We start from the raw sequence: 115,343 nt of genomic DNA, 5'->3' as shown, positions 1-115,343 counted from the left end.
CAGGCCAGGCTGCACTCTCCGGTCGGTAGCCTGGAGTTAGCCCAGGTCAGTGGCACCTTAAGCTGTACGGCGACCGGCGCCGTGGCGCTGGCCATCCGCCAGGATTCTCATCAGCTGAGCCTCAGCGGCCAGGGCACCCTGTCGCCCGATGGCCGCTATCTGTTTCACGGTACGCTACAGCCCAGACAGGGGATACCGCCCCTGCTGGCGCTGCTGGTCACCCGCCCGATGGCCAAAAACGACCCGGGCCCGACGCCGTGGCAGCTGCAGGGAAAATGGTGATTAAAGGAGCAAAAATGACGACATTAGCCGCATTATCCCTGCATTTCCCTCTTATCTGGTATGGCTTTCTGCTGCTGTTCGGCCTGGCGCTGGGCAGCTTTTACAACGTGGTGATCTACCGTCTGCCGCGCATGCTGGCCCAGACCGCGGACGACGAGCCGCTAACCCTCAGCACGCCGGGCTCATCCTGTCCGCAGTGTCGCCAGCCGATAGCCTGGCGGGACAATATCCCGTTGCTCAGCTTCCTTTGGCTAGGCCGTCGCGCCCGCTGCTGTCAGGCGCGCATCTCGTGGAGCTATCCGCTGACCGAGCTGACCACCGGCCTGCTGTTTATCCTCGCCGGGGCGCTGCTCGCGCCGGGACTGGCGCTGGCGGGCGGCCTGGTGCTGCTCTCCTTTCTGCTGATACTGGCGCGGATTGATGCCCGGACCCAGCTGCTGCCCGATCGCCTGACCCTGCCCCTGCTGTGGGCCGGACTGCTGTTTAATCTTAACGAGGTGTACATTGCCCTGCCGGACGCGGTCGCCGGGGCGATGGCTGGTTATCTGGCACTGTGGTCGGTCTATTGGCTGTTCCGCCTGCTGACCGGCAAAGAGGCTCTGGGCTATGGCGATTTTAAGCTGCTGGCGGCGCTGGGCGCCTGGTGCGGCTGGCAGGCTCTGCCGCAGGTGCTGTTGTTCGCCTCGGCCAGCGGGCTGATGTGGACCCTGCTGCAGCGCCTGTGGACCCGGCAGTCGCTGCAGCAGCCGCTGGCCTTCGGCCCCTGGCTGGCGCTGGCGGGAGGGGGCGTTTTTCTCTGGCAGCAGATGGTCTAGCGTGAGTGGTTCGACTGGCCGGGCAGAATGCCGCCCGGCGCCTGGGGCTACGAATATTTTTTGCTGCGCCGGGTCGGGGCGGCGTTGGCCGGATCGTCCGGCCAGACGTGTTTCGGATAGCGTCCCTTCATCTCTTTCTGTACCTCACGGTAGCTCCCCTGCCAGAAGGCGCTGAGATCGCGCGTGATCTGCAGCGGACGCTGAGCGGGCGACAGCAGCTCCAGCACCAGTGGCACTCGCCCCTCGGCGATAACCGGCGTCGTGGCCTCGCCGAACATCTCCTGCATACGCACCGCCAGCGCCGGCGGGTTCTCCGCATGGTAACGGATCGCCAGACGGCTGCCGGTCGGCACGGTATAGTGCGTCGGCAGCTCGCGATCCAGCTTCTGGCGCAGCGGCCATGACAGCCAGTCCTGGAGCGCCTGCCGCAGATCCAGCGCCTTCAGCGCCCGCAGCGAGTGAACGCCGTTCATCTGCGGCAGCAGCCATGCCTCCAGCGAGGCCAGCAGCGAAGCGTCATCCACCGCGGGCCACGCCTCTTCCGGCAGCCATTGCGCCGCACACTGCAGCCGCAGCCGCAGCTGCTCGGCCTCTGGCGTCCAGTTGAGCACACCGAGGCCTTTCTCACGAATCCCGTTGAGCATCGCCTGATGCAGCTCCGCCTCAGAGGGCTTCGCCAGCGGCTGGGTCTTAATCACCAGCTGGCCCGTCACCGTCCGCCGCCAGGCTTTCAGCGTCCCCTGCGCTTCATCCCACTCCACCGTGTCGGAACGCTGCGCCAGCTCGGGACGGGCGGCGATCAGCTCGCCGATATCCACCGGCAGAGCCAGCAGCATGCGGGCATCCGGTGAGGCGCTGCCCTGCAGCAGCAGCGGAGCGATCAGCCACTCATGGCGGCCCAGCGCGTCGTCGGCGTCCAACATCGCGCCCATACCGTTCGCCAGCTGATAGCGTCCCTCCTGACCGCGGCGGCGGGCGATGCGGTCGGCGAAGGCCGACGCCAGGAGCGCAGCCATTCGTCCCGCATCGGGCTGGCCGCTGCGGCAGGCCAGACGCTTCATCAGCTGCTGCGCGCGCTGCTGCCAGTTGGCCTGCTGACGGGAAAAGACGGCGCCCAAATCCACCAGCCCTCCGCGCGGCGGCTCCTCAAGGATCGCCGCCAGCCTGGCCGCCGTCGCCACTTCGTCATCGGTCTGCGCAGCGGCCAGCATCGCCGCCAGCCGGGGCTCGTTGCCGAGGGTGGCCATTTTGCGGCCAAACGCCGACAGCCGCTCGCCGTCCAGCGCCGAGAGCGCCTCCAGCAGGCGGCGCGCGGCAGCCAGGTTCACCGCCGGCGGCTGATCCAGCCAGGCCAGCGAGGCCGGATCGTGGCAACCCCACTGCAGCAGCTCCAGCAACAGCGCCGACAGATCGCTGTGCAGGATCTCCGGTTCGCTCTGCGCCGCCGCTCGTTCGGCCTGTTCTTTGCCGAGCAAATGCAGGCAGATCCCCGGGGAGAGACGACCGGCGCGTCCGGCGCGCTGGGTCATCGATGCCTGGCTGATGCGCTGCGTCACCAGCCGGGTCAGGCCGGTGCGCGGGTCAAAGCGGGCAACACGCTCCTGGGCGGTGTCGACCACCAGGCGGATGCCCTCGATGGTTAAACTGGTCTCAGCAATGTTGGTGGCCAGCACCACTTTGCGCTTCCCGGCCGGCGCCGGGAGGATCGCTTTGCGCTGCTCGCTTAGGGGCAAAGCGCCATACAGCGGGCAGAGGATGACATCCTCCGCCACGCGCTCCGTCAGCTGTTCCTGAACGCGCTGGATCTCGCCGACGCCGGGCAGAAACAGCAGCATCGATCCCTGTTCATGCCGCAGGAGCTCCGCCGCCGCTATCGCCACCGCCTCATCAAAACGCTGGTGCGCGGAGAGCGGGCTGAAGCGACGCTCCACCGGATAAGCGCGCCCCTCCGAGACCACCACCGGCACCTCAGGCAGCAGACGCTGCAGGCGATCGTTATCAAGGGTCGCCGACATGATGAGCAGTTTGAGATCGTCACGTAACCCCTGCTGGACATCAAGCAGCAGGGCCAGCGCCAGATCCGCCTGCAGGCTGCGCTCGTGAAACTCATCGAGGATCACCAGCCCCACGCCCGTCAGCTCGGGATCGCGCTGGATCATGCGCGTCAGGATCCCCTCCGTGACCACCTCCAGGCGGGTCTGTGGCCCGACGCAGGTTTCGGCACGCATGCGGTAACCCACGGTCTCCCCTGGCTTTTCGCCGAGCAGTTCAGCCAGCCGCTGCGCGACATTGCGCGCCGCCAGACGCCTAGGCTCCAGCAGGATAATGCGTCCCGCGATGTTACCCTCAGCGAGGATCTGCAGCGGCAGCCAGGTCGACTTCCCGGCGCCGGTCGGCGCGTTGAGCAAAACCTGCGGCGCATGCTGCAGGGCGGATAACAGTTCTGGGAGGACGGCGGCAACCGGCAATGAGGACACAAAAGGCTCCGGGGGTTAACATTCAGGGGCTCGCATTGTAGCATCCCCCTAATTCATTACCGAGTCTCTATCATGTCTGAGCCGAAAAGGCTGTTTTTTGCGATTGAACTGCCGCCTGCCGTCCGCAAACAGATTGTCCAGTGGAGGGCAACGCACTTCCCTGAGGATGCCGGCAGGCCCGTCGCGGCGGATAACCTTCATCTGACGCTGGCGTTTCTCGGCGAGGTGAGCGCGGAAAAACAGCGGGCGCTGTCTGCCCTCGCCGGCCGCCTCCAGCAGCCGGGCTTTACCCTGACGCTGGACGATGCCGGACAGTGGCTGCGTTCGCGGGTGGTCTGGCTCGGGACCCGTCAGCCACCGCGCGGCCTGCTGCAGCTTGCCAGTATGCTGCGCGCTCAGGCGGCGCGCAGCGGCTGCTATCAGAGTCCGCAGCCGTTTCATCCGCACATTACCCTGTGGCGCGATGCCCGTCAGGCGGTGCCGATCCCGCCGCCCGGCTTTCGCTGGACGTTTCCGGTGAACGAGTTCGTGCTCTATGAATCCAGCTTTAGCCGCGGGCGCACGCGCTACACGGCGCTGGAACATTATCCGTTTGATAAGGAAAATTGATGCAGTTTGATCCGCCGTTGCAACCCGCCATTTTGCTTAAACGTTACAAACGTTTTCTTGCCGACGTGGTGACCCCCGATGGCCGCGAATTGACGCTCCACTGCCCAAATACCGGTGCCATGACCGGCTGCGCCGTCCCGGGCGACACCGTCTGGTATTCCACTTCTGACAATGCGAAGCGCAAATATGCCCATACCTGGGAATTAACTGAAACGCAGCAGGGCGCCGTTATTTGCGTCAACACGCTGCGCGCGAATACGCTGGCGAAAGAAGCAATTTCCGCCGGAATAATCCCTGAACTTTCCGGCTATAACCAGCTGAAAAGCGAAGTGAAATATGGCGCTGAGAATAGCCGTATCGATATTATGTTACAGGCAGATGATCGCCAAAACTGCTATATTGAAGTGAAATCGGTTACGTTGGCGGAGAAAGAATACGGTTATTTTCCTGATGCGGTGACTATGCGCGGACAGAAGCACCTGCGGGAGCTGATGGCCGTCGCGGCAAATGGCGACCGCGCGGTGATTTTATTTGCCGTCCTGCATTCGGCAATTGACCGTTTCTCTCCCGCGCATCATATTGATGCCAGATACGCACAGCTGTTAACAGAAGCCCGCGACAAGGGGGTGGAAATTCTCGCCTGGAAAGCGGAACTTTCTACGACGAGGATGACTCTGAATAAGCCGATCGCCGTGGTGTTAAACCCCGGTAAATAAGTGGCTAAATAGTGTTCGGGTCGCAAGCGCGAATACGCTTTTCTTCACAGGGTTGTCAAGTGTAACGTTTAGATAATTGCTATCCGGAAAAGCATCTGCTATTTATAGCGGCCTGATTTTCCCCCACATGGGGATCGATAGTGCGTGTTAAGGAGAAGCAACATGCAAGAAGGGCAAAACCGTAAAACATCGTCCCTGAGTATTCTCGCCATCGCTGGGGTGGAGCCGTACCAAGAGAAACCGGGCGAAGAGTATATGAACGAAGCCCAGCTGGCGCACTTCAAGCGTATTCTTGAAGCATGGCGTAATCAACTCAGGGATGAAGTGGATCGCACCGTATCGCACATGCAGGATGAAGCTGCTAACTTCCCGGACCCGGTAGACCGTGCCGCCCAGGAAGAAGAGTTCAGCCTGGAGCTGCGTAACCGCGACCGCGAACGTAAACTGATCAAAAAGATCGAGAAAACGCTGAAAAAAGTTGAAGACGAAGACTTCGGCTACTGCGAATCCTGCGGCGTGGAGATCGGCATTCGCCGTCTGGAAGCGCGTCCGACAGCGGATCTTTGCATTGACTGCAAAACCCTGGCGGAAATTCGCGAAAAACAGATGGCGGGCTAATCCCCTGCTGCCTCACTCTCTGGCGGGAGTCTCTCCCGCCTGGTTCTGTTGTCCGTACCATGACTGACTCACGCTATATAGGGCGCTTTGCTCCCTCCCCCTCCGGCGAACTCCACTTCGGCTCTCTGATCGCCGCGCTCGGCAGCTACCTGCAGGCCCGCGCGAACCAGGGTATCTGGCGCGTTCGTATTGAAGATATCGACCCGCCGCGCGAAGTCCCCGGGGCCGCCGACACCATCCTGCGCCAGCTCGACCACTACGGTCTGCACTGGGACGGCGAGGTGCTCTGGCAGTCGCAACGGCACGAAGCCTACCGCGAGGCGCTGGCCTGGCTGAGCGAGCAAGGGCTGAGCTACTACTGCACCTGCACCCGCGCGCGGATCCACGCCGTAGGCGGGATCTATGATGGTCACTGCCGCGACCTTGGGCTGGGGGCGGAAAACGCCGCGCTGCGTCTGCGCCAGACCCGTCCGGTTCTGCAGTTCACCGACCGCCTGCGCGGCACGCTGGTCGCCAACGAGCCGCTGGCGCGAGAAGATTTTATTATCCACCGTCGCGACGGACTGTTTGCCTACAACCTGGCGGTGGTGGTCGATGACCACTTTCAGGGGATCACCGAGATCGTCCGCGGCGCCGATCTGATTGAGCCGACGGTGCGGCAGATTTCGCTGTATCAGCATTTTGGCTGGCAGACACCGGACTACCTCCATCTGCCGCTGGCCCTCAATGCCGACGGCAATAAGCTCTCTAAACAAAACCACGCGCCGGCGCTGCCGGAAGGCGATCCGCGCCCCGAAATCGTCCGGGCGCTCCGCTTTCTGAATCAGGAGATCGCCGGGGAGTGGCAGGCCCTGAGCATCGATGATTTACTCGCCCAGGCCGTCGCCAACTGGCAGCCGGCGAAAATCGAGCATTCTCAAATGGCTCCCGCTGAGCTATGATTAGCCGCTATTTTTACACTGTACAGTTGATCTGAAGTCCGTCTGACACTACGAGGTGCACCATTTTTACCCGAGTCGCTAATTTTTGCCGTAAGGTGCTAAGCCGTGAGGAGCGCGAGGCAGAAGCCGCCGTCGAACCAACGCCTATGACGGTGATCCCGCGTGAGCAGCATGCTATTTCCCGCAAAGATATCAGTGAAAACGCCCTCAAGGTCATGTACCGCCTCAACAAGGCGGGCTACGAGTCCTGGCTGGTCGGCGGCGGCGTCCGCGACCTGCTGCTTGGCAAAAAGCCAAAAGATTTTGACGTCACGACCAACGCCACGCCGGATCAGGTACGCAAGCTGTTCCGCAACTGCCGTCTGGTTGGGCGCCGTTTCCGCCTCGCGCACGTCATGTTCGGGCCGGAAATTATTGAGGTCGCTACCTTCCGTGGCCATCACGAAGGACACACTACCGATCGCGTCACCTCCCAGCGGGGCCAGAACGGCATGCTGCTGCGTGATAATATCTTCGGCTCGATCGAAGAGGACGCCCAGCGTCGCGACTTCACCATCAACAGCCTCTATTACAGCGTGGCGGACTTTACCGTTCGCGACTACGTCGGCGGCATGAAGGATCTGCAGGACGGCGTGATCCGCCTGATCGGCAATCCGGAAACCCGCTATCGCGAGGATCCGGTACGCATGCTGCGCGCGGTGCGCTTCGCCGCCAAGCTGGATATGACCATCAGTCCGGAAACGGCCGAACCGCTGCCGCGGCTGGCCGCCCTGCTCCACGACGTGCCGCCGGCGCGCCTGTTCGAAGAAGTGCTCAAGCTGCTGCAGGCCGGGCATGGCTATCAGACCTACCTGCTGCTGCGGGAATACAACCTGTTCCAGCCGCTGTTCCCGACCATCACCCGCTACTTTACCGAGCGCGGCGATAGCCCGATGGAGCGGATCATCAACCAGGTGCTGAAGAACACCGATACCCGCATTCGTAACGACATGCGCGTCAATCCGGCCTTCCTGTTCGCAGTGATGTTCTGGTATCCGCTGCTGGAGACGGCGCAGAAAATCGCCCAGGAGAGCGGTCTGGCGTACTATGACGCCTTCGCCCTGGCGATGAACGACGTACTGGACGAAGCCTGCCGTACGCTGGCGATCCCTAAGCGCATCACCACCCTGATCCGCGATATCTGGCAGCTGCAGCTGCGCATGTCCCGTCGCCAGGGCAAACGCGCCTGGAAGCTGATGGAGCATCCGAAATTCCGCGCCGCCTACGATCTGCTGGAGCTACGCGCTGGCGCTGAAAACAACGGCGAACTGCAGCGTCTGACCAAATGGTGGGGCGAATTCCAGGTCGCCGCGCCGCCGGCGCAAAAAGATATGCTCAACGACCTCGGGGACGATCCGGCGCCGCGCCGTCGCCACCGCCGTCCGCGCAAGCGCGCGCCACGCCAGGGTAACGCATGACCCTGGCCTATATCGCCCTCGGCAGTAACCTCGCTTCGCCACTGGCGCAGGTGCAGGCGGCTATCCACGCCCTGGGCGAAATTCCGCACAGCCGCGTGGTGAACGTCTCTTCGTTCTACCGCACGCCGCCGCTGGGCCCGCAGGATCAGCCAGACTATCTCAACGCCGCCGTCGCGCTGGAAACCACGCTGTCCCCTGAGGCGCTGCTCGATCACACCCAGCGCATTGAGCTGCAGCAGGGTCGGGTGCGCAAAGCCGAACGCTGGGGGCCGCGCACCCTCGATCTCGACATTATGCTGTTTGGCGATGCGGTCATTAACAGCGAGCGCCTGACCGTTCCGCACTACGATATGAGAAACCGCGGCTTTATGCTCTGGCCGCTGTTCGAGATCGCCCCGGACCTCCACTTTCCTGACGGCATGGCGCTGCGCGCCGTGCTGGATGATCTCGGCGCGGCAAAGCCCGCTATCTGGTAATTCCCTCTCCTTTTTTAGCATTTGCGGCGATCGTCGTAATCGGTTGCCCAAAATCATTGCCCCTCTGAATGCTGCTGTTAGAATGCCGGTTAATATGACTTTCATCATCAGGAAATGTTATGAAACCGACCACCATTGCCCTGCTGCAGAAATGCAAACAGGAAAAGAAGCGCTTTGCCACCATTACCGCCTACGACCATAGCTTCGCGAAGCTGTTCGCCGATGAAGGCATTAATGTGCTGCTGGTGGGCGACTCGCTGGGAATGACGGTGCAGGGTCACGACTCCACCCTGCCGGTCACCGTAGAAGATATCGCCTATCACACCCGCGCCGTCCGCCGCGGCGCGCCGAACAGCCTGCTGCTCGCCGACCTGCCGTTTATGGCCTACGCCACGCCGGAGCAGGCCTTCGAAAATGCCGCCGTCGTGATGCGCGCTGGCGCCAATATGGTCAAACTCGAAGGCGGCGCCTGGCTGGCCGAGACCGTGAAGATGCTGGCGGAACGCGCGGTGCCGGTTTGCGGCCATCTCGGCCTGACGCCGCAGTCGGTGAACGTCTTCGGTGGCTATAAAGTGCAGGGACGCGGCGATGCGGCGCAGACCCTGTTTGAAGACGCGTTAGCGCTGGAAGCGGCAGGCGCGCAACTGCTGGTGCTGGAGTGTGTCCCGGTCGCCCTGGCGAAACGCATCACCGAAGCCCTGACCATTCCGGTGATCGGCATCGGCGCGGGCAACGTCACCGATGGGCAGATCCTGGTGATGCATGACGCTTTCGGCATTACCGGCGGCCACATTCCGAAATTTGCCAAGAATTTCCTTGCCGAGGCGGGCGACATCCGCGCCGCGGTGCGGCAGTATATTGCCGAAGTTGAATCCGGGGTCTATCCGGGCGAAGAACACAGTTTCCATTAAGGAGTCTTGTTGTGCTGATTATAGAATCCGTGCTGCTGCTGCGTCAGCATATCCGCCGTCTGCGTCAGGAAGGCAAGCGTATCGCGCTGGTCCCGACGATGGGCAACCTGCATGATGGTCATATGAAGCTGGTTGATGAAGCCAAAGCCAGCGCGGACGTGGTGGTGGTCAGTATTTTCGTCAATCCGATGCAGTTTGACCGCGCCGATGACCTGGCGCGCTACCCGCGCACCCTACAGGATGATTGTGAAAAGCTGAACAAGCGTCATGTCGATTTTGTCTTCGCGCCGACGCCGGCGGAAGTCTACCCGCAGGGCACCGAAGGCCAGACCTACGTCGACGTCCCCGGCCTGTCCACCATGCTGGAAGGCGCCAGCCGCCCGGGCCATTTCCGCGGCGTATCGACCATCGTCAGTAAGCTGTTTAACCTGGTTCAGCCTGACGTCGCCTGCTTTGGCGAGAAAGACTTCCAGCAGCTGGCGCTGATCCGCAAGATGGTTGCCGACATGGGCTACGATATCGATATTATCGGCGTGCCGATCGTCCGCGCCAAGGATGGCCTGGCGCTAAGCTCGCGTAACGGCTACCTGACCACCGACCAGCGCAAAATCGCTCCCGGCCTGTATAAAGTGCTGAGCGCGGTGGCGGAAAAACTGGCCGCCGGCGACCGTCAGCTCGACGAGATCATCGCTATCGCCGAACAGGAGCTGAACGAGAAAGGTTTCCGCGCCGACGACATTCAGATCCGCGATGCCGACACCCTGCTTGAACTGACCGACGCCAGCCAGCGCGCGGTGATCCTGATGGCCGCCTGGCTCGGTCAGGCCCGCCTGATCGACAACCAGATCGTCACGCTCGGTCAGTAGACAGCGGGTAAAAATCGGGCAATACTTGCCCGGGCTTTTCTCAGGGCGGACGTCGTGTCCGCTCTGCTACATTAAGGTTGAAGGGTAGAAGTTATGATGCGTAATATGCTGCAGGGCAAGCTCCACCGCGTAAAAGTGACGCAGGCTGACCTGCACTATGAAGGTTCCTGCGCCATTGACCAGGACTTCCTGGATGCGGCCGGTATTCTGGAGAATGAAACCATTCACCTCTGGAACGTCACCAACGGCAACCGTTTCTCCACCTACGCCATTGCCGCCGAGCGGGGCTCCAGAATCATCTCCGTTAACGGCGCCGCCGCGCACTGCGCCAGCGTCGGCGATATCCTGATCATCGCCAGCTTCGTCACCATGTCTGACGAAGAGGCGCGCCGCTGGCAGCCCAACATCGCCTACTTCGAAGGCGACAACGAAATGAAGCGCCAGGCAAAAGCGATTCCGGTGCAGGTCGCCTGATGACCACGGCGCCGCGCTCAGGCGCAGCGCCGAAGTTTACCCCTGCGGCTGGTTACTGATCAGCCGCGACATCGTCTCCAGCGAATCCGTGCGTAAGATATATAACCGCTTTAGCAGAAACGGATTGTCCCCCGGCTTCACCTTCCCACGCACCGTCGTCACCGCCATATGAAACCCGGCGTCATTCGCCGCCTGCACCGCCGTGGCGTTATAGCCGCCGAAGGGATAGGAAAGGTAGAGCACATGTGGATTAAACTGGCTCAGCGCCCGGCGCGAGCGGGCAAAATCAAACAGAATATTATGGTAGTTGCGGCTGAATAAGATCGGCCGCCGGCTGGCGTCCACCCGGTGGAGAAAGTGGGTATGCGACTGAATGTCAAAGACGTCCTGGATCTGCCGGAGCTCAGAAATGCTCATGAACTGCAGCGATTTCGGATCCCATTGCTGCGGATGACGCTTAATACGCGATGAAATAATAAAGGCGGTGGCGTGGAAGCCATACTGTTTCAGCACCGGATAGGCGTAGCGATTTACCGATTTCAAGCCGTCATCGAAGGTGATGGCGACTGCCCGCGCCGGAAGGTTGATTTTATTGCGCACGTAGCCTTCCAGCTGATAGAGGGTCAGCGTGGTATAACCCTGATCCCGCAGCCAGGTCATCTGGTTATTAAAGGCGCGTACCGAGGTGGTGGTCGAGGTACGGCGGAAACGGGTGTTCTCTTCGTCACGCAGAATATGGTGATAGGTCAGCACGGGGATCCCGTTATCCTCCTGCGCATCCAGACTGCTGACCCACGCCAGCCGGTCGCCAATGCGGATCTGAAACCAGGTCTGATTGAGCCGGTCCTTCAGCTTGCTGAGGATCGGATAGCGCAGATTATTGGCCAGCGTGCCGAACGGCGCGCTACTCACAGAGGGAGCGTCATAGAGCGGCGTATCTTTCCAGGTGAGTAAATTCTGGTTACTCAGCGGCTTATTGAGATCCCCAAGACGGTCCTCCACCCGCTGCTTACCCTGCACTGGCTCCAGATGGCCCTTGTCAATAAACCCGGTGCCGAAGCCGAAGCGAAACTCATAGTAATCAGCCGCCGTCGGGACAACCGCGAGGATTTGCCCGGCACGCACATTGCCGACGCTGACCACATGGTTCCCCACCTGCGCCCAGATAACCGCGTCTTCGGTGGTTTGCATATAGCGCACAGGCTTGCCCTGCTGGCTAAGCAGACTGGCGGAGGCGCTGAGTGAGGTCAGTAAAAGAAGCAGAGTAAAAAATCGGGCAAGCATGCGCATCGAACCGGTAAACCATCAACGGCGGTTATTGTAACAAAAGCGGCATCTGTCCCGCTGCTTAATTTCCAAAGGTATCATGACGCAACCGGAACGGGGGGTTCTTCTGCTGCTGATGCCACAGGCTGCTCACCATCGGACCGCCCGCGCTGACGATAGCCTGGCGAAACGCCTCGCTGCTTAACGTATTCCGCAGCAGATACATTCGCTCAAGTAATGAATAGCTGACGCCGGAGATCACTTCGCAGTGGGTATGTTTGTGGCTCATCAGCGCCGCGGCCCGATAAGGCGCCGCGCCGGTTCTGTCGGTAAGGAAAATGACCCCGTCCCCGGAGTCGGTGGCATGCAGCGCATCGCACATCATCCGGCTCAACATATTGCTGCTGAGATTGCGCCAGTAATTGACCGCCCGGCACTGGGCCAGTGGACCAAATTTTTGTTCAAGACGATCCAGCATCTCCTGCGCCAGCTCATCGTGGCAGGTAATGACCCAACCAAGCATGCTTCCCTCCTTAGCCAGCCAACAATGTAGCAAGGGGAAGATGGCGTATCGGTGATGGCGGTCAAAGATAAGCGGTTAGCGCTTCGTGTATTGGCGTCCGGAAGCGCTAACCGTGATGAGTATCAGCTACGCAGGCCGCGGCCGCGCTGGATTAACGACCAGCAGAGGAGATAGAAGGCGACGATGAAGACCACCAGCACCGCAAAGGTGGTCACCAGCGGCACATCGTTGATACCGAGGAAGCCGAAGCGGAAACCGCTGATCATGTAGACGATGGGGTTCAGATGCGACAGCCCCTGCCAGAACGGCGGCAGCAGGGTCAGCGAGTAGAACACCCCGCCGAGATAGGTCAGCGGCGTCAGCACAAAGGTCGGGATCAGGCTGATGTCATCGAAGGTCTTGGCAAACACCGCGTTCAGCAGCCCGGCCAGCGAGAACAGCACCGCGGTAAGGAGCAGCGTCAGGGCGACAAACAGCCAGGAGTGAACCTGGAACGGCACAAAGAACAGCGACACCGCGGTCACCAGGATGCCCACGCACAGCCCGCGCGCCACCCCGCCGCCCACATAGCCGGCGATAATCACGTGCGTCGGCACCGGTGCCACCAGCAGCTCCTCAATGTTGCGCTGAAACTTGGCGCTGAAGAACGACGAGGCGACGTTGGCGTAAGCGTTGGTGATCACCGCCATCATGATCAGGCCCGGCACGATAAACTGCATATAGGTAAAGCCATGCATCTCGCCGATGCGCGAGCCGATCAGGTTGCCGAAAATCACGAAGTACAGGGTCATGGTGATCACCGGCGGCACCAGCGTCTGCACCCAGATGCGCATAAAACGGTGGATCTCTTTGGTCCAGATGCTTTTCAGCGCGACCCAATAAAGCTGCATCATGCTGACTCTCCTTTTCGCTCATGCACCAGGGTGACAAACAGCTCTTCCAGACGGTTGGCTTTGTTACGCATACTCAGTACCTGCACCCCCTGGGCGCTCAGCTGCGCGAAGACGCTGTTAATCCCCTGCTCGCGCAGGACCTCCACTTCCAGCGTCGAGGTATCGACCAGCTGATACTGGTAGCCCTCGAGCTTCGGCACCGGGCTTTTTGGCGCGAGGTCGAGAATAAAGGTCTCTGACTTCAGCTTCGACAGCAGCGCTTTCATCGAGGTGTTTTCCACCAGGGTACCGTGCTGGATGATGCCGATGTTGCGGCACAACATTTCGGCCTCTTCGAGATAGTGGGTGGTCAGAATAATGGTAGTTCCGCGATCGTTGAGATCCTTGAGGAAGCCCCACATCGAGCGGCGGAGTTCGATATCGACGCCGGCGGTCGGCTCGTCGAGGATCAGCAGCTTCGGCTCATGCATCAACGCGCGAGCGATCATCAGGCGGCGCTTCATCCCGCCGGAGAGCATCCGCGCGCGTTCGCTGCGTTTTTCCCACAGATCGAGCTGTTTTAAGTACTTTTCGCTGCGGGCGATGGCTTCTTTACGCTCAACGCCGTAGTAGCCCGCCTGGTTAACGACGATCTGCTGCACGGTCTCGAACGGGTTAAAGTTAAACTCCTGCGGCACCAGGCCAAGCTGGCGCTTGGCGTTGACGACATCTTTCTCCAGATCGTAGCCAAAGACATTGACCTGACCGGAGGTTTTGTTCACCAGCGAGCTGATGATGCCGATCGTCGTGGATTTTCCCGCCCCGTTCGGGCCCAGCAGGGCATAGAAATCCCCCGCTTCAACCTGCAGGTCGATTCCCCGCAGTGCCTGAACCCCGCCGGGGTAGGTTTTTTTGAGCTGTTTTAATTCCAGAGCAATGGTCATTAAATATCTCTTCTCGTGTCATGACACGTCATTAACCCGCCTGACTGACGTTTGCGCTGTACTCGCGCGGCCAGCGCATCTGCAGCCTGAAGTATCACGGGTTAAGATGGTTTTAAAAAAGGTGAGCTTACCCTATATTAGCGCAACGCACTTACTTGGTTACAGGCCGATAACGTCCATGAATGATATAGATACACTCATCAGCAACAATGCACTATGGTCAAAAATGCTGGTGGAAGAGGACCCCGGCTTTTTTGAGAAACTGTCGCAAACGCAGAAACCGCGCTTCCTGTGGATTGGCTGTTCTGACAGCCGCGTTCCCGCTGAGCGACTCACCGGCCTGGAGCCAGGCGAACTGTTTGTGCATCGTAACGTGGCGAATCTGGTGATCCACACCGACCTCAACTGCCTGTCGGTGGTGCAGTATGCCGTCGATGTCCTTGAAGTTGAGCACATCATTATCTGCGGCCACTACGGCTGCGGCGGCGTGCAGGCGGCGGTGGAGAACCCGGAGCTGGGGCTCATCGACAACTGGCTGCTGCATATCCGCGATATCTGGTTTAAACACAGCTCGCTGCTGGGGGAAATGCCGGAGGAGCGCCGTCTGGATACCCTTTGTGAACTGAACGTGATGGAGCAGGTATACAACCTGGGACATTCGACAATTATGCAATCGGCGTGGAAGCGCGGACAGAAAGTCACCATCCACGGCTGGGCATACGGCATTCACGACGGACTGCTGCGCGATCTGGATGTCACCGCCGTGAGCCGGGAAACCCTCGAACAGCGCTATCGCCACGGGATCTCCAACCTCAAGATCAAGCACATCAACCACAAATAGCCTTCAGACTTAGCCACTCAGGCGCGCGCGGCGCGCGCCTGAGTGGAATATCCCCTTACTCGTCCAGCAGGGTGACTTTGCCGATATACGGCAGATGGCGGTAGCGCTGAGCGTAGTCAATACCGTAGCCCACCACGAACTCGTCCGGAATGGCGAAACCGACGAACTCAACCGGGACATTCACTTCGCGGCGGCTTGGTTTATCCAGCAGCGTACAAATGGCCAGCGACTTCGGCTCGCGCAGGCTGAGGATCTCACGCACTTTAGACAGGGTATTGCCGGAGTCGATGATGTCTTCCACGATCAGTACGTCTTTACCACGGATGTCTTCGTCCAGATCTTTGAGGATTTTCACATCACGGGTGGTGGACATGCCGCTGCCGTAGCTCGAGGCGGTCATAAAATCGACTTCATGCGGCACCTGCACTTCACGGCACAGGTCGGCCATGAACATAAACGAGCCGCGCAGCAGCCCCACCAGCACCATTTCGCTGCCGCTGTCCTGATAGTGTTCGTTGATTTGACGACCCAGTTCCGCGATGCGCGCTTTGATCTCGGATTCCGGGATCATCACTTCTACAGTATGTTTCATAAGACTAACCATTTGATTCTAAATATAAATCATCAAAGCCGCTGCTTTCGCCCCGACGATGACCGGCAAGCCATCCAGTATACCAGCAAAAAGAAATCTGCGGTGCAGGGATTAATAAAGCCGTATTTGTGATTCCGATCACACTTGTTAAATCCTATAATTAATTGCAGTTAAAAAATTAACAAACACATGAGTAACTTTCTATGGCTGAAACAAAGTCTCAACAATCAAGGCTCCTGGTGACGCTGACTGCGCTATTTGCAGCGTTCTGCGGCCTCTATCTTTTAATCGGCGGAGCATGGCTGGTCGTGCTTGGCGGCTCCTGGTACTACCCCATCGCCGGTCTGGTGATGCTTGGCGTGACCGTGATGCTGCTGCGCGGCAAGCGCGCTGCGCTGTGGCTGTACGCCGCACTGCTGCTGGCGACCATGATCTGGGGCGTCTGGGAAGTCGGCTTCGACTTCTGGGCGCTGACGCCGCGTAGCGACATCCTCGTCTTCTTTGGTATCTGGCTGATCCTGCCTTTTGTCTGGCGTCGTCTGCCGGTGCCTTCCGCTGGCGCCGTAGGCGCGCTGGTCGTCGCCCTGCTGATCAGCGGCGGCATGCTGACCTGGGCTGGTTTTAACGACCCGCAGGAGATCAACGGCACCCTGAGCGCCGACGCCACCCCGGCCGCGCCGATCTCCAACGTTGCCGACGGCGACTGGCCGGCCTATGGCCGCAACCAGGAAGGTCAGCGCTTCTCCCCGCTGAAGCAGATTAATGCCGACAACGTGAAGAACCTGAAGGAAGCCTGGGTGTTCCGCACCGGCGACCTGAAACAGCCGAACGATCCGGGTGAAATCACTAACGAAGTGACACCGATTAAAGTCGGCGACACGCTCTTCCTGTGTACCGCCCATCAGCGCCTGTTCGCGCTTGACGCCGCCACCGGTAAAGAGAAGTGGCATTTTGACCCGCAACTGAACGCCGACCCGTCATTCCAGCACGTCACCTGCCGCGGTGTCTCGTATCACGAAGCGAAAGCGGATAACGCCCCTGCTGACGTCGTGGCCGACTGTCCGCGCCGCATTATCCTGCCGGTGAACGATGGTCGCCTGTTCGCAGTAAACGCCGACAACGGTAAGCTGTGCGAAACCTTTGCCAACAAAGGTATTCTCAACCTGCAGACCAACATGCCAGTGACCACGCCGGGCATGTATGAACCCACTTCCCCGCCGATTATCACCGATAAGACCATCGTGATTGCCGGCGCAGTCACCGATAACTTCTCTACCCGTGAGCCGTCAGGCGTGATCCGCGGTTTTGATGTGAATACCGGGAAACTGCTGTGGGCCTTCGATCCAGGCGCGAAAGATCCGAACGCCATCCCAAGCGATGAGCATCACTTCACGCTCAACTCACCGAACTCCTGGGCGCCTGCCGCCTACGACGCCAAACTGGATCTGGTCTATCTGCCGATGGGCGTGACCACTCCGGATATCTGGGGCGGCAACCGCACGCCGGAGCAAGAGCGCTATGCCAGCTCGATTGTCGCGCTGAACGCCACCACCGGTAAACTGGCCTGGAGCTACCAGACCGTCCACCACGACCTGTGGGATATGGACATGCCTTCTCAGCCGACGCTGGCTGACATTGAAGTCAATGGCAAAACCGTGCCGGTCATCTATGCTCCGGCGAAAACCGGCAACATCTTCGTGCTGGATCGTCGTAACGGCGAGCTGGTGGTCCCGGCCCCGGAAAAACCGGTCCCGCAGGGCGCCGCCAAAGGCGATTATGTGGCCAAAACTCAGCCCTTCTCCGATCTGAGCTTCCGTCCGAAGAAAGATCTGACCGGCGCGGACATGTGGGGCGCCACCATGTTCGACCAGCTGGTGTGCCGCGTGATTTTCCACCAGATGCGCTATGAAGGTATCTTTACCCCGCCGTCTGAGCAGGGCACCCTCGTCTTCCCGGGTAACCTGGGGATGTTTGAATGGGGCGGCATCTCCGTCGATCCGAACCGTCAGGTGGCTATCGCCAACCCAATGGCGCTGCCGTTCGTCTCTAAACTGATCCCACGCGGCCCGGGCAACCCAATGGAACCGCCGAAAGATGCGAAAGGCTCAGGCACCGAGTCCGGCGTGCAGCCGCAGTACGGAGTCCCTTACGGCGTCACCCTGAACCCGTTCCTGTCGCCGTTCGGCCTGCCGTGCAAACAGCCGGCATGGGGCTATATCTCCGCGCTGGATCTGAAAACCAACGAAGTGGTATGGAAAAAACGTATCGGTACTCCGCAGGATAGCCTGCCGTTCCCGATGCCGGTTAAACTGCCGTTCACCATGGGTATGCCGATGCTGGGTGGGCCGATCTCCACGGCGGGTAACGTCCTGTTCATCGGCGCGACCGCGGATAACTACCTGCGCGCGTACAATATGAGCAATGGTGAGAAACTGTGGGAAGCCCGTCTGCCAGCCGGCGGCCAGGCGACTCCGATGACTTACGAAGTGAATGGCAAACAGTATGTTGTCATCTCTGCCGGCGGTCACGGCTCGTTTGGTACAAAAATGGGCGATTATATCGTCGCCTATGCGCTCCCGGATGAGGCGAAATAAAACGCAAAACGGCAACGAAAGTTGCCGTTTTTTTTGTCTTTATCCCCTATTTCCACGCGCCAGGGCTATACCGCCCTAAACCGTGAATCCCAACATCATCCCGGTGTCTTCATGTTCCAGCAGGTGGCAGTGGGCCATATAGGCAAACTCCTTCGGCGCCGGATGATCAAACTTCACTAATACTTCACTCACGTCCCCTTCCACACGAACGGTGTCTTTCCAGCCGCTACGATGCGCCGCTGGCGGCTTGCCGTTTTCGCTAAGGATGCGGAACTGGGTGCCGTGAATGTGGAACGGATGTAGCATCATGTCGCCCTTGCCGGAGATGACCCAGCGTTCATACTCTCCTCTGGCGGCGGCAAACATCGGCACATTCATGTCGAAGGCTTTGCCGTTGATGCGGTTGGCGTTATGGAAATCAAACCCCTTAGCCGACGACATACCATGATTCATGCCGGACCCGTGGTTCATGTTGCTCATGTCGCCGTGGTGCATACTCCCCATGTCGCCCATCCCGCCGTGCCCCATCATGCCGTGATCCATTCCGGCCATCGCCTGATCGCCATATTTCTCCATCAGCGCCTGCATGCCCATCCTGTCAAGCATCGGATCCATCGACAGCTGGAGCTGACGCTGCGTCAGCCCCGTCAGGGACGGTAGCGCCGGCAGAGCGGCCAGGGTATCCAGCAGCTTACCGGAGGCAGGAATAACCAGCGGCTGGACGCGCAGTACCGGCTGTGGTTTATCGAAAGGCGCAATGGCCATGCCCATCTGGCTCACCGGCAGGGTCACCAGATCAAAAGGTTTACCGTCGCTGGTGTCCACCAGCACCTCAAAACGCTCCCCCATCAAGACCGGCAGTTCATTGACCTTCACCGGCTCCGCCAGCAGACCGCCGTCGCTGGCCACCACGTACAGCGGGCGCTTATCACTGGTCGCAAAATTGAGGGAACGGGCATTACAGCCGTTCAGCAAGCGCAGACGTAGCCAGCCGCGCGGGGCGGCATGTTCAGGATAGAGAGCGCCATTGGTCAACAGCGTATCGCCAAACCAGCCGACGGCGGCGCTCATGACATCCAGCTGATAATCAATTTCGCCAGCGGCGGTAAACTTCTTGTCCTGTACGATAACCGGTACATCATCGATTCCCCACTGCTTCGGCAACAGCAGGCGTCCGCTCTCTTCATCCTCGATCAGCACCAGCCCCGCCAGCCCCATCGCCACCTGCCGACCGGTGGTCCCGTGCTGATGCGGGTGAAACCAGCAGGTGGCCGCCCGTTGCGTTGGCGTGAAGCTCACCGTCCGAGTGGCGCCCGGGGCGATAACCCCCTGCGGTCCCCCGTCGACCTCGCCCGGGACCTCCAGACCATGCCAGTGCAGCGTGGTCTCTTCTGCCAGCTGGTTAGTAATGTCCACCGTGATGGTCTTCCCCTGCGTCAGCTGCAGCGCGGGCCCCAGCAGCGAGCCGTTATACCCCCATGTGGTGGCGTTCATCCCGCCAAATTGCGTTTTGCCCGCCTGGATGGTCAGCGCGATACGGTTGCGCGCATCGGCCGTCAACAGCGACGGTACCGGCAGGGCCGGGCGACTGGCTGCAAAGACCGCACGGCTCCAAAGCGGTAACGCGCTGGCCATGCTGACCGCGGCGGTCAGTTTGAGGAAGTCTCGACGTTGCATATTCACATCCTTTTATTCTGCGGGCGAATATTTGAGCTTAAACCCTACCGTAACGGGAAGGTCAAGCAGAAGAGTGAGAATAAAGATCGGCGCTGTGTAAAGAAGTATGCTAATTTGAAGCGTCGGTGATCTAACGGTAGAAAAAATGAAGACGCTTTTCAGAACAATGGTACTCGGCAGCCTGCTTACTCTCTCCGCCAACAGCTACGCGCTCAGCGAATCCGAAGCGGAAGACATGGCTGATTTAACCGCGGTTTTTGTGTTTCTGAAAAATGACTGTGGCTACCAGAACCTGCCCAACACACAGATCCGGCGCGCTCTGGTGTTCTTTGCCCAACAGAACCAGTGGGACCTGAGCAACTACGACAGCTACAACATGAAAGCGCTTGGCGAAGACAGCTATCGCGATCTCAGCGGCATTAACCTTCCGACGGCGAAAAAATGTAAAGCGCTGGCCCGCGATTCACTTAGCCTGCTGGCTTACGTCAAATAATTTCCCGCGCGGGCGGCAACGCGCCGCGCTTTTCCCCTCCTCACCCGCCTCTAATATTTACCATTATTATTTTATATAAAATAAACCTTATATATATCGCAATACATCAATCCAATAAATAAATTAAACCCGTACTAACAGCCTTTCCAGAAAAAAACAATAAAATATCCCTGGCGATATATTGCAAAATAAAAATAACCCTTTTAGAATCCGTTGAAAATATATCTACTTCATGGACTGAAATTGTGAATATCTCGCTGACTCTTCGTATTATTCCACTCGCCGCTATGTTATTAGACGGCTGTAGCAATACCGCCTCTCGCCAGCAGGTAAAACCGCTCACCACTCCGCTAACGTCACAGCAGCAGGCAGAGCAGGAGCGCGCGGCTAGCGAACAAGCGCGCATTGAATCCTGCCGACAGGCGCTGGACTCGCTAAAAGAGGTTAACCCACAGCAGGCAACCAAACTCAGCAATGACTTCAACGCCTTAGTGCGTGCGGCATCACAATACAACAGCGTGCGCGAGAAAGTGGCGGATCCCACCCGGCTTGGCATTGACTCCATGTATCAGTTTAAATCCATCAAACTATGCGCCGATATCCAGAAAACGCTGATCGATAGCCTGGTACAGCGGGGTGAAAGCAAACAGCCATGAACAGAGCCGCCACGCTGACCCTCAACGCGCCCCTGCTGATGCTCGTCGCGGCGCTGGCGCTTTCAACACCGTTCTTCGCCGGCGCCGCGCCGGCGTTTCTTGACTACGCCCAGCAGCAAACCCAGGCGCATGAAAAAAGCGATGCTGCAACCGCAAAGCAAACGTCAGGCGATCGTCAAAATGCGGATAATAAAAAAAAGACGCCTAATACCGCGCAATTGCAAAAAAGAATCGTCAGCCAGCAGGCGACGATTGAGCAAAAAAATAAAACTATTCAGCAATTAAAAAAACAGCTTGCTAACACTCCGGCCACAGAAACCTCCATCGCGAATGAGCAAGCGGCCTTAAATAACAAAATAAAAGAATTACAGGTCGCCTTAACCGCCGCCACCGCGAAAAATGAGGCGTTAATAAAAAAAGAAAGCACAGCCCAGAATTCTATTCTGCAGCAAAGTCAGGCCGCCGCGCTGCAGCAGATCCAACAATTAACGTCACAGCTTCAGCAAGCCGAAGCTGAAAATAAACGGCTCAGCGCCATCCTCACCGCTCTGAATACGGATAAACAGACGCTCGCTACCCGGTTGGCCACGATGGAAAAAGCGCAGCAGGCCGCTCCTGACCACGCAAAAGCCCTCGCCGCCGACAAGCAGTCGTTAACCACCCGGCTGGCCGTGATGGAAAAAGAGAAGCAGACCGCTCTCGACCAGGTCAAAGCCCTTAACGCCGATAAACAGTCGCTGACAAACCGGCTCGCCGCGGCAGAGAAGACGCAGCAGACCGCCCTCGAGCAAGTCAAAGCCCTTAACGCCGATAAGCAGTCGCTGACAAACCGACTCGCCGCAGCAGAGAAGACGCAGCAGACCGCCCTCGACCAGGTCAAAGCCCTTAACGCCGATAAGCAGTCGCTGGCTAACCGGCTCGCCGCGGCAGAGAAGACGCAGCAGACCGCCCTCGACCAGGTTAAAGCCCTTAACGCCGATAAGCAGTCGCTGACAAACCGGCTCGCCGCGGCAGAGAAGACGCAGCAGACCACCCTCGACCAGGTTAAAACCCTTAACGCCGATAAGCAGTCGCTGGCTAACCGGCTCGCCACGGCAGAGAAGACGCAGCAGACCGCTCTTGATCAGGTCAAAGCCCTTAATGCCGATAAGCAGTCGCTGGTTAACCGGCTCGCCGCGGCGGAAAAAGCGCCATCGAGCCGCGCCGATGCCGCCGTGGCGGCAAAAGATGAGCCCCCCGAGATGGCGGCCATAGTGGCGGCCTATCGCCTGCAGGCGGACAAAGATAACGCCCAGCTGCGGATGAAAGAGGATGAAATCCAGCTGCTGCGGACGCAGCTGACGGTCCCGCCGAGAAATACCACCGGCAAAACCGCCGCCAAACTCAGCGCGCCAGGTGAACAGCAGGCTTACGCCATCGGCGCCTCGATGGGTACAGAGGCGCTTAATGTCCTCACGACTCGTCGCACTCAGGGGGTTAACGTCGACGCCGACCTGGTGCTGCAGGGCATCGAGGATGCCTTCAGCGGCCAGCTTCGCCTCGGCGAACAGGAGCGTAACAAAGCGCTGTTTGACATTTCACAGCAGGTTTTCCAGAACCTGAATAAAATCGAGCAGAAAAACATCAGCGCCGGTCAGAAATACCAGCAGGCATTTGCGCGCAAAAAAGGTGTGGTCTTCAAAGAGGGCGTCTACAGCCGTATCGATTACCCGGGTAAAGGAAAAATTAGCGGCAACGATCTGGTGACCGTGGTGATCAAAGAGATGCTGACGGACGGAACGGTGATCAATGATATGGAGACGAAAGATCAGGCGCTTACCCAGAAACTGGATGCCTATCCCCCGGTATTTCGCGGGCCGCTGAAGCGCCTGCAGAACCACGGCTCCGTGACGCTGGTCGTCCCGCCCGACAAAGCCTATGGCAGTAAAGGGTTGCCACCGAAGATCCCCCCAGGCGCCACCATGGTCTATTCCGTGCGGATAGTGGATAGCCAACCCGCGCCGGCAAAATAGCCCTGTCTCCCCACCGCCCTCTCCGGGCGGTGCTGTTATTCCTGCCGCATTGCTGCAATAACCGCCGTGCATCCTCATCTATAGTTGTCTATGATGTTGCACTCGTTTTACGGGTGTAACAGATGTTAACGAAGGAGGAGCCTCACCGTGGCCGATAATCCACTGTGGCATGAAACGCTGCATGACCATTTTGGTCAGTACTTTAGCGTTGATAACGTGCTGTACCACGAAAAAACCGATCATCAGGATCTGATCATCTTTGACAACCGCGCCTTTGGCCGGGTAATGGCGCTGGATGGCGTCGTGCAGACCACCGAACGCGATGAGTTTATCTATCACGAAATGATGACCCACGTGCCGCTGTTGGCTCACGGCAACGCGAAGCATGTCCTGATCATCGGCGGCGGCGATGGCGCGATGCTGCGCGAAGTCTCTCGTCACCGCAGCATCGAAAGTATCACCATGGTGGAAATCGACGCCGGAGTGGTCTCATTCTGCCGCCAGTACCTGCCCAACCATAGCGCCGGCGCCTATGACGATCCGCGCTTTACGCTGGTGATTGATGATGGCGTCAATTTTGTTAACCAGACGACGCAAACGTTTGACGTGATCATTTCGGACTGTACCGATCCTATCGGCCCGGGGGAAAGCCTCTTCACCTCGGCTTTTTATGAAGGCTGCAAACGCTGCCTGAAGCCGGGAGGAATTTTCGTTGCGCAGAACGGCGTCTGCTTCTTGCAGCAGGACGAAGCGGTGGGCAGTCATCGTAAGCTGAGCCACTATTTTCGCGACGTCAGCTTCTACCAGGCGGCGATTCCGACCTATTACGGCGGGATCATGACCTTTGCCTGGGCGAGCGACAACGAGGCGCTGCGCCATCTTTCCAGCGAAATCATTCAGGCGCGCTTTCACAAAGCCAACCTGACCTGCCGTTACTACAATCCGGCAATCCATACGGCGGCCTTCGCCTTACCACAATATCTGCATGATGCTCTGTCCGCACCGTGAAGCGAAATAAGGGGGTGAACTAAATTGAAAAAATTGAAGCTGCACGGCTTTAACAACCTGACCAAAAGCCTGAGTTTTTGTATCTACGATATCTGTTACGCCAAAACGGCAGAAGAGCGCGACGGCTACATCGCCTATATCGACGAACTCTATAACGCCAATCGCCTGACAGAGATCCTGACCGAAACCTGCTCTATTATTGGCGCTAATATCCTGAATATCGCCCGCCAGGATTATGAACCCCAGGGCGCCAGCGTGACCATTCTGGTTAGCGAAGAGCCCGTCGACCCGCGGCTTATCGACCAGACCGAACACCCCGGCCCACTACCTGAAACCGTGGTCGCCCATCTCGATAAAAGCCATATCTGCGTGCATACCTATCCGGAGAGCCACCCGGAAGGCGGTCTGTGCACCTTCCGCGCCGATATCGAAGTCTCTACCTGCGGGGTTATTTCACCGCTCAAAGCGCTGAACTATCTGATCCACCAGCTGGAATCGGACATTGTAACCATTGACTACCGCGTGCGCGGCTTTACCCGCGACATCAATGGGATGAAGCATTTTATCGATCATGAAATCAACTCAATTCAGAACTTTATGTCTGACGATATGAAGTCGCTGTATGACATGGTCGACGTCAACGTTTACCAGGAAAATATCTTCCATACCAAAATGTTGCTCAAGGAGTTTGACCTTAAGCACTACATGTTCCATACCCGACCGGAAGAGTTGACCGCTGAAGAGCGCAAGGTCATTACCGACCTGCTGTGGAAAGAGATGCGCGAGATTTACTACGGCCGCAATATTCCTGCCGTGTAATGCCTCAAATGCCCGGCGGCGCTTGTGCTTGCCGGGCCTGGGTTCTGCGCCGGCTGGTAGCCGGGGCAAGGTACTCGTCGCGACCCGGGGATGTGCCCTGCGCACGCGACGCTTAGCAAGGCTACGCTTTTCCGCAGCCCGGCGCAAAATAAGTCATCAACGCTGCTGCATAAACTCACGATAGGCGGCAACTACCTGCAGGAAATCCTCAATGCCGCACAGAGAGAGGCTTTCTTCATCGTAGTAGCTCATCCCCTCCTCGATTTCGTCGCCGGAAAATTCCAGCTGATTGGCGCGGATCATCACCTCTTCGCCATCCAGCCACAGCGTATATTCATGTCCGGCACGCTGCCAGGAACGTTCACTGCCTTTCACGGTGCGCGCAGCCTGCTCCACTTCGTCAAGCAGAGCAAGATTGTCTTTCACCTCCTCGTTGAACCAGTGGCCAATCGCCTCGTGATCCATCGACATTCGCACCTTTACCACTCCGGTAATATCGCGCAGAAATTCGTAGTCCATCGTCTTTTCCTCTGCAAGGGCAATGCGTCACCGCTGCACTGTACCCATGGAGTAATTATCGCAGCAGACCGAAAGAAAAAAAGCGTAACAGGCAGGAGGTTTGGAAATAAAAATGCCCGGTGATGCAATGTTCACCGGGCATTGAGGAGTTTGTAGCCAAACGGTCAGCTGGGCTGACCGAATGGTTTTACACCGCGGTCTGGAAGATCACGCCGTCAGCTTTTTCAGTGTACTGATCCAGCTGGTTGAAGTTCAGATAGCGATAGGTATCTTCCGCTGTCTTATCCACCTGAGCCACGAAGGTCTGGTACTCTTCCGGCGTCGGCAGTTTACCGAGCAGAGAAGCTACCGCCGCCAGTTCGGCAGAGGCCAGATAGACGTTAGCGCCGGTACCTAAACGGTTCGGGAAGTTACGGGTAGAGGTGGAAACCACCGTCGCGCCGTCGGCCACGCGCGCCTGGTTACCCATACACAGGGAACAGCCAGGGATTTCGATACGCGCCCCGCTCTTACCAAATACGCTGTAGTAACCTTCTTCGGTCAGCTGCGCGGCGTCCATACGGGTTGGCGGCGCCACCCACAGGCGAGTCGGCAGCTGGCCTTTGTGGCTGTCCAGCAGCTTACCGGCGGCACGAAAGTGGCCGATGTTGGTCATGCAGGAGCCGATGAACACTTCGTCGATCTTCTCGCCCTGCACATCAGACAGCAGGCGGGCATCGTCCGGATCGTTCGGCGCGCACAGGATCGGCTCTTTGATATCCGCCAAATCGATGTCGATTACTGCCGCGTATTCCGCGTCAGCATCGGCTTCCAGCAGCTGCGGATCCGCCAGCCATTTTTCCATACCCTGAATACGACGCTCCAGAGTGCGGCGATCGCCGTAGCCTTCGGCAATCATCCACTTCAGCAGGACGATGTTGGAGTTCAGATACTCAACGATCGGCTCTTTGTTCAGCTTGATGGTGCAACCTGCAGCAGAACGTTCAGCAGAGGCATCGGTCAGCTCGAACGCCTGCTCCACTTTCAGATCCGGCAGGCCTTCAATCTCAAGGATGCGGCCAGAGAAGATGTTTTTCTTACCTTTCTTCTCAACGGTCAGCAGGCCCTGCTTGATGGCGTACAGCGGGATAGCGTGAACCAGGTCGCGCAGCGTAATCCCCGGCTGCATTTTACCTTTGAAACGCACCAGCACCGATTCCGGCATATCCAGCGGCATCACGCCGGTCGCGGCGGCGAAGGCCACCAGACCAGAGCCCGCCGGGAAGGAGATCCCGATGGGGAAACGGGTGTGGGAGTCGCCGCCGGTGCCCACGGTATCCGGCAGCAGCATGCGGTTCAGCCAGGAGTGGATCACGCCATCGCCCGGACGCAGCGAGACGCCGCCGCGGTTCATAATGAAGTCCGGCAGAGTATGATGCGTGGTGACGTCAACCGGCTTCGGATAGGCCGCAGTGTGGCAGAAGGACTGCATCACCAGGTCAGCGGAGAAGCCCAGGCACGCCAGGTCTTTCAGTTCATCACGGGTCATTGGACCGGTGGTGTCCTGAGAACCGACGGAGGTCATTTTCGGCTCGCAGTAGGCGCCCGGGCGGATACCGGCAACGCCGCAGGCGCGGCCAACCATTTTCTGCGCCAGAGAGAAGCCGCGGGTGCTTTCCGCCACGTCTTTCGCCTGACGGAAGACATCGCTGTGCGGCAGACCCAGCGCTTCACGTGCTTTGGTGGTCAGGCCGCGACCGATGATCAGCGGGATACGGCCGCCGGCACGGACTTCGTCGATCAGCACATCGGTTTTCAGTTCGAAGCTGGCCAGCAGTTCGTTGGTTTCGTGATTACGCACTTCGCCTTTGAACGGGTAAACGTCGATGACGTCGCCCATGTTCAGGTTTGACACATCCACTTCGATAGGCAGCGCGCCCGCATCTTCCATGGTGTTGAAGAAGATTGGCGCGATTTTGCCGCCCAGGCACAGGCCGCCGCCGCGCTTGTTCGGCACGTTCGGGATATCGTCGCCCATAAACCACAGCACCGAGTTGGTGGCCGATTTACGTGAAGAGCCGGTCCCGACCACGTCGCCAACGTAGGCCAGCGGGTAGCCTTTCTGCTGCAGGGCTTCGATCTGTTTGATCGGGCCAACCACGCCCGGCTGATCCGGTTCAATGCCTTCGCGGGCGTTTTTCAGCATCGCCAGGGCGTGCAGCGGGATATCCGGACGCGACCAGGCATCCGGCGCCGGAGACAGGTCGTCGGTGTTCGTTTCGCCAGTCACCTTGAAAACGGTAACGGTGATTTTTTCTGCCAGCTGCGGGCGGTTCAGGAACCACTCAGCGTCGGCCCAGGATTGCATAACCTGTTTAGCGTGCTCGTTACCCGCTTTCGCTTTCTCTTCCACGTCGTAGAAGTTATCGAACATTAGCAGAGTATGGGACAGCGCTTTCGCGGCAATCGGCGCCAGTTTCGCGTCGTCCAGGGCATCGATCAGCGGGTGGATATTGTAACCACCCTGCATGGTGCCCAGCAGTTCAACGGCTTTTTCAGGGGTAACCAGGGGGGAGGTCGTTTCGCCTTTGGCGATCGCGGCAAGGAATCCAGCTTTAACATAGGCGGCTTCGTCGACGCCCGGCGGTACACGGTTAATCAGCAGGTCTAACAGGAATTCTTCTTCGCCCGCAGGCGGGTTTTTCAGCAGTTCTACCAGCGCGGCCATTTGGGTTGCATCTAAGGGTTTGGCAACAATCCCCATGGCGGCACGCTCAGCTACGTGCTTACGGTATTCTTCTAGCACGACGGTTCTCCTCGCTTCTCATTGTCATAATGCGGCCTACACCTCTTCAATCAATCTGCTTCGGTATTGGCAGTTTGCCGCCTTGACGCATCTTGAAGGATTTAGTGGCTGGGCGATTTTCTTCACGCTCCTGTGAGACAGCAGTTTGTAGGGTAAATGCCCGATACCGCGTCGGCAGCATAGCAGGATTTTTGAAAGGTGTTAATCTGTTTACAAAAAAGCAACATTAAAATTTAGCTGAATCGTTAAGGGCAGGATATTGCAGGCTTTCTGTTCAAATCCCGCGACAAAAATTCCTTTCCGCGTACAACGCCATGGGCCGATCCCAACAATCATCAATAAAAAGCCATACCGCTTACTTATACTCAGCAAACGCGCCGTTTTCGCCGATACTTTAGCGAGATGGGTTACTTTTTGGGTCAGGAGCTTCTATGTCACTGCCGTTCAAACCCCATATTATCACCCTGCTCTGTAGCGCTGGCTTACTCGCGGCGGCGGGAACACTCTATGTGCAAAGCCGTACTCCAGAGACGGTCACTCAGCCGACGGCGCAGCCTGCGCCAGCGCCAACGCCAGCCGCACCCGCCGCCGCGGAGCCGGTGGCCGCCACCTACACCCAGGCGCAGATTGACCAGTGGGTTGCCCCCATCGCGCTCTACCCGGACAGTCTGCTGTCGCAGGTGCTGATGGCTTCCACCTACCCGGACAACGTCATGCAGGCGGTGCAGTGGTCCCAGGATAACCCCACCATGAAAGGGGATCCCGCCGTTCAGGCAGTTGCCAGCCAGCCATGGGATCCCAGCGTCAAATCGCTTGTCGCTTTCCCTGCCCTGCTGGCGATGATGGGCGAGAATCCGCCCTGGGTGGAAAATCTGGGTAATGCGTTTTTGGCCCAGCCGCATGATGTGATGGACTCGGTGCAGCGTCTGCGTGCCATCGCCCAGCAGACAGGGACGCTGAAATCTACGCCGCAGCAAAAAGTGATTGTCGCCGCAGCGGCGCCTGTGCCGGCCACCACTTCGAAAAGCAGCACCGTATCAACGTCAAGCACTACCGCGGCGGCGCCTGCGCCAACCCAGGTCATAAAAATAGAACCGACCGATCCGCAGGTGGTCTATGTTCCCAACTACAACCCCTCCACCGTCTATGGTACCTGGCCGAACAGCGCATATCCTCCGGTCTATCTGCCGCCCCCTCCCGGGGAGCAGTTTACCGATAGCTTCGTCAAAGGCTTCGGTTACAGCCTGGGCGTGGCGACCACCTGGGCGCTGTTCAGCAGCATCGACTGGGATGATGATGATGACTACCACCATCACGATGACGACTACCACCGCGGGGATTACTCGCATAATGGCGATAACATCAATATCAATGTGAATAACTTTAACCGCATTACCGGACAAAACCTGCCGGGCGACCGCGTAAACTGGCAGCACAATCCCGCCTATCGCGGTCACGTGCCATACCCCGATAATACCGTCGCCCAGCGCTTTCATCAGACCAACGTATCCGGCGGACTGAGCGCGACCCAGCATGCGCCGGTCGATCGTGAGGCGCAGCGCCAGGCGGCGATGACCCAGCTTCAGCAGCGCAGCGCGCCGACCGCCACGGCGGGCAACCTGGCGGCAAACACCGCCTCGCGCGATGCCCAGCGTCAGGCGGCCTCGGCGCAGTTGAAACAAGCCACCCAGCGCAGCAACTACCGCGGTTACGACAGCGAGCCGACATCGACCCAGCAGCGTCGAGACGCGGCGAAAGCGCAGTTGAAAAACCCGACGCCGCAGCAACAGCAGCGTAGGGAAACCATTAAGAGCCGCGAGCAGAATACTACACCGCAGCAGCAACAGCGCCGGCAGCAGCTCCAGTCTGCCACGCCAGCCCAGCGTCAGCAGACGGTCAGTCATCTGCGCGCCAGCGCCCTTAGCGGCAACGAAAGCCGCGCCCCCTCCTGGCAAGCGCAGCAGGAACGGGGACGGCAGAGTCGTCAGTTTTCCAGCGTAAACCGCGAGCAGCGCGACGGCGCCAGAGAGCGTCTTTCTGAACACCATGAACTACGCCGCCGCTGAGGATGAGCAGAATGAGAAACCCATTACCAATTGCCCTGTTCACGTTAATGCTGTCGCCGCTTGCCGCCTTCGCCCAGCAGCAGTATGCCACCCCCGAGCAGGCCGCAAGCGCGCTGGCCGAGGCGATCGGCCAGCAAAATGATGCGGCGCTGAGTGAAGTGCTTGGCGATAACTGGCAGCATTTTTTACCCCCCGACGGGATCGACCCCACTGCCGTCGACCGCTTCCAGCGCGACTGGCAGGTGAAACATGTGATTGTGCAGCAGGGTGAAAAAGCCTGGCTCGACGTCGGTAGCGAAGCATGGCGGCTGCCAGTCCCCATCGTCAAAGCATCCCAGGGCTGGCGCTTTGATATGGCCGCTGGTGAAGAAGAGATCCTCACCCGCGCTATCGGCCGTAATGAACTGTCGGCGATAGCCGCCATGCATGCCTACGTTGACGCCCAGCAGGATTACTATCAACTGAACCACCGCTGGGCGCAGAAAATCATCAGTAGCGAAGGCAAAAAAGATGGTCTGTACTGGCCCACCTCGCCGGGCGAAGCGCCAAGTCCGCTTGGGCCAGCCTTTAGCCCGACGGTTCCCGGCAGCGGCTACCATGGCTACCGCTTCCGCATTATCACCGGTAGAGATGAGCAGAGCGTCGCCTTGCTGGCGTGGCCGGTGGCGTGGGGGGAAACCGGCGTGATGAGCTTTATGATCGATCAGCACGATACCGTTTATCAGGCCAATCTCGGTGAAGAGAGCGCGGCAAAGGCCCAGGCGATAACGCGCTTTGCCCCCGACGCTGACGCCGGCTGGCAGGTGGTCAATCCATAAAAAAACGCCCGGTTACGTACACGCAACCGGGCGTTTTCATTCACTTAGCCCTGGTGGGGCATCAGCGACGGATCGCCGGCAAAGGCTGGTTTTGTACTGGACAATGCCGATTCGTCAGCGCTGATGCTGCCGGAATTCGCCGCCCATACTCCTTCACTGGTCTTGGTCACTTGCTGATGCTGAGCATTCAGATCCTGGCCCATCGCCGCAATATGGGTCGTTTCCGTACCACCGCTGTTATCCGCCCACGGAATCGTGGCGTCAGCCGCGCAGGCGACACCGGATAAGCACGCTGCTGCGACCAGCGCTGTGGTTAAAAAGCGTTTCATCACACACCTTATTGATATCGTTAACTGCCTATAAGTTTACAGAGTGACTATTTACAAAGTATGCATGAGGTGTAGCGGTTTATGAATAGCGACATAGTTCTAAACATCAGGCATAAAAAAAGCGGCTCCGGGAGCCGCTTATGCTTTTTGCCTGAAAGAAAAAGTTACTTTTTCTTCGCTTTGGCATTCGGCAGGTCGGTGATGCTGCCTTCGAATACTTCTGCCGCCAGGCCAACAGACTCGTGCAGAGTCGGGTGAGCGTGGATAGTCAGCGCGATGTCTTCAGCGTCACAGCCCATCTCGATAGCCAGGCCGATCTCACCCAGCAGCTCGCCGCCGTTGGTGCCGACAATCGCGCCACCGATAACACGGTGGGTCTCTTTGTCGAAGATCAGTTTGGTCATGCCGTCTGCGCAGTCGGAAGCGATAGCACGGCCGGAAGCAGCCCACGGGAAGGTGGCGGTTTCGTAGCTGATGCCTTTCTCTTTCGCTTCTTTCTCGGTCAGACCCACCCATGCCACTTCTGGCTCGGTGTAGGCGATCGATGGGATCACTTTCGGATCGAAGTAGTGCTTCAGGCCGGAGATAACTTCTGCGGCAACGTGACCTTCGTGGACGCCTTTGTGCGCCAGCATCGGCTGACCGACGATATCGCCGATAGCAAAGATGTGCGGCACGTTGGTGCGCATTTGTTTGTCAACGCGGATGAAGCCACGATCGTCAACTTCCACGCCCGCTTTGCCTGCGTCGAGGTTTTTACCGTTCGGTACGCGGCCGATAGCCACCAGCACGGCGTCGTAACGCTGTGCTTCCGCCGGCGCTTTTTTGCCTTCCATGGAAACATAAATACCGTCTTCTTTTGCTTCAACGGCAGTCACTTTGGTTTCCAGCATCAGGTTGAATTTCTTGCTGATGCGTTTGGTGAAGACTTTCACCACATCTTTATCGGCAGCCGGGATGACCTGGTCGAACATTTCAACCACGTCGATCTCTGAACCCAGCGCATGGTATACGGTACCCATTTCCAGACCGATGATACCGCCGCCCATGACCAGCATGCGTTTCGGCACAGATTTCAGCTCCAGGGCGTCGGTGGAGTCCCATACGCGCGGATCTTCATGCGGAATAAATGGCAGTTGAATCGGACGGGAGCCCGCCGCGATGATAGCGTTGTCGAAGTTGATCACGGTTTTGCCGTTTTCGCCTTCCACTTCCAGGGTGTTAGCGCCGGTGAATTTACCCAGACCGTTAACCACCTTCACTTTACGCCCTTTGGCCATGCCAGCCAGACCACCGGTCAGCTGAGTGATGACTTTTTCTTTCCAGGTGCGGATCTTGTCAATGTCAGTTTTCGGTTCGCCGAAAACGATGCCGTGTTCGGCCAGCGCTTTCGCTTCTTCGATAACTTTTGCCACGTGCAGCAGCGCTTTAGAAGGGATACAACCCACGTTCAGGCACACCCCACCGAGGGTGCTGTAACGTTCTACGATGACGGTTTCCAGACCTAAATCAGCGCAACGGAAGGCTGCAGAGTAGCCTGCAGGACCTGCCCCAAGTACCACGACCTGAGTTTTGATTTCAGTACTCATCATGACCTCTGTAATTTATATCCGGCGGGTCTGACGCTATTATTTTTACGCCCAAGTCCACCGGGACGTTCTATCCGCGTGTATTTTACAAAATTGTTAACAATTTTTAAACAACAAACGGCAAACGATTTTGTCGTTTGTTGCTGATAATCCCAAACAGCCTGAGGTTATCAGAAAAAAGCCGGCCGTCAGGCCGGCTTTTTCAATTACATCACCAGGCGGCGAATGTCGCTCAGGGTGTTGTTGATGATGGTAATGAAGCGGGCACCATCAGCACCGTCGATGACGCGGTGGTCGAAGGACAGAGAAATCGGCAGCATCAGACGCGGCACGAACTCTTTACCATTCCATACCGGCTCCATCGCGGACTTAGACACGCCGAGGATGGCCACTTCCGGCGCATTAACAATCGGCGCGAAGTGGGTGGTACCCAGGCCGCCGATGCTGGAGATGGTGAAGCAACCGCCCTGCATTTCGCCCGCCGTCAGTTTGCCATCGCGCGCTTTCTTCGAGATGGTGGTCAGTTCACGAGACAGCTCGGTGATGCTCTTCTTGTTCACGTCTTTAAAGACCGGAACCACCAGACCGTTCGGGGTATCCACCGCCACACCGATGTTGATGTATTTCTTCAGCGTCAGACGCTGACCATCTTCGGAGAGCGAGCTGTTGAAGCGCGGCATCTGCTCAAGCGCAGCGGCCACGGCTTTCATGATGAAGACAACCGGGGTGAATTTCACATCCAGTTTACGCTTCTCAGCTTCGGCGTTCTGCTGCTTACGGAACGCTTCCAGATCGGTGATATCGGTTTTATCGAAGTGCGTAACGTGCGGGATCATGACCCAGTTACGGCTCAGGTTGGCACCAGAAATTTTCTGGATACGGCCCAGCTCCACTTCTTCGATTTCGCCGAACTTGCTGAAGTCAACCTTCGGCCATGGCAGCATGCCCGGGATACCGCCGCCAGCGGCAGCCGCCGGTGCGGATTCAGCACGCTTAACAGCGTCTTTCACGTAAGCCTGAACGTCTTCGCGCAGGATACGACCTTTACGGCCGGTGCCTTTCACTTTCGCCAGGTTAACGCCGAACTCGCGCGCCAGACGGCGAATCAGCGGAGTGGCGTGGACGTAAGCGTCGTTTTCAGCGAATTCGGTTTTACCTTCCGCTTTCGCAGCCGGTGCCGCGGCAGGCTTAGCGGCCTGAGCCGGAGCTGCAGCCGGTGCCGGCGCAGCCGCCTGAGCCGGTGCGGCGGCAGGCGCAGCGCCTTCCACTTCGAAGACCATGATCAGGGAGCCGGTTTTGACTTTATCGCCGGTGCTGATTTTGATCTCTTTGACGGTGCCCGCGAACGGCGCCGGCACTTCCATAGACGCTTTGTCGCCTTCGACGGTGATCAGGGACTGCTCAGCAGCCACTTTATCGCCGACTTTTACCATCACTTCGGTCACTTCAACTTCGTCGCCGCCGATGTCCGGTACGTTAACGTCTTTCGCACCGCCAGCCGCAGCTGGAGCAGCCGCCGCCGGAGCAGCAGCCTGAGCAGGTGCGGCAGCAGGCGCAGCGCCCGCCACTTCGAAGATCATGATCAGGGAGCCGGTGGACACTTTATCGCCGGTGTTGATCTTGATCTCTTTCACGGTACCCGCGAACGGCGCCGGCACTTCCATCGAGGCTTTATCGCCTTCGACGGTGATCAGAGACTGCTCAGCCGCAACGGTATCGCCCACTTTCACCAGAATTTCAGTGACTTCAACTTCGTCACCGCCGATGTCCGGCACGTTCACGTCTTTCGCTGCCGCGGCAGCTGCTGGAGCAGCGGCGGCCGGAGCGGCTTCTTTCTTCTCTTCCTGCGCAGGTGCAGCGGCTGCTGCACCCTCGGCGGAATCGAAAATCATAATCAGTTTGCCAGTCTCGGTTTTATCGCCGACGGAGACTTTAATCTCTTTCACGACGCCAGCCTGCGGAGACGGGACTTCCATAGAGGCTTTATCGCCTTCTACGGTGATCAGCGACTGTTCAGCTTCAACTTTGTCGCCCACTTTGACCAGAATCTCGGTGATTTCAACTTCATCAGCCCCGATGTCCGGTACTTTGATTTCGATAGCCATTATTCTTTTACCTCTTACGCCAGACGCGGGTTAACTTTTTCTGCATCGATGTTGAATTTGGTAATTGCGTCCGCAACCACTTTCTTATCGATTTCACCACGTTTAGCCAGTTCGCCCAGCGCTGCAACGACCACATAGGAAGCATCGACTTCGAAGTGGTGACGCAGGTTTTCACGGCTGTCGGAACGACCGAAGCCATCGGTACCCAGTACGCGGTAATCGTCAGCCGGTACGTAGGTACGAACCTGCTCGGCGAACAGTTTCATATAGTCAGTGGATGCCACTGCCGGAGCGTCGTTCATCACCTGAGCGATGTACGGCACACGCGGGGTTTCCAGCGGGTGCAGCATGTTCCAGCGTTCGCAATCCTGGCCATCACGCGCCAGTTCGGTGAAGGAGGTGACGCTGTACACGTCAGAGCCCACGCCGTAGTCTTTCGCCAGGATCTGCGCTGCTTCACGGACGTGACGCAGGATAGAACCGGAGCCCAGCAGCTGAACTTTACCTTTGCTACCTTCGATGGTTTCGAGTTTGTAGATACCTTTGCGGATACCTTCCTCGGCGCCTTCCGGCATGGCCGGCATGTGGTAGTTTTCGTTCAGGGTAGTGATGTAGTAGTAAACGTTCTCTTGTTTCTCACCGTACATACGCTCCAGGCCGTCATGCATGATGACCGCCACTTCGTAGGCGTAGGACGGATCGTAAGAGATACAGTTCGGGATAGTCAGAGACTGAATATGGCTGTGGCCATCTTCGTGCTGCAGACCTTCGCCGTTCAGCGTCGTACGACCGGAAGTACCCCCGATCAGGAAGCCGCGAGCCTGCTGGTCGCCTGCCTGCCAGCACAGGTCGCCGATACGCTGGAACCCGAACATCGAGTAGTAGATGTAGAACGGGATCATCGGCAGGTTGTTGGTGCTGTAAGAGGTCGCCGCAGCCAGCCAGGATGCGCCTGCGCCCAGCTCGTTGATCCCTTCCTGCAGGATCTGACCTTTCTCGTCTTCTTTGTAGTATGCAACCTGCTCACGGTCCTGCGGGGTGTACTGCTGGCCGTTCGGGCTGTAGATACCGATCTGACGGAACAGACCTTCCATACCGAAAGTACGCGCTTCGTCGGCGATGATCGGCACGAGGCGGTCTTTGATGGATTTGTTCTTCAGCATCACGTTCAGGGCACGAACGAACGCGATAGTGGTAGAGATCTCTTTATTCTGCTCTTCCAGCAGCGGGCGGAAATCTTCCAGCGTCGGCAGCTCCAGCTTCTCAGTGAAGTTCGGCTGACGGCTCGGCAGATAGCCGTGCAGTTTCTGACGCTGAGCGTGCAGATAGGTGTGCTCTTCGGAACCTTCCGGGAAGGTGACGTACGGCAGTTTTTCCAGATCGGCATCGGCAACCGGCACGTTGAAACGATCGCGGACGTAGCGAACGCCGTCCATGTTCATTTTCTTAACCTGGTGAGCGATGTTCTTACCTTCAGCAGTGTCACCCATGCCGTAACCTTTGATGGTATGGGCGAGGATAACGGTCGCTTTGCCTTTGGTTTCCTGCGCTTTTTTCAGAGCAGCATAAACTTTCTTCGGATCGTGGCCACCGCGGTTCAGGGCCCAAATCTGCTCGTCAGTCCAGTCGGCAACCAGCGCAGCGGTCTCCGGATATTTACCGAAGAAGTGCTCGCGCACATAAGCGCCGTCTTTGGATTTAAAGGTCTGGTAATCGCCGTCAACGGTTTCTTCCATCAGCTGAATCAGCTTACCGCTGGTGTCTTTACGCAGCAGCTCATCCCAACGACCGCCCCAGATAACCTTGATAACGTTCCAGCCAGCGCCCGCGAAGATGCCTTCCAGTTCGTTAATGATTTTGCCGTTACCGGTGACCGGACCGTCAAGACGCTGCAGGTTACAGTTGATAACGAACACCAGGTTGTCGAGCTTCTCACGGGTCGCGATGGTGATCGCGCCTTTAGATTCCGGCTCGTCCATCTCACCGTCGCCCAGGAACGCGTAAACGGTTTGTTTGGAGGTGTCTTTCAGACCACGGTGTTCCAGATATTTCAGGAATTTAGCCTGATAAATCGCCCCGATTGGGCCCAGGCCCATAGAAACGGTCGGGAACTGCCAGAATTCCGGCATCAGTTTCGGGTGCGGATAAGAGGACAGACCTTTACCGTGAACTTCCTGACGGAAGTTGTTCATCTGCTCTTCAGTCAGACGACCTTCCAGGAACGCACGCGCATAAACGCCCGGAGAGATGTGACCCTGGAAGTACACCAGGTCGCCGCCATCCTGCTCATTGCGTGCGCGGAAGAAGTGGTTGAAGCACACTTCGTAGAAGGTTGCGGAAGACTGGAAAGAAGCCATGTGGCCGCCCAGTTCGAGATCTTTTTTCGATGCGCGCAGAACGGTCATGATGGCGTTCCAGCGGATCGCAGAACGGATACGACGTTCCAGATCCAGATTACCCGGATATTCCGGCTCATCTTCAACGGCAATAGTGTTGACGTAACCGCCGGTCGATGCGCCAGCAGCCACTTTCACCCCGCCTTTGCGGGCTTCAGAAAGGAGTTGGTCAATAAGATACTGAGCGCGCTCAACACCTTCTTCACGGATGACCGATTCGATCGCCTGTAGCCAGTCGCGAGTTTCGATCGGATCCACGTCATTTGGTAAACGTTCTGACATGGGGGGTATTCCTTATCTATCTAATCGTTGATTAATCTGGAACCTGTCCCATTGAACTCTTCGTTCTTCACCGTTGAACAACCAAAAATTCAATAAGACAGGTTCTGCGTTTAGTTGCCGCGCTCTAAAAATGGCGCTTAAGAACCGGAGTTCTCGTCCTTTCGTTGCTGTAAACGACGCAGCGAGCGTTCTCTACGACTCTGCTCACGGCTACGGTCCAGCAAAATTTCCTCAATGAACGCCAGGTGACGGTGCGACGCCTCACGCGCCTGCTCCGGCTCCCCGGCCATTATCGCCTCGAAAATGCGAGTGCGATGGTTGCTGACCAACGGGAGCATTTCCCGGCGGGCATACAGCAATTCAAAGTTCTGACGCACGTTTTGCGCCAGCATCGGCTCCATACACCTTAGCAGATGGAGCAAAACCACATTGTGTGCCGCCTCGGTGACGGCGATTTGGTACTGGACGACGGCGCCGGACTCAGCGTCCAGATCGCCCGACTGCTGAGCCCGCTCAATAGCCTGATGCAGCTCGCGGATACGGTCGCGATCTTCATCATTGCTGCGCAGCGCCGCGTAATAAGCCGCAATGCCTTCCAGCGCGTGACGGGTCTCAAGCAGATCGAATTGGGATTCAGGGTGATCGGACAGCAGCTCGACCAGCGGATCGCTGAAGCTCTGCCACAGGCGGCTCTGAACAAACGTTCCACCTCCCTGACGACGAAGCAACAGGCCCTTGGCTTCGAGGCGTTGAATCGCCTCACGCAGCGAGGGGCGGGAAACGTCGAACTGTTTAGCCAGTTCGCGTTCAGGCGGGAGTTTTTCACCGGGGCGCAAGGTCCCCTCAAGGATCAGAAACTCCAGCTGCTGCTCTATCACATCGGATAATTTTGGTTGGCGGATTTTGCTGTAGGCCATATTCCCTGTCTCTGCCATTAGCCCGGAGTCAATTGGTCTTACCAATTTAAAGTTCGTAGCGCTAAAGTAACAAAGTATTCACCTTCTGTCCATACAGGTTTTGATTGAAATCAGTAAACGACGGACATTTTAACAACCTTACAGAAATAACATTTCAGAAATGTAACCTTGCACAAATGTTACGTTTACTCATAAAGAGGTAGCATTAACTTAATGGAAACGAAAAATTACGCTATCTGAACCGATTCAACGACCCAATAAATGAATATAAAGACAATACAATTGAATAAATAATCACAAAGAAGCAATGCATCGGAATAATACAGAATGTGTCTATTGATGTCTTTTTAGACACATGGTCATCATCCCTTCATAAAGCAGGTGCATTCAAACGCGCTTACCACTATTCTCCCTGAGACGAAAGGCCTTTTTCTGAATTACCGCACCGCCTTCCGTAAACAAAACAATACAGAAACGGAAGTCGCTACATACACAAACACAACAATATGTGCGCGCCATCACTCAGGTAAAAAGTGGGCCACTTCGCCCAAATTTTCGCTGGCTATGCTTTCTGGCAGGGACAGCAGTGAAGCAGCAACCTGACGGATGACGTACACAAAAAATAATCACACACGAGGTTTCATATGGAAGGTCAACAGCACGGCGATCGGCTGAAGCGCGGCCTGAAAAACCGCCACATCCAGCTCATCGCGCTGGGCGGGGCTATCGGCACCGGCCTGTTTCTGGGGAGCGCGTCCGTCATTCAGTCCGCCGGCCCGGGTATCATTCTTGGTTACGCGATTGCCGGTTTTATCGCCTTTCTGATCATGCGTCAGCTGGGCGAAATGGTGGTGGAAGAGCCGGTAGCCGGTTCGTTTAGCCACTTTGCTTATAAATACTGGGGCGGCTTTGCCGGCTTCGCCTCCGGCTGGAACTACTGGGTGCTGTATGTCCTGGTGGCCATGGCGGAACTCACTGCCGTCGGCAAATATATCCAGTTCTGGTGGCCGGAAATCCCGACCTGGGCCTCAGCGGCGGTCTTCTTCATCGCCATCAACGCCATTAACCTGACCAACGTGAAAGTGTTCGGGGAAATGGAGTTCTGGTTTGCCATTATCAAAGTGGTCGCCGTTGTGGCGATGATTTTGTTCGGCGGCTGGCTGCTGTTCAGCGGCAACGGCGGCCCGCAGGCGACGGTACGTAACCTCTGGGATCAAGGCGGGTTCCTGCCGCACGGCTTTACCGGGCTGGTAATGATGATGGCGATCATCATGTTCTCCTTCGGCGGTCTGGAGCTGGTGGGTATCACCGCGGCGGAAGCGGATAACCCGGAGCAAAGCATCCCGAAAGCCACTAACCAGGTTATCTACCGTATCCTGATCTTCTATGTTGGCTCGCTGGCGGTCCTGCTCTCGCTTCTGCCGTGGACGCGTGTGACTGCGGACACCAGTCCGTTCGTCCTGATTTTCCATGAGCTTGGCGATACGCTGGTGGCAAACGCCCTCAACGTAGTGGTGCTGACGGCGGCCCTGTCGGTGTATAACAGCTGCGTCTACTGCAACAGCCGTATGCTGTTCGGTCTTGCCCAGCAGGGGAACGCACCGAAAGCGCTGCTCAGCGTCGACAAACGCGGCGTGCCAGTGAATACCATTCTCGTCTCCGCCGTGGTCACCGCCCTGTGTGTGCTGATCAACTACCTGGCGCCGGAATCCGCATTTGGCCTGCTGATGGCGCTGGTAGTCTCCGCCCTGGTGATCAACTGGGCGATGATCAGCCTCGCGCATATCAAATTCCGTCGCGCCAAACAGCAGCAGAGGGTCACCACTCGCTTCCCCGCCCTCTTCTACCCGCTGGGTAACTGGGTGTGCCTGCTGTTTATGGCCGCGGTGCTGGTAATTATGCTGATGACCCCGGGGATGGCGATTTCCGTTTGGCTGATCCCGGTATGGATCGCCGTGCTGGGCGTGGGCTATCTCTTTAAACAGAAAGCCGCCGCCACCATAAAAGCACAATAATACATCTCATCAATAATTCTCTTTGCTCTGCGCCCCCTCCCTGAATGACGGGCGCAGAGCATTGTTATCTACTTCACACTTTCCCCTCCATAGCTTTTTTATCCATATCGTCAACGCGTTCCTGCAACGTAATTCTCTCGATAGCAGCCAATAATTCTCTCCATACTGCAACGGAGAGACCGCACATGGCAGACAATAGACTTTCAATAAAAGAAAAGATTGGTTATGGGATGGGGGATGCCGGATGCAATATCATCTTTGGCGCCATCATGCTGTTTGTTAACTATTTTTATACCGATATTTTCGGTCTGGCGCCGGCGCTGGTGGGCGTACTGCTGCTGTCGGTGCGCGTCATCGATGCGGTGACCGACCCGATCATGGGCGCCCTCGCCGACCGCACCCGCAGTAAATATGGCCGCTTTCGTCCATGGCTGCTGTGGATTGCTTTCCCCTACGCCCTGTTCAGCGTCCTGATGTTCACCACTCCTGAGTGGACCTATAACAGCAAAGTCATCTATGCGTTTGTCACCTACTTTCTGCTGTCGATTACCTATACCGCGATTAACATCCCCTACTGCTCGCTGGGAACGGTGATGACCGCCGATCCGAAAGAGCGCGTTGCCTGCCAGTCTTATCGTTTCGTGATGGTGGGTATCGCCACGCTGTTGCTGTCATTAACGCTGCTGCCAATGGCCGACTGGTTCGGCGGCGCCGATAAAGCGAAGGGCTATCAGATGGCGATGACCGTGCTGGCCTTCATCGGCATGTGTATGTTCCTGTTCTGCTTCGCTACCGTACGCGAACGCATCCACCCGGCGGTACAGACCAATGATGAACTGAAAAAAGATCTCAAAGATGTGTGGAAAAATGACCAGTGGGTACGCATCCTGTTGCTCACGCTGTGCAACGTCTGTCCGGGCTTTATCCGCATGGCCGCCACCATGTACTACGTCACCTGGGTAATGGGGCAAAGCACCCATTTTGCCACTCTGTTTATCAGCCTCGGCGTGGTCGGGATGATGATTGGCAGCATGCTGGCAAAAGTCCTCACCGACCGCTGGTGCAAACTGCAGGTCTTCTTCTGGACCAATATCGTGCTGGCGATCTTCTCCTGCGCCTTCTATTTCTTTAATCCGCACGCCACCACGCTGATTATGGTGCTCTACTTCCTGCTCAACATCCTGCATCAGATTCCCTCCCCGCTGCACTGGTCGCTGATGTCCGATGTTGACGACTACGGCGAGTGGAAAACCGGCAAGCGCATCACCGGCATTAGCTTCTCCGGCAATCTGTTCTTCCTCAAAGTCGGCCTGGCGGTCGCCGGGGCGATGGTCGGATTCCTGTTGTCATGGTACGGCTACGACGCTGGCGCCAAAGCGCAAAGCGCCTCCGCCCTCAACGGCATCGTGCTGCTGTTCTCGGTTATCCCCGGCGTCGGCTACCTGATCACCGCCGGCGTGGTGCGCCTGCTGAAAGTTGACCGCACCCTGATGCGCCAGATCCAGAGCGATTTAGAGAAGCGCCGCAGCAACTACAGCGAGCTGAATGAATACCAGGAACTGAAAACCAGTGAACACGTAAGGAAAGCCTGATGAATAACTGGCCCAACCCCTTTATTGAACAGCGCGCAGATCCCTTTATTCTGCGCCACCTTAATCACTACTACTTTATTGCCTCGGTGCCGGAATACGACCGGCTGGAGATCCGGCGCGCGGCGACCCTTGAAGGATTACGCGATGCGGAGCCGGTAGTGGTCTGGCGCGCACCGCAAAGCGGGCCGATGAGCCAGCTGATTTGGGCGCCGGAGCTACATGAGATAGACGGGAAGTGGTATATCTATTTTGCCGCCACCCATACCCACGATCTGGATGCGCAGGGCATGTTCCAGCATCGTATGTTCGTGATCGAGTGCGCCGACAACGATCCGCTGACCGGCCGCTGGCAGGTAAAAGGCCAGGTGATCACGCCTTTCGATACCTTCGCCCTCGATGCCACCACCTTTATCCATCAGGGCAAACGCTGGTACCTGTGGGCGCAAAAATCGCCGCATATCGAGGGCAACTCAAACCTGTATCTCGCTGAAATGGCCAACCCGTGGACGCTAAAAGGCGAGCCGGTCATGCTGAGCAAGCCGGAGTTCGACTGGGAGTGCCGGGGATTTAAGGTCAATGAAGGACCCGCGGTTCTGGTGCATGGCGATAAGCTGTTCATCAGCTATTCCGCCAGCGCCACCGACGAAAACTACTGCATGGGGTTGCTCTGGATTGACCGGCAGGCCGATCCGCTGCAGCCGGCAAACTGGCATAAAGCCCCGCAGCCGGTGTTCCGGACCAGCTATGAAAACCGCCAGTATGGCCCGGGCCATAATAGTTTTACCCAAACGCCGGCGGGGGAAGATGTGCTGGTCTACCACGCGCGGAATTACACCGAGATTGAAGGCGACCCGCTGTATGACCCCAATCGTCATACCCGGCTAAAACTCGTCAGCTGGAGAGAGGACGGCATGCCCGACTTCGGCATCCCACCGGCGGATACGCTGTAGCGGTTCGGTATGCGGCCCGCTGGCACGGATTCTCCAGGCCGGGTCAGGCGAAACCGCCGCCCGGCAACATGCCAGGTACGGCGTCTGATATAGAACCCGGCGCCGCTGTTGCTTGCCGGGCCTGCGCAGTGTGGGTCTCCAGGCCGGATAAGCGCAACGCCATCCGGCAATTAACGCCCCAGATGTGAGGGTATCGTGGCAGGTAGAGTACGAGCGCAGGCCGTTACACCAGGGTGCCGTAAATCGTCAGCAGCGCCATGATCACCACCACCACCAGCGAGGTTTTCTTGGCCATCGACACCGCGGCCTTCGGGGTCGCCACTTTATCCACGTGCGGTTCACGAGCCAGGGAATACTGCGCCAGGCGGGTCAATACCTGATACTGCGACGAATGGCGGTCGCCTAACGATGCAAACCACGCCGGGAGCGCTTTCTCTCCATGCCCCACCAGAGCATAGACAACCCCCACCAGACGCACCGGCAGCCAGTCCACAATATGCAGGATACCATCGATTCCGGACTGCAAACGATGATGCGGCGTCTGGTAACGCGCCAGCCACGTCTGCCAGGCACGCAGGACGCTATAGGCGATAAGCGTCAGCGGCCCCCACGCCCCACCGACCACAAACCAGAAGAGTGGCGCCAGGTAGTAACGATAGTTAATCCATAGCAGCGCATTTTGCAGTTCGCTAAGGTACTCGCGCTCATCACAGCCCGGGGGGACGCCGTGTATCAACGTCAGCTCGCTAGCCATCGCATCGCAGGCGCGGCTGTCATTGCGCGACGCCGCTTTCAGATAGGCATGATAGTGCAGCCGAACCTTACCGGCGCCGATGCACAGCAGGCCTAGCAAAATCCAGAACACCAGCAGCGGTACGTTGAACAGCTGCCCCTGCAGCAAGCGCTGAATAATGTAGACCACCGCGACGGCGACCAGGGTCATCAGCAGCGTTCCCGGCAACGAGAAATGTTTTATCCGGCGGAACGCCACCTCCAGCCGATGATCAAGCTGCCAGTGTTCGCCCAGTTTAAACAGGCGTTCAGCGATAAGCACCAGCAGCGTAGTAAACAGCGTCATGAGGTCTCCTTTTCGGACGGCGCGCTGAGCAGCGCACGAAATTTTTTCCAGTCAAAGGCCGGTCCCGGGTCCGTCTTGCGAACGGGCGCGATATCGCTATGGCCCGTGATGTTTGCGGCGATGGCAGGATAAATCGTGATAAGCAGATCCGTCACCGCCGCCAGCTGCTGGTACTGCGCATCGGTATACGCCAGGGTATCCGTGCCTTCCAGCTCAATACCGATGGAAAAGTCATTGCAGCGTTCACGCCCCTGATAGCTGGAGACACCCGCATGCCATGCACGCTTATCGAAAGGCACATACTGCACGATTTCACCATCACGGCGAATCAGACAATGCGCCGAAACGCGCAGATGAGCGATCTCGGCAAAGAAAGGATGCGCGTGAGGATCCAGGGTGCCGGTGAACAGCGCGTCAATCCATGGACCACCAAATTCACCTGGCGGCAGGCTGATATTATGCACCACCAATAAGGAAGGGGCCTCTTCATCCGGACGGCAGTCATGGTGCGGCGAGGGAACCCGCCGCGCGCCGACCAGCCATCCCTCGTTCAACTGCATGCGGGATCTCCTTTCGCGAACTCATGCTTCCGGGCCACACGCCGGCCCAAAGGATGAAGTGTGTATGGTACTGAAACGTCGTTCAGGTTAGCATGTTTCCCACTTCTGAATCTTATCTATCTGGAGCTTTATCATGTCGCCTCGTCGTTACAACCCCGACCGCCGCCGTGACGTGCTGCTGGAACGTATTAATCTCGATATTACCGATGCTGTCGCACACTCCCTGCGGGAAGATTTGGGCGGCGAAGTCGACGCCAGCAACGATATTAGCGCACAATTATTGCCGCAGGATGCACGCTCCCATGCGGTGGTCATTACCCGCGAAGATGGCGTCTTCTGTGGTAAACGCTGGGTGGAAGAGGTCTTCATTCAGCTCGCCGGTGACGACGTGAATATCACCTGGCACGTCGCCGATGGCGATGCGGTCAAAGCCGATCAACCCCTGTTCGAGCTGGAAGGCCCATCGCGCATTCTGCTCACTGGCGAACGTACGGCGCTGAACTTTGTGCAAACCCTCTCCGGCGTCGCCAGCGTTGTCCGCCGCTATGTCGACCTGCTGGCGGGCACCAAAACCCAACTCCTGGATACGCGCAAAACGCTGCCAGGGCTGCGAACCGCTTTGAAATACGCGGTTCTCTGCGGCGGCGGCGCCAACCACCGCCTGGGGCTGTTCGACGCTTTCCTGATTAAAGAAAACCACATCATCGCCTCCGGCTCGATCCGTCAGGCGGTGGAAAAGGCGTTCTGGCTGCATCCTGATGTGCCGGTGGAAGTGGAAGTGGAAACGCTGGATGAGCTGGAGCAGGCGTTAAAAGCCGGGGCCGATATCATTATGCTCGATAACTTCACCACCGACCTGATGCGCGAGGCGGTGAAAATCACCGCTGGCCAGGCGGCGCTCGAGGTCTCCGGCAACGTCACCTTTGACACCATCCGCGAATTTGCCGACACCGGGGTCGACTATATCTCCGTCGGGGCCCTGACCAAACATGTGCAGGCGCTCGACCTGTCGATGCGTTTTCGCTGAAGATTGGGCCTTCACGTTTCCGGCGTGAAGGCCTGAATTTGCGACCCGACTCGCAGCCGCTCTTGCTCACCATGCAATCCCGCTAAAAACCCTGGAACCCGGTTTCCCGGATCGTTTTCGTCTCCTCGCCTGTCCCCCTGAATCCCGTCACAGTGCTTCTGTCACAACAAGGAGCGACTTATGGATAAACAACGAGGTTTTACCCTGATTGAACTGATGGTGGTCATCGGCATCATCGCCATTCTCAGCGCCATCGGCATCCCGGCCTACCAGAACTACCTGCGTAAAGCCGCCCTCACCGATCTGCTGCAGACCTTTGTCCCCTACCGGACGGCAATTGAACTTTGCGCGCTCGATCATGGCGGCCTGACGACATGCGACGGCGGCAGCAATGGCATCCCCTCGCCAACCACCACGCGCTACCTCTCCGCCATGAGCGTGGCAAAAGGGGTCGTTACCCTCACCGGCCAGGAAAGTCTCAACGGACTGGGCGTCACCCTAACCCCGACCTGGGATAACGCCGAGGGCGTCACCGGCTGGCAGCGGGTCTGCACTATCACCGACAACAGCGCGCTTCAGCAGGCCTGCGAAGACGTCTTCCGCGTGAAGTGAGGGCGACAACATGAAAACAGAACAGCTGATCCCTCTCTGTCGTCGCCATCACGCCCTGCTGCTGCACAGCGATGAGCAGACGATATCCATTGCGGTGGTCGATACCCCGCCGACGGAGCTAATGGAGGCGCTACGTTTCGCGACGCAAAAACGGATCGATATTGAATGCTGGAGCCAGGAGCAGATGGATAAGCGCCTGCAAGTCCAGGAAAAGCAGGCGCTGCTGGCGCAAAATGCAGGCCCGGAAAACATCGCCGAACGGGTCAATCAGATCCTCGAGCAGGCCCTGCGTCAGCGGGCCTCCGATATTCATATCGAACCCACGGAAACGCACTTACGGATCCGCCTGCGTGTCGATGGCGTGCTACACGCCCTGCCGCTGCTGGCGCCCGAGCTGGCCGCGCCGGTTATCGCACGACTCAAAGTGATGGCCAGTCTCGATATCGCCGAGCATCGTTTGCCGCAGGATGGTCAGTTCGCGCTGAACCTCGCCGGACGGCAGCTCTCCTTTCGCATCGCCACTCTGCCCTGCCGCTATGGCGAGAAAATTGTCCTGCGCCTTCTGCATCAGGTTGACCAGGCGCTGGATCTGGAGGCGCTCGGCCTCTCATCCTCTCAGCTGGCGGCCTTCCGCCAGGCGCTGAATCAGCCGCAGGGGCTGCTGCTGGTCACTGGCCCAACCGGAAGCGGGAAAACGGTAACCCTCTACAGCGCCCTGCAGGCGCGAAACCGGGAGCAAGTGAACATCTGTAGCGTCGAGGATCCTCTGGAGATCCCCATCGCCGGGATGAACCAGACGCAAATCAACCCGCGCGCCGGGCTGACCTTTCACAGCGTACTGCGCGCCCTGTTACGTCAGGACCCGGATATTGTGATGGTGGGTGAAATCCGCGATGCCGAAACCGCTGAAATCGCGCTGAAAGCCGCCCAAACGGGTCATCTGGTGCTCTCTACTCTGCACACCAATTCCACCAGCGAAACCCTTACCCGCCTGCAGCAAATGGGCATCGCCCGCTGGATGATCTCCTCTGCGCTCTCGCTGGTTATCGCCCAGCGTCTGGTTCGCAAGCTGTGCCCCCACTGCCGGCGCAATGCCGGCAGTGCCGCCGACCTGCCGCACAGTCTGTGGCCCCGCTCGCTGCCGCGCTGGCAGGCCGCGGGCTGCGAACACTGTTATCACGGGTATCACGGCAGGCTGGCGCTGTTCGAGGTCTTGCCTGTCACTCCGGGGCTACGTCAGGGGATAGTCCAGGGGCTCAACGCCATTGAGATCGAATCTCTGGCGCGAGCCGCGGGCATGATGACGCTCTTCGAAAGCGGATGTCAGGCTATCGAACAGGGCTTGACCAGCCTCGAAGAGGTGGTGCGGGTGCTGGGGATCCCCCATGGCGACTAAGCGTCTCTGGCGCTGGCGAGGCGTCGATGCGCAAGGCGCTCCTTGTCAGGGGATGCTATGGCAAGCCAGTCGTCCGGAGGTGCTGCATCACCTCCAGCAGCAGCGCATCCTGCCGCTGGCTATACGCCGCTGTACGGTGAAGCAAAGCCTGTGGCACCCGCGCTACAGCAGCGAAACAATCCGCCAGTTGGCAACCCTGCTGCAGGCCGGGCTACCGTTGGCGGAAGGGTTATCGCTTCTGGCGCAGCAGCAACCGCATGGGCAGTGGCAGGCGCTGCTTGAGGCGCTGGGCCGCGAACTGGCCCAGGGCGTGACTTTCTCTGCCGCACTGGCGCAGTGGCCGCAGGCTTTTCCGCCACTGTATCTGGCGATGATTAGCACTGGCGAACTGACGGGCAAGCTCGATATTTGCTGCCAGCAGCTGGCCAACCAGCAGCAGGAGCAGCAGCGGCTCGCCGGCAAGGTCAAGAAGGCGCTGCGCTACCCGCTGATCGTGCTCACACTGGCGCTGCTGGTGGTGCTGGGGATGCTCTATTTTGTCCTTCCTGAATTCACTGCCATCTACCAGACGTTCAATACGCCGCTGCCGTTATTAACGCGAATGGTTATTGCGGCAGGGGACATGCTGAACCGCGGCTGGCCGTTACTGCTGGCCTTTCTGCTGAGCCCGCTGCTGCTCAACCAGCTGGTCCGGCAGCGCGCCGACTGGCTGCTGCGTCGCCAGCAACTGCTTAACGCGCTCCCTCTCATCGGCCCCCTGATCGGCGGCCAACAGCTGAGCCTGATATTCACCGTTCTGGCGTTAACCCAAAGTGCCGGTATCAGCTTTCTACAGGGGCTGCAAAGCGTTGAAGAGACCCTGTCGTGCCCGCTGTGGCGCCAGCGCCTGGCGCAGGCCCGCGCGCTGATCGTTCAGGGGGATCCGATCTGGCAGGCGTTAAGCCGCTGCGGCGGTTTTACACCGCTGTGTCTGCAGCTCATCCGCACGGGGGAAAGCGCGGGGGCACTGGATCAGATGCTGGAAAACCTGGCGCATCATCATCGTGAGCAGACCCATCAGCGAGCCGACAGTCTGGCTGCGCATCTGGAACCCCTGATGCTGGTGATAACCGGCTCGCTGGTCGGGCTCCTGGTGGTGGCGATGTATTTGCCCGTTTTTCATCTGGGCGATGCCATTGGCGGGGCGGGAGGATAAGCAACGCTGGCACCGCGCAGGCGCCAGCGCAGCCAGTTACAGGCTATTGAATACCCGGTTCTCTTGTTCCTGAACGCGGATAAAGGTGGTGCGTTTGGTCAGCTCTTTCAGTCGCGAGGCGCCAACGTAAGTGCAGGCAGAGCGCAGGCCGCCGAGAATGTCGCGCGCGGTATTGTCCACCGGGCCACGCAGCGGCAGCTTAACGGTTTTCCCTTCCGCCGCGCGGTATTTCGCGACACCGCCCACATGGCGGGTCATCGCCGATTCGGAGCTCATACCGTAAAACAGCATGAATTTTTCACCGTTCTCTTCAACCACAGTCCCGCCGCTCTCTTCGTGGCCCGCCAGCATACCGCCGAGCATCACGAAATCAGCGCCGCCGCCGAAGGCTTTCGCCACATCGCCCGGCATGGTGCAACCGCCGTCGCTGATGATCTGGCCGCCAAGGCCATGTGCGGCATCAGCACACTCGATCACGGCGGAGAGCTGCGGGTAGCCGACACCGGTTTTGACGCGGGTGGTGCAGACGGAGCCCGGGCCAATGCCAACTTTGACAATATCGGCGCCGGAGAGGATTAGCTCTTCACACATTTCACCGGTGACCACGTTCCCGGCAATAATGGTTTTTTGCGGCCAGGCTTCGCGCGCCTTCGCCACAAACTGGACGAAGTGTTCAGAGTAGCCATTGGCGACGTCAATGCACACAAAGTTCAATTGTGGGTTCTGAGAGAGGATCTGTTGCGTTTTATCAAAATCCGCATCGGAAGTACCGGTGGAAACCATCACATGCTTGAGAACGTCTGCGGATACGCTCTGGACAAACGCCTGCCATTCTTCCGCGGTGTAGTGCTTGTGTACTGCCGTCAGAATGCCAAAAGTGGCCAGCGCTTTCGCCATGCTGAAGGTGCCCACGGTGTCCATGTTAGCCGCAATAATCGGCACACCGGACCAGGTCAGGCCTGAATGTTTAAAGGTGAATTCACGTTCCAGCTCAACATCAGAACGGCTTTTGAGGGTAGAGCGTTTCGGGCGGATAAGAACGTCTTTGAAACCAAGCTTCAGATCTTCTTCAATACGCATGTGCGAATTCCTGGGGTTAATGGCATTAATGTGAGAGCACAACTCCAGTGACGTTATCATACGCACGAATCAGGCCCGCGCAAGACTGCGATTTTCACTTTTTTTACGCTACAATCGTATAAATTTACCTGGTGAATGGAGAAAAAAGCGCTTATATCTCCACCCGCCAGCGCATTATTTTTAACCATTTGATTTGCTTGATTAAAAGAAACAGAATAGCGGACGGCGCTCCCGGCTGGCACGGTGCCATCACGACAAGATCGCTGTCGCCTCTCCGGCATACTGCCCGTCCTCGCTGTCTGAATACCAAAAATACGAGCAATCCGTTTCAGGGTCAGAAGATATGGGGTACACAGTCGCGTTAACAGGCGGGATTGGCAGCGGTAAAAGTACGGTCGCCGACGCCTTCGCGCAGCTCGGGATTAAGGTTATCGATGCCGATGTTATCGCCCGCCAGGTGGTCGAACCTGGCACCCCGGCGCTCCAGGCCATTGCTGACCACTTCGGGCCACAGATGATTGCCCCCGACGGCACGCTAAACCGCCGTCTGCTGCGGGAAAAAATTTTTGCTCAGGTGGAGGAAAAAGCCTGGCTCAACGCGCTGTTGCATCCGCTGATCCAGCAGGAAACGCGCCGCCAGATGCAGGCCGCCACCTCCCCTTATCTCCTCTGGGTCGTACCTTTGCTGGTCGAAAACCGCCTGTCCAGCCAGGCCGATCGCGTACTGGTCGTCGATGTGCCAAAAGAGACGCAAATCGAACGCACCATGCTGCGCGATAAGGTCAGCCGCGAACATGCTGAACATATTCTTGCCGCCCAGGCCACGCGCGAGCAGCGCCTGGCCATCGCGGACGATGTTATTGAAAACACTGGCACGCCGGATGCAGTGGCATCGGATGTTGCCCGCCTGCACGAAAAGTACTTAACGCTGGCATTGCAGGCCGCCTCACAGGAAAACTCGTAATGCATACCCCCGTTCTGTTTGAACATCCTCTTAATGAGAAAATGCGCACCTGGTTGCGCATCGAATTTCTGATCCAGCAAATGGCTTTCCATCCGATGATTGCCAGCCATGCCGATGCGCTCCATTTTTTCCGTAACGCCGGCGATCTGCTGGATGTCCTGGAGCGCGGCGAGGTGCGTACCGATCTGGTCAAAGAGCTGGAGCGCCAGCAGCGTAAGCTCCAGTCCTGGGCAGAAGTGCCGGGAGTCGATCAGGAGCGCATTAACGCGCTGCGCCAGCAGCTCAAGCAGTCTTCCAGCACCCTGATGGCCGCGCCGCGCATTGGTCAGTTTCTGCGTGAAGATCGCCTGATTGCGCTAGTGCGCCAGCGCCTGAGTATCCCTGGCGGCTGCTGCAGCTTCGATTTACCGACCCTGCATATCTGGCTCCATATGCCGCAGGCGCATCGTGACGAGCAGGTGGCCAGCTGGCTTGCCAGCCTCGATCCATTGGTCCAGTCCCTGAGCCTGATCCTCGATCTGATTCGTAACTCCGGACAGTTTCGCAAACAGACCAGCCTCAATGGCTTTTATCAGGATAATGGCGAAGATGCCGATCTGCTGCGCCTGCGTCTCGATCTGGCCCACCAGCTTTATCCGCAGATCTCTGGCCATAAGAGCCGTTTCGCCATCCGCTTCCTGCCGCTGGACAGTGAGTATGGGATCGTGCCGGAGCGCTTTGATTTTGAACTGGCCTGCTGTTAAGGAGATAACATGTCAGAAGAGACTATCGTCAATTGTCCGACCTGCGGCAAAAACGTGGTATGGGGCGAACAAAGCCCCTATCGTCCGTTTTGTAGCAAACGCTGCCAGCTGATCGATTTGGGAGAATGGGCAGCAGAGGAGAAGCGCATCCCCAGCGCGGGCGATCTCTCCGACAGCGATGACTGGAGCGAACAGCAGCCCTGATTTGACGGCACGCTAACCCAACGCCAGTTGGGTTAGCCTCCCAACCTGGGGTTCAGCCCTGGGCGATAAGTTTGCGGATAACCGGTTCATTCGCCGGGGGAAACGCTTCCGGATCCAGCGCCTGCCGCGTCATCCACTGTCCCGGCTGCCCCTCTTTACCCCAGGGCTCGCCTTCCCAACTTTCCACGAGGAAAAACCACAGCGTAATGTGGCGATCGGGGAACTGATACTCCAGCTTATCAAATAGTGAAAAGGTAGTGGCCGTAATTCCCACCTCTTCCTGCAGCTCGCGGATCAACGCCTGCTCCGGCGTTTCATCAGATTCAATCTTCCCGCCCGGGAACTCCAGCTTATTCGCCATATGGGCATCCGCGGCGCGCTGGGTAATAAAGATGTCGCCTTCTGGATTGCGAATTATCCCTACGGCGATTTGCAGTTTTTTCATTGAATCAGCCTCATAAAAAAGGCGCAGAACTCTGCGCCTTTGTTTTTTTATCAGCCCTTAGCTCAGACGGCCATGGCACTGTTTGTATTTTTTACCGGAACCGCACGGGCAAGGATCGTTACGCCCCACTTTACGTTCGCCGGTTTGTGCCGCCAGATCCTGTGCAGCGGCTTCATCATCGCTCTGATGGCTGAGCTGCTGCATCTGCGCCAGGCGCTCGGCCTCTTCACGACGTTGCTGCTCCATCGCCTCGACTTCTTCCGGCATCCGCACCTGCACTTTGCTCAGGGTGCTGATCACTTCATACTTCAGTGACTCCAGCATCGCGGCAAACATAGAGAACGATTCGCGCTTGTACTCCTGCTTCGGATCTTTCTGCGCATAGCCGCGCAGGTGGATACCCTGGCGCAGGTAGTCCATCGCCGCCAGATGTTCTTTCCACAGTGAATCCAGAGTCTGGAGCATCACGCCTTTCTCGAAGTGGCGCATCATTTCAGCGCCGACCACTTCCTCTTTACGCTGGTAGGTCTCTACCGCGCTCTGCAGAATACGTTCGCGCAGGGTCTCTTCATGCAGCTCCGGCTCTTTATCCAGCCACTCTTTGATTGGCAGGTCGAGGTCGAAGTCGTTTTTCAGACGCTCCTGCAGGCCTTCGATATCCCACATCTCCTCCAGCGACTGCGGCGGAATATGGGCATCGATAGTCGCCTTAAACACGTCTTCGCGGATGCTGTTGATGGTTTCGCTGACGTCAGACACGTCCAGCAGTTCGTTACGCTGGGTGTAAATCGCCCGGCGCTGGTCGTTGGCCACATCATCATATTCCAGCAACTGTTTACGAATATCGAAGTTACGGCTCTCAACTTTACGCTGCGCGTTGGCGATAGCCTTGGTGACCCACGGGTGCTCAATGGCTTCGCCGGGTTTCATCCCCAGTTTACGCATCATGCCGGAAACGCGATCGGAGGCGAAGATACGCATCAGGGCGTCTTCCATCGACAGGTAGAAGCGGGAAGAACCGGCATCCCCCTGACGACCGGCACGGCCGCGCAGCTGGTTATCGATACGGCGTGATTCATGACGCTCGGTACCGATAATGTGCAGGCCGCCTGCGGCCAGTACCGCATCGTGGCGCACCTGCCAGTCGGCTTTGATTTTTTCAATCTGCTCAGGCGTTGGATTTTCCAGCGCCGCGACTTCCGCCTGCCAGCTACCGCCGAGCATAATATCGGTACCACGGCCCGCCATGTTGGTAGCGATGGTCACCGCGGAAGGATAGCCTGCCTGAGCGACGATATCCGCTTCGCTGGCATGGAACTTGGCGTTCAGAACGTTGTGCTTAATGCCGGCTTTGGTCAGCTCACGGGAAACCACTTCCGATTTTTCGATCGAGATTGTCCCCACCAACACCGGCTGACCGGCTGCGGTACGGGTTTTGATATCTTCGATAATCGCCTGAATTTTTTCCGCTTCGGTCATATAGACCAGATCCGCCATGTCTTTACGGATCATCGGACGGTTGGTCGGCACGACCACGGTATCCAGCTTATAGATAGAGCTGAATTCAAAGGCTTCAGTATCGGCGGTACCGGTCATCCCCGCCAGTTTCTCATACAGACGGAAATAGTTCTGGAAGGTGATAGAGGCCAGAGTCTGGTTCTCGTTCTGGATCTCCACGCCCTCTTTGGCCTCAACGGCCTGGTGCAGACCATCGGACCAGCGCCGGCCCTGCATTGTACGACCAGTGTGCTCATCGACGATGATAACTTCGCCATCTTTAACAATGTAGTCAACGTCGCGGGTGAACAGCGCATGGGCGCGCAGCGCGGCGGTGACGTGGTGCATCAGCATAATATTGGTCGGGGAGTACAGGGACTCACCTTCATCCATAATGCCTTCCTGTACCAGCAGCTCTTCAATCAGCACCAGACCACGTTCGGTCAGGTTAACCTGACGCGCTTTTTCATCCACTGAGAAGTGGCCTTCGCCGGTGAAGGTGTCCGAATCTTCTTTTTCCTGACGGATCAGGTGCGGAATGATCTTGTTGACCTTACGGTACATTTCAGAGCTGTCTTCCGCTGGGCCGGAAATGATCAGCGGCGTACGCGCCTCATCGATCAGGATGGAGTCCACCTCATCCACCAGCGCATAGTGCAGTTTACGCTGAACGCGCTCTTCCGGGCTGAAGGCCATGTTGTCGCGCAGGTAGTCGAAGCCGTATTCGTTGTTGGTGCCATAGGTGATATCGGCAGCGTAGGCTTCACGCTTCGCCGGCGCCGGCAGGCCGGACATGTTGATGCCAACCGTCATGCCCAGGAATTCAAACAGCGGGCGGTTATTTTCGGCGTCACGCTGCGCCAGATAGTCGTTGACGGTCACCACGTGAACGCCTTTGCCGGTCAGCGCATTGAGGTAGGCCGGCAGGGTCGCGGTCAGGGTTTTACCTTCACCGGTACGCATCTCGGCGATGCAGCGATCGTTAAGCACCATACCGCCCAGCAGCTGGACGTCGAAGTGGCGCATGCCGAACACACGCTTACTGGCTTCGCGAACGACGGCGAACGCTTCAGGGATCAGGTTTTCCAGCACTTCGCCTTTTTCCAGGCGCGCGCGGAATTCAGCGGTTTTCGCTTTCAGCTCGTCATCAGAGAGTTTTTCCATCGCCGGTTCCATACCGTTGATGATATTGACGACTTTGCGCATACGACGCAGCGTACGGTCGTTACGGCTGCCGAAAACCTTAGTTAACATTTTAATAAGCATAATAAAATCTCAAACGCCCCGCGGTGCGGAGTCACAAAAAATAGGATGGTCCGTGGTTATTTTCAGCTGAGACGTTGAGGGCCTGCGCGGATCCCCGCTACCTGGCTTATCCAGGCGCTGACGCGGAAGGCAGAATATGAGGAAGGGATATACGCCGCCTGGCGGATCACTACCGGCGGCGTACTGTCCTGCGTCAGCAGCGCGCTGAGCGTGTCGAGCAGCGCCAGATGCTGCGCCTGCAGCGGAGACGCTTCTTCCGCCACCGGCAACGCCTGCGGCGCCATGGCGAAAGAGAGATGACGAATAACGGTGCGAATGGCATGCTGATGCCAGTAGTCGACGGTAAAGTTGGGCCGGCGATTCGTCTCCAGCAGCGCCAGCTGGGAGAAATTAACTTTACTCGGGTTGTGGTTGCTGGCGGTCGCCTTTGCTGGCGTCGCGGTCGCATGGCCGTTGCTTAGCGCAGGCAGGCCGAGGCTTGCCGCGACCATCCCCAACAGGAGATGCGGCCAAAAATACCGTCTGCCAAACTGTCGCCAGCGCGTCAGCAATCCACTCACGTTCATTACCTTTCTTTGGTATACCCGTCGTCGTTCAGGCTGTCTCTTTATTGACGTTTTTCGCAGGACAACCTGATGTCCACGGGGTAAAGCAACCCGGAGAAATAATTTTGCGCTCAAATACTAACATTAATAGCGCGCTGAGGCAGCATGAATGAAGGCCGTTGCCCGGGGAAAACGCTTAATAAAGCAGCGAACGCGCGCTAATTATTACCCAGCGATCGCAGCGAAAAATAACGGGAAGAGGCTATAAAAGAAAAACGACTGGTTCCCTGGTCGGAGAGAGTACCAGGTTACCAGTCGAATTTACTGAATGGTCAGGCTTACGCCAGAACCATCGACGGTGCGCGGAACGCCATTGGCAATTTTGCGTCGTCTTCGAAGGTCACATACTCCCAGGCTTCCTGTTTTGCCAGAACAGCCTGCAGCAGTTTGTTGTTCAACGCGTGACCCGATTTGTACGCCGTGAATGCGCCGATAATGTTGTGACCACACATAAACAGGTCACCGATCGCATCCAGCATTTTGTGGCGAACAAATTCGTCTTCAAAGCGCAGACCGTCTTCGTTCAGTACGCGATAATCGTCAACAACGATGGCACAATCGAAGCTGCCGCCCAGGCACAGGCCACGGGACTGCAGATATTCGATATCGCGCATGAAACCGAAGGTACGCGCACGGCTAATCTGACGCATGAACGCATCGGCCGAGAAGTTCAGCGTATAGCGCTGGGTGCTGGCATCAATCGCCGGATGGTTAAAATCGATGGTGAAGTCCAGCGAAAAACCATTGTACGGTTTGAATTCAGCCCATTTGTCGCCATCTTCGACGCGAACCGTCTCTTTGATACGTACAAATTTCTTGGCGCAGTTCAGTTCATCGATGCCGGCGTCCAGCAACAGATAAACGAACGGAGCCGCACTGCCGTCCATAATCGGGATTTCCGGTGCATCGACTTCAACAATAATGTTGTCGATACCCAGGCCAGCCAATGCGGCGTTCAGGTGTTCAACCGTAGAAATCCGCACGTCATGCTCATTAACCAGGCAAGTACAGAGCATGGTATCACGCACAGATTTGGCATCAGCCGGAAAATCTACCGGTGGATTCAAGTCGGTGCGACGATAGATGACCCCGGTATTTGCCGGCGCAGGGCGTAACGTCAGTGTGACTTTCTTGCCGGTATGCAAACCGACACCAGTCGCCTGAACGATACGTTTAAGAGTCCTTTGTTTGATCATCGTATAATCTCGCCAATTTACCTATCCAACCGAAGTGTACACCACTATCGGGAGGCCAGTTTAGCACAAAGAGCGCAGATGCCCAACTTCCAGTCGATTCTTAATCGGCTTGCTTACGCAGGAAGGCTGGGATATCCAGATAATCCGGCTCTTTCGCGGTTTGCGGCGTATTGTCGTTCACCACTTTTGCCGCCGGCTTCTGCTCTTGCGTCAGCGGGGACATACCGTGCTGCTGGTAGCGATCCATCACCGGCTGCTGAACCTGTTTGTTGGTCACCAGGGTAATTTCCGGACGCTTGTCCATGCCGATACCGGTCGCCACTACGGTGACGCGCAGTTCGTCGTTCATATCCGGGTCCAGAGAGGTACCGATAACCACGGTGGCGTTATCCGAGGCAAATGCGCGGATAGTGTTACCCACGGTTTCGAACTCATCCAGACGCAGGTCGAAGCCCGCGGTGATGTTAACCAGCACGCCGCGCGCACCGGACAGGTCGATATCTTCCAGCAGCGGAGAAGAGATGGCCATTTCAGCCGCTTCTTCCGCACGGTCTTCACCGCTCGCCACGCCGGAGCCCATCATCGCGTAGCCCATTTCAGACATCACGGTACGGACGTCCGCGAAGTCAACGTTCATCAGACCCGGACGGGTGATCAGTTCAGCGATACCCTGCACCGCGCCTTTGAGGACGTCGTTTGCCGCGCCGAACGCGTCAAGCAGAGAAATACCGCGGCCAAGTACTTTCAGCAGCTTGTCGTTTGGGATGGTGATCAGTGAGTCAACGTGCTTGGACAGCTCGGTGATCCCCTGCTCAGCAAACGCCATGCGCTTCTTACCTTCAAAATTAAACGGCTTAGTGACCACCGCAACGGTGAGGATCCCCAGATCCTTAGCCACTTCGGCAACAACAGGCGCCGCGCCGGTACCGGTACCGCCGCCCATGCCTGCCGCGATGAACACCATGTCTGCGCCATCAAGGGCCGCACGCAGCGCTTCACGGTCTTCGTCCGCCGCATTACGGCCGACTTCCGGGTTCGCGCCAGCGCCCAGACCTTTGGTAATACCGCTACCGATCTGGATAGTCTGGCCAACAGCCGTTTTACGCAGCGCCTGCGCATCGGTGTTCACCGCGAAGAATTCAACACCCTCAATGCGCTCGCGCACCATGTGTTCAACGGCATTACCGCCGCCGCCACCGACGCCGATGACTTTAATCACCGCGTCGTTGGTCAGTTCCATAGGTTCAAACATAGTTTCTCTCCGTCTTGTGCCTGTCGCCTGAGAACGCTAATTGTCTGCGTTCTCTTAAAAAATTAAAACTCTTTTCGCAGCCAGCTGTTGAGTCGCTTAATCCACGAGCCCACCGACGCCGTCACGCGTTTTTCGACTTCCGCTTCACCACTCAGATGTGACTCTTTTCCGTAGTGCAGCAGCCCCACCGCCGTCGAATAATACGGCTCCTGGGCATAGTCCGTTAAACCGGTGATGTTCAGCGGCGCGCCAATGCGCACCTGGGTATGGAACACGCGCTGCGCACAGGCCGCCAGACCTTCAATTTGCGCCGCGCCGCCGGTTAACACAATCCCCGCCGCCAGATGGTGTTTCACCCCCTGCTGGCGGAGCTGTTCCTGCAGCTGCAGGATCTCTTCATTGACCAGATTAAGCAGTTCGGTATAGCGCGGTTCAATCACCTCAGCCAGCGTCTGACGTTGCAGGCTACGCGGCGGCCGTCCGCCTACGCTCGGTACTTCGACGTTTTCGTCTTTACCGACGATGGAACCCAATGCGCAACCGTGACGAACCTTGATGGCTTCGGCGTCGCTCGGCGGCGTCCCGAAGGCATAGGCGATATCGCTGGTCACCACGTTGCCCGCGTACGGGATCACTTTGGTGTGACGCAGCGCGCCGCCGGTATAGACGGCGATATCCATTGTACCACCACCAATATCCACCACGCAGACGCCCAGCTCACGTTCGTCTTCTGTTAATACGGAATAACTGGCCGCTAAACCGGCGAAAATAAGTTGGTCAACTTTCAGACCACAACGTTCCACCGCTTTAACAATGTTTTTCGCCATATCGTTATGGCAGGTAATCAGATGCACCTTCGCCTGCATGCGCACGCCGGACAGCCCAACCGGGTTTTTAATCCCTTCCTGGTAGTCAATGGCGTATTCCTGCGGAATCACGTGCAGGACGCGATGCTCATCGCGGACGCGAACCGACTTCGCGGTATGGACCACGTTTTCGACGTCGTCCAGCGTCACTTCTTCTTCCGAAATCGGTACCATCCCGATTTCATTCTGACAGCTTATATGTTTACCCGAAAGAGCCAAATAAACTGATGAAATCTGGCAATCCGCCATCAGTTCGGCCTGGTCGATGGCGCGCTGTACGCATTTCACCACCGACTCGAGGTCGTTCACACCGCCTTTATCCATACCACGCGATGGGCAACTGCCCACGCCGATGATATTAATCATGCCGTCGGGCAGAACTTCCCCTACTAAAGCGGCCACCTTGGCGGTGCCAATCTCCAGTCCAACTACCAGTTTTCTGTCCGTCGCCTTGATCATTGTTGTTCTGCCTGTGCCTGATTCTGTTGTTGATTAGTTTCCTCTGCGGGAGCAGGTACCCAGCCCACTGCCGCACCCGAGTCATAACGCAAATCAACGTAGCTAATCCGTTTGCCGTCGGTCTGCGCCTGCTGCTGAAGAACCGGGTAGAGTTCCATAAAGCGCTGAAGCCGTTTCATGGTGTCGCCACGACCAAGGTTGAGCTTAATGTCATTATTAAGCGTCAACTGCCAGGAGCGACGGGCGGTCATCGCCGCCACTTTCAACGTGAATTTATCCTTTGCCAGCACCTGCCCCATGTCACGATACCCTTGCAGCACTTCGTTCTCGCTGCCTTCCGGGCCGTATAACATCGGTAAATTCTGTTTGCTGGTGCGATCCGCCGGCACGCTGAAGGCATTTCCCTCTGCATCCACCATATGTTGATCATTCCAGCGCGCAATCGGCACATATTCAACCAGATGAATCTTCAATTCATCGGGCCACTGCTTTCGGACGCTCGCCTGCTTAATCCACGGCAGACGTTCAATCTGACTCTGAATGATGTTCACGTCCTGAGTCATAAAGGTGCCCGGCGAACCCAGCGCCAGGATCGCCTGGCGGATGTCATCATTGCGCGTATAGTGACGCTCGCCGGTCACCACCATCTTCGACAGCGGTAAACGCTGCGCGTCCTCCATCCAGCCAAGAACCATCCACCCGCTGACCAGCACGGTAAACAGCACCGCCAGCAGGAAAACGATCCCTGCCAGCCGCGTTCCATTACTCCGACGCGAAGAAGAAACGTCCTCTTCATGGTTCCGCGTATTCAGCGCAGCCTGCGACATATCACCCCGCCAGGTCCAGAATTCGTACAACAAGCTGGGAGAAGCTCATTCCTGCCTGACGCGCCGCCATCGGTACAAGGCTATGGCTGGTCATGCCCGGAGAAGTATTCGCTTCCAGCAGATAAAACTGGCCATCGCTGTCCAGCATGACGTCAATACGGCCCCAGCCTTTGCAACCCAGAACATTCCAGGCTTTAAGCACCAGGCTTTGAATGGCTGACTCACGCGCTGGATCCTCCAATCCTGGGCAGAAATATTGCGTCTCATCAGAGAGATACTTCGCCTCATAATCATAGAAGGTTCCAGCCGTCTGGATACGTATTGACGGTAAAATTTCTTCACCGACGATGGCGACGGTAAATTCCGGCCCACTGAGCCATTTTTCGACTAAAACTTCATCATCATGCTGAAAAGCCAACGCCAGTGCACTTGCTAAATCACAGCTTTCGCTGACTTTCGACATCCCAACGCTGGAGCCTTCGCGGCTGGGCTTGATGATGAGCGGCAGACCCAGCGCCGCAATCTGCTGTTCGACATCAGCAGACAATCCGGCGCTAAACTGGGCGCGGGTCAGCGCCACCCACGGCGCGACCGGTAATCCGGCCCCCTGCCACAGCCATTTGCTGCGCAGTTTATCCATTGAAATCGCCGAAGCCATCACGCCGCTGCCGGTATAAGGCAGCTGGATCAGATCCAGCACCCCCTGCAGCGTGCCATCTTCCCCGCCGCGACCGTGGAGGGCAATAAACGCTTTCTTAAAGCCCAGCTTTTTCAACTGGGTAATATCGACATCGCGCGGGTCAACCGGATGGGCATCCACCCCGGCTTTACGCAGCCCGGCCAGCACCGCGGCGCCTGAATTCAGCGACACTTCACGTTCAGCGGAGGTTCCACCGAAAAGCACCGCGATTTTATCAGCCATGGCGCTCCTCCTCCGTTTTTTGCGGGATCAGTTTGATTTCAGCCAGGTGACGGGCGATTTTTCCAATGTTTCCGGCCCCCTGCACCAGCACTAAATCGTTGCCGGTCAGCACCGACGCCAGCATCGCCGCGGCCTGCGTCGGGTCGGACACCAGAATCGGGTCAACTTTACCGCGACCACGGATTGTACGGCACAGCGAGCGGCTGTCGGCACCCGGGATCGGCGCTTCGCCTGCCGGGTAGACATCGAGCATCAGCAGCGCATCGACCTGGGTCAGCACGTTGGCGAAATCATCGTACAGATCGCGAGTACGGGTATAACGGTGCGGCTGGAATACCATCACCAGATTTTTATCCGGCCAGCCGGCACGCGCCGCTTTGATAGTGGCGTCGACTTCCGTCGGGTGGTGGCCATAGTCATCGATCAGCATCGCGCTGCCCGCTTTGCCGTTGACTTCCGTCAGCGGATATTCGCCAAGGAAGTCGAAACGACGGCCGGTACCCTGGAAGCTTTCCAGCGCGCGCAGGATCGCCTGATCGTCAATCCCCTCTTCCGTCGCCACGGCGACCGCCGCCGCCGCGTTCAGCGCGTTATGGCGTCCCGGGGCATTGAGCGTCACCTGCAGCAGTTCTTTATCCTGACGCACCAGGCGGAAATGCCCCTGCGCTCCAACCTGACGGTAGTCTTCTACGCGGACGTCGGCGTCGTCGCTAAAACCGTAGGTGGTGATCTGCCGGCCGACGCGCGGCAGCAGTTCCCGGATCACCGGGTCATCCACACACATCACCGCGCGTCCATAGAACGGCAGGTTGTGCAGGAAGTTAATAAAGGTCTGCTTCAGATTCTCGAAATCGCCATGGTAGGTGTCCATGTGGTCGGCTTCGATGTTGGTAACAATGGCCACCATCGGCTGCAGGTGCAGGAACGATGCATCGCTCTCATCCGCTTCCGCAATCAGGTAACGGCTATGGCCGAGGCGCGCATGGACGCCCGCCGCTTTCACCAACCCGCCGTTGACGAAAGTCGGGTCCAGCCCGGCTTCGGCGTAAATACTGGATACCATCGCGGTGGTGGTGGTTTTGCCATGGGTCCCGGCAATGGCGATCCCGTGACGGAAGCGCATCAGCTCCGCCAGCATTTCCGCACGACGGATCACCGGGATACGCGCCTCGTGCGCGGCGACGATTTCCGGGTTATCGGCGGAAATCGCGCTGGAAACTACGACCACGCTGGCATCGCGCACGTTTTCCGGGCGATGGTTGAAATAAATAGTGGCGCCAAGCTGCGACAGCTGCTGGGTCACCGGATTCGGCGCCAGGTCGGAGCCGCTGATCTGATAACCTTCGTTAGCCAACACTTCGGCAATACCGCCCATACCGGCACCGCCGATGCCGACAAAGTGAATGTGCCGGACGCGACGCATCTCGGGCACTATGGAACGCAGTTTTGCCAAATCTTGTGTATTCATTCTTTACGCCATCAACTTCTGTATTCGGGCGGTGAAAATCACCGCAATTAGCGCGCCAAAGCTACGGCGCTGACCTCTTCTGCTACCCGCTCGGTAGCGTCCGGAATCGAAGCGCCACGCGCTCGTTCCGCCATATCCAGCAAGGTTTCCCGATCCCAGCTCGCCAGAGTAGAGGCTACCGCCTCAACCGTGAACGCCGGCTGTTCGAGAATTTTCGCCGCGCCGGCTTTTTCCAGCGGCAGCGCATTCCAGTACTGCTGACGATCTTTGTGCTGGAACGGTACAAACAGCGCCGGTAAGCCCGCAGCCGCGATTTCGCTAACCGTCAGGGCGCCGGAACGGCATACCACAACATCTGCCCAGGCATACGCCGCGGCCATATCATCAATAAATTCCGTCACTTTATGCTGCGACTGCCCCGCGGCGGCATAGGCCTGCTGTACGGTTTGCTGGCCGCCTTTACCGCTCTGATGCCAGATGGTCACCGTATCGCCGAGCTTCGCCGCCACCTGCGGCATGGTCTGGTTCAGGACGCGCGCGCCCTGAGAGCCACCGACCACCAGCACGCGAATCGGCCCCTGACGGCCTACCAGACGTTGCCCCGGCAGCGGCAGCGCCAGCACATCGGTGCGCACCGGATTCCCGACGACGTCCGCATGCGGAAAGGCGCCGGGAAACGCCTGCATCACTTTCTTCGCAATCTTCGCCAGCCATTTGTTGGTCAGGCCGGCAATGCCGTTTTGTTCGTGGAGGACCACCGGGATCCCCAGCGACCACGCCGCCAGGCCGCCAGGCCCGGACACATAGCCGCCCATACCCAGCACCACGTCCGGCTGGAAACGCTTCATGATCGCCCGCGCCTGACGCCAGGCGTTGAAGATCCGCACCGGCGCCAGCAGCTGTGCTTTAATCCCTTTGCCACGCAGGCCGGAGATACGGATAAAATCAATCTCGATGCCGTTTTTCGGCACTAAATCCGCTTCCATACGATCGGCGGTACCCAGCCAGCGAACCTGCCAGCCCTGGTCCATTAGATAGTGTGCGACCGCCAGTCCCGGGAACACATGCCCGCCGGTACCGCCCGCCATCACCATCAACCGCTTTTCCTGACCGCTCATCGAACACCCCGTGTAAACGCCTGGGCTTTTTCCAGACGCGTTTCATAATCAATTCGCAACAACAACATGATGGCCGTCGACATAATCAGCAGACTGGAACCACCATAACTGATCAGCGGCAGCGTCAAACCTTTCGTCGGCAGCATCCCCGCCGCCGCCCCGACGTTAACTAACGCCTGGAAGCTAAACCAGATACCAATCGCACAGGCGAGGAAGCCGGAGAAGCGATGATCGATCTCCAGCGCTTTTCGGCCAATCGACATGGCGCGGAAAGCGACGAAGAATACCATTAAAAGCGCCAGTACCACACCGATATAACCGAGTTCTTCGCCGATGATGGCGAAGATAAAGTCAGTGTGCGCTTCCGGCAAATACTCCAGTTTTTGCACCGAGTTGCCGAGTCCCTGCCCCCACATCTCGCCGCGGCCAAAGGCCATCAGCGACTGGGTCAGCTGATAGCCGCTGCCGAACGGGTCTTCCCACGGGTTCCAGAAGGAGGTCACGCGGCGAATACGGTACGGTTCGGCGAGGATCAACAGGACCACCGCCGATATGCCCATGCCGATAATAGCGATGAACTGCCACAGCTTGGCGCCGGCGAGGAAAAGCATCGCCAGCGTGGTGACGAACAGCACCACCACCGTACCGAGGTCAGGCTGCGCCAGCAGCAGGATGGCCAGTACGAAAATCACGCCCATCGGTTTTAAGAAGCCGCGCAGGTTGTTGCGCACTTCGTCGGCTTTGCGCACCAGATAGTTGGCGATGTAGCAGAACAGCGACAGCTTGGTGAACTCCGCCGGCTGGATGCGCAGCGGACCGAGGGCGATCCAGCGCGATGCGCCGTTTACCGAGCTACCCACCACCAGCACGATCAGCAGCATGACGATCGAGGCGATCAGCATCGCGGTACTGTGGCGCTGCCAGAAATCCATCGGCAGGCGCAGCGTCACCAGCGCGAGGACAAAGGCCAGCACAATGTACAGGCCGTCACGCTTGGCGAAGAGGAAAGGATCGTTCGCCAGGCGCTGTCCCACCGGCATTGATGCCGAGGTCACCATAATAAAGCCGATCGCCGCCAGGCCGAAGGTCAGCCACAGCAGCATCCGGTCATACATCACCAGACTGTCGTTATCTTTTGGGCGCGAGCCCATCACCCAGCCTTTCAGCGCGGCGAACAGCCAGGCGAAGATAAACATCCCCGGCAGTCGCGGCAGTCTCAACCGAGGCAAGCTCAGCTGCGGCATTCTCAGGCGTGGGAGAGAGAAACGCATCAACCTAACTCCTTCGCCAGGCGGGCAAACATCTCGCCCCGTTGTTCAAAGTTCTTAAACTGATCCAGGCTGGCGCAGGCTGGCGACAGGAGAACCATATCGCCCGCCTTCACCAGGGGCGCTATCTGACGCATCGCCTGCTCCATGGTTTCAGTTTGTACCGCCACCTCAGGACGCAGCTCGGCGAGCTCGGCGCCGTCGCGACCAAAGCAGTACAGACGGATACGATCGCCGCCAAGGTAGCGCTTCAGCGGAGTGAAATCAGCGGACTTGCCGTCGCCGCCCAGCAGCAGATACAGCGTGCCATCAAGCTGCAGGCCGTTCAGCGCCGCCTCGGTACTGCCGACGTTGGTTGCCTTCGAGTCGTTAATCCAGCGCACGCCGTTGTGATCCAGCACCAGCTGGAAGCGATGCGCCAGGCCGGTAAAGGTGGTCAGCGCCTTCAGGCTGCTGGCACGCGGCAGACCCGCGGCATCGGCCAGCGCCAGCGCCGCCAGGGCGTTGCTGTAGTTATGCTGGCCCGTGATAGACATCTCTTTCACATTGAGGACTTTCTCACCTTTTACGCGCAGCCAGGTCTCGCCCTGCTGACGGTTAAGGTGATAGTCACCGACGTCGATACCAAAGCTGATGCAGCGATCGTCCGCGCCGCGTACCGGCATGGTGAGCGCATCGTCCGCGTTGACCACGCAGGTCTTCGCATTCTCGTAAATCCGCAGCTTCGCCGCGCGATACTGCTGCAGCCCCAGCGGGTAGCGGTCCATATGGTCCTCAGTCACGTTGAGGATGGTTGCCGCCACCGCCTGCAGGCTGGAGGTGGTTTCCAGCTGGAAGCTGGAGAGCTCCAGAACATACAGCTCACGATCGGTATCCAGCAGCATCAGCGCCGGCAGGCCGATATTGCCGCCCACGCCGACGTTAATCCCGGCCGCTTTCGCCATCTCGCCCACCAGGGTGGTGACGGTGCTTTTGCCGTTCGAGCCGGTAATGGCGATGATCGGCGCCTGCGCTTCGCGGCAGAACAGTTCGATATCGCCAACGATCTCTACGCCAGCGTCTGCCGCCGCGCTTAACGAAGGATGGGCCAGCGCGATGCCAGGACTGGCGACAATCAGATCCGCCGCCAGCAGCCAGGTATCATTGAGGCCACCGACATGGCATTCGACCGATTCAGGCAATTTATCCAGCCCGGGAGGCGCGACGCGGGTGTCCATCACGCGCGGGGTTACGCCGCGCGCCATGAAAAAGTCCACGCATGACAGGCCGGTCATGCCCAGCCCAATAATGACGACTTTTTTACCCTGATAATCTGCCATGATTAACGTACCTTCAGCGTCGCCAGGCCAATCAGCACCAGCATCAGCGAAATAATCCAGAAGCGCACGATAACGCGCGGCTCCGGCCAGCCTTTCAGTTCATAGTGGTGGTGGATCGGCGCCATGCGGAAGATACGCTGACCGCGCAGCTTAAAGGAGCCAACCTGCAGAATCACCGACAGGGTCTCCACCACGAAAACGCCGCCCATAATCACCAGCAGGAATTCCTGACGCAGCAGCACGGCGATAATACCCAGCGCGCCACCGAGCGCCAGCGAACCGACGTCGCCCATAAAGACCTGCGCCGGGTAGGTGTTAAACCACAGAAAGCCCAGCCCCGCGCCGACGATCGCCGTACAGACGATCACCAGTTCGCCGGCGTGGCGCAGATAAGGAATGTGCAGGTAGTTGGCGAAATTCATGTTACCGGTCGCCCACGCCACCAGCGCAAAACCCGCCGCGACGAAGACGGTGGGCATGATCGCCAGGCCGTCGAGACCGTCGGTCAGGTTAACCGCGTTGCCAGTGCCGACGATCACGAAGTAGGCCAGCAGGATATAGAACAGCCCCAGCTGCGGCATGACGTCTTTAAAGAACGGCACCACCAGCTCGGTCGCCGGGGTGTCTTTCCCCGCCAGATACAGGGCAAAGGCTACCCCAAGGGCAATCACCGACATCCAGAAGTACTTCCAGCGGGCGATCAGGCCTTTGGTGTCTTTGCGCACCACTTTACGGTAGTCATCAACGAAGCCGATGATGCCGTAGCCGATCAGCACCGTCAGCACACACCAGACGTACGGGTTGGACGGGTAAGCCCACAGCAGCACCGACACGGTGATCGCGGTGAGGATCATGATCCCCCCCATGGTCGGGGTACCGCGCTTACTGAAATGAGACTCCGGACCGTCGTTACGAACCACCTGGCCGAAGGAGAGTTTTTGCAGACGGGCGATCATGCGCGGGCCCATCCACAGAGAGATGAACAGCGCGGTCAGCAGGCTGACGATGGCGCGAAACGTCAGATACGAAAAGACGTTAAAGCCGGAATAATATTTGACCAAATGTTCGGCCAGCCATACTAACATGTCCCAGTCTCCTGTAATGCGCGTACTACCTCTTCCATGGCGGCACTACGTGAACCCTTCACTAAAATGGTCATTATCTTATGCTCCGCCAGCAGCTCGCGCAGGCGAGCCACCACGGCGGCTTTATCGTTAAAATGTTCGCCCACGCCGCTGGCGCGGCTGATATCCGCGCTCAAGACGCCGACGCTGAGAACGCAATCCAGCCCTGCCGCTTTCGCCGCTTCGCCGACTTCACGGTGGCAAGCCGCGCTTTCCGCGCCAAGCTCCGCCATATCGCCGACCACCATCGTCCGGAAGCCCGGCATCTCTGACAGGACCTGCACCGCTGCGGTCATCGAACCGACGTTAGCGTTATAGGAGTCATCCAGCAGCAGCTGGCTCTCGGTCAGGCGGATCGGGAACAGACGTCCCGGAACGGCCTGCAGCTGCGCCAGACCGGCTTTCACCGCCGCCAGATCGGCGCCTACCGCCATCGCCAGCGAGGTCGCCGCCAGCGCGTTAGCGATGTTGTGGCGTCCCGGCAGCGGCAGCAGTACATCAACGTTACCGGTTGGAGTCTGCAGCGTAAATTCGGTGCCGTGGCTGGTGATCTGCACGTTAGTCGCAGTGAAATCGCTGTTGGCCGCATTCGGTGAGAAGCGCCACACTTTGCGATCGCCAATCACTGCCTGCCAGTTCAGCCAGTCGTTGTTGTCGGCATTGAGAATGGCGATGCCGTTTTCCGGCAGACCGGTATAGATTTCGCCCTTCGCCTTCGCCACGCCCGCCAGCGAGCCGAAACCTTCAAGGTGCGCGGCGGCAAGGTTGTTGACCAGCGCCGCTTCAGGACGCGTCAGGCTGACGGTCCAGGCGATTTCGCCCTGGTGGTTAGCGCCGAGCTCAATCACCGCGTACTGATGTTCTTTGGTCAGACGCAGCAGAGTCATCGGTACGCCGATATCGTTGTTCAGGTTGCCGGCGGTATACAGCGTATTGCCACACTGGCTGAGGATCGCCGCGGTCATCTCTTTGACCGAGGTTTTACCGGACGAGCCGGTCAGGGCGACGACGCGGGTCGGCACCTGCTGACGGACCCAGGCGGCTAACTCGCCGAAAGCCTGCCGGGTATCTTTCACGATCACCTGCGGGAGATCGCAGGCCAGCGGACGGCTCACCAGCAGCGCGCCGGCGCCTGCCGCTTTTGCCTGTTCGGCAAAATCATGGGCGTCGAAACGCTCGCCTTTTAGCGCCACAAACAGGCAGCCCGCTGTGACTTTACGGGTGTCGGTGGTCACCTCGTCGATAGCGATATCGCTACCCTGCCGTTCGCCATGGGCGATCGCGGCGAGCTGGCTTAACGTAAAGCGAATCATGCTACCGCTCCCAGCAGACGCGCGACGGTGACGCGGTCGGAATAATCCAGACGACGGTTACCGACGATCTGGTAATCTTCATGGCCTTTACCCGCCACCAGCACCACGTCGTTCTCCTGCGCCTGCATCACGGCGTTGGTCACCGCTTCCGCACGGCCTTCCATCACTTTTGCATGACCTGCATCGAGCATGCCGGCCAGAATATCGTTGATAATCGCCCGCGGTTCTTCGGTACGCGGGTTGTCGTCAGTGACGACCACAATATCGGCGAACTCTTCTGCAATCGCCCCCATCAGCGGACGCTTGCCTTTGTCACGGTCGCCGCCGCAGCCGAAGACGCACCACAGCTTGCCGCTGCAGTGCAGGCGCGCGGCCTGCAGTGCTTTTTCCAGCGCGTCAGGGGTATGGGCATAATCCACCACCACCGCCGGTTTACCGGGCGCGCTGAACACTTCCATACGGCCGCATACCGGCTGTAAACGCGCCGCAGTTTTCAGCAGATCGGCCAGCGGATAGCCCAGCGCCAGCAGCGTGGCCAGCGCCAACAGGAGGTTGCTAACGTTAAAGGCGCCCATCAGGCGGCTTTCGATTTCACCGTTGCCCCAGCTGGAGTCAAACTGGATGGTGGCGCCGCTGTCGTGATAGTTGACCGCGGTGGCCTTCAGCCAGCGGCCGTGGCAGTTCGGATTGATATGATCTTCCATCGACACCGCCACCGCGTCCGGCAGCTTCGCCAGCCAGCGACGACCGACTTCATCGTCAGCGTTGACGATGGCCTGGCCGCAATGGTGGGTGGAGTACAGCAGCCATTTCGCCGCTTCGTAGTGCGCCATGTCGCCATGGTAGTCGAGGTGGTCGCGGCTCAGGTTGGTAAATACCGAGGCAGCAAACTGCAGGGCCGCCACGCGGTGCTGCACCAGCCCGTGGGAAGAGACTTCCATCGCGCCGAAGGTTGCCCCCTGCTCGACCAGACCGGAAAGCACGTGCTGAACATCGACCGCAGAACCGGTGGTGTTTTCGCTCGGCACCACTTTATCCAGCAGGCCGTTGCCGACGGTCCCCATCACCGCGCTGGTTTCGCCGAGCAGTTTCGCCCATTGCGCCAGAAGCTGGGTGGTGGTGGTTTTGCCGTTGGTACCGGTCACGCCCACCAGACGCAGCTGCTGCGACGGCTGATGATAAAAACGCCCGGCCAGCGCCGATAAGCGTTCGTTAAGCTGGCTCAGGTAGATAACCGGCACGCCGTGCATTTCACGGATCTCACCGTCTTTAGCTTCGCCCTGGGCTTCAGCAATAATGGCAGCCACACCTTGCGCTATCGCCTGCGGGATATAACGACGCCCGTCCGCCTGATGACCCTGTACCGCGATAAAGAGATCGCCGGAAGCAGCCACCCGGCTGTCCAGCGTCATCTCTCGCAGAATGCGCTCCGGTGCGTTTGGCACCCATGGAGCGAGAAGGTCGCGCAAATTACGATCTGCCACCTGTTCCCTCGCCTTGATTAATTACAAATTCACTTTTTTCGCCCGTTGCCAGCGCATCCGGCTCGATGTTCATGGTGCGCAATACGCCGCCCATGATGGCACCGAACACCGGCGCGGAAACGGCGCCACCGTAGTATTTACCTGCCTGCGGGTCGTTGATCACCACCACCAGCGCAAAGCGCGGATGGCTGGCGGGCGCAACGCCTGCGGTGTAAGCAATATATTTGTTGATGTAGCGGCCATCCGGCCCCACTTTTTTCGCCGTACCGGTTTTAATCGCGATGCGATAGCCTTTGATCGCCGCCTTCACGCCGCCGCCGCCAGGCAGCGCCACGCTTTCCATCATATGAACGACGGTACGAACGAGTGATTCCGGGAAGACACGTTCGCCCGGAACCGGTGGATCAACTTTGGTAATCGACAGCGGGCGATAGATGCCGTAGCTGCCAATCGTTGCGTAGACTCGCGCTAACTGTAACGGGGTTACCATTAGCCCGTAGCCGAAAGAAAAGGTGGCCCTCTCTATGTCAGACCACCGTTGTTTTTGAGGATATAAGCCACTGCGTTCTCCGACCAACCCCAAATTGGTCGCCTTTCCAAGCCCAAAACGTGAGTAAGTATCTACTAACGCTGAGGACGGCATCGCTAACGCCAGCTTAGAAACACCGACGTTACTCGACTTCTGTAGTACCCCGGTCAGGGTCAATTCGCTGTAGCGCGCCACGTCTTTAATTTCGTGGCCGTTAATTCGATAAGGCACGGTATTGAGCACGGTATTTTCGTTGACGATACCGCGCTGCAGCGCCGTCATCACCACCATCGGCTTCACCGTCGAACCCGGTTCGAACACGTCGGTGATGGCGCGGTTACGCATGGTGTCTTTCGCCGTGCCGGCAAAGTTGTTTGGGTTGTAGGACGGGCTGTTGGCCATCGCCAGCACTTCGCCGGTGTTCACGTCCACTAACACCGCGCTGCCGGACTCGGCTTTGTTAAAGGCCACGGCGTTGTTCAGCTCACGATAGACGAGCGCCTGCAGACGCTCGTCGATGCTCAGCGCCAGGTTGTGCGCCGCCTGGCTGTCGGTGGAAGAGATGTCTTCAATTACCCGGCCATAGCGGTCTTTACGCACGATACGCTCGCCCGGCTGGCCGGTAAGCCATTTATCAAAGCTCTTTTCGACCCCTTCAATCCCCTGGCTGTCGACGTTGGTAAAGCCGATGAGGTGAGCGGTCACTTCCCCGGAAGGGTAGTAACGACGGGATTCTTCACGTAGATGAATGCCCGGCAGCTTCAGTTTTTTGATGTAGTCGGCCATGTCAGGGTTAACCTGACGCGCCAGATAGATGAAACGCATCCGCGGATTGGTATTGATGCGCGTCGCCAGCTGATCCAGCGGCATATTGAGGGCATCCGCCAGCGCCTTCCAGCGCGTATCCAGGGTTACCCCGCCGGCATCATGAAGTTCTTTTGGATCGGCCCAGATAGCCTTCACCGGCACGCTGACCGCAAGCGGACGACCGGAGCGGTCGGTAATCATCCCGCGCGCGGTGGATACTTCCTGTACGCGCAGAGAACGCATATCGCCCTGGCGCACCAGCATGTCCGGGCTGACTACCTGTAGCCAGGCAACCCGCCCCAGCAGAAAAGCCAGCGCCAGTAGAATACAGCCGCACAGCAACGCAAAACGCCAACTGATAAAGTTGGCCTGTTCTTCCTGACGTTTTGCTTTAGGCGTTTTTGGCGCTGCTTTCATCCGTCGCAATAATCCTTATTTCTGTACAACGATATTTTCTTGGGATGGATCGACGTGCTGCATCTGCAACTTCTCGGTCGCGATCCGCTCAACCCGACTGTGATCGCCGAGCGCGTTCTCTTCGAGGATCAGGTTGCGCCATTCAATGTCTAGGGCGTCGCGTTCCAGAACCAGTTGTTCACGCTGCGCGGTCAGCAGGCGCGTGTGGTGCGCGGTGGTGACCACGGTAATCGCCGTAATAATGATGCAAATGAACAGGCAGAGTGGCAGTTTCCCAAACCGCAGAAGGTCGTCCCCGATCACGCCAGGCAAAGCATGGCGCTCGTTGCTTCCAATCGACCCTTTAACCTTGCTTAAGGCCTCTGTCACTCTGCCGATCATGCGTTCGTCCTCTCTGCAATACGCAGCACTGAACTACGGGCGCGTGGATTCTCTGCCACCTCTTCTTCGCCCGGCATCAACTTGCCTAGTGCTCGTAACTCACGGCCGCCCAGTTTTTTGAGCTGCGATTCGGTCATCGGTATTCCCGCCGGAACCTGCGGACCGCGGCTTTGCTCGCGCATAAAGCGCTTTACAATGCGATCTTCCAGCGAATGAAAACTAATGATCGACAGCCGCCCGCCTGGGGCCAGCACGCTAAGCGAGCTTTTTAGCGCCTGCTCTATCTCCTCCAGTTCACTGTTTACCCAAATGCGCACCGCCTGGAAGGTACGGGTCGCGGGATGTTTGTGCTTATCTTTTACCGGCATAGCCGCGGCGATGACCTCCGCCAGCTCTTTGGTGCGAGTCATCGGTGCAATGCGATTACGTTCGACGATCGCGCGGGCGATCCGTTTGCCGAAACGCTCTTCGCCGAAGGTTTTAATCACCCAGGCGATATCCGCTTCTTCAGCGGTCTGCAACCATTCGGCCGCAGACTGACCGCGCGTCGGATCCATGCGCATATCCAGCGGTCCGTCGCGCATAAAGGAAAAACCGCGTTCCGCATCGTCAAGCTGTGGGGAAGAGACGCCGAGATCGAGCAGAATGCCGTCGATCTTACCGGTAAGATTGCGCTCGCCGACATAATCAGCAAGCTGTGAAAATGGACCATGTACGATGGAAAAGCGGGGATCATCGATGGTTTGCGCGACGGCAATCGCCTGTGGATCGCGATCGATTGCCAGCAAGCGTCCTTCCGCTCCCAGCCGGGAGAGGATCAGGCGCGAGTGACCGCCGCGACCAAAGGTACCATCAATATAGATACCGTCTGGACGAATATTGAGGCCGTTGACGGCTTCATCCAGAAGTACCGTAGTGTGTTTAAAATTTTCCATCATTTTTATAAAGACAAATCCTGCAGGCGCTCCGACAGTTCACCGGTCGCGGACTGCTCAGCGTCGATATCTTCCTTGACCCGTTGATACCAGGTCGTTTCGTCCCACAGTTCAAATTTATTAAACTGCCCGACCAGCATCACTTCTTTTGTCAGCCCGGCATGCTGCCGTAACACCGGCGCAATCAGCAAGCGACCGGCATTATCCATCTGACATTCGCTGGCATGACCCAGAAGCAAACGCTGTACGCGCCGCTCAACGGGATTCATGCTCGATAAACGCGACAATTTCTGCTCGATGACTTCCCATTCAGGCAATGGATAAAGCAGCAGGCACGGGTGATGAATGTCAATGGTGCATACCAATTGACCGGCAGCGTCCTCGATCAGCCCATCGCGATAACGCGTTGGCACGGCCAGGCGGCCTTTGCTGTCGAGATTGACTAACGTTGCTCCACGGAACATGCCAGCCTCACCCCTTTTCGCCACTTTATCCCACAAATTCCCACCAGAAGGAGTTTACGGAGCGGAGGAAAAGCTTGTCAAGCCAGCACGAATGCCAACGGAGCTCAAAAACCCATTATTTACAGCCGACATTAGCCCTGATGAAAAAATCATCAACAGGCGAGGCAAATTAACGTTATGAATACGTGTAAGAAAATAACCAACAAACTCGTAACAGTTATAAACAACAAAATATCTTCGGCGGGAAAATATAAAGTGTCAGTTTGCGACGCGAGCGGCATTTTAGGCCATTATGCCGGCCGTTAACAGTACCTGTTGCTGCCTTAGGGGTGGACCAGGCGCGGGATAAGGCAGGGGAGAACAGTGGTGGCGAACAAAATGGGTGTTAATTCAGCAATTAACCTGGTGAATGTAACAAAATAATACAATTAAAGCCTGCACCATCATTTTTTGTGTCCTGTTTTGAGTCACAAAACGATTGCCAGGGAATAAAACAAAATAACGCGTAAAGAAGTTTAGGGATTTGTCTGAAATATATTCAGTTTTGCATTCTGGACGTCAGTTGCCTGATTTATCGCCAGCGGCCTGCTCTCTGGCAGGCCTGCCAGGAATAATCCTGGATGCTGACGATATTGCGCCCTTAACGGCGATTCAGGCTGCCGCGGCGATAAAGATTACGACGAATACGGCTGAGGCCCGGCTTCGGCTTGCGCGGTTCATCGAGGCTAGCGAGGACGATCTCGAGCACCCGCTCAGCGACATCGCGATGGCGCTGGGCCACGGCCAGTACCGGACACTGCAGGAAATCGAGCAGCTCATTATCGCCGAAGGTGGCGATCGCCAGCTCGGAAGGCAGTTTACCCTCACGGCGCAGCGTCACATCCATGACGCCCTGCAGCAGCGGGAAAGAGGTGGTGAACAGCGCCTGCGGCATCGGATGGGTTTCAAGCCATTTCTCAAACAGCTGGGCCGCCGCTTCTCGCTCGTAGCTGTTGGCATAGAGATAATGCACCTCACGCGGATCGTCCTGCCAGGCTTTACGGAAGCCTTGCTCGCGCAGGAAGCTCACCGACAGTTCCGGCAGCGCGCCCAGATAAAGCACCGTTTCGCCGGGAAAAGTCCGCAACTCGGCGGCGAGCATCTCGGCATCATCCTGGTCAGCGCCGACGACGCTGGTGAAGTGCTCGCGGTCAAGGGCGCGGTCGAGGGCGACAATCGGAAACGGATCGTTAGCCCAGCGCTGATAAAAAGGGTGCTCCGGCGGCAGCGAGGTGGAAACAATGATGGCGTCCACCTGGCGCTGTAGCAGATGCTCGATACAGCGCATTTCGTTATCGGGCTGATCCTCCGAGCAGGCAATCAGCAGCTGATAGCCGCGCTGGCGCGCCTGCCGCTCCAGATAATTTGCAATGCGGGTATAGCTGGTGTTTTCCAGATCCGGGATCACCAGACCGATAGAGCGTGTGCGTCCTGCACGCAGGCCAGCAGCGACCGCATTCGGATGATAGTTGTGCTCTCGCACGACAGCCATCACCTTTTCGACCGTCTTGTCGCTTACGCGGTACTGCTTCGCTTTGCCATTAATCACATAGCTCGCGGTGGTTCTTGAAACACCGGCCAGCCGGGCGATTTCATCCAGTTTCACAATTGCCCCTTGGGTAAGAAGTGCCAAACATAACCATTATTCAGGTATGGAACCCTTTTTATAACATCTAAACGCAGAATAGTTAGCGCAGCAACCGCTTTCGCTTACAGTTCCTACTGATTTCGCAAAAAAAAAAGCCCGACAGTCGCTGCCGGGCTATTTTTGCATCAATTCCCGATCCTCAGCGCATGATTTTATCACCGCGAGACAGGCCGACCACGCCGGAGCGAGCCACTTCCACGATCCGAGCGACATCGCGCAGCGAGGCCAGGAAGGCGTCGAGTTTATCGCTGGTGCCGGCAAGCTGGACGGTATAGATAGAAGGCGTCACGTCGATAATCTGTCCACGAAAGATTTCGGTGTTGCGCTTCACTTCTTCACGGCCGTAACCGCTGGCCTGGACCTTCACCAGCATGATTTCACGTTCGACATGAGCCCCCTGCCCCAGTTCGCTGACTCGCAGGACATCCACCAGCTTGTGCAGTTGCTTTTCAATCTGCTCGATCGCTTTTTCATCGCCCACGGTCTGGATGGTCATCCTGGAGAGGGTCGGATCGTCTGTCGGCGCGACAGTCAGGCTTTCTATATTATAGCCGCGCTGGGAAAAGAGGCCGATAACGCGGGACAATGCGCCCGATTCGTTTTCCAGTAATACCGATAATATCCGGCGCATAATCAGGTCCTCTCCGTTTTGCTCAACCACATTTCATCCATGCCGCCGCCGCGGATCTGCATGGGGTACACATGCTCACTGCCGTCGACGGTGACATCGACAAACACCAGCCGGCGCTGTCGCACCTGCTCCAGGGCTTCAGCAAGCTTCGTCTCCAGTTCCTGTGGCTCACTGATGCGGATGCCAACGTGGCCATAGGCTTCCGCCAGACGCACAAAGTCCGGCAGCGACTCCATATAGGACTGCGAGTGGCGCCCGGAATAGAGCATATCCTGCCACTGCTTCACCATCCCCAGATAGCGGTTGTTGAGGTTAAGCACCAGGACCGGCAGTTCATATTGCAGCGCGGTGGAAAGTTCCTGAATATTCATCTGGATACTGCCGTCACCGGTCACGCAGACGACCATTTCGTCCGGCAGAGCCATTTTGACCCCCAGCGCTGCCGGTAGGCCAAAGCCCATGGTGCCGAGACCACCGGAGTTAATCCAGCGCCGCGGTTTGTCGAAGGGGTAATAAAGGGCGGCGAACATCTGGTGCTGACCCACATCGGAAGTGACATAGGCATCGCCCTGGGTCAGTCGCCAGATCGTTTCAATCACCGCCTGCGGTTTGATCTTATCGCTCTGGTCGTCGTAGCGCAGACAATGGCGGGCGCGCCACTGCTCAATCTGTAGCCACCAGTCGCGAATATCGTCCAGCGGCTGCTGCGCCTCTTCCTGTTCCAGCAGCTCCAGCATCTGTTCCAGCACCAGCCGGGCATCGCCGACGATCGGCACATCTGCCGGCACGGTTTTCGAGATTGAGGTCGGATCGATATCAATATGCAGCACAGTCGCGTTCGGACAGTATTTGGCCAGGTTATTGGTGGTCCGATCGTCAAAGCGAACGCCAACGGCAAAAATCACGTCTGAATGGTGCATGGTCATGTTGGCTTCATAGGTGCCGTGCATGCCCAGCATCCCCAACGCCTGCGAGTGCGTCGCCGGGAAAGCGCCCAGCCCCATCAGGGAGGAGGCCACCGGCAGCTTCAGCTTTTCCACCAGTTCGCGCAGCTGTGGTTCGCATTGCGCATTGATCGCCCCGCCGCCGACGTAGACGACCGGCTTGCTCGCCGCCACCAGGGTCTGCAGGGCGCGTTTAATCTGGCCTTTATGGCCGCTGGTCGTCGGGTTATACGAGCGCATGCTGACCGCGTCTGGCCAGACGTACGGCAGTTTCTTCGCCGGATTGAGTATATCCTTCGGCAGATCGACCACCACCGGCCCGGGGCGACCGCTGGCCGCTAACCAGAAGGCTTTCTTCAGCACGCCGGGAATATCTTCGGTCTGCTTCACCAGGAAACTGTGCTTCACCACCGGGCGGGAAATCCCCACCATGTCGCACTCCTGGAAGGCATCGTAGCCGATAAGCGATGTCGCCACTTGCCCTGAGAGGATCACCAGCGGGATAGAGTCCATATAGGCCGTCGCGATACCGGTGATGGCGTTCGTCGCCCCAGGCCCTGAGGTCACCAGCACCACACCGACCTCCCCGGTCGCTCGCGCCAGACCATCCGCCATATGCACCGCCGCCTGCTCGTGGCGAACCAGCACATGATCGATACCGCCAAGGGTATGTAACGCATCATAGATATCGAGGACTGCGCCTCCGGGATAGCCGAATACTTGCTTGACGCCCTGATCGACAAGCGATTGGACGACCATCTCGGCTCCTGACAACATCTCCATGGTTTGCCTCCAGGCTTATTGTTTTACGACAGCGGAACTCAATTTCCGCGCGCTCGCACGATGCGAAGGGGTACCCCTCCGCACTGAGGTGAATGGACTGCATGCCACTACCATAACTGCTCGCCAGCAGGCAGGCAATTCGCCACGACAGGGGCTTTCTAAGTGGAATAAGAAGAAAAACAAGCGGAGAGAGGAAAATATGGTGGAATGCTTCAGAGATAAGAAAAGAGAATAGTAAATACTCGGAGAAAAGGCGCGATAGCAGGAATTGATCCATTTTTTGTTAACGGGAGGAGAGCAACTGAAAGAGTAAACAGCATAAAATTCTGCATTCTTGTAATTCAATCATATAAAAAAAGGAGCCGAAGCCCCTTTCATAATCATTGCCATCGGCTCAGCGCTGACAAATATCCACCAGCAGCTCTTCCATCCACTGATGGCCTTTATCGCGACCCGCCGCTTCGTGCCAGGAGAGATAGCAGGTCCGGCTATTCACCTTCAGCGGTAGAGGTAATATTTGCAGCGCTAACTTATCGGCAAACTCATTTGCCAACCAGCGCGGCGCAATGGCCACCATCTGTGTTTGTGACACCACGTTTAATACGCTGACCATCGCATTACCTTGATATGCGATGCGCGCTTGTTTATCGGCCGTGTCATACCACGGCAGACTGAATGAGGCATACCGATCGAGAGCCACCGCGGCATGCTCCTCGCGATAAATATCAGCCTCCATCACCGGTCCGGAGATACGCGGATGGTTGCGACTGGCCACCAGAACCATTTCATCTTTGAATAGCGGCACACAGGCAAACTCAGGGCGACGGAACTCTTCATAACCGATCACAAATTCCGTTTCCTGATAACGTAGCTGATGTTCCGTATTTTGATTAAGCGCTGATTTAAAGACTAAATGAATATTGGGCGCGATTTCAGCGACTTTATTAAATATCACCGACGTCAGGATGTTATCCAGCGGGCTACAGACGCACAGATTGAAAACACGCTCACTGCTCAGTGGTTCAAAACCGGAGCCTGGCAATTCGTTTTGCACCAGCTGCAGCGCCTGGCGCACTGAGCCAAAGAGCTGATAGGCCCGCGCCGTCGGCTGAATACCGCGGCCATAGCGCACAAACAGTTCATCATTAAACATCACTTTCAGACGTGAAACCGCGTTGCTCACCGCTGGTTGAGACATGCCGAGCGTATGGGCGGCACGGGTAATATTCTGTTCCTGCATAACCGCATCAAAAACGGTAAGCAGATTGAGATCAACCATCCGTAGTTGAGGTTTTACGACTTCCTGTCCGGGGGCTGATTTATATTCTGGACTTTCAATTAACATATCTAGTTCCGCCGTCACGATGAATTCCCTTTGCTAAACCGCTATGATTAGCGGCGAAAATATCATTTATCATGCTAATGACATTTGCAAAATAGCAAAGGTGTATTTTAGGAATATATCAAGGCTATGAGTGGCAGTGTAAATCCGGTACCGCCAGAATAGGTGAACTGCTCAAACCATACTAGTTACTTAATGATGATGAGTTTAACCATAATTCAGAAAAATAAAAACAACACCAATGATTAACTGTAACTTAAGCAATAATAAAGCATTTTATTTTCTACCCCATAAAATTAACAACCATTTATCATTGAAAAAAGAGCCGTTAAGGGGTGGAGATATTCACACGAAAAATAAATATAATCTTTTCATTTAGATAGCGATTTTTTGCCGCCTCGCTCGCGGCGCATCGTGAGCGAAGCCTTTAATGCAAAGTACATTGTCAAATGAAACATATCCCAGTGCGCTCCCGCAGGGCCAAAAAAGGATCTTCGGCAAAAAAGGGCAAACATCAGCACAATTAGCTAATTCACGCCGTGGACCAAAAACGCTTTTTCCATGCCAGGGGTTGACTTTGAAACGGCTATCCAGTAACTCTAAAAGCATAACGATTTCATCTGGAGTTTGACGCAATGATTCGCACCACTCGCATCACCAGCCTACTACTACTAAACGCATGCCATTTGCGCGGTAGGCTGTTGGGCGACGTTCAGCGTTAAGTCATCTTCCAGCAAGACTATAAAACCCGCGCCTTGGCGCGGGTTTTTTTATGCTCGTCAACAAGGCGCCAGGACACAGACTAAGGATCCAAACCATGAGCCAGCAAGTCATTATTTTCGATACGACCTTACGTGATGGCGAACAAGCGTTACAGGCAAGCCTGAGTGTCAAAGAGAAGCTGCAGATCGCTCTGGCCCTCGAGCGCATGGGTGTTGACGTGATGGAAGTCGGTTTCCCGGTTTCTTCTCCGGGCGATTTTGAATCCGTGCAGACCATCGCGCGCACCATCAAAAACAGCCGCGTATGCGCTCTGGCGCGTTGCGTTGAGAAAGATATCGACGTGGCGGCGGAATCCTTAAAGGTGGCCGAAGCGTTCCGTATCCACACCTTCATCGCCACCTCGCCGATGCATATCGCCACCAAACTGCGCAGCACCCTGGATGAAGTCATTGAGCGAGCGGTTTATATGGTGAAGCGGGCGCGCAATTACACTAACGATGTCGAATTCTCCTGTGAAGACGCCGGCCGTACGCCAATAGCTGACCTGGCTCGCGTCGTGGAAGCAGCGATTAACGCTGGCGCCACCACCATAAATATTCCGGATACCGTCGGCTACACCATGCCGTTCGAGTACGCCAACATTATCAGCGGCCTGTATGAGCGCGTACCGAATATCGACAAAGCCATTATCTCCGTTCACACCCATGATGACCTGGGCATTGCCGTCGGCAACGCCCTCGCCGCGGTCCACGCCGGAGCTCGCCAGGTAGAAGGCGCGATGAACGGTATCGGCGAGCGCGCCGGCAACTGCGCGCTGGAAGAGGTCATCATGGCGATTAAAGTGCGCAAAGACATCATGAACGTGCACACCAATATCAACCACCATGAAATCTGGCGCACCAGCCAGACCGTCAGCCAGATCTGCAACATGCCGATCCCGGCGAACAAAGCCATCGTCGGCACCGGCGCCTTCGCCCACTCCTCCGGTATCCACCAGGACGGCGTGCTGAAGAACCGCGAAAACTACGAGATCATGACCCCGGAATCCATCGGTCTGAACCAGGTGCAGTTGAACCTGACCTCCCGTTCCGGCCGCGCGGCGGTGAAACACCGGATGGAAGAGATGGGCTACCAGGAGAGCGATTACAACCTGGATCATCTGTATGACGCGTTCCTGAAGCTGGCGGACAAAAAAGGACAGGTCTTCGATTACGATCTGGAAGCGCTGGCCTTTATCAACAAGCAGCAGGAAGAGCCAGAGCATTTCCGCCTGGATTACTTCAACGTTCAGTCCGGCTCCAGCGATATCGCCACCGCCTCGATCAAACTGGTCTGCGGGGATGAGATCAAAACTGAAGCCGCCAACGGCAACGGTCCGGTCGATGCTATCTACCAGGCGATTAACCGCGTCACCAATTACAACATTGAATTAGTGAAATATGGCTTAAGCGCGAAAGGCCACGGCAAAGACGCCCTGGGCCAGGTGGATATCGTCGTTGACTACAACGGCCGCCGTTTCCACGGCGTTGGTCTGGCAACGGATATCGTAGAGTCGTCAGCCAAAGCGATGGTTCATGTGCTGAACAACATCTGGCGCGCCGCCGAAGTCGAAAAAGAATTGCAACGCAAAGCTCAGAATAAAGAGAACAATAAGGAAACCGTGTAATGTCGAAGAATTACCATATTGCCGTTTTGCCGGGTGATGGCATTGGCCCGGAAGTGATGAACCAGGCGATGAAAGTACTGGAAGCCGTGCGCCAACGTTTTGCCATGCACATTACCACCAGCCAGTACGACGTCGGCGGCGCGGCCATCGACCGCCAGGGAACTCCCCTGCCGCAGGCGACGGTCGCCGGATGCGAGCAGGCGGACGCGATCCTGTTCGGCTCCGTCGGCGGCCCGAAGTGGGAACACCTGCCGCCCGCAGAACAGCCAGAGCGCGGCGCCCTGCTGCCGCTGCGTAAACACTTCAAACTGTTCAGCAACCTGCGCCCGGCCAAACTGTATCAGGGGCTGGAAGAGTTCTGCCCGCTGCGCGCCGACATCGCCGCCAACGGCTTCGACATTCTCTGCGTTCGCGAACTGACCGGCGGCATCTACTTCGGCCAGCCGAAAGGCCGCGAAGGCAGCGGCCAGCATGAGAAAGCTTTTGATACCGAGGTGTATCACCGCTTTGAAATCGAACGTATCGCGCGCATCGCTTTTGAATCTGCCCGTAAACGTCGTCACAAAGTGACCTCCATCGATAAAGCCAACGTTCTGCAGTCCTCTATTCTGTGGCGCGAAATCGTCAGTGAGATCGGCAAAGAGTATCCGGACGTTGAGCTGGCGCATATGTATATCGATAACGCCACCATGCAGCTGATTAAAGATCCGTCTCAGTTCGACGTGCTGCTGTGCTCCAACCTGTTCGGCGACATCCTCTCCGACGAGTGCGCAATGATCACCGGCTCGATGGGTATGCTGCCGTCCGCCAGCCTTAACGAACAAGGTTTCGGCCTGTACGAGCCTGCAGGCGGCTCGGCGCCGGATATCGCTGGCAAAAATATCGCTAACCCGATTGCGCAGATCCTCTCCCTGGCGCTGCTGCTGCGCTATAGCCTTGACGCTAACGAGGCGGCGAGCGCAATTGAAAGCGCGATTAACCGCGCTCTGGAGGAAGGGGTTCGTACCGGCGACTTAGCGCGCGGCACGGCGGCGGTCAGCACTGATGAAATGGGCGATATCATTGCCCGCTATGTCGCAGAAGGGGTGTAATCATGGCGAAGACGTTATACGAAAAATTGTTTGATGCGCACGTGGTGTATGAGGCGCAAAACGAAACCCCGCTGTTGTATATCGACCGCCATCTGGTGCATGAAGTTACCTCCCCGCAGGCCTTTGACGGCCTGCGCGCCCACGGCCGCCAGGTGCGCCAGCCGGGTAAAACCTTCGCCACCATGGATCACAACGTCTCGACGCAGACCAAAGACATTAACGCGTCCGGCGAGATGGCCCGCATTCAGATGCAGGAGCTGATTAAGAACTGTAAAGAGTTCGGCGTTGAGCTGTACGACCTGAATCACCCGTACCAGGGCATCGTTCACGTAATGGGCCCGGAACAAGGGGTGACCTTGCCGGGGATGACCATTGTATGCGGCGACTCCCATACCGCCACCCACGGCGCGTTCGGCGCGCTGGCCTTCGGCATCGGCACTTCCGAAGTGGAACATGTGCTGGCGACCCAGACCCTGAAACAGGGTCGTGCGAAAACCATGAAAATCGAAGTGCAAGGCAAAGCGGCGCCGGGCATCACCGCCAAAGATATCGTGTTGGCGATCATTGGTAAAACCGGCAGCGCCGGCGGCACCGGCCACGTGGTGGAATTCTGCGGCGAAGCGATCCGCGATCTGAGCATGGAAGGTCGCATGACCCTGTGCAACATGGCGATCGAGATGGGCGCCAAAGCGGGCCTGGTCGCGCCGGATGAAACCACCTTCAATTACGTACGCGGCCGTCTGCACGCGCCGAAAGGCAAAGATTTTGACGATGCGGTGGCGTACTGGAAAACCCTGAAAACCGACGACGGCGCCACATTTGACACCGTGGTGACGCTGCAGGCGGCTGAGATTGCTCCGCAGGTGACCTGGGGCACCAACCCAGGCCAGGTGATTTCGGTCACCGATAATATCCCCGATCCTGCGTCATTCAGCGACCCGGTGGAACGCGCCAGCGCTGAGAAAGCGCTGGCCTATATGGGACTGAAATCCGGCATCCCGCTGACGGAAGTGGCTATCGATAAAGTGTTCATCGGCTCCTGTACCAACTCGCGTATCGAAGATTTGCGCGCCGCGGCGGAAATCGCCAAAGGGCGTAAAGTGGCGCCGGGCGTCCAGGCGTTGGTGGTACCAGGTTCCGGTCCGGTGAAAGCGCAAGCGGAAGCGGAAGGCCTGGATAAGATCTTTATCGAAGCCGGCTTTGAGTGGCGCTTACCGGGCTGCTCGATGTGTCTGGCGATGAACAACGACCGCCTGAACCCGGGCGAGCGCTGCGCCTCCACCAGCAACCGTAATTTTGAAGGCCGTCAGGGCCGCGGCGGACGCACGCACCTGGTGAGCCCGGCAATGGCCGCGGCGGCGGCTGTGACCGGCCATTTCGCCGATATCCGTAATCTGAAGTAAGGAGACCATCATGGCAGAGAAATTTACCCAACATACCGGCCTGGTGGTTCCGCTGGATGCTGCAAACGTCGATACCGACGCGATCATTCCCAAGCAGTTTCTGCAGAAAGTGACCCGCACCGGCTTTGGCGCGCACCTGTTCAACGACTGGCGCTTCCTCGATGATAAAGGTCAACAGCCGAACCCGGAGTTCGTGCTGAACTTTCCTGAGTACAAAGGCGCCTCTATCCTGCTGGCGCGGGAAAACTTCGGCTGCGGCTCCTCCCGCGAGCATGCGCCGTGGGCGCTGACCGATTACGGTTTTAAAGTCGTTATCGCCCCAAGCTTTGCCGATATTTTCTACGGCAACAGCTTCAACAACCAGCTGCTGCCGGTGACGCTGAGCGATGAGCAGGTCGACGAGCTGTTCAGACTGGTGCAGGCCAACCCGGGCATTACGTTTGAAGTGGACCTGGAAGCGCAGGTGGTGAAAGCGGGGGATAAAACCTACAGCTTTAAGATCGACGATTTCCGTCGCCACTGCATGCTTAATGGCCTGGATAGCATCGGCCTGACGCTGCAACATGAAGCGGCGATTTCCGACTATGAGCACAAGCTGCCGGCGTTTATGAATTAAGCTTCGCACCCGGTCATTTGACCGGGCTTTTTAATTTATTGCGGCAGAAAATTGAGATCTCACGCACAAAAAACAATATTAATTCTTCGAACGTCAGCCCATGACGTTGGCCTGCCCCACGCGATAAAGACGAATGATTTCGCTTTCTTCCCCCTGACCTGCGCGGTTTATGTATTAACCCTTCACTGCAAGTAAAAATAAGGTATGAGTGTTTAATATAAAAATATAACAATGTGAAAGAAGCGTTAATCTCATAGAGAACCCCTATAGCTCACAGCAAAAAAAAACATTATTTTTCAATTTTTCCCCTCGCTATCTTTTTCCACAGAGAAATATTAACTAAGGACACGCCCGGGCCCCCGCATAGCGGCCTCCCGGCCTCCTGTGGAGAGAAGAGATGAGCCACTATCCGCACCTTTTCAGTCCGTTGACCATCAACGGCATGACGCTAAAAAACCGCATTATTATGCCCCCGATGGGCACCAATATGGCTACGCTCAATGGCGAGGTCTCGCAGGAACAGCTGGAATACTACGAACTGCGGGCCAAAGGCGGCACCGGTCTTATCACCATCGAAAACATCTGTATTGATTTCCCTTTCGCTTCCAACGGCACCACCCAACTGCGGATCGATAACGATCAATATATCCCGCGGCTGTTTAAATTAACCGAGACCCTGCATAAACACGGCGCCTGCGTATCCATTCAGTTAAATCACGCTGGCGCTTCCGCTTATGCCTACCGCCTCGAGGGTCAGACACCGCTCTCCTCCTCGACGACGCCCTCGAAAAAGCACGGTAATATTCCGCGGCCAATGACCCATGAGGAAATTTATCACGCGGTGGAAAAATTCGGGGACGCCGCAGAGCGCGTTCATCGCGCGGGTTTTGACTGCGTCGAAATTCATGCCGGCCACTCCTATTTAATTAGCCAGTTTTTATCGCCGTTATTTAACAAACGCACCGATGAATTTGGCGGCAGCGTCGAAAACCGCACTCGAATATTAGGTCTGATTGTCGATAAAGTTCGCGCCTGCGTCGGGCCACGTTTTCCGGTCAGCCTGCGCATCAGCGCCGACGACTTCCTCAAAGGCGGCAATACCCTCGAAGATTCCTTGCGCATCCTTGAGCTCTGTCAGGAGAAGGTCGATATCATCAACGTCTCGGCGGCGCAGAACGACAACCTGAATCTGCAAATCGACCAGATGTCGCTGGAGGATGGCTGGAAGCGTTACCTCTCCCGCGCGGTGCGCGATAAATTCCATAAGCCCACGGTCATCGCCGGCAATATCCGTACCCCGCAGGTGGCCGAGGATATCCTCGCCAGCGGCGATGCCGATCTCATTGCCATTGGTCGCGGTCTGATTGCCGAGCCGGAGTGGGTCCAGAAGGTGCAAAGCGGTAAAGAGCGCGTGATGCGCAAATGCATCTCCTGCAACATCGGCTGCGCCGACCATCGCATCGCCCGCTCGCGTCCGCTGCGCTGTTCAATTAACCCGGACATCATTCACGGCGATGCCTACAAAACGCGGCGCGTTAATCGCGAAACGAACGTGGTCGTCATCGGCGCCGGCACTGCCGGGATGGAGGCCGCCTGCACCGCGGCGGAAGTCGGCTGCCACACCTGGCTGCTGGAGGCGAAAAATCACGTCGGCGGTCTCGCCAGCGATATCGCCCGTCTGCCGGAGAAAAAACGCATCGCGGATTTCCCGCAGTTTATGAAAAACCGCATCGCCGCGCTGGACAACCTGATGCTGCAGGTCGGCAAACGGGCAGACGTGGCCTCGGTTTCCGCCCTGCGTCCACATCTGATCGTCAATGCCACCGGCTCAACCCCCCTGCTGCCGCCCATTGCTGGACTGCGGGAGAATATTGACGCCGCGGAAGGCAAAGTCTTCTCCATTACCGGCATGATCGACAATCTGGCGAAATTTACCCATGTCGAGGGCAAACGCATCGCCGTTGTCGGCGCGGGCGCCGTTGGCCTCGACGTCATCGAATACTTTACCGCTCGCGGCGCGCAGGCGGTCTTAATCGAAATGCAGGACGCCGCCGGTCGCGATCTCGACATCATTACCAAGAATGCCATGTTGACCATGCTCGACGAGCACCAGGTCGAACAGCACATGAATACGCAACTGATGGCGGTGGCTGCCGACCATTTCCAGGTGAAAAATACACAGCACACCTTCGATATCCCCTTCGACTACGGCTTTGTCTGTCTGGGGATGCGCGCCAACCGGACGGGTCTCGACGAGATCGAACGCTGGGCCAATGCCAATAACGTCAAAATCATGAATATCGGCGACAGCGTGATGGCGCGACGCATTATCGACGGCATCCGCGAAGGCCGCAACGTGCTGGACACCCTCGAAGACATGGGTGCGCTGGGCAGCTGCGAAGCACAACGAATTCCCTTTCTAACTTATTGAGGATTTTTGTCATGGCAGAACGTATTACTGGACACACTGAGCTGATTGGTCTGATAGCCACCCCGATTCGCCACAGCATGTCGCCCACCATGCACAACGAGGCTTTCGCCCATCTCGGGCTGGACTACGTCTACCTGGCTTTTGAAGTCGGTAATCAGGAGCTGAAAGACGTTGTCCAGGGCTTCCGGGCTTTGAAGCTGCGCGGCTTTAACGTCTCTATGCCGAACAAAACCGAGATTTGCCAGTATCTCGATAAGCTGTCGCCGGCGGCGCAGCTGGTCGGGGCGGTGAATACCGTGGTCAATGACGACGGCGTCCTGACCGGGCATATCACCGACGGCACCGGCTATATGCGCGCCCTTAGCGAAGCGGGTATCGATATCATTGGCAAGAAGATGACCGTGCTCGGTGCCGGCGGTGCGGCGACCGCACTCTGCGTCCAGGCGGCACTGGATGGCGTGAAGGCGATCTCCATCTTCAACCGTCGCGATAAATTCTTCGCCAACGCCGAAGAAACGGTCGCCAAGATCCGCAACAACACGCGCTGTGAGATCCATCTGTTCGATCTTGACGATCATGACAAACTGCGTGCCGAAATCGATAGCAGCGTGATCCTGACCAATGCCACCGGGGTCGGCATGAAGCCGTTCGAAGGCCAGATGCTGCTGCCGGACGACAGCTTCCTGCGTCCGGATCTGATCGTCTCCGACGTCGTATACAACCCGCGCAAAACCCACCTGCTGGAGGTGGCTGAGAAAAAAGGCTGCCGCACGCTAAACGGCCTCGGGATGATGCTGTGGCAAGGCGCGCGCGCGTTCGAAATCTGGACGGGTAAACAGATGCCGGTTGATTACATCAAAAGCATCCTGTTCTAAGGGGCAAGCGATGAAAAATAAATACGTCCCTACCGCGGCAGGGCTGTACCTCAACTACCTGATCCACGGCATGGGGGTGCTGTTAATCACCCTCAACATGGCCCATCTTCAGGAGCAGTGGGGAACAGATAAAGCCGGCGTATCGATCGTTATCTCCTCGTTAGGTATTGGTAAGTTAGCGACCATCGTGACCGGATTTCTCTCGGATCGCTTCGGTCGCAAGCCCTTTATCTATCTTGGGATCCTGAGCTACCTGATCTTTTTCGTCGGCATTCTGCTGACCAAAAATATCTATCTGGCCTATGTCTTCGGCATTATGGCGGGCCTGGCGAACAGCTTCCTCGACTCCGGCACCTATCCGGCGCTGATGGAATCTTTCCCGCACTCCGCCAGCCGGGCCAACGTGCTGATCAAAGCCTTCGTTTCCGCCGGGCAGTTCCTGCTGCCGTTCATTATCAGCTTCCTGATCTGGGCGAATCTATGGTTCGGCTGGTCGTTCGTGATTGCGGCGGCGCTCTTTGTACTGAGCGGGATTTACCTGCTTAAAATGCCATTCCCTGACAGCCAGGCAGCGAAAAAAGAGGAATCTCCTGAGCCACAGGCGGAAACGTTCGCCCGTCCGCAGGCCAACAAACTGGATATGATGATCTTCACGCTGTACGGCTATATCGGCATGGCGACGTTCTATCTGGTCAGCCAGTGGCTGGCGCAGTACGGCCAGTTCGTGGTCGGGCTGCCCTATGCCTCGGCGATTAAGCTGCTCAGCATCTATACCGTTGGGTCGTTGGTCTGCGTCTTCGTGACTGCTGCCTTCGTCAAAGAGGTGTTCAGCTCTGCCGTCGCCATGATCATCTATACTGGCCTGTCGATGGTCTCGCTGCTGCTGGTGTGCCTGTTCCCGACGCCGATGATGGTTACCGGCTTCGCCTTTGTCATCGGCTTTGCCGCCGCGGGCGGAGTGCTACAGCTGGGAGCGACGATCATGGCGATGAGCTTCCCGAACGGGAAAGGCAAGGCAACCGGGATCTTCTACACCGCCGGCAGTATCGCCAGCTTCACGATCCCGCTGATCACCGCCAAACTTTCGCAGATCAGTATTGCCAGCATTATGTGGTTTGATTTTGCGATCGCCGTGATCGGCTTTGTGATCGCCCTGTACATCGGCTATCGTCAACTGCAGGCTCGGGCGGCGCAAAAAGTATCACCCACCGCAGTCACCGCCTGAGGTTCAACGCGAATAATAATGGATGCCTACATGACAAATGCAGTTACCGTAAAGAACATCACCTTCCAGGAAGGGGAAACCTTAATTTGTGTACCGCTGATCGGCAAAACGCTGGATGAAATACTGGGTAACGCCCACGGCCTGGTCGACGCCGGCGCCGATATCATCGAATGGCGCGTTGATCACTTTACGCAGGTCAGAGAGATGGCCCAGGTGATGGCCGCGCTGGCGGAAATCCGTGGTGCGCTGAAAGCCCTGCCGTTGCTGTTCACCTTCCGCAGCAAGAAAGAAGGCGGCGAGACCGAGCTCAGCGACGATGCCTACTTCGCGCTCAACCGCGAAGCGGCGCGCAGTGGACTGGTTGATGTCATCGATGTCGAGCTGTTCAATGATGAAGCGCAGATCCGCGCGCTGGTTGACGATGCGCATGCCGCGGGCGTCAAAGTGATCATGAGTAACCATGATTTTCATAAAACCCCCGCCCAGGAAGATATCATCTATCGCCTGCGCCGCATGCAGGATCTGGGTGCCGATCTGCCGAAGATCGCGGTGATGCCGCAATCGCCGCAGGACGTTCTGACCCTGCTCGCCGCCACGCTGACCATGAAAGAGAAGTATGCCACCCGCCCGCTGATCACCATGTCGATGGGAAAATCAGGCGGCGTCAGCCGGGTGACCGGGCGTCTTTTTGGCTCAGCCATGACCTTCGGTACCGTGGGTCAAGCTTCCGCGCCGGGACAGATCGCCATCAATAAGCTGCGTGAAGTGATGGATATTCTCTCCTGATAACCCCTTAGCCCGGAGGACCACTCCGGGCTATTCGCTAACAGATCTTCTGGCTGTCGTGGATGACCACATTTTTAAACGACTGCAGCGCCGGGGAAAGTCCCCGGTCTTTCATGGTCGCCAGATAGATATAGCGCGGAGGGAGGGTGTTTTTAATCTTCAGGATATGGACGTTGTAATGGGAGAGCGCCGAGATCCGCGGCATGATCGCGATCCCGTAGTCAATGCTGACCAGCCCGGCCATCGCGGTATCCTCTTCCACGTAGCAGGCAATCTCCGGCACCAGCTTTTGCTGCATAAATACATTATCGATAAACGGACGTAAGCCGCTATTTTCTGAAAAATAGATATAGGGATAATGAATCGTCTCCACGAGGTCGACTTCATGTTCATACAGACGGGCCAGCGGATGATCCCTGGCGGTCACCACCACCAGCTCCTGCTGAATAACCGGAATAAAATCGATATCGGGCTCATCGGCAATATAAGAGCAGATCGCCAGATCGACTTTTCCCGCTTTCAGCTCCTGCAACAGCGTCAGCGAGGTCCCTTGAGTAAAAGAAAAAGTCACATTGTGAAACTCAGGTGAAAGAGAATATTTATTAATTAACTGCGGAACAACATATTCGCCCATCGTGTAAATAAAGGCGACACGAATGTTTTCTTTATTTTCAGCGCCGTTTTTTTGCAAAACTGTGCGGCCATTTTCCAGTGAGGCCAGGGCATCTTCGACATACGGCAGAAAACGCTTGCCGTTTTGCGTAATTTTAACGTTCCGTCCCTGTCTGGCGAAGAGCGCGACCCCTAACTCCTTCTCCAGCTCTGATATCGCATGGCTTAGCGAAGGCTGAGTGATGCACAGACTGGAGGCCGCTTCGGTATAATGTTCAGTTTCAGACAGACGTTTAAAATAATAAAGTTGCTTTAGGTTCATTATTTTTGCCCGTATAATATAAGAATAAATCCACTGATGCTAATATACCATGCAAGCCACCAATAATGCGCATGAGCGGGTAAATATCGGCGGTATATCAAATATTATTTTCTGAAGCGTATGAATGTGCCACAAAGCGTTGCCATTCATAGATACTACCTATAGTTCCCGGAGATATTTTTGCATATACAAATATATGCAAAAATATTTTAAACTTTAAAGGATCTCGCTATGAGTATGTCAAACTCTCAGGAAGTCCTCACTTCCTCATCAGGGACGAAAAAAAGAAGCCGCGTTCGGATAGTTATTTTACTGCTGTTGTCCGTCGGAACGATGATCAATTATCTCGACCGCACCATCCTCGGTATCGTTGCCCCACAGTTAACCCAGGAAATTCATATCGATCCGGCGATGATGGGCATCATTTTCTCCGCCTTTGCCTGGACCTATGCCCTGGCGCAGATCCCCGGCGGCATGTTTTTAGACCGCTTCGGCAACAAACTGACCTATGCCCTGTCAATTTTCTTCTGGTCGCTGTTTACCCTGCTGCAAAGTTTCACCCTCGGGCTTAAATCTCTGCTGCTTCTACGCCTGGGACTTGGCGTCAGTGAAGCGCCCTGCTTCCCGGCCAACAGCCGCATCGTCAGCACCTGGTTCCCGCAGCATGAGCGCGCACGGGCGACGGCAACATATACGGTTGGTGAATATATAGGACTGGCGGCCTTCTCACCGCTGTTATTTTTAATCCTCGAACATCACGGCTGGAGAACGCTTTTTTTCCTCACCGGAGGATTAGGTATTTTATTTACTTTGGTGTGGTGGCGTTTTTATCACGAACCCCATGAATCGCGCACGGCTAATCAAGCGGAGCTGGATTATATCGGCGCAAACGGTATTAACAATAAAATCCAGAACGTTCCATTTAACTGGCGTGACGCCAGGCGCCTGCTGGGCTGTCGCCAGATCCTCGGCGCCAGTCTGGGTCAGTTTGCGGGCAACACCACGCTGGTGTTTTTCCTGACGTGGTTTCCCAGCTATCTGGCCAACGAGCGCCATCTTCCCTGGCTGCACGTTGGCTTCTTCGCCACCTGGCCGTTTCTCGCCGCCGCCATCGGCATCCTCTTCGGCGGCTGGATCTCGGACCGACTGCTGAAGCGAACCGGCTCCGTCAATATCAGTCGGAAGTTACCAATAATTTCCGGATTATTACTCTCCAGCTGTATTATTGCGGCGAACTGGGTGAGCGCCAACAGCACCGTTATTATTATTATGTCAGTGGCATTTTTTGGCCAGGGAATGGTTGGTCTGGGCTGGACGTTAATTTCTGATATTGCCCCGGAAAATATGGCAGGCCTGACCGGCGGGATATTTAATTTCTGCGCTAATATGGCGTCGATTATAGCCCCACTGATAATTGGCGTGATTATCTCCGCAACGGGTAACTTCTTTTACGCACTGATCTACGTCGGCCTGACGGCGCTGATCGGCGTGATTGCCTACATTTTTATCATCGGCGACATCAAGCGAATCGAACTGAAGTAAAGACGGCGGCCCCGGCGAATTGCACGCCGGGGCGAAGAGGACGGTCAGATATCTTTCACCTTGCTGGTTAAAAACAGCGTCACCAGCGAAATCGCGGCGATCGTCCAGTAGACGCTGGCGTGGCCATAGCTCTGCGACAGCGCCCCCTGCATCACGCCGGCGAGGATCACGCCAGTGGAAATACTGTTGGTAAACAGGGTGGTCGCCGCCCCCGCGCGTCCCGGCATTAAATCCTGGAACCATAGCATGCCGATCCCGGCGATTATGCCGATAAAAATGGCGTTGAACAGCTGCAGGGCCAGCAGCGCCGTTCGGGCATGAAACAGGATCAGCCCCAGATAAAACAGCACACCGGCCGCCACCGCCGCTACCATCATTTTACGTTTACCAAAGCGCTTCACGTAGTAGCCGGCGAGGATCATCGCCGGAATCTCCAGGCCGGCGGCGGTGCCCATCAGGATCCCGGCCAGACTGTCGGGAAGCCCGAGATCGCTGCTGATCCACAGCGGCATATCAATGATATACATGGTGTTGCAGGTCCACATCAGGGTGGAGGCGATAAACAGCATCCGCACATTCTTGTCCTGCCAGCCGCCGGCCTGCGCCAGCGCCTCCGCCTCTTCCGAGGGCTGTTCCACGCGCGGAACCGAGGGCAGTTTGACCGCAATCAGCGCCAGGCTGATCGCAAAGATGCCCGCCGCAATAGAGAACATGGTGGTAAAGCCATAGTTGAGCGCCAGCATAAAGGCCAGCGGCGGGCCAATCACCCACGCCAGAGACAGCTGGGCACGCATGACCGAGCTGAACATCACCACTTCCCGCGCCGAGCTGTCGGCATATTCCCGCGCCAGGGCAAAGAGCTGCGGCATGGCGGCGTTAGCGATGGATGCCAGCATCACCCCACAGGTGATCAGCGTCAGATAGTGGCGGTTGAAGGCAAACAGCAGCGCATTGCCTACCGCCATCAGACAGCAGAACATAATTAACCGCCGCCGGTCGCCGCGGCTATCGGAGCGCTTGGCCAGCGCCAGACTCACCAGGATCCCGGCTATCGCATTCACGGTGTAGAACAGGCCCACCCAGAACGGCTGCGCCCCCACTTCGCGGCTGAGAAACAAGCTCAACGTCGGCGCCTGCAATGCGCCCGCCACGCCCATCATAAAAGCAACCAGCATAAAGGCGGCATAGACGCCGTTTAGCCGTCGTCCCATCGTCATCAACCACAGCATGAAATGTCCTTAACACACGCGAAGTAAACGAAAAAAGCCAGCAGAGGCTTTCTGCTGGCGGGTGATTCTATACTCTGTGGATTTCACGTTGCAGGACAAACGGTTAACCGTTTTGCGCAGCGCTTACGCTGGCTCCGAAAGGGTGAGTCCCGTAGGGGCGATTCACGCGGCCAGAACATAGGCTCTGGGAGCATCGACAGCGATAGACCCGGGCAAGCGCGCGCACCTGCAGCTTGAAAAACGACGAGTATAACACCAATACTCAGTCACACATGATGTCTGCAAGTCAATGATCAGAGGTCTTTGACGTCACTCCCCACTGCATCAGTTCGCCCAGGATTTCCTGCTGTCGTCCTGCCATCAGGCGGGCCAGCCAGGACGCTTCCTGCGTCGCAGAAAAGTAGCGCTGGTAGAACGATTTTGCGGTAGACCTCATCATATTCACCTCCTCGCTTCATCGGGATTCATTATTGGCTTAATATGGGGAGTAATAAATTGCTGAGTTTTGCGCAGGAGTTCCCCTTTTATGTCTTCCGGCCGTCTGCAACAACAGTTCATCCGTCTATGGCAGTGCTGCGACGGCAAGTCGCAGGAGACCACCCTCAACGAACTGGCGGAAATGCTGAGCTGCTCGCGCCGCCACATGCGCACCTTACTCAATATGATGGAGTCCCGCGGCTGGCTGACCTGGGAGGCGGAGGCTGGCCGCGGAAAACGCTCGCGGCTGACCTTTCTCTATACCGGCCTCGCCCTGCAGCAGCAGCGTGCCGAAGATCTGCTTGAACAGGATCGCATCGATCAGCTGGTGCAGCTGGTCGGCGATAAAGCCGCCGTCCGTCAGATGCTGGTCTCGCATCTCGGGCGCAGCTTCCGCCAGGGGCGGCACATCCTGCGCGTGCTCTACTACCGGCCGATGAAGAATTTACTGCCCGGCAGCGCGCTGCGACGTTCGGAAACCCATATCGCCCGGCAAATATTCAGCGCGCTGACGCGGGTAAATGAGGAAAATGGGGAACTGGAAGCTGATATTGCCCACCACTGGCAGCAGTTGACGCCCACCCACTGGCGCTTTTTCCTCCGGCCAGGCATCCATTTTCACCATGGCCGTGAGCTGGAGATGAGCGATGTGATCGCTTCTCTGCAGCGCAGCAATGCCCTGCCGCTCTATTCGCATATCGAACGCATCGAGTCGCCCACCGCCTGGACCCTGGATATTCATCTGCGCCAGCCCGACCGCTGGCTGCCCTGGCTGCTGGGCCAGGTGCCAGCGATGGTGCTGCCGCAGGAGTGGCAGACCATGAACCACTTTTCTTCGATGCCGGTCGGCACCGGCCCGTATGCCGTGGTGCGTAACAATCAGAACCAGCTCAAGATCCACGCCTTTGAGGACTATTTTGGCTACCGGGCGCTGATCGATGAGGTGAACGTCTGGGTGCTACCGGAAATTAGCGAAGAGCCCAACGGCGGCCTGACGCTGCAGGGCAATACCGAAAGCGAAAAGGCGGTGGAGAGTCGTCTGGAAGAGGGGTGCTACTACCTGCTGTTTGACTCGCGAAGCCCGCTGGGCGCCAACGAGGCGGTGCGCCGCTGGTTAAGCTATCTGTTCCAGCCCGCGAACCTGCTCTACCACGCGGGCGAACTTTACCAGGGCAACTGGTTTCCCGCCTACGGCCTGCTGCCGCGCTGGCATCACGCCAGCAACCACGCCAGCGACAAGCCGGCGGGGCTGGAGACGGTCACCCTCACCTATTACCGCGATCACGTCGAACACCGGGTGATCGGCGGGATCATGCGCGACCTGCTGGCCGCGCATCAGGTGAAGCTGGAGATCCAGGAGCTGGAGTACGATGCCTGGCATCGCGGCGAGGTGGTCAGCGATATCTGGCTCAACAGCGTTAACTTCACCTTACCGATCGAATTCTCGCTTTTCGCCTATCTGTACGAAGTCCCGCTGATTCAGCGCTGCATCCCCATCGACTGGCAGGAAGACGCCAGCCGCTGGCGCGCGGGAGAGTTTAATCCGGCCACCTGGAGTCAGCGTCTGCTGGCCAGCCAGCATATCGTGCCGCTGATCCATCACTGGCTGATGATTCAGGGCCAGCGCAGTATGCGCGGCGTGCGGATGAACACCCTCGGCTGGTTCGATTTTAAATCCGCATGGTTTGCGCCGCCGGAGCCGTAAGCCTTTCCGTCATCTGACAAAATCATTACACTAAGGCCGTTCTCAACGGGGTGCTAATAAACATACGCAATATCATTCAAGTTGCATCAAGGCAGCAAGCGGGTGAATCCCCTGGAGCATAGATAACTATGTGACTGGGGTGAACGCGCGAAGCTAACGCAGATGCGGCTTGAAGGATGAAGCGTATGGGCTGAGAAAATACCCGTCGAACCTGATCCGGATAACGCCGGCGAAGGGATTTGAGGCTCACTCAAAATCCTTTGCCCCCCCTTTTTTCTGAGGTGCAAAGTGTTGAAAAAATTACTCCCGCTGCTGGCGCTGGTCGCCATGCCCGCTCTGGCGAAGCCTGTCCTCACTGTCTATACCTATGACTCCTTCTCTGCCGACTGGGGCCCCGGCCCGGCGGTCAAAAAAGCGTTTGAAGCGGACTGCGGCTGCGAGCTGAAGTACGTCGCGCTGGAAGATGGCGTTTCGCTGCTCAATCGTCTGCGTATGGAAGGCAAGAACAGCAAGGCTGACGTCGTGCTGGGCCTGGATAACAACCTGCTGGAAGCCGCGGCGCAGAGTAAACTGTTTGCCAAAAGCAACGTACCCGCCAGCGCGGTCAGCGTGCCGGGCGGCTGGGATAACGATACCTTTGTCCCCTACGACTACGGCTATTTCGCCTTCGTCTATGACAAAAACAAACTGGCCAACCCGCCGAAGAGCCTGAAAGAGCTGGTCGAGAGCCCGCAGAAATGGCGGGTCATCTATGAAGATCCGCGCACCAGTACCCCGGGGCTGGGGCTGCTGCTGTGGATGCAAAAGGTCTATGGCGATAAAGCGCCCGAGGCCTGGCAGAAGCTGGCGGCGAAAACCGTTACCGTCACCAAGGGCTGGAGCGAAGCCTACGGTCTGTTCCTGAAAGGGGAAAGCGACCTGGTCTTGAGCTACACCACCTCGCCGGCCTACCACATGATTGAAGAGAAGAAAGACCACTATGCGGCGGCGAACTTCGCCGAAGGCCACTATCTGCAGGTCGAAGTTGCCGCCCGCACCGCCGCCAGCAAGCAGCCGGAACTGGCGGAAAAATTCCTCAAATTCATGGTCTCGCCTGGCTTCCAGAACGCCATCCCCACCGGCAACTGGATGTATCCGGTGACCCAGGTCGCGCTGCCGGCCGGTTTTGCAAGCCTGGTAAAACCGCAGACCACGCTGACGTTTACCCCGCAGCAGGTCGCCAGCGAGCGTCAGACCTGGATTAGCGCATGGCAACGCGCCGTCAGCCGCTAAACCTGAGCGGGCTGCTGCCGGGCCTGTTCGCCGCTACGCTGCTCTGCGCCGTCGCGCTGGCGGCGTTTCTGGCGCTGTGGTTCAGCGCCCCCGGCGCGGGCTGGCGGACGGTCTTCAGCGATAGCTACCTCTGGCATGTGGTGCGCTTCTCCTTCTGGCAGGCGTCGCTGTCAGCGCTGCTCTCGGTGGGGCCGGCTATCTTTCTCGCCCGCGCGCTTTATCGGCGTCGCTTCCCCGGCCGCACGTTGCTGCTGCGTCTGTGCGCGATGACCCTGATCCTGCCGGTGCTGGTGGCGGTGTTCGGCATCCTCAGCGTCTATGGCCGCCAGGGCTGGCTGGCCTCGCTGTTTCACACTTTCGGCTGGCAGTGGGATTTCTCACCTTACGGCCTGCAGGGCATCCTGTTGGCGCACGTCTTTTTCAATATGCCGATGGCCACCCGCCTGCTGCTGCAGGCGCTGGAGAACATTCCCGGCGAGCAGCGGCAAATTGCCGCCCAGCTTGGCATGCGCGGCTATGCCTTCTTCCGCCTCGTCGAATGGCCATGGATGCGCCGGCACATTCCCGCCGTCGCCGCGCTGATTTTTATGCTCTGCTTTGCCAGCTTCGCCACCGTGCTGTCGCTGGGCGGCGGCCCGAAGGCCACCACGATTGAGCTGGCTATCTACCAGGCGCTGAGCTTTGACTACGATCCGGCGCGAGCGGCAATGCTGGCGTTGATTCAGATGCTCTGCTGCCTCGGGCTGGTGCTGCTCAGCCAGCGCCTCAGTAAAGCGGTGGCTATCGGCGTCAGCCATGTCCGCGGCTGGCGTGACCCTGACGATCGCCTGCATAGCCGGCTGAGCGATGGGTTGCTGATCGGCGCCGCCCTGCTGCTGCTGCTGCCGCCGCTGCTGGCGGTCATCGTCGACGGGGTCAACCGCAATATGCTGGACGTGCTGGCGCAGCCCGCCCTCTGGCAGGCATTAACGACTTCCCTGCGCATCGCCATCGCCGCCGGGCTGTTGAGCGTGACCCTGACAATGATGCTGCTATGGAGCAGTCGCGAGCTGCGCGCCCGTCAGCGGCCGCTGGCTGGGCAGGCGATGGAGCTGAGCGGCATGCTGATCCTTGCCATGCCGGGCATCGTGCTGGCTACCGGCTTCTTTCTGCTGCTCAATAACAGCATCGGCCTGCCGGAGTCCGCCGACGGCATCGTCATCTTTACCAACGCTCTGATGGCGATCCCCTACGCGCTTAAAGTGCTGGAAAACCCGATGCGCGACATTGCCGTCCGCTACAATATGCTGTGCCAGTCGCTGGGGATCGAAGGCCTGACGCGACTGCGGGTCATCGAACTTCGCGCGCTCCGGCGCCCCCTAGCCCAGGCGTTAGCCTTCGCCTGCGTGCTGTCGATTGGCGACTTCGGCGTGGTGGCGCTGTTCGGCAACGAGGCGTTCCGCACCCTGCCTTTCTATCTCTACCAGCAGATAGGCGCCTACCGCAGCCAGGACGGCGCCGTCACCGCTCTGCTTCTGCTGCTGCTCTGTTTCTTATTATTTACGCTGATTGAAAAACTTCCGGGGCGTGATGCTAAAACTCAATGATGTGACCTGGCTGTACCAGCATCTGCCGATGCGCTTTACTCTCGACGTCGCGCGCGGCGAGCGCATCGCGGTGCTCGGCCCCAGCGGCGCCGGAAAGAGCACCCTGCTGAATCTGATCGCCGGTTTTCTGCCGCCCGCCAGCGGCAGCCTGCAGATTAACGGCGAGACGCATCACGCGACGCCGCCGGCGCAGCGTCCGGTCTCGATGCTGTTCCAGGAGAATAACCTGTTTAACCATCTGACCATTCGGCAGAATATCAGCCTCGGGATCCACCCTGGCCTGAAACTGAGCCGCGAACAGCAGCATAAAGTCACGGCGATTGCCGCCCAGATGGGAATTGATGCCCTGCTTGACCGCCTGCCGGGAGCGCTCTCCGGCGGTCAACGGCAGCGCGCTGCGCTGGCCCGCTGTCTGGTGCGCCAGCAGCCGGTGCTGCTGCTGGATGAACCCTTCTCGGCGCTCGACCCGGCGCTGCGTCAGGAGATGCTGGCGCTGGTGGCGGATGTCTGTGAACAGCAGCAGCTCACCCTGCTGATGGTTTCGCACAGCGTGGAAGATGCCGCGCGCATCGCGCCGCGCTCGATTGTGGTCGCCGAAGGGCGCATTGTCTGGGATGGCGCTACCGCCGAGCTGTTAAGCGGCCGCAGCAGCGCCTCGCATCTGATGGGGATCAGCGCGCGATAACCTTGTGCAGGATCGCCAGATAGACCGGCATCAGCGGATGGCGGAAGACAAATGTTAACGCCGTTGCCGCCAGCGCGACCATACACGGCGCCAGCCACAGCAGACGCCCGCGCGGCAGCCAGCGGGACAGCCGATCGCCAGACGTTTTCGCGCTCCGCCACAGCCGCCAGCACAGCCACCCCGCCAGCCAGGCCAGCAGCGCCGCCCCCAGCAGCAGCCATTGAAAGCTGGCGCTGTTTTCATCGGCCGGAATATCAATCGCCGCGCCGGCGAGAATCCCCGGCAGGAAATAGAGCGGCGGCCAGAGCAGGCAGCCGATAATATTCGGGAGCACGAATTTGGCCACCGGCAGGTCGAGCATCCCGGCAACCATCGGCACCAGCGGACGCGTCGGCCCGACAAAGCGGCCAATCAGGATGGTGATCATGCTGTGCTGGTGCAGCGCATGCTCGGTTTTTTCCAGCAGGGCGCGGTTTTTCTTCATGAACGACCAGCGGTGCAGCGGCTTTTTAAAGCGCCAGCCGAGCCAGAATGAGATCCAGTCTCCCAGCAGACAGCCCACGATCCCCGCCAGCCACGCCTGCCAGAAATTAACCTCACCGCCGCCAATCAGCGCCCCAAGGCCGGCCATCATCACCGTTCCGGGTAAAATAAGCCCCACCAGCGCCAGCGACTCGAGAAAGGCCACCAGCATCACGGCTAACAACGAGTAGACCGTGGATTGGGTAATAAAGTGTTCGAGCAATGCTTGCATAATGTACCCGGTTAAAAAACGAAGCCCGGATTCTCCGAAGCCATCGCGCCGTCGTCAAGCCAACAATTGTCTTAATAGTTTACTGGCTGTGACATTTAAGCGGGTCATCATTTCACTTTCTTTACTTTTTATTCACATCCCGCGCGGAATTCGCTCGGGCTGGCGCCGGTACATTTTTTGAATACGCGGGAAAAATAAAGCTGATCTTCAAAGCCGACGTTGCGCCCGACGGTGGCGATCGGCATCCGCGTGGTGCTCAGCAACAGTTTGGCCTGGCTGATGCGCTGATCTTCACGCCAGCCGAGCACGCTGATCCCTAACTGCTGGCGGAACAGGTGCGACAGACGCGAGGGCGACAGGCAGACGTGCTGGGCGACGCTGGCGATATCAAAATGGCTGTCCGCCAGATGGTCGCTGATGTACTGGCAGGCGTCGCGCACCCGGTTATCCAGCGGCGGATGCAGCGATTCGTTGATCGCCTCCATCCGCCGCAGCAGGAGCTGTTCCAGCAGATTAATCGCCAGCAGTTCGGAATAGCGCCCCGCCCCCTGTCCGGCATCGACTATCTGGCCGAACAGCTCGCCAAAGCGCGCCTGCCACTGCTCGTCCGGACGGAAAAAGCCGGTCTGGGCGAAGATGGTCGGCCAGTTGAGCCACTCGTGCCAGTAGGCGCGCGGGCGGAAGTAGACCCACTGGTGATACCACTCGCTGGCGTCGGGATGGCGGCCGTAGTGATGGATCTCCCCCGGCGGGAACAGCAGCATATCGCCCGGCCGGCAGACAAACTGCTCGCCGTGGTTGTTGATCACCCCCTCGCCGCGGATCGTCAGGTTGAGGATATAACCTTTCATACCCAGCGGGCGGTCGATAAAAAAATCCAGGTATCCCTGCGCCTCAATCGGCGTCAGACCGGTGACCAGATGAGCGTTAAAAGAGTAGCCCGGCAGCAGCGGATCGTTTTGCGTTTCGGCCATACGCGTGGTTCTCCCCGAAGGTATTAGTGACACCAATTGTCCATATTCATCATTTTATCGCTCTCGGCCCTGTCACGACTGCGACGGCAGTGGGAATTTCGCTAAAAAGCCGCACAGCAAGCGAAAAAAGCGCCAGCGGCGTGCATTCCACCGTGATATGCCGGGTAACAAAAGTGTCTATAAATACGGCAGGAAAGTCCACATCGAATATTTGCACGGCGTCACACTTTGCGAGGTGACAGCAAAATAATCCATAAGATTAGCGAATCCGGCCTGACGGATTTTGCCGGGGATATCTACTGTTGCTGCATGAATGATTTCTGCATGGAGTAACAAGATGGCAATTGCGATTGGCCTCGACTTTGGTAGTGATTCAGTCCGCGCCCTGGCGGTGGAATGCGCCTCCGGCGCAGAACTGGCGGCAAGCGTGGAGTGGTATCCGCGCTGGCGGGAAGGACAGTATTGCGATGGCGCTAACAACCGGTTCCGCCACCACCCGCGAGATTACATCGAGACCATGGAAGCGGCGCTGAAAAGCGTACTTGCCTCCCTGAGCGCCGAACAGCGCGCCGACGTCGTGGGCATTGGCGTCGACAGCACCGGCTCAACCCCGGCTCCCGTTGATGCCGAGGGCAACGTGCTGGCGCTGCGCGAAGAATTCGCTGACAACCCTAACGCCATGTTTGTCCTGTGGAAGGATCACACCGCAGTCGAGGAAGCCGAGGCGATCACCCGCCTGTGCCACCAGCCGGGCAAAGAGGATTACTCGCGCTATATTGGCGGGATCTACTCCAGCGAATGGTTCTGGGCCAAAATCCTCCACGTCACCCGGGAAGATAGCGCCGTCGCCCAGGCAGCCGCCTCGTGGGTGGAGCTTTGCGACTGGGTACCCGCCCTGCTCTCCGGCACCACCCGTCCGCAGGATCTGCGCCGCGGCCGCTGCAGCGCCGGGCATAAATCCCTGTGGCATGAGAGCTGGGGCGGTCTGCCGCCGGCCAGCTTCTTCGATGAGCTTGATCCCATCATTAACCAGCATCTGGCCTGGCCGCTGTTCACCGATACCTGGACGGCCGATGTGCCGGTCGGCACGCTGAGCGCAGAGTGGGCCCAGCGCCTGGGCCTGTCGCAGACCGTGGCCATCTCCGGCGGCGCCTTCGACTGCCATATGGGCGCCGTGGGCGCCGGCGCGCAGCCTAACGCGCTGGTGAAAGTCATCGGCACCTCCACCTGCGACATTCTGATTGCCGATAAAGAGAGCGTCGGCGACCGCACGGTCAAAGGCATCTGCGGCCAGGTCGACGGCAGCGTGGTCCCGCACTTTATCGGTATGGAGGCAGGCCAGTCCGCCTTCGGCGATATTTACGCCTGGTTTGGTCGCATTCTCGGCTGGCCGCTGGAGCAGCTAGCCCAGCAGCAGCCAGCGTTGCGGGAGCAAATCAAAGCCAGCCAAAAACAGTTACTGCCGGCGCTCACCGAAGCCTGGGCCAACAATCCATCGCTGGAGCATCTGCCTGTGGTGCTTGACTGGTTCAACGGCCGCCGCACGCCGAATGCCAACCAGCGCCTGAAAGGGGTGATCACCGACCTTAACCTGGCCACCGACGCGCCGGCGCTGTTCGGCGGTCTGATCGCCGCCACCGCCTTCGGCGCCCGCGCCATTATGGAGTGCTTCACCGAGCAGGGGATCCCGGTTAACAACGTCATGGCGCTTGGCGGTATCGCGCGGAAAAACCAGGTCATCATGCAGGCCTGCTGCGACGTGCTGAACCGTCCGCTGCAAATTGTCGCCTCCGATCAGTGCTGCGCGCTGGGGGCGGCTATCTTCGCCGCCGTCGCCGCCGGTGTCTATGAGGATATTCCAGCCGCCCAGCAGCGGATGGCAAGCCAGGTGGAAACCACCCTGCAGCCGCGCCCGGCGCAGGCACAGCGTTTCGAACAACTCTATCAGCGCTACCAACAGTGGTCGGTCAGCGCCGAACAACACTATCTCCCTTCGGCTGCAAAGGCGGAAAAAGCCCCGCAATCTCAGGCAGCGCTCACCCATTAAGGATACGAAAATGACGATTTTTGATAACTATGAAATATGGTTCGTTATTGGCAGCCAACATCTGTACGGCCCGGAAGCCCTGCGCCAGGTGACGAAGCATGCCGAACATGTGGTGAACAGCCTGAATGCGGAAGCCAAACTGCCGTGCAAACTGGTCCTTAAGCCGCTGGGCACCACCCCGGACGAAATCACTCACATCTGCCGCGACGCTAACTACGATGACAAATGCGCCGGGTTAGTGGTCTGGCTGCACACCTTCTCGCCGGCAAAAATGTGGATCAACGGCCTGACCATTCTCAACAAGCCGCTGCTACAGTTCCATACCCAGTACAATGCCGCGCTGCCCTGGGACAGCATCGATATGGACTTTATGAACCTGAACCAGACCGCGCATGGCGGCCGCGAGTTCGGCTTCATCGGCGCCCGTATGCGCCAGCAGCACAGCGTGGTGACCGGCCACTGGCAGGATAAAGAGGCCCACCAGCGCATCGGCGGCTGGATGCGCCAGGCGGTCTCCAGACAGGATACCCGTCATCTGAAAGTGTGCCGTTTCGGCGATAACATGCGCGAAGTGGCGGTGACCGACGGCGATAAAGTCGCGGCGCAGATCAAGTTTGGCTTCTCAGTGAACACCTGGGCGGTCGGCGATCTGGTGCAAGTGGTCAACAGCGTCAGCGACGGCGATATCAGCGCCCTGGTCGATGAATACGAGAGCAGCTATCGTCTGACCCCGGCGGCGCAGGTTCACGGCGACAAGCGTCAAAACGTGCTGGACGCCGCGCGCATTGAGCTGGGGATGAAACGCTTCCTCGAACAGGGCGGTTTCCACGCCTTTACCACCACCTTTGAAGATCTCCACGGCCTGAAACAGCTCCCGGGGCTCGCCGTACAGCGCCTGATGCAGCAGGGCTACGGTTTTGCCGGCGAGGGCGACTGGAAAACCGCCGCTCTGCTTCGCATCATGAAGGTGATGTCAACTGGTCTGCAGGGCGGCACCTCCTTTATGGAGGATTACACCTACCACTTCGACAACGGCAACGATCTGGTGCTCGGCTCGCACATGCTGGAAGTGTGCCCGACGATCGCCACCGCCGAGAAACCGATCCTCGACGTCCAGCCGCTGGGCATCGGCGGCAAAGCGGATCCGGCGCGCCTGATCTTCAATACTCAGACCGGCCCGGCGATTGTCGCCAGCCTGATCGACCTGGGAGACCGCTTCCGTCTGCTGGTCAATACCATCGAAACCGTCCCGACCCCGCACGACCTGCCGAAGCTGCCGGTGGCTAACGCCCTGTGGAAAGCGCAGCCGGATCTGCGTACCGCTTCGGAAGCCTGGATCATCGCCGGCGGCGCGCACCATACCGTCTTCAGCCATGCGCTGAACCTCGACGATATGCGCCAGTTCGCCGAACTGAATGATATCGAGCTGACGGTCATCGACAACGACACCCGTCTGCCGGCCTTCAAAGACGCGCTGCGCTGGAATGAAGTCTATTACGGTTCAAAACGCTAAGAGGTCGCCCCCTCACCCTCCCCCTCTCCCCGCCGGGGAGAGGGTACCGGCCTGGCGCGATGCCGCCTTTCTCCCTCTCCCGACGGGAGAGGGTCGGGGTGAGGGATACCCGACTCGCCTGCTATTCGGAGCACACTATGTTAGAAGATCTTAAACGCCAGGTGCTGGAAGCCAATTTAGCGCTGCCGCAGCATAATCTGGTGACCTTAACCTGGGGCAACGTCAGCGCCGTCGACCGCGACCAGGGCGTTCTGGTTATCAAACCCTCCGGCGTGGATTACCGCGTGATGACCGCCGACGATATGGTGGTGGTCAGTCTGGAGAGCGGCGAAGTGGTGGAGGGTAAGAAGAAACCCTCGTCGGATACCCCGACCCATCGCCTGCTGTATCAGGCCTTCCCGACGCTGGGCGGCATTGTGCATACCCATTCGCGCCACGCCACCATCTGGGCGCAGGCCGGGCAAGCTATTCCGGCGACCGGCACCACCCACGCCGACTATTTCTATGGTCCGGTGCCCTGCACCCGGCTGATGACCGATGCGGAGATCAACGGCGAATACGAATGGGAAACCGGCAAGGTGATTGTCGAAACCTTCCGCCAGCGCGAGATCGACCCGGCGCAGATGCCCGGCGTGCTGGTGCATTCCCACGGCCCGTTCGCGTGGGGTAAAAACGCCGAAGACGCGGTGCATAACGCCATCGTGCTGGAAGAGATCGCCTATATGGGCATCTTCTGCCGCCAGCTGGCGCCGCAGCTGCCGGATATGCAGCAGACGCTGCTGGATAAACACTATCTGCGTAAGCATGGGGCCAAAGCCTACTACGGCCAATAACCACCCTGCTCGCGCTGCGTTTAGCAGGGCTACGGCTCTGCACCGTCTGGCAGACCGGATAAGGCGCAAGCCGAAATCCGGGGCCACCTCAGCGCCGAATACCTGTATAAAATCCCAGCACCCATTGAGAAACCAGGCTATAATCAGGCCTGGTTTTTTATCATCGAGAGCACCCGTGACCCAGCCACGAGCAGGTTTTCTACTCACCCGTCACTGGCGGGACACTCCGCAAGGCACCGAGCTTTCCTTCTGGCTGGCCACCGACGACGGCCCGCTGCAGGTCACGCTGCCGCCGCAGGAGTCCGTCGCCTTTATCCCCGAAGCGCAGCGGGCGCAGGCTGAGCGACTGTTGCAGGGTGAGAAAGGCTTCCGCTTCGCCCCGCTGGCCCTGAAAGATTTCCACCGCCAGCCGGTTGTCGGCCTCTACTGCCGCGCCCATCGTCAACTGATGCGTCTGGAGAAGATGCTCCGCGACAGCGGCGTCACCCTCTATGAGGGCGATATCCGTCCGCCGGAGCGCTACCTGATGGAGCGCTTTATTACCGCCCCGGTGTGGGTGGAAGGCGAAACGCGCGGCCCACAGCTGGTTAACGCGCGCATGAAACCTAATCCTGACTATCGCCCGCCGCTGAAATGGGTGTCGCTGGATATCGAAACCAGCCGCCACGGCGAGCTGTACTGCATCGGCCTGCAAGGCTGCGGTCAGCGGGTAGTCTACATGCTGGGCCCCGAACCGGAAACGCCGCCAGACGTCGATTTCGATCTGGTCTACGTCGCCAGTCGCTCCCTGCTGCTGGAAAAGCTCAACGCCTGGTTTGCCGATCACGACCCCGACGTGCTGATCGGCTGGAACGTGGTGCAGTTCGATCTGCGCGTCCTGCAAAAGCATGCCGAACGCTACCGCATCCCGCTAAGGCTCGGCCGCGGCAACAGCGAGCTGGAGTGGCGCGAGCACGGTTTTAAGAACGGTGTCTTCTTCGCCCAGGCCCACGGCCGGCTGATTATTGACGGCATCGACGCGCTGAAATCGGCGTTCTGGAATTTCTCCTCCTTTTCGCTGGAGGCGGTGGCCCGCGAGCTGCTGGGCGAAGGCAAAGCCATCGACAACCCATGGGATCGGATGGACGAGATCGATCGCCGCTTCCATGAAGATAAACCGGCGCTGGCCATCTATAACCTACAGGACTGCGAGCTGGTGACGCGGATCTTCCACAAAACGGAGATCATGCCATTTCTACTCGAGCGGGCGACGGTCAACGGCCTGCCCGCCGATCGCCACGGCGGCTCGGTCGCCGCCTTCAGCCACCTCTATTTTCCGCGCATGCACCGCCTGGGCTACGTGGCGCCGAACCTCGGCGACGTGCCGCCCCAGGCGAGCCCCGGCGGCTATGTGATGGACTCCCGCCCCGGCCTGTATGACTCGGTGCTGGTGCTGGACTACAAGAGCCTGTATCCGTCGATCATTCGCACCTTTTTAATCGATCCGGTCGGCCTGGTGGAGGGCCTGGCGCAGCCCGATGACCAGCACAGCATTGAGGGCTTCCTCGGCGCCCGCTTCTCGCGAGACAAGCACTGCCTGCCGGGGATTGTCAGCCAGATCTGGCACGGCCGCGATGAAGCCAAGCGCCAGCACAATAAGCCGCTCTCCCAGGCGCTGAAGATCATCATGAACGCTTTTTACGGCGTGCTGGGCACCAGCGCCTGCCGCTTCTTCGACCCACGTCTCGCCTCGTCGATCACCATGCGCGGCCACGCGATCATGCGTCAGACTAAAGCGTTAATTGAAGCCAATGGTTATGACGTCATCTACGGCGATACCGACTCCACCTTCGTCTGGCTTAAGCGCCCGCACAGCGAAGCGCAGGCGGCGGAGATCGGCCGGACGCTGGTGAACGACGTCAACGCCTGGTGGGCGCAGGAGCTTGGCAAACTCCAGCTAACCAGCGCCCTGGAGCTGGAATACGAAACCCACTTCTGCCGCTTTTTGATGCCGACGATCCGCGGCGCCGATACCGGCAGCAAGAAGCGTTACGCCGGAATGATTCAGGAGGGCGACGGCCAGCGCATGGTTTTCAAGGGTCTGGAAACGGTGCGCACCGACTGGACGCCGCTGGCCCAGCAGTTTCAGCAGGAGCTGTACCTGCGCATTTTCCGCAACCAGCCCTATCAGGATTATGTGCGGGAGACTATCGCCAGGCTGATGAACGGCGAGCTCGATGAGCAGCTGGTTTATCGCAAACGCCTGCGTCGGCCGCTGGCGGAGTATCAGCGCAACGTGCCGCCGCACGTGCGCGCCGCGAGGCTTGCCGATGAGCACAACCTGAAGCGGGGTCGGGCGCAGCAGTATCAGCAACGCGGCACCATCAAATACGTCTGGACCACCGGCGGTCCGGAACCGGTGGATTATCAGCAGTCGCCACTCGATTACGACCACTATTTGTCAAAGCAGCTGCAGCCGGTAGCGGAAGGGATCCTGCCCTTCGTCAACGACGACTTTGCTACAATAGTGACAGGACAGCTGGGGCTATTTTGATTTTTTCTCACCCATTCCGCGGGCGCAGAAGCCTGAAAATGAACCGTGAGGAGGACGTGACGAACGTTCTGCCATCCAGTAATATAGCGCCCTTTCCATTCCTGGCCCCAATTTTGACGCATCTCCGGTTGTCCATGGAGATGATCAACTATTGCCTGCAATTAAAGAACTAAAGAGCCGAACATATATGCCTTTTACACTTGGTCAACGCTGGATTAGCGACACAGAGAGCGAACTAGGATTAGGGACGGTGGTAGCGCTGGATGCGCGCATGGTCACTCTCCTTTTCCCCGCCATCGGCGAAAACCGTCTGTACTCACGCAACGATTCCCCGATCACTCGCGTGATGTTTAACCCGGGCGACACCATTACCAGCCACGAAGGCTGGCAGCTCCACGTTGACAAAGTGCATGAAGAGAATGGGCTGCTGTCCTACACCGGCACCCGCCTCGATACCCAGGAAGCGAACGTCACCCTGCGTGAAGTGCTGCTCGACAGCAAACTGGTGTTCAGCAAGCCGCAGGACCGTCTGTTCGCCGGCCAAATCGACCGCATGGACCGCTTTGCCCTGCGCTACCGCGCGCGCAAGTTCCAGAGCGAGCAGTACCGCATGCCGTGGAGCGGCCTGCGCGGCCAGCGCACCAGCCTGATCCCGCATCAGCTGAACATCGCCCACGACGTGGGCCGTCGTCACGCGCCACGCGTCCTGCTGGCCGATGAAGTGGGCTTAGGTAAAACCATCGAAGCCGGGATGATCCTGCACCAGCAGCTGCTCTCCGGCGCCGCCGAGCGCGTACTGATCGTGGTCCCGGAAACCCTTCAGCACCAGTGGCTGGTGGAGATGCTGCGCCGCTTCAACCTGCGCTTCTCGCTGTTTGACGACGAGCGCTACGCCGAAGCGCAGCATGACGCCTACAACCCGTTCGAAACCGAACAGCTGGTGATCTGCTCTTTAGACTTCGTGCGCCGCAGCAAGCAGCGCCTGGAGCACCTGTGCGACGCCGAGTGGGACCTGATGGTGGTCGATGAAGCGCACCACCTGGTGTGGAGCGAAGAGGCGCCGAGCCGCGAATATCAAGCCATTGAACAGCTGGCCGAGCGCGTGCCGGGCATTCTGCTGCTGACCGCGACGCCGGAACAGCTGGGGATGGAGAGCCACTTTGCGCGCCTGCGCCTGCTGGATCCGAACCGCTTCCACGATTTCGCGCAGTTTGTCGAAGAACAGCAGAACTACCGTCCGGTGGCCGACGCTGTCGCTCTGCTGCTGGCGGGCAACAAGCTGAGCGATAGCGAACTCAATACCCTCGGCGATCTAATCGGCGAGCAGGATATCGAGCCGCTGCTGCAGGCCGCCAACAGCGATCGCGAAGACGCTCAGGCCGCGCGCCAGGAGCTGGTCTCGATGCTGATGGACCGCCACGGCACCAGCCGCGTGCTGTTCCGTAACACCCGTAACGGCGTCAAAGGTTTCCCGAAACGCGAGCTGCACACCATTCGCCTGCCGCTGCCGACCCAGTACCAGACCGCCATCAAAGTATCCGGCATCATGGGCGCCCGCAAAACCGCGGAAGAGCGCGCGCGCGACATGCTCTACCCGGAGCAGATCTATCAGGAATTTGAAGGCGATACCGGCACCTGGTGGAACTTTGACCCGCGCGTCGAGTGGCTGATGGGCTACCTGACCAGCCATCGCTCGCAGAAGGTACTGGTGATTTGCGCCAAAGCCGCCACCGCGCTCCAGCTGGAGCAGGTGCTGCGCGAGCGCGAAGGTATCCGCGCCGCCGTGTTCCATGAAGGGATGTCGATTATCGAACGCGACCGCGCCGCGGCGTGGTTTGCTGAAGAAGACACCGGCGCCCAGGTGCTGCTGTGCTCCGAGATCGGCTCCGAAGGACGCAACTTCCAGTTCGCCAGCAACCTGGTGATGTTCGATCTGCCGTTTAACCCGGATCTGCTGGAGCAGCGTATCGGCCGTCTCGACCGTATCGGCCAGGCGCACGATATCCAGATCCACGTCCCGTACCTGGAAAAGACCGCGCAGTCGGTGCTGGTGCGCTGGTATCACGAAGGCCTCGACGCCTTTGAACATACCTGCCCGACCGGACGGACCGTCTACGACAGCGTCCATAACGAGCTGATCAACTACCTTGCGGCGCCGGAATCCACCGACGGCTTTGACGATCTGATCAAATCCTGCCGCCAGCAGCATGACGCTCTGAAAGCGCAGCTGGAGCAGGGCCGCGACCGTCTGCTGGAGATCCACTCCAACGGCGGCGAGAAAGCCCAGGCCCTGGCGGAGAGCATCGAAGAGCAGGATGACGACACCAGCCTGATCGCCTTCTCGATGAACCTGTTCGATATCGTCGGCATCAACCAGGACGACCGCGGGGAAAACCTGATCGTCCTCACCCCTTCCGACCATATGCTGGTGCCGGATTTCCCGGGCCTGCCGGAGGACGGTTGCACCATCACCTTCGAGCGTGACGTGGCGCTGTCCCGTGAAGACGCGCAGTTCATCACCTGGGAACACCCGCTGATCCGCAACGGCCTCGACCTGATCCTCTCCGGCGATACCGGCAGCAGCACTATTTCCCTGCTGAAGAACAAGGCGCTGCCGGTCGGCACTCTGCTGCTGGAGCTGATCTACGTGGTCGAAGCGCAGGCGCCGAAGCAGCTGCAGCTCAACCGCTTCCTGCCGGCGACCCCGGTTCGCATGCTGCTGGATAAAAACGGCAACAACCTCGCCGGCCAGGTGGAGTTTGAAAGCTTCAACCGCCAGCTGAGCGCGGTCAATCGCCACACCGGCAGCAAGCTGGTCAACGCGGTGCAGCAGGACGTTCATGCCATTCTGCAGCAGGGCGAAGCGCAGATCGCCAAGGCGGCGCAGGGGCTGATCGACGCGGCGCGTAGTGAAGCCGACGATAAGCTGACGGCGGAACTCTCCCGTCTGGAAGCGCTGAAGGCGGTCAACCCGAACATCCGTGACGACGAACTGGCGGCGATTGAAAGCAACCGCCAGCAGGTGCTGGAGGCGCTGGGACAGGCCGGATGGCGTCTGGACGCGCTGCGTCTGATCGTCGTCACTCACCAGTAACGGAACGCGAAATGGCGATGGAAAACTACAATCCGCCGCAGGATCCCTGGCTGGTGATCCTGTATCAGGATGAGCACATCATGGTGGTCAACAAGCCGAGCGGCTTGTTGTCCGTGCCGGGTCGTCTTGATGAGCATAAAGACAGCGTGATGACGCGCATTCAGCGCGACTTCCCGCAGGCCGAATCGGTGCATCGCCTTGATATGGCCACCAGCGGCGTGATTGTGGTGGCGCTGAATAAGGCGGCCGAGCGCGAACTGAAGCGCCAGTTCCGCGAGCGCGAGCCGAAGAAGCAGTACATCGCCCGCGTCTGGGGCCATCCGCAGCCGGCGGAGGGCCTGGTGGATTTACCGCTGATTTGCGACTGGCCGAACCGGCCAAAGCAGAAGGTGTGTTATGAAACCGGCAAAGCGGCGCAGACCGAGTATGAGGTGCTGGAGTACGCGGAAGATAATACCGCCCGCGTGCGCCTGAAGCCAATTACCGGACGGTCACACCAGCTGCGCGTGCATATGCTGGCGCTGGGACATCCGATCCTTGGCGACCGCTTTTACGCCACGCCGGAGGCGCTGGCGATGGCCCCGCGCCTGCTGCTTCACGCCGAGACGCTCACCATCACCCACCCCGCCTACGGCAACGCGATGACCTTCCGCGCGCCGCTCGACTTTTAGGACCTCCCCGGCAGCGCTCTGCTGCCGGGGAATGCTAACCCGTTAATCGCGGGCAAACCACGCGTCAATCATTTGCTCAACGCGGGCAACGACGAGATCGGTGTCGTGACGACGGCTACGCGCGCAGGCGTGCGCCGGCTCATCGCACAGCAGGCAGCGGCGCTGCGACTCGCCCAGCGACTGGCGTCCCACCTGCCCGCTCTGCGGACAGATCACATCGATATCCCACAAGCGTCCCAGCGGATGGCTCTGCTCCAGCGTACTGCACATCGCTTTGATTTCGCTGGCCGGATGCGCCACGCACCACAGCGCTTCAGGCCCGGTCGGCAGCCACAGCACCTGACGATCCAGCGTTTGCCAGCGGTGCTTCCAAAGCAGCTGATCGCAGGCCTGGAGGGCTACGCCCATCATGTTGCGATAGCGAATGCTGTCCTTCACCGCCCCGGGGGTCACCAGGGTCAGGGAAATAACAGGCTGCTGATAATGGGCCAACCAGTCGGCCTGGCGGGCTGCACGCTGCTCTTTCGCCGCCAGCAATGCGTCGATGCTGACGCCCGCCTGGGCGGGAGTATCCACTGACATTAATTCCTCTCCTACATATGATAAATGCGACAGCGCCTGGACTGTCATAATGATGGTTGCGATAGCCGATCGCGCGCTGATTGTAACGCTAAATGCGGAGCATTTAGGATACAGAACGCAGATATTTTCGGCGTTCTGTAGCGGAAAATAGCAGTTTTATCGCTGAGCGTAGCGTTATATCACGCCAGATAGTGGCTGAGGAACAGCAACCCCAGAGAGACATTTATCGCCCCGCCAATCCGGGTAGCGATCTGCGCGAACGGCATCAGGCTCATGCGGTTACCAGCGGTCAGGATCGCCACATCGCCGGTGCCGCCCTGCCCGCTCTGGCAACAGGAGACAATCGCCACATCGATCGGGTGCATCCCTATCTTTTTACCGACCAGGAAACCGGTCGCCACCAGCGCGGAGACGGTGCTGACGATCACCAGCAGATTGGTGAAAGTGAAGGCGTTCACCAGCTCCTGCCACGGGGTGATCGCCACACCGACGGCAAAGAGGATCGGGTAGGTGACCGCGGTGCGGAAGAATTTATACACCATCTGCGATCCCTCCTGCAGGCGCGGAGACACCACATTAGCCAGCTTTAACAGCACCGCGAGAAACAGCATGCCCACCGGCGCCGGCAGACCAATCAGTTTGTGGCCGAGCATCCCCATCATATACAGCAGTACCGCCAGCAGCGCGCCGGAGGCCAGCGTCCCGACGTCGGTTTTACCGCTCATGCCTTCACTCTCGCCGAGGCTGCGGGTTTCATGGCTGCGGTTCGGCATCAGTTGCCCTTCGCCGGTCAGATGCGGGAAGCGCTTGCCGAGCTGGTTGAGGCAGCCGGAGATAACGATCGCCGTCAGGCTGCCGAGCATCACCATCGGCAACACCCGGCCCAGGGCCACCCCCTGCTCCATATGCATCAGCGCGGCATAGCCCATCGACAGCGGGATCGCCCCTTCCCCCACGCCCCCGGCCATGATCGGCAGCACGATAAAGAAGAACACCTGAAACGGCTCCATGCCCAGCAGCGTGCCAACGCCGATGCCCACCAGCATGCCGACCACCTCGCCGCACAGCATTGGGAAGAAGATCTTCAGGAAGCCCTGAATCAGGGTGGTGCGGTTCATACTCATGATGCTGCCGACGATAATGCAGCAGATATAGAGATAGAGGATGTTGGTGGATTTATAGAATTTGGTGGTGGATTCCACGACCACGTCCGGCAGCAGACCGTAATGGACCAGCGCGGAAGGAATAAAAGTGGCGCAGATCGCCGCCGCGCCGAGTTTCCCCAGCACCGGCAGGCGTTTACCAAACTCGCCGCAGGCGAAGCCAAAGAAAGCCAGAGTGGCCACCATCACCACGATATCGCTCGGCAGTTTACCGCCAAGGCAATCGAGGGCAATCAGCCCCCCGGCCAGCAAAAACAGCGGCAGCGGGACGATCCCTACCTTCCAGTTATCCATGATGTGCCACCAGCGCTGCCTGAGCGTGGCTTTCGGCGTATTGATCGGTTCAAGGGTTGCAGAGAATGCATTGTCTGTCGTGCTCATAAATTCAGCCCTGTCGTTATTATTCATTTTCAGCGTAAAGGGACAGCGGCGTCGTTAATGTGAAGCTCCCCGAATTAAAAAAGAAGTTTTAATGGTCACTATGGTTTTTATGGTTTCTATTCGCGGATCCGCGCAGGGGTGATATATCTCTGATTTATTATCGTGGTTTTTATGGTTTTTATTTCCCATCACGCCTTATATCCACCGCAACCGCTGGCGGCAGCCCGCGCCTGCGCCGCTGATCACAACTTTCCTTTAACATTTACGTCACGTGACAGAAAAATGATAGAGTGCCGGTATGGTGAATACGTCGTCCGGGACCTATGAAATTATCTTTTCAATATAAGCTGTTTATTTCGCTGGTCGCTTTTTTCTCAGTCCTCTTTATCGCACTGGGTATTTATTATTACTTTGATGCCAGCCGCCAGCTTTATCAGGAAATGAGCGCCCGGGCCAAAATTCAGGCCGAAGAGATAGCCCTGATGCCAAATTTACGTCAGCAGGTCAGCCGGCATGACCCACAGGCGATTCAGGCGTTTATGCAGCAAATCGCCGCCCATAGTGACGCCAGCTTTATCGTCATCGGCGACCGCCAGGGGGTGCATCTGTTTCATTCGGTCCATCCGGAGTGGGTCGGCACGCGGCTGGTTGGCGGCGACAACCAGGCGGTACTGGAGGGAAAATCCATTACCACCATTCGCAAAGGCGGACTTGGGGTCTCGCTGCGCAGCAAAACGCCGATCGTCGATGACGAGGGGCGGGTGATCGGCATTGTCTCCGTCGGCTACCTCACCAGCTATCTCGACAGCATTACCCTGACCAAAGTGATCAATATTTTTATCGCCGCCGTTCTGCTGCTCATCGCCCTGTTTATCTTCTCCTGGTACTTTACCCGCAGCATCAAAAAGCAGATTTTTTCGCTCGAGCCGCGGGAGATAGGCCTGCTGGTGCGACAGCAAAAAGCGATGATGGAGTCGATCTTTGAGGGGGTGATCGTCATCGATCGCCAGCGGCGCATTGAGGTGATAAACCATGCCGCCCG

General features: G+C 57.9%; 99 protein-coding genes and 1 riboswitch (2 of these 100 cut by a window edge). Of the genes, 51 read left to right on the top strand and 48 right to left on the bottom strand.

Annotated features, from left to right (window positions below; genetic code table 11):
• Together MKS11_RS16960 and MKS11_RS16955 are read left to right on the top strand one after the other, a co-directional pair.
• Positions 1–282: the final stretch of a type II secretion system protein N gene (locus MKS11_RS16960; protein WP_053810754.1), read on the top strand. 447 nt of this gene lie to the left of the window's left edge; only the last 282 of its 729 coding nucleotides appear in the window; the start codon falls outside the window, past its left edge; the stop codon is at positions 280–282.
• Between the two features lie 14 nt (positions 283–296).
• Positions 297–1,097: an A24 family peptidase gene (locus tag MKS11_RS16955; protein WP_049093658.1), complete on the top strand. Its 801-nt coding sequence runs from the start codon at positions 297–299 to the stop codon at positions 1,095–1,097.
• A 47-nt stretch (positions 1,098–1,144) separates the two neighbouring features.
• Here MKS11_RS16955 and hrpB read toward each other — a convergent pair whose 3' ends face one another.
• Positions 1,145–3,574, bottom strand: coding sequence for an ATP-dependent helicase HrpB (hrpB, locus tag MKS11_RS16950; RefSeq protein WP_087771099.1), 2,430 nt, complete (start codon positions 3,572–3,574; stop codon positions 1,145–1,147).
• A gap of 72 nt (positions 3,575–3,646) precedes the next feature.
• Between hrpB and thpR the strand changes: the two genes are divergently transcribed.
• The 9 genes from thpR (at position 3,647) to panD (ending at position 10,642) form a co-directional block, all read left to right on the top strand.
• Positions 3,647–4,183: an RNA 2',3'-cyclic phosphodiesterase gene (gene thpR, locus MKS11_RS16945; RefSeq protein ID WP_004204405.1), complete on the top strand. Its 537-nt coding sequence runs from the start codon at positions 3,647–3,649 to the stop codon at positions 4,181–4,183.
• Entirely contained in the window at positions 4,183–4,899 is a 717-nt protein-coding gene (gene sfsA / locus MKS11_RS16940; RefSeq protein WP_004204404.1) for a DNA/RNA nuclease SfsA, read from the top strand. Before thpR ends, sfsA begins: the two co-directional genes overlap by 1 nt.
• Before the next feature lie 162 nt (positions 4,900–5,061).
• Positions 5,062–5,517 carry an RNA polymerase-binding protein DksA gene (dksA, locus tag MKS11_RS16935; protein WP_002888845.1) on the top strand — a complete coding sequence of 152 codons (456 nt, stop codon included), beginning with the start codon at positions 5,062–5,064 and terminating at the stop codon, positions 5,515–5,517.
• A 59-nt stretch (positions 5,518–5,576) separates the two neighbouring features.
• The gene (gluQRS, locus tag MKS11_RS16930; RefSeq protein ID WP_087771098.1) at positions 5,577–6,458 is read left to right on the top strand and encodes a tRNA glutamyl-Q(34) synthetase GluQRS; all 882 of its coding nucleotides are present in this window, start codon (positions 5,577–5,579) and stop codon (positions 6,456–6,458) included.
• A 62-nt stretch (positions 6,459–6,520) separates the two neighbouring features.
• Positions 6,521–7,915, top strand: coding sequence for a polynucleotide adenylyltransferase PcnB (gene pcnB / locus MKS11_RS16925; protein WP_071592560.1), 1,395 nt, complete (start codon positions 6,521–6,523; stop codon positions 7,913–7,915).
• Positions 7,912–8,391 (top strand): 2-amino-4-hydroxy-6-hydroxymethyldihydropteridine diphosphokinase, encoded by a 480-nt coding sequence (gene folK / locus MKS11_RS16920; protein ID WP_023319748.1) that lies wholly within the window; start codon positions 7,912–7,914, stop codon positions 8,389–8,391. The genes pcnB and folK overlap by 4 nt, the downstream gene beginning before the upstream one ends.
• 119 nt (positions 8,392–8,510) lie before the next feature.
• Positions 8,511–9,302, top strand: a complete 792-nt coding sequence (panB, locus tag MKS11_RS16915; RefSeq protein WP_004204400.1) for a 3-methyl-2-oxobutanoate hydroxymethyltransferase — start codon at positions 8,511–8,513, stop codon at positions 9,300–9,302.
• Between the two features lie 11 nt (positions 9,303–9,313).
• Complete coding sequence (panC, locus tag MKS11_RS16910) at positions 9,314–10,168, top strand: pantoate--beta-alanine ligase (protein WP_017901162.1); 855 nt, start codon at positions 9,314–9,316, stop codon at positions 10,166–10,168.
• A 93-nt stretch (positions 10,169–10,261) separates the two neighbouring features.
• Entirely contained in the window at positions 10,262–10,642 is a 381-nt protein-coding gene (panD, locus tag MKS11_RS16905; protein WP_004204397.1) for an aspartate 1-decarboxylase, read from the top strand.
• A 36-nt stretch (positions 10,643–10,678) separates the two neighbouring features.
• Here the strand turns inward: panD and MKS11_RS16900 are convergent, their stop codons facing one another.
• From MKS11_RS16900 to MKS11_RS16885, 4 genes are all read right to left on the bottom strand, one after another.
• A complete protein-coding gene (locus tag MKS11_RS16900) occupies positions 10,679–11,932 on the bottom strand; it encodes a polysaccharide deacetylase family protein (RefSeq protein WP_087771097.1) in 1,254 nt (417 codons plus the stop codon).
• 58 nt (positions 11,933–11,990) lie between these two features.
• Positions 11,991–12,431, bottom strand: coding sequence for a PTS sugar transporter subunit IIA (locus tag MKS11_RS16895; protein ID WP_004204391.1), 441 nt, complete (start codon positions 12,429–12,431; stop codon positions 11,991–11,993).
• A 122-nt stretch (positions 12,432–12,553) separates the two neighbouring features.
• Positions 12,554–13,324, bottom strand: coding sequence for an ABC transporter permease (locus MKS11_RS16890; RefSeq protein ID WP_004204389.1), 771 nt, complete (start codon positions 13,322–13,324; stop codon positions 12,554–12,556).
• Positions 13,321–14,247, bottom strand: coding sequence for an ABC transporter ATP-binding protein (locus tag MKS11_RS16885; RefSeq protein WP_004204387.1), 927 nt, complete (start codon positions 14,245–14,247; stop codon positions 13,321–13,323). Before MKS11_RS16885 ends, MKS11_RS16890 begins: the two co-directional genes overlap by 4 nt.
• A gap of 178 nt (positions 14,248–14,425) precedes the next feature.
• Here MKS11_RS16885 and can point away from each other — a divergent pair, with 178 nt between their 5' ends.
• Positions 14,426–15,088, top strand: coding sequence for a carbonate dehydratase (gene can, locus MKS11_RS16880; protein ID WP_004204385.1), 663 nt, complete (start codon positions 14,426–14,428; stop codon positions 15,086–15,088).
• Positions 15,089–15,143: 55 nt separating this feature from the next.
• Here can and hpt read toward each other — a convergent pair whose 3' ends face one another.
• Entirely contained in the window at positions 15,144–15,680 is a 537-nt protein-coding gene (hpt, locus tag MKS11_RS16875) for a hypoxanthine phosphoribosyltransferase (protein ID WP_004204384.1), read from the bottom strand.
• A 4-nt stretch (positions 15,681–15,684) separates the two neighbouring features.
• Entirely contained in the window at positions 15,685–15,813 is a 129-nt protein-coding gene (locus tag MKS11_RS16870) for a hypothetical protein (protein WP_165474104.1), read from the bottom strand.
• Between the two features lie 70 nt (positions 15,814–15,883).
• Between MKS11_RS16870 and MKS11_RS16865 the strand changes: the two genes are divergently transcribed.
• The gene (locus MKS11_RS16865; protein ID WP_023319745.1) at positions 15,884–18,274 is read left to right on the top strand and encodes a glucose/quinate/shikimate family membrane-bound PQQ-dependent dehydrogenase; all 2,391 of its coding nucleotides are present in this window, start codon (positions 15,884–15,886) and stop codon (positions 18,272–18,274) included.
• A gap of 75 nt (positions 18,275–18,349) precedes the next feature.
• Here the strand turns inward: MKS11_RS16865 and cueO are convergent, their stop codons facing one another.
• Positions 18,350–19,951 (bottom strand): multicopper oxidase CueO, encoded by a 1,602-nt coding sequence (gene cueO / locus MKS11_RS16860; RefSeq protein ID WP_087771096.1) that lies wholly within the window; start codon positions 19,949–19,951, stop codon positions 18,350–18,352.
• 145 nt (positions 19,952–20,096) lie between these two features.
• Between cueO and MKS11_RS16855 the strand changes: the two genes are divergently transcribed.
• The 5 genes from MKS11_RS16855 (at position 20,097) to speD (ending at position 24,939) form a co-directional block, all read left to right on the top strand.
• The gene (locus MKS11_RS16855) at positions 20,097–20,444 is read left to right on the top strand and encodes a YacC family pilotin-like protein (RefSeq protein ID WP_004204381.1); all 348 of its coding nucleotides are present in this window, start codon (positions 20,097–20,099) and stop codon (positions 20,442–20,444) included.
• Between the two features lie 245 nt (positions 20,445–20,689).
• Positions 20,690–21,100, top strand: coding sequence for a hypothetical protein (locus MKS11_RS16850; protein ID WP_284109630.1), 411 nt, complete (start codon positions 20,690–20,692; stop codon positions 21,098–21,100).
• Positions 21,101–21,774: 674 nt separating this feature from the next.
• Complete coding sequence (locus MKS11_RS16845) at positions 21,775–23,112, top strand: FKBP-type peptidyl-prolyl cis-trans isomerase N-terminal domain-containing protein (protein WP_370447380.1); 1,338 nt, start codon at positions 21,775–21,777, stop codon at positions 23,110–23,112.
• Positions 23,113–23,259: 147 nt separating this feature from the next.
• A complete protein-coding gene (gene speE, locus MKS11_RS16840; protein ID WP_032455562.1) occupies positions 23,260–24,120 on the top strand; it encodes a polyamine aminopropyltransferase in 861 nt (286 codons plus the stop codon).
• Between the two features lie 24 nt (positions 24,121–24,144).
• Complete coding sequence (speD, locus tag MKS11_RS16835; protein WP_023319740.1) at positions 24,145–24,939, top strand: adenosylmethionine decarboxylase; 795 nt, start codon at positions 24,145–24,147, stop codon at positions 24,937–24,939.
• 156 nt (positions 24,940–25,095) lie between these two features.
• Here the strand turns inward: speD and yacL are convergent, their stop codons facing one another.
• Positions 25,096–25,458 carry a protein YacL gene (gene yacL, locus MKS11_RS16830; RefSeq protein ID WP_023319739.1) on the bottom strand — a complete coding sequence of 121 codons (363 nt, stop codon included), beginning with the start codon at positions 25,456–25,458 and terminating at the stop codon, positions 25,096–25,098.
• A gap of 187 nt (positions 25,459–25,645) precedes the next feature.
• A complete protein-coding gene (acnB, locus tag MKS11_RS16825; protein WP_004204372.1) occupies positions 25,646–28,243 on the bottom strand; it encodes a bifunctional aconitate hydratase 2/2-methylisocitrate dehydratase in 2,598 nt (865 codons plus the stop codon).
• 431 nt (positions 28,244–28,674) lie between these two features.
• Between acnB and MKS11_RS16820 the strand changes: the two genes are divergently transcribed.
• Positions 28,675–30,309, top strand: a complete 1,635-nt coding sequence (locus tag MKS11_RS16820) for a DUF3300 domain-containing protein (RefSeq protein WP_087771094.1) — start codon at positions 28,675–28,677, stop codon at positions 30,307–30,309.
• Positions 30,310–30,320: 11 nt separating this feature from the next.
• Positions 30,321–31,127 (top strand): DUF2950 family protein, encoded by an 807-nt coding sequence (locus tag MKS11_RS16815; protein WP_017901170.1) that lies wholly within the window; start codon positions 30,321–30,323, stop codon positions 31,125–31,127.
• Positions 31,128–31,171: 44 nt separating this feature from the next.
• Here MKS11_RS16815 and MKS11_RS16810 read toward each other — a convergent pair whose 3' ends face one another.
• The 5 genes from MKS11_RS16810 to pdhR form a co-directional block, all read right to left on the bottom strand.
• On the bottom strand, positions 31,172–31,456 hold the full coding sequence (locus MKS11_RS16810) for a hypothetical protein (RefSeq protein WP_004204367.1): 285 nt from the start codon (positions 31,454–31,456) through the stop codon (positions 31,172–31,174).
• Between the two features lie 164 nt (positions 31,457–31,620).
• Entirely contained in the window at positions 31,621–33,045 is a 1,425-nt protein-coding gene (gene lpdA / locus MKS11_RS16805) for a dihydrolipoyl dehydrogenase (protein ID WP_002888731.1), read from the bottom strand.
• A gap of 206 nt (positions 33,046–33,251) precedes the next feature.
• A complete protein-coding gene (gene aceF, locus MKS11_RS16800; RefSeq protein ID WP_049092528.1) occupies positions 33,252–35,150 on the bottom strand; it encodes a pyruvate dehydrogenase complex dihydrolipoyllysine-residue acetyltransferase in 1,899 nt (632 codons plus the stop codon).
• A gap of 14 nt (positions 35,151–35,164) precedes the next feature.
• On the bottom strand, positions 35,165–37,828 hold the full coding sequence (gene aceE, locus MKS11_RS16795; protein ID WP_004204365.1) for a pyruvate dehydrogenase (acetyl-transferring), homodimeric type: 2,664 nt from the start codon (positions 37,826–37,828) through the stop codon (positions 35,165–35,167).
• Between the two features lie 137 nt (positions 37,829–37,965).
• Positions 37,966–38,745: a pyruvate dehydrogenase complex transcriptional repressor PdhR gene (pdhR, locus tag MKS11_RS16790; protein WP_002888699.1), complete on the bottom strand. Its 780-nt coding sequence runs from the start codon at positions 38,743–38,745 to the stop codon at positions 37,966–37,968.
• Positions 38,746–39,389: 644 nt separating this feature from the next.
• Here pdhR and aroP point away from each other — a divergent pair.
• From aroP to MKS11_RS16775, 3 genes are all read left to right on the top strand, one after another.
• Positions 39,390–40,760 (top strand): aromatic amino acid transporter AroP, encoded by a 1,371-nt coding sequence (aroP, locus tag MKS11_RS16785; RefSeq protein ID WP_087771093.1) that lies wholly within the window; start codon positions 39,390–39,392, stop codon positions 40,758–40,760.
• Between the two features lie 185 nt (positions 40,761–40,945).
• Positions 40,946–42,352: a glycoside-pentoside-hexuronide (GPH):cation symporter gene (locus MKS11_RS16780; RefSeq protein WP_017901173.1), complete on the top strand. Its 1,407-nt coding sequence runs from the start codon at positions 40,946–40,948 to the stop codon at positions 42,350–42,352.
• The gene (locus tag MKS11_RS16775) at positions 42,352–43,302 is read left to right on the top strand and encodes a family 43 glycosylhydrolase (RefSeq protein WP_087771092.1); all 951 of its coding nucleotides are present in this window, start codon (positions 42,352–42,354) and stop codon (positions 43,300–43,302) included. Before MKS11_RS16780 ends, MKS11_RS16775 begins: the two co-directional genes overlap by 1 nt.
• A 223-nt stretch (positions 43,303–43,525) precedes the next feature.
• Here the strand turns inward: MKS11_RS16775 and ampE are convergent, their stop codons facing one another.
• Both ampE and ampD read right to left on the bottom strand, forming a co-directional pair.
• Positions 43,526–44,380 (bottom strand): beta-lactamase regulator AmpE, encoded by an 855-nt coding sequence (gene ampE / locus MKS11_RS16770; protein ID WP_004204361.1) that lies wholly within the window; start codon positions 44,378–44,380, stop codon positions 43,526–43,528.
• On the bottom strand, positions 44,377–44,940 hold the full coding sequence (gene ampD / locus MKS11_RS16765) for a 1,6-anhydro-N-acetylmuramyl-L-alanine amidase AmpD (protein ID WP_017901175.1): 564 nt from the start codon (positions 44,938–44,940) through the stop codon (positions 44,377–44,379). The genes ampE and ampD overlap by 4 nt, the downstream gene beginning before the upstream one ends.
• A 133-nt stretch (positions 44,941–45,073) precedes the next feature.
• Between ampD and nadC the strand changes: the two genes are divergently transcribed.
• The 4 genes from nadC (at position 45,074) to hofC (ending at position 49,170) form a co-directional block, all read left to right on the top strand.
• On the top strand, positions 45,074–45,967 hold the full coding sequence (gene nadC / locus MKS11_RS16760) for a carboxylating nicotinate-nucleotide diphosphorylase (RefSeq protein ID WP_017901176.1): 894 nt from the start codon (positions 45,074–45,076) through the stop codon (positions 45,965–45,967).
• Between the two features lie 180 nt (positions 45,968–46,147).
• Positions 46,148–46,579 carry a prepilin peptidase-dependent pilin gene (gene ppdD / locus MKS11_RS16755; protein ID WP_004204358.1) on the top strand — a complete coding sequence of 144 codons (432 nt, stop codon included), beginning with the start codon at positions 46,148–46,150 and terminating at the stop codon, positions 46,577–46,579.
• A gap of 10 nt (positions 46,580–46,589) precedes the next feature.
• A complete protein-coding gene (gspE, locus tag MKS11_RS16750) occupies positions 46,590–47,975 on the top strand; it encodes a type II secretion system protein GspE (protein ID WP_017901178.1) in 1,386 nt (461 codons plus the stop codon).
• Positions 47,965–49,170: a protein transport protein HofC gene (gene hofC, locus MKS11_RS16745; RefSeq protein WP_043522211.1), complete on the top strand. Its 1,206-nt coding sequence runs from the start codon at positions 47,965–47,967 to the stop codon at positions 49,168–49,170. The genes gspE and hofC overlap by 11 nt, the downstream gene beginning before the upstream one ends.
• Positions 49,171–49,206: 36 nt before the next feature.
• On the opposite strand, the gene MKS11_RS16740 is transcribed toward hofC, so the two are convergent.
• Positions 49,207–50,250 carry a GMP reductase gene (locus MKS11_RS16740; protein ID WP_004204353.1) on the bottom strand — a complete coding sequence of 348 codons (1,044 nt, stop codon included), beginning with the start codon at positions 50,248–50,250 and terminating at the stop codon, positions 49,207–49,209.
• A gap of 343 nt (positions 50,251–50,593) precedes the next feature.
• Between MKS11_RS16740 and coaE the strand changes: the two genes are divergently transcribed.
• Genes coaE through yacG form a run of 3 tightly spaced genes read left to right on the top strand, consistent with a single transcriptional unit; the run spans position 50,594 to position 52,161 of the window.
• Positions 50,594–51,214: a dephospho-CoA kinase gene (coaE, locus tag MKS11_RS16735; protein ID WP_023319728.1), complete on the top strand. Its 621-nt coding sequence runs from the start codon at positions 50,594–50,596 to the stop codon at positions 51,212–51,214.
• Positions 51,214–51,957, top strand: coding sequence for a cell division protein ZapD (gene zapD, locus MKS11_RS16730; RefSeq protein ID WP_017901182.1), 744 nt, complete (start codon positions 51,214–51,216; stop codon positions 51,955–51,957). Before coaE ends, zapD begins: the two co-directional genes overlap by 1 nt.
• Positions 51,958–51,966: 9 nt before the next feature.
• Positions 51,967–52,161, top strand: a complete 195-nt coding sequence (gene yacG, locus MKS11_RS16725; protein ID WP_004204348.1) for a DNA gyrase inhibitor YacG — start codon at positions 51,967–51,969, stop codon at positions 52,159–52,161.
• A gap of 52 nt (positions 52,162–52,213) precedes the next feature.
• On the opposite strand, the gene mutT is transcribed toward yacG, so the two are convergent.
• The 23 genes from mutT to leuO form a co-directional block, all read right to left on the bottom strand.
• Complete coding sequence (gene mutT, locus MKS11_RS16720) at positions 52,214–52,606, bottom strand: 8-oxo-dGTP diphosphatase MutT (RefSeq protein WP_017901183.1); 393 nt, start codon at positions 52,604–52,606, stop codon at positions 52,214–52,216.
• Between the two features lie 57 nt (positions 52,607–52,663).
• Positions 52,664–55,369, bottom strand: a complete 2,706-nt coding sequence (gene secA / locus MKS11_RS16715; protein ID WP_004204346.1) for a preprotein translocase subunit SecA — start codon at positions 55,367–55,369, stop codon at positions 52,664–52,666.
• A gap of 62 nt (positions 55,370–55,431) precedes the next feature.
• On the bottom strand, positions 55,432–55,929 hold the full coding sequence (gene secM / locus MKS11_RS16710; RefSeq protein ID WP_196611919.1) for a secA translation cis-regulator SecM: 498 nt from the start codon (positions 55,927–55,929) through the stop codon (positions 55,432–55,434).
• Between the two features lie 323 nt (positions 55,930–56,252).
• A complete protein-coding gene (gene lpxC / locus MKS11_RS16705) occupies positions 56,253–57,170 on the bottom strand; it encodes a UDP-3-O-acyl-N-acetylglucosamine deacetylase (RefSeq protein ID WP_002888632.1) in 918 nt (305 codons plus the stop codon).
• Positions 57,171–57,270: 100 nt separating this feature from the next.
• Positions 57,271–58,422, bottom strand: a complete 1,152-nt coding sequence (gene ftsZ, locus MKS11_RS16700) for a cell division protein FtsZ (RefSeq protein ID WP_002888628.1) — start codon at positions 58,420–58,422, stop codon at positions 57,271–57,273.
• A 62-nt stretch (positions 58,423–58,484) separates the two neighbouring features.
• Positions 58,485–59,747 (bottom strand): cell division protein FtsA, encoded by a 1,263-nt coding sequence (ftsA, locus tag MKS11_RS16695; protein WP_004204343.1) that lies wholly within the window; start codon positions 59,745–59,747, stop codon positions 58,485–58,487.
• Positions 59,744–60,574: a cell division protein FtsQ gene (gene ftsQ / locus MKS11_RS16690; RefSeq protein WP_004204342.1), complete on the bottom strand. Its 831-nt coding sequence runs from the start codon at positions 60,572–60,574 to the stop codon at positions 59,744–59,746. The genes ftsA and ftsQ overlap by 4 nt, the downstream gene beginning before the upstream one ends.
• 1 nt (position 60,575) lies before the next feature.
• Positions 60,576–61,496, bottom strand: coding sequence for a D-alanine--D-alanine ligase (locus MKS11_RS16685; RefSeq protein ID WP_087771091.1), 921 nt, complete (start codon positions 61,494–61,496; stop codon positions 60,576–60,578).
• Positions 61,489–62,964, bottom strand: a complete 1,476-nt coding sequence (gene murC / locus MKS11_RS16680; protein ID WP_017901185.1) for a UDP-N-acetylmuramate--L-alanine ligase — start codon at positions 62,962–62,964, stop codon at positions 61,489–61,491. The genes MKS11_RS16685 and murC overlap by 8 nt, the downstream gene beginning before the upstream one ends.
• 47 nt (positions 62,965–63,011) lie before the next feature.
• On the bottom strand, positions 63,012–64,082 hold the full coding sequence (gene murG / locus MKS11_RS16675) for an undecaprenyldiphospho-muramoylpentapeptide beta-N-acetylglucosaminyltransferase (protein WP_004204339.1): 1,071 nt from the start codon (positions 64,080–64,082) through the stop codon (positions 63,012–63,014).
• Positions 64,079–65,353, bottom strand: a complete 1,275-nt coding sequence (gene ftsW, locus MKS11_RS16670; RefSeq protein WP_004204337.1) for a cell division protein FtsW — start codon at positions 65,351–65,353, stop codon at positions 64,079–64,081. The genes murG and ftsW overlap by 4 nt, the downstream gene beginning before the upstream one ends.
• Positions 65,353–66,669, bottom strand: coding sequence for a UDP-N-acetylmuramoyl-L-alanine--D-glutamate ligase (gene murD / locus MKS11_RS16665; RefSeq protein ID WP_004204336.1), 1,317 nt, complete (start codon positions 66,667–66,669; stop codon positions 65,353–65,355). Before murD ends, ftsW begins: the two co-directional genes overlap by 1 nt.
• A gap of 2 nt (positions 66,670–66,671) precedes the next feature.
• The gene (mraY, locus tag MKS11_RS16660) at positions 66,672–67,754 is read right to left on the bottom strand and encodes a phospho-N-acetylmuramoyl-pentapeptide-transferase (RefSeq protein WP_004204335.1); all 1,083 of its coding nucleotides are present in this window, start codon (positions 67,752–67,754) and stop codon (positions 66,672–66,674) included.
• Entirely contained in the window at positions 67,748–69,106 is a 1,359-nt protein-coding gene (gene murF / locus MKS11_RS16655) for a UDP-N-acetylmuramoyl-tripeptide--D-alanyl-D-alanine ligase (protein WP_049004286.1), read from the bottom strand. Before murF ends, mraY begins: the two co-directional genes overlap by 7 nt.
• Positions 69,103–70,590: a UDP-N-acetylmuramoyl-L-alanyl-D-glutamate--2,6-diaminopimelate ligase gene (gene murE, locus MKS11_RS16650; RefSeq protein ID WP_017901188.1), complete on the bottom strand. Its 1,488-nt coding sequence runs from the start codon at positions 70,588–70,590 to the stop codon at positions 69,103–69,105. Before murE ends, murF begins: the two co-directional genes overlap by 4 nt.
• Positions 70,577–72,343, bottom strand: a complete 1,767-nt coding sequence (locus tag MKS11_RS16645) for a peptidoglycan glycosyltransferase FtsI (protein ID WP_004204330.1) — start codon at positions 72,341–72,343, stop codon at positions 70,577–70,579. Before MKS11_RS16645 ends, murE begins: the two co-directional genes overlap by 14 nt.
• A gap of 15 nt (positions 72,344–72,358) precedes the next feature.
• Positions 72,359–72,724, bottom strand: coding sequence for a cell division protein FtsL (gene ftsL / locus MKS11_RS16640; RefSeq protein ID WP_002888550.1), 366 nt, complete (start codon positions 72,722–72,724; stop codon positions 72,359–72,361).
• Positions 72,721–73,662 (bottom strand): 16S rRNA (cytosine(1402)-N(4))-methyltransferase RsmH, encoded by a 942-nt coding sequence (gene rsmH / locus MKS11_RS16635; protein WP_017901189.1) that lies wholly within the window; start codon positions 73,660–73,662, stop codon positions 72,721–72,723. The genes ftsL and rsmH overlap by 4 nt, the downstream gene beginning before the upstream one ends.
• A 2-nt stretch (positions 73,663–73,664) precedes the next feature.
• Positions 73,665–74,123 carry a division/cell wall cluster transcriptional repressor MraZ gene (mraZ, locus tag MKS11_RS16630; RefSeq protein WP_004204327.1) on the bottom strand — a complete coding sequence of 153 codons (459 nt, stop codon included), beginning with the start codon at positions 74,121–74,123 and terminating at the stop codon, positions 73,665–73,667.
• A gap of 640 nt (positions 74,124–74,763) precedes the next feature.
• Positions 74,764–75,768 carry a catabolite repressor/activator gene (gene cra / locus MKS11_RS16625; RefSeq protein ID WP_004145952.1) on the bottom strand — a complete coding sequence of 335 codons (1,005 nt, stop codon included), beginning with the start codon at positions 75,766–75,768 and terminating at the stop codon, positions 74,764–74,766.
• Positions 75,769–75,949: 181 nt separating this feature from the next.
• Entirely contained in the window at positions 75,950–76,441 is a 492-nt protein-coding gene (ilvN, locus tag MKS11_RS16620) for an acetolactate synthase small subunit (RefSeq protein ID WP_002888536.1), read from the bottom strand.
• Positions 76,442–76,443: 2 nt separating this feature from the next.
• Entirely contained in the window at positions 76,444–78,168 is a 1,725-nt protein-coding gene (gene ilvI / locus MKS11_RS16615; protein ID WP_017901190.1) for an acetolactate synthase 3 large subunit, read from the bottom strand.
• Between the two features lie 394 nt (positions 78,169–78,562).
• On the bottom strand, positions 78,563–79,531 hold the full coding sequence (gene leuO, locus MKS11_RS16610; protein ID WP_072140386.1) for a transcriptional regulator LeuO: 969 nt from the start codon (positions 79,529–79,531) through the stop codon (positions 78,563–78,565).
• Between the two features lie 614 nt (positions 79,532–80,145).
• Between leuO and leuL the strand changes: the two genes are divergently transcribed.
• The 9 genes from leuL (at position 80,146) to aroD (ending at position 90,326) form a co-directional block, all read left to right on the top strand.
• Positions 80,146–80,232: a leu operon leader peptide gene (gene leuL, locus MKS11_RS16605; protein ID WP_017901192.1), complete on the top strand. Its 87-nt coding sequence runs from the start codon at positions 80,146–80,148 to the stop codon at positions 80,230–80,232.
• Between the two features lie 95 nt (positions 80,233–80,327).
• Positions 80,328–81,899 carry a 2-isopropylmalate synthase gene (gene leuA, locus MKS11_RS16600; protein ID WP_004204323.1) on the top strand — a complete coding sequence of 524 codons (1,572 nt, stop codon included), beginning with the start codon at positions 80,328–80,330 and terminating at the stop codon, positions 81,897–81,899.
• The gene (gene leuB, locus MKS11_RS16595; protein ID WP_017901193.1) at positions 81,899–82,990 is read left to right on the top strand and encodes a 3-isopropylmalate dehydrogenase; all 1,092 of its coding nucleotides are present in this window, start codon (positions 81,899–81,901) and stop codon (positions 82,988–82,990) included. The genes leuA and leuB overlap by 1 nt, the downstream gene beginning before the upstream one ends.
• Positions 82,991–82,992: 2 nt before the next feature.
• Positions 82,993–84,393: a 3-isopropylmalate dehydratase large subunit gene (gene leuC / locus MKS11_RS16590; protein WP_004177417.1), complete on the top strand. Its 1,401-nt coding sequence runs from the start codon at positions 82,993–82,995 to the stop codon at positions 84,391–84,393.
• Positions 84,394–84,403: 10 nt separating this feature from the next.
• Positions 84,404–85,009 carry a 3-isopropylmalate dehydratase small subunit gene (gene leuD / locus MKS11_RS16585; RefSeq protein WP_004204321.1) on the top strand — a complete coding sequence of 202 codons (606 nt, stop codon included), beginning with the start codon at positions 84,404–84,406 and terminating at the stop codon, positions 85,007–85,009.
• A gap of 397 nt (positions 85,010–85,406) precedes the next feature.
• Complete coding sequence (locus tag MKS11_RS16580) at positions 85,407–87,440, top strand: FAD-dependent oxidoreductase (protein ID WP_284109629.1); 2,034 nt, start codon at positions 85,407–85,409, stop codon at positions 87,438–87,440.
• Positions 87,441–87,451: 11 nt separating this feature from the next.
• Positions 87,452–88,315: a shikimate dehydrogenase gene (locus tag MKS11_RS16575; RefSeq protein ID WP_017901194.1), complete on the top strand. Its 864-nt coding sequence runs from the start codon at positions 87,452–87,454 to the stop codon at positions 88,313–88,315.
• A 10-nt stretch (positions 88,316–88,325) separates the two neighbouring features.
• Complete coding sequence (locus MKS11_RS16570) at positions 88,326–89,540, top strand: MFS transporter (RefSeq protein WP_062914367.1); 1,215 nt, start codon at positions 88,326–88,328, stop codon at positions 89,538–89,540.
• A 30-nt stretch (positions 89,541–89,570) separates the two neighbouring features.
• A complete protein-coding gene (gene aroD, locus MKS11_RS16565; RefSeq protein WP_004204316.1) occupies positions 89,571–90,326 on the top strand; it encodes a type I 3-dehydroquinate dehydratase in 756 nt (251 codons plus the stop codon).
• 37 nt (positions 90,327–90,363) lie between these two features.
• Here aroD and MKS11_RS16560 read toward each other — a convergent pair whose 3' ends face one another.
• Positions 90,364–91,260 (bottom strand): LysR family transcriptional regulator, encoded by an 897-nt coding sequence (locus MKS11_RS16560; RefSeq protein WP_087771089.1) that lies wholly within the window; start codon positions 91,258–91,260, stop codon positions 90,364–90,366.
• 231 nt (positions 91,261–91,491) lie between these two features.
• Between MKS11_RS16560 and MKS11_RS16555 the strand changes: the two genes are divergently transcribed.
• Positions 91,492–92,802, top strand: a complete 1,311-nt coding sequence (locus MKS11_RS16555; RefSeq protein ID WP_004204313.1) for an MFS transporter — start codon at positions 91,492–91,494, stop codon at positions 92,800–92,802.
• 44 nt (positions 92,803–92,846) lie between these two features.
• Here the strand turns inward: MKS11_RS16555 and MKS11_RS16550 are convergent, their stop codons facing one another.
• Together MKS11_RS16550 and sgrT are read right to left on the bottom strand one after the other, a co-directional pair.
• Complete coding sequence (locus MKS11_RS16550; protein WP_004204311.1) at positions 92,847–94,031, bottom strand: sugar efflux transporter; 1,185 nt, start codon at positions 94,029–94,031, stop codon at positions 92,847–92,849.
• Between the two features lie 286 nt (positions 94,032–94,317).
• The gene (sgrT, locus tag MKS11_RS16545) at positions 94,318–94,470 is read right to left on the bottom strand and encodes a glucose uptake inhibitor SgrT (RefSeq protein WP_004204309.1); all 153 of its coding nucleotides are present in this window, start codon (positions 94,468–94,470) and stop codon (positions 94,318–94,320) included.
• An 87-nt stretch (positions 94,471–94,557) separates the two neighbouring features.
• Between sgrT and sgrR the strand changes: the two genes are divergently transcribed.
• The 4 genes from sgrR (at position 94,558) to thiQ (ending at position 99,756) form a co-directional block, all read left to right on the top strand.
• The gene (gene sgrR, locus MKS11_RS16540) at positions 94,558–96,213 is read left to right on the top strand and encodes an HTH-type transcriptional regulator SgrR (protein WP_065697312.1); all 1,656 of its coding nucleotides are present in this window, start codon (positions 94,558–94,560) and stop codon (positions 96,211–96,213) included.
• Positions 96,214–96,249: 36 nt separating this feature from the next.
• Positions 96,250–96,469, top strand: a riboswitch (TPP riboswitch).
• A gap of 32 nt (positions 96,470–96,501) precedes the next feature.
• Positions 96,502–97,485 (top strand): thiamine ABC transporter substrate binding subunit, encoded by a 984-nt coding sequence (gene thiB, locus MKS11_RS16535; protein ID WP_065878103.1) that lies wholly within the window; start codon positions 96,502–96,504, stop codon positions 97,483–97,485.
• Positions 97,461–99,071 (top strand): thiamine/thiamine pyrophosphate ABC transporter permease ThiP, encoded by a 1,611-nt coding sequence (gene thiP, locus MKS11_RS16530; protein ID WP_004204304.1) that lies wholly within the window; start codon positions 97,461–97,463, stop codon positions 99,069–99,071. Before thiB ends, thiP begins: the two co-directional genes overlap by 25 nt.
• Complete coding sequence (thiQ, locus tag MKS11_RS16525; RefSeq protein ID WP_017901198.1) at positions 99,055–99,756, top strand: thiamine ABC transporter ATP-binding protein ThiQ; 702 nt, start codon at positions 99,055–99,057, stop codon at positions 99,754–99,756. Before thiP ends, thiQ begins: the two co-directional genes overlap by 17 nt.
• On the opposite strand, the gene MKS11_RS16520 is transcribed toward thiQ, so the two are convergent.
• Positions 99,743–100,510, bottom strand: a complete 768-nt coding sequence (locus MKS11_RS16520) for a DedA family protein (protein WP_004204302.1) — start codon at positions 100,508–100,510, stop codon at positions 99,743–99,745. The genes thiQ and MKS11_RS16520 overlap by 14 nt on opposite strands.
• Positions 100,511–100,638: 128 nt before the next feature.
• Complete coding sequence (gene araC, locus MKS11_RS16515) at positions 100,639–101,484, bottom strand: arabinose operon transcriptional regulator AraC (protein WP_004204301.1); 846 nt, start codon at positions 101,482–101,484, stop codon at positions 100,639–100,641.
• Between the two features lie 337 nt (positions 101,485–101,821).
• Between araC and araB the strand changes: the two genes are divergently transcribed.
• From araB to rluA, 6 genes are all read left to right on the top strand, one after another.
• Positions 101,822–103,531, top strand: coding sequence for a ribulokinase (gene araB / locus MKS11_RS16510; RefSeq protein ID WP_087771765.1), 1,710 nt, complete (start codon positions 101,822–101,824; stop codon positions 103,529–103,531).
• A gap of 10 nt (positions 103,532–103,541) precedes the next feature.
• Positions 103,542–105,044: an L-arabinose isomerase gene (gene araA / locus MKS11_RS16505; protein ID WP_004204297.1), complete on the top strand. Its 1,503-nt coding sequence runs from the start codon at positions 103,542–103,544 to the stop codon at positions 105,042–105,044.
• A gap of 137 nt (positions 105,045–105,181) precedes the next feature.
• A complete protein-coding gene (gene araD, locus MKS11_RS16500) occupies positions 105,182–105,877 on the top strand; it encodes an L-ribulose-5-phosphate 4-epimerase (RefSeq protein WP_017901201.1) in 696 nt (231 codons plus the stop codon).
• Positions 105,878–106,052: 175 nt separating this feature from the next.
• A complete protein-coding gene (gene polB, locus MKS11_RS16495; protein ID WP_087771766.1) occupies positions 106,053–108,410 on the top strand; it encodes a DNA polymerase II in 2,358 nt (785 codons plus the stop codon).
• Between the two features lie 187 nt (positions 108,411–108,597).
• Positions 108,598–111,504, top strand: coding sequence for an RNA polymerase-associated protein RapA (rapA, locus tag MKS11_RS16490; RefSeq protein WP_004204289.1), 2,907 nt, complete (start codon positions 108,598–108,600; stop codon positions 111,502–111,504).
• A gap of 11 nt (positions 111,505–111,515) precedes the next feature.
• Positions 111,516–112,175, top strand: coding sequence for a bifunctional tRNA pseudouridine(32) synthase/23S rRNA pseudouridine(746) synthase RluA (gene rluA, locus MKS11_RS16485; protein ID WP_004204288.1), 660 nt, complete (start codon positions 111,516–111,518; stop codon positions 112,173–112,175).
• A 42-nt stretch (positions 112,176–112,217) separates the two neighbouring features.
• Here the strand turns inward: rluA and citX are convergent, their stop codons facing one another.
• Both citX and MKS11_RS16475 read right to left on the bottom strand, forming a co-directional pair.
• Positions 112,218–112,757 (bottom strand): citrate lyase holo-[acyl-carrier protein] synthase, encoded by a 540-nt coding sequence (citX, locus tag MKS11_RS16480; RefSeq protein ID WP_004204286.1) that lies wholly within the window; start codon positions 112,755–112,757, stop codon positions 112,218–112,220.
• A gap of 179 nt (positions 112,758–112,936) precedes the next feature.
• Positions 112,937–114,301, bottom strand: a complete 1,365-nt coding sequence (locus MKS11_RS16475; RefSeq protein ID WP_004204284.1) for a 2-hydroxycarboxylate transporter family protein — start codon at positions 114,299–114,301, stop codon at positions 112,937–112,939.
• Positions 114,302–114,624: 323 nt separating this feature from the next.
• On the opposite strand from MKS11_RS16475, the gene MKS11_RS16470 reads away from it, so the two are divergent.
• On the top strand, positions 114,625–115,343 hold the 5' end (the start) of the coding sequence (locus MKS11_RS16470) for a sensor histidine kinase (RefSeq protein ID WP_017901206.1). Its footprint extends 907 nt past the window's final position; only the first 719 of its 1,626 coding nucleotides appear in the window; its start codon is at positions 114,625–114,627; its stop codon lies beyond the right edge, outside the window.

Origin of the sequence: Klebsiella sp. K5-45 (assembly GCF_030128605.1) — a bacterium.
GTDB classification, from domain to species: Bacteria; Pseudomonadota; Gammaproteobacteria; order Enterobacterales; family Enterobacteriaceae; genus Klebsiella; species Klebsiella quasipneumoniae.
This window is presented reverse-complemented; position numbering and strand designations above follow the sequence as displayed.

Bases quoted from the DNA above. Each gene is read 5' to 3' on its own strand.
- MKS11_RS16955 (WP_049093658.1), top strand. From the start codon at position 297: ATGACGACATTAGCCGCATTATCCCTGCATTTCCCTCTTATCTGGTAT.
- thpR (WP_004204405.1), top strand. From the start codon at position 3,647: ATGTCTGAGCCGAAAAGGCTGTTTTTTGCGATTGAACTGCCGCCTGCC.
- sfsA (WP_004204404.1), top strand. From the start codon at position 4,183: ATGCAGTTTGATCCGCCGTTGCAACCCGCCATTTTGCTTAAACGTTAC.
- dksA (WP_002888845.1), top strand. From the start codon at position 5,062: ATGCAAGAAGGGCAAAACCGTAAAACATCGTCCCTGAGTATTCTCGCC.
- gluQRS (WP_087771098.1), top strand. From the start codon at position 5,577: ATGACTGACTCACGCTATATAGGGCGCTTTGCTCCCTCCCCCTCCGGC.
- folK (WP_023319748.1), top strand. From the start codon at position 7,912: ATGACCCTGGCCTATATCGCCCTCGGCAGTAACCTCGCTTCGCCACTG.
- panB (WP_004204400.1), top strand. From the start codon at position 8,511: ATGAAACCGACCACCATTGCCCTGCTGCAGAAATGCAAACAGGAAAAG.
- panD (WP_004204397.1), top strand. From the start codon at position 10,262: ATGATGCGTAATATGCTGCAGGGCAAGCTCCACCGCGTAAAAGTGACG.
- MKS11_RS16900 (WP_087771097.1), bottom strand. From the start codon at position 11,932: ATGCGCATGCTTGCCCGATTTTTTACTCTGCTTCTTTTACTGACCTCA.
- MKS11_RS16895 (WP_004204391.1), bottom strand. From the start codon at position 12,431: ATGCTTGGTTGGGTCATTACCTGCCACGATGAGCTGGCGCAGGAGATG.
- MKS11_RS16890 (WP_004204389.1), bottom strand. From the start codon at position 13,324: ATGATGCAGCTTTATTGGGTCGCGCTGAAAAGCATCTGGACCAAAGAG.
- MKS11_RS16885 (WP_004204387.1), bottom strand. From the start codon at position 14,247: ATGACCATTGCTCTGGAATTAAAACAGCTCAAAAAAACCTACCCCGGC.
- can (WP_004204385.1), top strand. From the start codon at position 14,426: ATGAATGATATAGATACACTCATCAGCAACAATGCACTATGGTCAAAA.
- hpt (WP_004204384.1), bottom strand. From the start codon at position 15,680: ATGAAACATACTGTAGAAGTGATGATCCCGGAATCCGAGATCAAAGCG.
- MKS11_RS16865 (WP_023319745.1), top strand. From the start codon at position 15,884: ATGGCTGAAACAAAGTCTCAACAATCAAGGCTCCTGGTGACGCTGACT.
- cueO (WP_087771096.1), bottom strand. From the start codon at position 19,951: ATGCAACGTCGAGACTTCCTCAAACTGACCGCCGCGGTCAGCATGGCC.
- MKS11_RS16855 (WP_004204381.1), top strand. From the start codon at position 20,097: ATGAAGACGCTTTTCAGAACAATGGTACTCGGCAGCCTGCTTACTCTC.
- MKS11_RS16845 (WP_370447380.1), top strand. From the start codon at position 21,775: ATGGAAAAAGAGAAGCAGACCGCTCTCGACCAGGTCAAAGCCCTTAAC.
- yacL (WP_023319739.1), bottom strand. From the start codon at position 25,458: ATGGACTACGAATTTCTGCGCGATATTACCGGAGTGGTAAAGGTGCGA.
- MKS11_RS16820 (WP_087771094.1), top strand. From the start codon at position 28,675: ATGTCACTGCCGTTCAAACCCCATATTATCACCCTGCTCTGTAGCGCT.
- MKS11_RS16815 (WP_017901170.1), top strand. From the start codon at position 30,321: ATGAGAAACCCATTACCAATTGCCCTGTTCACGTTAATGCTGTCGCCG.
- MKS11_RS16810 (WP_004204367.1), bottom strand. From the start codon at position 31,456: ATGAAACGCTTTTTAACCACAGCGCTGGTCGCAGCAGCGTGCTTATCC.
- lpdA (WP_002888731.1), bottom strand. From the start codon at position 33,045: ATGAGTACTGAAATCAAAACTCAGGTCGTGGTACTTGGGGCAGGTCCT.
- aceF (WP_049092528.1), bottom strand. From the start codon at position 35,150: ATGGCTATCGAAATCAAAGTACCGGACATCGGGGCTGATGAAGTTGAA.
- aceE (WP_004204365.1), bottom strand. From the start codon at position 37,828: ATGTCAGAACGTTTACCAAATGACGTGGATCCGATCGAAACTCGCGAC.
- pdhR (WP_002888699.1), bottom strand. From the start codon at position 38,745: ATGGCCTACAGCAAAATCCGCCAACCAAAATTATCCGATGTGATAGAG.
- aroP (WP_087771093.1), top strand. From the start codon at position 39,390: ATGGAAGGTCAACAGCACGGCGATCGGCTGAAGCGCGGCCTGAAAAAC.
- MKS11_RS16780 (WP_017901173.1), top strand. From the start codon at position 40,946: ATGGCAGACAATAGACTTTCAATAAAAGAAAAGATTGGTTATGGGATG.
- MKS11_RS16775 (WP_087771092.1), top strand. From the start codon at position 42,352: ATGAATAACTGGCCCAACCCCTTTATTGAACAGCGCGCAGATCCCTTT.
- ampE (WP_004204361.1), bottom strand. From the start codon at position 44,380: ATGACGCTGTTTACTACGCTGCTGGTGCTTATCGCTGAACGCCTGTTT.
- ampD (WP_017901175.1), bottom strand. From the start codon at position 44,940: ATGCAGTTGAACGAGGGATGGCTGGTCGGCGCGCGGCGGGTTCCCTCG.
- nadC (WP_017901176.1), top strand. From the start codon at position 45,074: ATGTCGCCTCGTCGTTACAACCCCGACCGCCGCCGTGACGTGCTGCTG.
- ppdD (WP_004204358.1), top strand. From the start codon at position 46,148: ATGGATAAACAACGAGGTTTTACCCTGATTGAACTGATGGTGGTCATC.
- gspE (WP_017901178.1), top strand. From the start codon at position 46,590: ATGAAAACAGAACAGCTGATCCCTCTCTGTCGTCGCCATCACGCCCTG.
- hofC (WP_043522211.1), top strand. From the start codon at position 47,965: ATGGCGACTAAGCGTCTCTGGCGCTGGCGAGGCGTCGATGCGCAAGGC.
- MKS11_RS16740 (WP_004204353.1), bottom strand. From the start codon at position 50,250: ATGCGTATTGAAGAAGATCTGAAGCTTGGTTTCAAAGACGTTCTTATC.
- coaE (WP_023319728.1), top strand. From the start codon at position 50,594: ATGGGGTACACAGTCGCGTTAACAGGCGGGATTGGCAGCGGTAAAAGT.
- zapD (WP_017901182.1), top strand. From the start codon at position 51,214: ATGCATACCCCCGTTCTGTTTGAACATCCTCTTAATGAGAAAATGCGC.
- yacG (WP_004204348.1), top strand. From the start codon at position 51,967: ATGTCAGAAGAGACTATCGTCAATTGTCCGACCTGCGGCAAAAACGTG.
- mutT (WP_017901183.1), bottom strand. From the start codon at position 52,606: ATGAAAAAACTGCAAATCGCCGTAGGGATAATTCGCAATCCAGAAGGC.
- secA (WP_004204346.1), bottom strand. From the start codon at position 55,369: ATGCTTATTAAAATGTTAACTAAGGTTTTCGGCAGCCGTAACGACCGT.
- lpxC (WP_002888632.1), bottom strand. From the start codon at position 57,170: ATGATCAAACAAAGGACTCTTAAACGTATCGTTCAGGCGACTGGTGTC.
- ftsZ (WP_002888628.1), bottom strand. From the start codon at position 58,422: ATGTTTGAACCTATGGAACTGACCAACGACGCGGTGATTAAAGTCATC.
- ftsA (WP_004204343.1), bottom strand. From the start codon at position 59,747: ATGATCAAGGCGACGGACAGAAAACTGGTAGTTGGACTGGAGATTGGC.
- ftsQ (WP_004204342.1), bottom strand. From the start codon at position 60,574: ATGTCGCAGGCTGCGCTGAATACGCGGAACCATGAAGAGGACGTTTCT.
- MKS11_RS16685 (WP_087771091.1), bottom strand. From the start codon at position 61,496: ATGGCTGATAAAATCGCGGTGCTTTTCGGTGGAACCTCCGCTGAACGT.
- murC (WP_017901185.1), bottom strand. From the start codon at position 62,964: ATGAATACACAAGATTTGGCAAAACTGCGTTCCATAGTGCCCGAGATG.
- murG (WP_004204339.1), bottom strand. From the start codon at position 64,082: ATGAGCGGTCAGGAAAAGCGGTTGATGGTGATGGCGGGCGGTACCGGC.
- ftsW (WP_004204337.1), bottom strand. From the start codon at position 65,353: ATGCGTTTCTCTCTCCCACGCCTGAGAATGCCGCAGCTGAGCTTGCCT.
- murD (WP_004204336.1), bottom strand. From the start codon at position 66,669: ATGGCAGATTATCAGGGTAAAAAAGTCGTCATTATTGGGCTGGGCATG.
- mraY (WP_004204335.1), bottom strand. From the start codon at position 67,754: ATGTTAGTATGGCTGGCCGAACATTTGGTCAAATATTATTCCGGCTTT.
- murF (WP_049004286.1), bottom strand. From the start codon at position 69,106: ATGATTCGCTTTACGTTAAGCCAGCTCGCCGCGATCGCCCATGGCGAA.
- MKS11_RS16645 (WP_004204330.1), bottom strand. From the start codon at position 72,343: ATGAAAGCAGCGCCAAAAACGCCTAAAGCAAAACGTCAGGAAGAACAG.
- ftsL (WP_002888550.1), bottom strand. From the start codon at position 72,724: ATGATCGGCAGAGTGACAGAGGCCTTAAGCAAGGTTAAAGGGTCGATT.
- rsmH (WP_017901189.1), bottom strand. From the start codon at position 73,662: ATGATGGAAAATTTTAAACACACTACGGTACTTCTGGATGAAGCCGTC.
- mraZ (WP_004204327.1), bottom strand. From the start codon at position 74,123: ATGTTCCGTGGAGCAACGTTAGTCAATCTCGACAGCAAAGGCCGCCTG.
- ilvN (WP_002888536.1), bottom strand. From the start codon at position 76,441: ATGCGCCGGATATTATCGGTATTACTGGAAAACGAATCGGGCGCATTG.
- ilvI (WP_017901190.1), bottom strand. From the start codon at position 78,168: ATGGAGATGTTGTCAGGAGCCGAGATGGTCGTCCAATCGCTTGTCGAT.
- leuL (WP_017901192.1), top strand. From the start codon at position 80,146: ATGATTCGCACCACTCGCATCACCAGCCTACTACTACTAAACGCATGC.
- leuA (WP_004204323.1), top strand. From the start codon at position 80,328: ATGAGCCAGCAAGTCATTATTTTCGATACGACCTTACGTGATGGCGAA.
- leuB (WP_017901193.1), top strand. From the start codon at position 81,899: ATGTCGAAGAATTACCATATTGCCGTTTTGCCGGGTGATGGCATTGGC.
- leuC (WP_004177417.1), top strand. From the start codon at position 82,993: ATGGCGAAGACGTTATACGAAAAATTGTTTGATGCGCACGTGGTGTAT.
- leuD (WP_004204321.1), top strand. From the start codon at position 84,404: ATGGCAGAGAAATTTACCCAACATACCGGCCTGGTGGTTCCGCTGGAT.
- MKS11_RS16580 (WP_284109629.1), top strand. From the start codon at position 85,407: ATGAGCCACTATCCGCACCTTTTCAGTCCGTTGACCATCAACGGCATG.
- MKS11_RS16575 (WP_017901194.1), top strand. From the start codon at position 87,452: ATGGCAGAACGTATTACTGGACACACTGAGCTGATTGGTCTGATAGCC.
- MKS11_RS16570 (WP_062914367.1), top strand. From the start codon at position 88,326: ATGAAAAATAAATACGTCCCTACCGCGGCAGGGCTGTACCTCAACTAC.
- aroD (WP_004204316.1), top strand. From the start codon at position 89,571: ATGACAAATGCAGTTACCGTAAAGAACATCACCTTCCAGGAAGGGGAA.
- MKS11_RS16560 (WP_087771089.1), bottom strand. From the start codon at position 91,260: ATGAACCTAAAGCAACTTTATTATTTTAAACGTCTGTCTGAAACTGAA.
- MKS11_RS16555 (WP_004204313.1), top strand. From the start codon at position 91,492: ATGAGTATGTCAAACTCTCAGGAAGTCCTCACTTCCTCATCAGGGACG.
- MKS11_RS16550 (WP_004204311.1), bottom strand. From the start codon at position 94,031: ATGCTGTGGTTGATGACGATGGGACGACGGCTAAACGGCGTCTATGCC.
- sgrT (WP_004204309.1), bottom strand. From the start codon at position 94,470: ATGATGAGGTCTACCGCAAAATCGTTCTACCAGCGCTACTTTTCTGCG.
- sgrR (WP_065697312.1), top strand. From the start codon at position 94,558: ATGTCTTCCGGCCGTCTGCAACAACAGTTCATCCGTCTATGGCAGTGC.
- thiP (WP_004204304.1), top strand. From the start codon at position 97,461: ATGGCAACGCGCCGTCAGCCGCTAAACCTGAGCGGGCTGCTGCCGGGC.
- thiQ (WP_017901198.1), top strand. From the start codon at position 99,055: ATGCTAAAACTCAATGATGTGACCTGGCTGTACCAGCATCTGCCGATG.
- MKS11_RS16520 (WP_004204302.1), bottom strand. From the start codon at position 100,510: ATGCAAGCATTGCTCGAACACTTTATTACCCAATCCACGGTCTACTCG.
- araC (WP_004204301.1), bottom strand. From the start codon at position 101,484: ATGGCCGAAACGCAAAACGATCCGCTGCTGCCGGGCTACTCTTTTAAC.
- araB (WP_087771765.1), top strand. From the start codon at position 101,822: ATGGCAATTGCGATTGGCCTCGACTTTGGTAGTGATTCAGTCCGCGCC.
- araA (WP_004204297.1), top strand. From the start codon at position 103,542: ATGACGATTTTTGATAACTATGAAATATGGTTCGTTATTGGCAGCCAA.
- araD (WP_017901201.1), top strand. From the start codon at position 105,182: ATGTTAGAAGATCTTAAACGCCAGGTGCTGGAAGCCAATTTAGCGCTG.
- rapA (WP_004204289.1), top strand. From the start codon at position 108,598: ATGCCTTTTACACTTGGTCAACGCTGGATTAGCGACACAGAGAGCGAA.
- rluA (WP_004204288.1), top strand. From the start codon at position 111,516: ATGGCGATGGAAAACTACAATCCGCCGCAGGATCCCTGGCTGGTGATC.
- citX (WP_004204286.1), bottom strand. From the start codon at position 112,757: ATGTCAGTGGATACTCCCGCCCAGGCGGGCGTCAGCATCGACGCATTG.
- MKS11_RS16475 (WP_004204284.1), bottom strand. From the start codon at position 114,301: ATGAGCACGACAGACAATGCATTCTCTGCAACCCTTGAACCGATCAAT.